The sequence below is a fragment of the Pseudomonas sp. KH_024_B2 genome, assembly GCF_057839965.1.
The window spans coordinates 2,031,632-2,146,974 of record NZ_CM174502.1 but is presented as its reverse complement, the minus strand read 5'-3'; the positions used below and the strand labels follow the sequence as shown (position 1 = coordinate 2,146,974).

The window sequence follows — 115,343 nt, the reverse complement described above, 5'->3', positions numbered from 1 at the left end:
TTTCGCCGACCCGAAAGCCGATTACGTTACCTTCAGCGCCGGCTTCCCGTTCGAAGAAACCCTGGACCAGCAAACCACCATCGACGCGGTACGCGCCGATATGCTCGCGCCCAAACCCATGGATCGCCTGGTCTGCGGCGACGTGGGCTTCGGCAAGACCGAAGTGGCGATGCGCGCAGCATTCATCGCCGTGCATGGCGGTCGTCAGGTGGCGATTCTGGTGCCGACCACCCTGCTCGCTCAGCAGCACTACAACAGTTTCCGCGACCGTTTCGCCGACTGGCCGGTGAGCGTGGAAGTGATGAGCCGGTTCAAGTCGACCAAGGAAATCAACGCGGCAGTCGCTGATCTGGCCGAGGGCAAGATCGACATCGTCATCGGCACTCACAAACTGCTGCAAGACGATGTGAAAATCAAAAACCTGGGCCTGGTGATCATCGACGAAGAGCACCGTTTCGGTGTTCGTCAGAAAGAGCAGCTCAAGGCGTTGCGCAGTGAAATCGACATCCTCACCCTGACCGCCACGCCGATTCCGCGCACGCTGAACATGGCGGTCTCGGGCATGCGCGATTTGTCGATCATCGCTACACCGCCGGCCCGTCGTTTGTCCGTACGGACCTTCGTCATGGAGCAGAACAAGAGCACGGTCAAAGAGGCCCTGCTCCGCGAACTGTTGCGCGGCGGCCAGGTGTATTACCTGCACAACGATGTGAAGACCATCGAGAAATGCGCCGCCGACCTCGCCGAACTGGTGCCGGAAGCACGAATCGGCATCGGCCACGGGCAGATGCGCGAGCGCGAACTCGAACAAGTGATGAGCGACTTCTATCACAAGCGCTTCAACGTCCTGATCGCCTCGACCATCATCGAGACCGGCATCGACGTACCGAGCGCCAACACCATCATCATCGAGCGGGCCGACAAGTTCGGTCTTGCGCAGCTACACCAGTTGCGCGGCCGGGTCGGTCGTAGTCACCACCAGGCTTACGCCTACCTGCTGACGCCGCCGCGCCAACAGATCACGCCAGACGCGGAAAAGCGCCTGGAAGCCATCGCCAACACCCAGGACCTCGGCGCAGGCTTCGTGCTTGCCACCAACGACCTGGAAATTCGCGGTGCCGGTGAATTGCTCGGCGATGGCCAAAGCGGGCAGATTCAGGCCGTTGGCTTTACCCTCTATATGGAAATGCTCGAGCGCGCGGTAAAAGCCATCCGCAAGGGCGAGCAACCGAACCTCGATCAACCGCTGGGCGGTGGTCCGGAAATCAACCTGCGTTTGCCGGCATTGATTCCCGAAGATTATCTGCCCGACGTCCACGCCCGGCTGATTCTCTACAAGCGCATCGCCTCAGCCACCGACGAGGAAGGCCTGAAAGATCTGCAAGTGGAAATGATCGACCGCTTCGGCCTGCTACCGGAACCGACCAAGAACCTGGTGCGCCTGACCCTGCTGAAATTGCAGGCCGAACAGCTCGGCATCAAAAAGGTCGACGGCGGCCCGCAGGGCGGTCGCATCGAGTTCGAGACGCAAACCCCGGTCGATCCACTGGTGCTGATCAAACTGATCCAGGGCCAGCCCAACCGCTACAAATTCGAAGGCGCTACGATGTTCAAATTCATGGTGCCGATGGAGCGCCCGGAAGAGCGCTTCAACACATTGGAGGCACTGTTCGAGCGCCTCATTCCGAAAACTGCTTGAAGGACGCCACATGCGCCTGTTTCGCTTAACGACCCTGCTTCTGACACTGATAGCACCCACGGCATTTGCCGACCTGTATCAGGTTGAAATGATCCTCGTCCGCCAGAACGCCGTACCGGCGATCGTCGGCGGCGCTGCACCGGAAGACTGGGCCGCCGGTGCCCAGCGCATCAACGCGCAGGACGAACGCACACCAAGCCTCAATGCCGAAGTGGCCAAGCTCGCTGAAAGCAGCAACTACACCGTACTGCTGCACAAGGCCTGGCAGCAAAACCTGAGTGAGGAGCCGGGCAAAGTCGCGATCAGCGACGGCCAGGAACAGTACGGCCAGTTTCCGATCGAGGGCACGCTCAACCTGAAACTCGGGCGTTTCACTGACGTCGATGCAGAGTTCTGGGTCAACCGGATCGACAGCAACGGCCTGGTGACTGCCAGCGAACAACTGAAGCAGAGCAGCCACACAAAAAATGGCCAGCTAAACTTTCTTGATAATGGTCATCTGGGCCTGCTGATCAAGATCACCTCGCTTTCAGCGCCTGCGGCACCGCAAATCCCACTTGAAATTCCGGACTGACTGAAGTCCCTATGCCCCCGACCCTGACCAAACCTCTGGCACCTTCCTGGGTCAGTCGATTCAAAGAACAAAGCCTGGAGCGTGGCCGCCGCTACGCCCTGGAAAATCGCGTCAGGATCGTCCAGGCCGGTGACAGTACGATCACCGCCAGTTGCGAAGGCTCGGGTGGCAACGTTTATCGTCAGACCATTCGCTTGCGTGAGTCAGCCAAAGGCACCTTGCTGATGGTCGATGCCACCTGCTCTTGTCCGGTGCGCAGCAACTGCAAACACTGCGCGGCGGTGTTGCTGCAAGTGCAGGAAACCCTCGCTTACCCGGCGGCCACGAAAGATGCCGAACTGCTGGAAAAGCTTCAAGCCGTTCTGGAAAACCGTAGCCCGGCCCCTTTGCCGCAACTGCTGGTGGACCACGTGCAACCGGTTCCGCGCCTGTGGCTGGCGAGCATCGAGTTCAGCGCCTTCGAACCGCGCAACGGCAAAATGCAACGCTACATCCAGCATCGTGCCGCCCTCTCTTTCAACTACCTGGATGAATACGTCAGCGGGCAAAAGAATGCTGACATCCTGATTCGTCAGGAACAGCAAACACTGCGAATCAAGCGCCATCCCGAAATCGAACAAACCTGGCGCGAACAGCTTCGAATTCTTGGCTTCAAGATCGCGACCCGGCAAAGCAAGGCACTGCCGGAAAGCGCCGGCGAGCTGTTCGAGATGGTCAACGACAGCGCCTGGCTGACCTTCACCCTCAATGAGTTGCCAAAGCTGCGCGAGCAAGGCTGGGAACTGCAGATCGATGAAGACTTCGGTTTCGACCTGACGGCCGTCGATGACTGGTACGCCACCGTCGAAGAAGCCCCCGAGCGGGACTGGTTCGACCTTGAACTGGGGATTATCGTCAATGGCGAACGGCTGAGCCTGCTGCCGATCCTGCTCAATCTGATGCGCTCGCACACCGAACTGCTCAACCCGGAACGCCTCGCCAGACGCCGCGACGACGAGCTGATCCTGGTCAACATCCCCAACCGCCCCAACTCCGATCACGGCCCGTTGCAGGTTGCCCTGCCGTTCGGTCGCTTGAAGCCGGTGTTGGCGACCCTCGGTGAGTTCTATCTGCAAGAACCCGGCACCACCACCCTGCGCTTGAGCAGCGCCGATGCCACGCGCCTCAATCCGCTGGAAGATTTGCCGTTGCTTTGGGAAGGTGGCGAACATATCCGTACCTTCGCCCAGCGTCTGCGGGATATCAAAGACTACTCCACCACCGCGCCCGACGACCTGAACGCCACGCTGCGGCCTTATCAGCTCGAAGGTTTGAGCTGGATGCAATCGCTGCGGCAACTGGAAGTTGGCGGGATCCTCGCAGACGACATGGGGCTGGGCAAGACCCTGCAAACCCTGGCCCACGTGCTGAGCGAGAAGAATGCCGGACGCCTGGACCGGCCGTGCATGGTGGTGATGCCCACCAGCCTGATCCCCAACTGGCTGGATGAGGCGGCGCACTTCACGCCACAACTCAAGGTGCTGGCGCTGTACGGCATCGGCCGCAAAAAATATTTCGACGAGTTGACCGACTACGACCTGATCCTGACCACCTACGCGCTACTGCCCAAGGACGTCGAGCGTCTCGCCGCCCTGCCGTTGCACGTGCTGATCCTCGATGAAGCGCAATACATCAAGAACCCCAACAGCAAGGCGGCCCATGCCGCACGCGCGCTCAATGCCCGGCAACGCCTGTGCTTGAGCGGTACGCCACTGGAAAATCATCTGGGCGAACTCTGGTCGTTGTTTCACTTCCTGCTGCCCGGCTGGCTGGGGGACGTGAAAACCTTCAATCGCGATTACCGCGTGCCGATCGAAAAGCGCGCCAGCGAAGTACGACTGCAGCACCTCAATGGCCGGATCAAGCCTTTTCTGTTGCGCCGGACCAAAGAACAGGTTGCCACCGAACTGCCGCCGAAAACCGAGATCATTCACTGGGTCGAACTCAACGAGGCGCAGCGTGACGTTTATGAAACCATGCGCCTGGCCATGGACAAGAAAGTCCGCGACGAGATCACCCGAAAAGGCGTTGCCCGCAGTCAGATCATCATTCTGGAAGCGCTACTCAAGCTGCGTCAGGTCTGCTGCGACTTGCGCCTGGTCAACGATGCGCCACCGGCCCGCGGCAGCTCGTCCGGCAAACTCGACAGCCTGATGGAAATGCTCGAGGAGCTTTTTGAAGAAGGACGCAGAATTCTGCTGTTCTCCCAATTCACCTCGATGCTGGCCCTGATCGAAGCCGAACTGCAACGCCGCGGCGTCGCTTACGCGCTGTTGACCGGGCAAACCCGGGATCGACGCACGCCGGTGAAGGAATTCCAGAGCGGCAAGCTGCAAATTTTCCTGATCAGCCTGAAAGCCGGCGGCGTGGGTTTGAACCTGACCGAAGCCGACACCGTCATCCATTACGACCCGTGGTGGAACCCGGCCACCGAAAACCAGGCCACCGACCGCGCCTATCGCATCGGCCAGGAGAAGCCGGTGTTCGTCTACAAGATGATTGCTCGCGGAACCGTCGAAGAGAAAATTCAGCATCTACAGAAGGAAAAGTCCGACCTGGCGGCGGGCGTGCTGGACGGACGCAAGACCGGGGACTGGAAGTTGCAGAGCGAGGATATCGAAGCGTTGTTTGCGCCGTTGCCTAATAAACTGGAAAAGCGCTGAACCAGCGGCGCCTGACACATCGCTTTCGCGGGCAAGCCCGCTCCCACAAGATATGGCTCGACTCAAGTTCTATGAGCGACTAATCACCTGTGGGAGCGGGCTTGCCCGCGAAGGAAGCGCTGCGGTGTATCAGGTACAGCTCAGCCCGCCAACACCCGCGCCAAGGTCGATTTAACCTTGCCCATCCCGTCATGCAACGCCTGCTCGATCTCGGCCATGGTGATCACTGCGGTGGACTTGCCCGCCGCCGGGTTCACCACCAGCGCCAGACAGGCATAAGCCAGATCCAGCTCGCGGGCCAAAGCGGCTTCCGGCATGCCGGTCATGCCGACGATATCGCAACCATCGCGCTCCAGACGGGCGATCTCGGCCACGGTTTCCAGGCGCGGCCCCTGGGTGCAGGCATACACGCCATGACTGCTATAGGCGCAGCCTTCAGCCGCCAGAGCGGCAATCAGTCGCTCACGCAGTGGTTCGCTGTAGGGATAGCTGAAGTCGATATGAGTGACCTGCTCCAGATCATCGGCAAAGTAGGTGTGCTCGCGACCGCTGGTGTAGTCGATCAACTGGTGAGGTACACAGAAATGCCCGGTGCCCATCGCCGCATGAATCCCGCCCACGGCGTTGACCGCCAGAATCGCCTCGGCACCCGCCTGCTTCAGCGCCCAGAGGTTGGCCCGGTAGTTCACCTGATGCGGTGGGAAACGGTGGGGATGGCCGTGGCGCGCCAGAAACAGCACTTCACGCCCGGCGTATTCGCCGAACTGGATGTCAGCCGAAGGCGTCCCGTAGGGCGTATCCAGCGGCAACGACTGGCGAATGCTCAAGCCTTCGAGCTGAGTCAGACCCGTGCCACCGATAATCGCGTAAACCGTCATTGCAAAAGTCCTTAATCAATCAGTTGGGCGTCTTTGAGCGCGCCAAGGGCTGCCAGCCAGCGTGGGTCCTGGCGGTATTCGGTACTGGCAAAGGCTTTGCTGCGCATCTGCGCAATACGCGCCGACGGCTTGACCTTCAAGCGCTGGGCGGCGCTCAAGGCCAGCTCGGCAGCCGCACGATCGTTGCACACCAGGCCCATGTCGCAACCGGCCGACAACGCCGCCTCGATTCGACTCGCGGCATCACCGACCACGTGGGCGCCGGCCATGGACAGGTCGTCACTGAAAATGACGCCGTCAAATTGTAATTCGCCGCGCAGGATGTCCTGCAACCAGCGGCGAGAGAAGCCAGCCGGCTGCGAATCGACTTGCGGGTAGATGACGTGGGCCGGCATCACCGCCGCCAGCTGCTTGCTCAAACGGGCAAACGGCAGCAGGTCATTGGCGCGAATGTCCTCCAGGCTGCGTTCATCGGTGGGAATCGCCACATGGGAATCCGCCTCTGCCCAGCCATGACCGGGAAAGTGTTTGCCAGTGGCGGCCATCCCGGCGCTGTTCATGCCGCGAATGAAGGCACCCGCCAGTAAAGCGGCGCGCTCCGGGTTGCCTTCGAATGCACGACTGCCGACGACGGCACTGCGCTGATGGTCCAGATCCAGCACCGGCGCGAAGCTCAAGTCGAGGCCGACCGCCAGCACTTGCGTTGCCATGATCCAGCCACATTGCTCGGCCAGATACTCGGCATTGGGGTTATCGGCAATCGCCCGCATCGCCGGCAAACGCACAAAGCCCTGGCGCAGCCGCTGTACCCGACCGCCTTCCTGGTCTACCGCCAACAGCAGATCCGGACGCACGGCACGGATCGACGCGCTCAACTCACGCACCTGGCGCGGATGCTCGATATTGCGCGCAAAAATGATCAGGCCGCCCACTTCAGGTTGACGCAACAATTGGCGATCTTCAGCCGTCAGCCAGGTACCGGCGACGTCCACCATCAAGGAGCCTTGCAGGCCAGTTGTCATAGAAATTCCTTAATAACGGGATGCGCGCACGGCACATCGACGATGAGTCCGGCCCGGCACCGACGCACGACCCGATCGCCCTCGGCAAAGCCTAAGCAAAAGAGGGTCGGTGAAGGGGATCGGGAGCGGATCTGAAACTGGAGTCGGCATGGGCGGCTAGCTTAGCGGATGTCAGCAGCCGCGCCCACCCGTGTGCGGTTAAACCTTGGCGACCGCGGGGGTCGATTTACTACGCGGTCTCAGCTGTGCGCTGGCCATGCCATCATCGGTGACGCCGGTTTCGGCGCGCATCCCGGCCGCCAGGAACGGCACCATCAAGCGCATGACCTGCTCAATCGAGGTATTGACCCCGAAATCGGTCTCGGCAATCGCCCGCAGGGCTTTGATACCCGACATGCTGAACGCTGCCGCACCCAGCATGAAGTGCACGCGCCAGAACAGCTCGATAGGCGGAATGCGCGGCGCCGCATCGTTGACCAGCAGCATGTAGCGGCGGAACACCTTGCCGTACATGTCTTCCAGATAGCGACGCAAATGCCCCTGGCTCTGACTAAAGGCCAGCCCCAGCAAACGCATGAAAATAGAGAGGTCGTTGCCACTGCGTGGCTGCACCACGAGCGCTTGCTCGACGAGGATTTCCAGCAGCTCTTCCAGGCTCGGCTTGTTATCGGGCCTGGACTGACGTCGCTCGAGCTCGCGATCGAGACTGATGCAGAACGGTCCGAGGAAACGCGAGAAAACTGCCTGAATCAGCGCTTTTTTCGAACCGAAATGATAGTTCACCGCCGCCAGATTGACTCCAGCCTTGCTGGTGATCAGCCGCAATGAGGTTTCGGCAAACCCTTTTTCCGCGAACAACTGCTCGGCAGCATCAAGAATACGTTCAACGGTTTCCGACTGTGCCATGACTACTCCGCCTGACAAACACTTGTTTGAAACATACGTTTCAGACTTTACCTTGTCAAGCCTGCCTGGCCGTTTTCCGGCCGGTCAGTCACCTATTTAATCACACAAGGCTGACTGTGTAGTCAGTTCTGTGGCTCATGGCTCGATCACCTGCATTTCGACCGTCCAGCGGACTGAATAAAAAGGAGGATTGCCAAGAACCATTCACTGTATATAATCCCAGTCACTGTATAAAAAGACAGAGCGATCGAAATGCTAAAACTGACGCCACGCCAAGCTGAGATTCTGGCTTTTATCAAACGTTGCCTCGAAGACAACGGCTACCCGCCAACCCGCGCGGAAATCGCTCAGGAACTGGGTTTCAAATCACCCAACGCCGCTGAAGAACACCTCAAGGCGCTGGCCCGCAAGGGCGCAATCGAGATGACGCCAGGCGCTTCTCGCGGAATTCGCATTCCCGGCTTCGAAGCCAAGGGCGCCGATGACACCTCCCTGCCGATCATCGGCCGGGTTGCCGCCGGCGCACCCATTCTCGCTCAGCAGCACATCGAAGAATCCTGCAACATCAACCCTGCCTTCTTCCATCCTCGCGCCGACTATCTGTTACGTGTGCACGGCATGAGCATGAAAGACGTCGGTATTTTCGACGGCGACCTGCTCGCTGTACATACCACTCGCGAAGCTCGTAATGGTCAGATCGTGGTCGCACGGATCGGTGATGAAGTCACCGTGAAGCGCTTCAAGCGTGAAGGCAGCAAAGTCTGGCTGATAGCCGAAAACCCTGAGTTTGCCCCTATCGAAGTGAACCTGAAAGATCAGGATCTGGTGATCGAAGGCTTGAGTGTCGGCGTCATTCGCCGCTAAAGGAGGCTTTATGCAGTTCCCTCACACACCACAGCATGCACAACTGCCACTGTTCGAGGCATTTATGGCCCAGCCGCTCGCCCCGATTCTCAAAGAGGTGGTCGAGTCGCCCTGGAGCGCCGAGCCCGAAGCTTTCAGTGAACTGTCGTTACGCGGTGCAGCCGGGAACTGCCTGAACCTGCTGGCCCCCATTCTCAGAGAGCTGAGCCAGGACCAGGATGCTCGCTGGTTGACTCTGATTGCCCCGCCATCGAGCCTGACCCAGGCCTGGCTGCGAGACGCCGGATTGAACCGCGAGCGGATTTTGCTCCTGCAACCGCGCGGCACGCAAAGCGCTCAGCAACTGACATGCGAGGCATTGCGCCTGGGCCGTAGCCACACCGTTGTCAGCTGGCTCAACCCGCTGAGTTCCAACGCGCGGGCACAGTTGATCAGCGCTGCCCGTACAGGGGACGCGCAAAGTCTGAACATTCGTCTGGGTTGACCGACAGGACAGCAAAGATTTTGAATGACACGAGGCTTCTCGAGAATAGAGAAGCCGATCTGAAGCACACCAAAGAAACCGACAAACGGTCTCAGTGAAGAATCCGCGGCCCGTCTTCTTTCTCGAATTCGCCTTCAACCAGACGTCCAGCCATCTGCACACCGACGCTCAACATGGCCTTGGCGACTTCAACGTGCTGACCCTGCAGAAACGCTTTGGCATCTTCGGAAAAATCCAAAGTAACCAGAGAACCCTCGTCCTCAGCCCTGCGCAGCTCGATACGGCCGTCAGGCAACTCAACAATTTCTAGAAAGGACGTTGGCATAAAGGTCTGTTCTCCACGAAAGGCCGGCATTGTATCAGTCATCTGCGCGGCCTCGCTGAGGATCTGAACAGCTTTCTTTACGTTTTGATGAACCGCGATCCCTTCGCAACGCTCGGAGAGCGCATAAAAGCGCGCTCCTGAATTAATCCCTCAACACTCGTTAAGACCATCCCGAAACCGAATCGCCAGCTCTTTCAGGTTTTGACGCCAGCTCTCCAATTCTTCCCGACCCAACTCTGGCTCCACCTCCTCATCGAGGTTGACCGCAACGATCAACGGCTGCGTCACATCGCCCTTGGGTTTATGCGGCGCTCGTGGCGGCTGAAACAGCGCAGCATGCGCTGCCAGCAGCTTCGCCAGCCAGGTTTCAGGGTTTTGCGCCAATTCCACCAACTCTGCCAGCTCAGGGATTTGCAGGGTTTCGAGCACTTCGCGAGTCAGCAGCATTTCCACTCGCGGCGCATTGGCCTGAGGCAGACGGTAAAAGCCGGCAATCTCATGACACAACCCAAGCAACGCACCGTACAGGTGGAACAACACCGATTCGCGCCCTGCCTGAACCAGCGCCTGGGAGTTGATCGCTCGTCCCTCTTCGGATCTGGCCAGCGCCTCCAATGAAAGACCGGCGAAATAAATTTTCTGATTGGTACGGGTATAGAGTTCGTGGGCCATGACGGCAGCCTCCACAACGAAATAATTGCTTCACGCAGGTCAGACAGTGTCATGGATCACCCGCGCGGACCGCAAGCACAAAACAAAAGACCGCATGAAAACCCGAGGGTTGTCATGCGGCCTTTTGTGTACAGCGCCTTTTAAGCCTTGGCTGATGGACGCTTGTCTTCAACCGTCCACTTGCCGCCGTCGTAATACGCCTTCCAGCCAGTCGGTTTACCGTCAACCTCAGTCTGCACGTACTGCTCTTTGGTCTTGCGGCTGTAACGGATCACGGCAGGCAGGCCGTCCGGATCCTTCTTCGGCGCTTCGCAGAGGAAGTGATACTTAGGATCGATCTCGTCCTTGTGCGGCACGATCTCGATCACCAGCGGAGCACGGGTCTCACGGTTTTTCGGGAACTGACTCGCCGCCAGGAACAGGCCGGAAGCACCGTCACGCAGGATGTAAGTGTCGTTGACCTTATCGCACTTGAGTTCGGGCATCTTCACCGGATCCATCTTCGGCGGCGCCGCGTCACCGCTTTTCAGCAGTTTGCGGGTGTTCTTGCAGGTCGCGTTGGTGCAACCGAAGAACTTGCCGAAACGGCCGGTCTTGAGCTGCATCTCGCTGCCGCACTTGTCACATTCCAGGCTCGGACCTTCATAGCCCTTGATCCGGTAGCTGCCCTCTTCGATCTCGAAACCTGTGCAATCCGGGTTGTTACCGCAGATATGCAGTTTACGTTTCTCGTCGAGCAGGTAAGCGTCCATCGCCGTGCTGCAGATCGGGCAGCGATGCTTGCCACGCAGTACCAGGGATTCCGACTCGCCCTCGTCGTCCGCAGCGATTTCATCGCCCGGCACCAGATTGACGGTGGCCTTGCAGCGCTCTTTCGGCGGCAGGCTGTAACCCGAGCAACCCAGGAACACGCCGGTCGAGGCGGTCCGAATCTGCATCGGCCGGCTGCACAGGACGCACGGGATGTCGGTCATCACCGGTTCATTGGCACGCATGCCGTTTTCGGCGCCTTCAGCCACTTCGAGCTTCTTCTTGAAATCGCCGTAGAACTCGTCGAGCACGTTTTTCCAGTCGCGTTCGCCCTGGGCGACGTCATCGAGGTTCTCTTCCATGCCGGCGGTGAAGCCGTAGTCCATCAGGTTGGAGAAGCTCTCGGACAGGCGTTCGGTAACGATATCGCCCATCTTTTCGGAGTAGAAACGACGGTTGTGCAGCGCGACGTAGCCACGGTCCTGGATCGTCGAAATGATCGCCGCATAGGTCGAAGGACGACCGATACCGCGTTTTTCCATTTCCTTGACCAGGCTCGCTTCGGAGTAACGCGCAGGTGGCTTGGTGAAATGCTGGCTCGGGTCGAGCTTGATCAGCTTCATCACATCGCCCTGGGCCATGTCCGGCAGCACATCGTCGTCGCCCGGCCTGGTCATTTGCGGCATGACGCGGGTGTAGCCGTCGAACTTGAGGATGCGGCCTTTGGCGCGCAGCTCGAAGGTCCCGGCGGCGACGCTGACAGTGGTCGACAGGTATTGCGCCGGCAGCATCTGGCAAGCGACGAATTGGCGCCAGATCAGCTCGTAGAGACGCTCAGCGTCACGTTCCATACCCACCAGCTTGCTTGGGTCGGTATTCACGTCCGAAGGTCGAATCGCTTCGTGAGCCTCTTGCGCACCTTCCTTGCTGCTGTAGACGTTCGGCGCGGCCGGCAAATATTTGCTGCCGAATTCGCCTTCAATGTAAGTGCGCGCCATTTCCACGGCATCGGCCGAGAGATTGGTCGAGTCGGTACGCATGTAAGTGATGTAGCCCGCTTCGTACAGACGCTGAGCCATCATCATGGTTTTCTTCACGCCGAAGCCCAGGCGGTTGCTGCCGGCCTGTTGCAGGGTGGAAGTAATGAACGGCGCCGACGGCTTGCTGCTGGTCGGTTTGTCTTCACGCTTGGCGATGGTGTAACTGGAAGCCTTGAGCTTTTCCAGTGCGGCCATGGCGTGGGTTTCATTGAGCGGCTTGAAGGCTTCGCCGTTTTCACGGGCCACTTCAAAACGCACGTTGGCGCCCTTGGCGGTACCAAGGTCGGCATGGACTTCCCAGTACTCTTCCGGGTTGAACGCACGGATCTCGCGCTCACGCTCGACCACCAGCTTCACCGCTACCGATTGCACACGACCGGCGGACAAACCACGGGCGATCTTGGACCACAACAGCGGCGAGACCATATAACCGACCACGCGGTCGAGGAAACGGCGGGCCTGCTGCGCATTGACCCGATCGATGTCCAGCTCGCCCGGCCTGGAGAAGGCTTCCTGAATCGCCTTCTTGGTGATTTCGTTGAACACCACGCGCTTGTAGCGGCTGTCGTCACCACCGATGGCTTCGCGCAGGTGCCAGGCAATGGCTTCCCCCTCGCGATCCAAGTCGGTTGCGAGATAGATGGTGTCAGCATCCTTGGCGAGCCGGCGCAGCTCTTCGATGACCTTTTCCTTGCCCGGGAGGATCTCGTACTTGGCTTTCCAGCCATGATCGGGATCGACCCCCATGCGCGAGACCAGCTGCTTGCGCGCTTTCTCTTTCGGCGTGAGCACCGGACCTTCACCCGCGGCGGCCTTGCCACGCTTGGCGGCAGGCTCTTTGCTGGCGCTAGCCGAACCGCTGGTGGGCAGGTCTCGGATATGGCCGATACTCGACTTCACCACGTATTGGTTGCCCAGATACTTGTTGATGGTCTTGGCCTTAGCCGGGGATTCCACAATGACCAGCGATTTGCCCATGGATCAGAAAATTCCTGAATTCTAGAAGTGAAAGGCGGTTGGCGCCTGACGCGGCACCGCTATATATAGTGGCAACAAGGAGAGGTCAAGCGCAGGGTTCTGCGCGCCCTGCACTTATGGCTTGGAAAAAAGGCTTGGTTCGGCCTGAACCAAAGCAAAGCGTGGCACCTGTTCGCCGTCAACCTCGACCGACTCCAGGAACATGCTCAAGGGGCGCACCCAAAAGCCGTAATCGCCATACAGGGCTTGGTAGAACACCACTTCTTCTTCAGTTTCGGAATGCCGCGCGACTGCGAAAACGCGGTATTGCGGCCCCTTGTAATGCTCATAGAGCCCGGGTAGTAAATTCATGTTCTGGCCCTCCTGCACATAAAAAAAATAAATCTTCGGAAAAACAAAAACCGGGGCACAAGGCCCCGGCTTCCATCGACGAAAACGCTTAAACGCGTTCGAAGACGGTGGCAATGCCCTGGCCGAGGCCAATGCACATGGTGGACACACCGAAGGTGCCGCCATTTTGCTTCATCACATTGAGCAAGGTGCCGGAGATACGCGCACCGGAGCAACCGAATGGATGGCCCAGAGCAATCGCGCCGCCGTGCAGGTTAACCTTCTCGTTCATCTTGTCGAGCACTTTCAAATCTTTCAACACTGGCAGCGCCTGTGCAGCGAAAGCTTCGTTGAGTTCGAAGAAGTCGATATCAGCAATACCCAGACCCGCGCGCTTCAATGCTTTTTGTGTTGCCGGTACTGGACCATAGCCCATGATTGCCGGGTCCACACCTGCCACTGCCATCGAACGGATGACCGCCATTGGCTGGATGCCCAGGTCCTGAGCACGCTGCGCCGACATCACGATCATGCACGAAGCACCATCGGTGATCTGCGACGAAGTACCGGCTGTCACGGTGCCGCCCTTGGGGTTGAACGCCGGCTTCAATGCCGCCAGGCTTTCCAGGGTAGTTTCCGGACGGATGGTTTCGTCGTAGTCGAACAGTTTCAGGAAACCGTTCTCGTCGTAACCCTGAATCGGGATGATTTCGTCCTTGAACTTGCCTTCCAGGGTCGCTTTATGGGCGAGCTGGTGGGAACGCACGCCAAAGGCATCCTGCTGCTCACGGGTGATACCGTGCATCTTGCCGAGCATTTCCGCGGTCAGCCCCATCATGCCCGAGGCTTTCGCCGCGTACAGGGACATGTGCGGGTTAGGATCGACACCGTGCATCATGCTCACGTGCCCCATATGCTCGACGCCGCCCACCACGAACACGTCACCGTTGCCGGTCATGATCGCTTGCGCAGCGGTGTGCAGTGCACTCATCGACGAGCCACACAGACGGCTGACGGTCTGGCCGGCAGCGGTGTGCGGGATCTGCGTCATCAGGGACGCCATGCGGGCGATGTTCCAGCCCTGCTCCAGGGTCTGGTTCACGCAGCCCCAGATCACGTCTTCGACTTCGGCCGGATCGACCTTGACGTTGCGTTCCAGCAGTTTGCTGATCAGGTGCGCCGAAAGGTCTTCAGCGCGGGTGTTGCGGTGCATGCCGCCCTTGGAGCGGCCCATCGGAGTACGACCGAAGTCGACAATCACGACGTCTCTAGGATTCAAGCTCATATAGTTCACTCTCGCTCTAGTGTGGGCGCTTAACCGAAGAAGCTCTGGCCGTTCTTGGCCATTTCACGCAGCTTCGCGGTCGGGTGGTACAGGGCGCCCAAATCAGCGTACTGGTCAGCCAGGGCAACGAATTGCGCAACACCGATGGAATCGATGTAACGCAGCGCACCGCCACGGAATGGAGGGAAACCAATACCGTAGACCAGACCCATGTCGGCTTCGGCGGCGGTTTCGACGATGCCGTCTTCCAGGCAACGCACGGTTTCCAGGCACAGCGGGATCATCAACCAGTTGATGATGTCTTCGTCGCTCACTTCACGCTGTTCGAAGACGATCGGCTTGAGCACTTCCAGCACCGACGGATCGGCGACTTTCTTCTGCTTGCCACGCTTGTCGGTCTCGTAGGCGTAGAAGCCCTTGCCATTCTTCTGGCCCAGGCGCTTGGCTTCGTAGAGCACGTCGACAGCCGAACGACGGTCGTCCTTCATGCGGTCCGGGAAGCCTTCAGCCATCACGTCACGACCGTGGTGGCCGGTGTCGATGCCGACTACGTCCATCAGGTACGCAGGGCCCATTGGCCAGCCGAATTTTTCCATGACCTTGTCGATACGGACGAAGTCCACACCGGCACTGACCAGCTTGGCGAAACCGCCGAAGTACGGGAACAGCACGCGGTTGACCAGGAAGCCCGGGCAGTCATTGACGACGATCGGGTTCTTGCCCATTTTCTTGGCGTAGGCAACGGTGGTGGCAACTGCCACTTCGCTGGACTTCTCGCCACGGATCACTTCCACCAACGGCATCATGTGCACCGGGTTGAAGAAGTGCATGCCGACGAAGTTTTCCGGACGCTTGAGGGCTTTGGCCAGCAAGGTGATGGAAATGGTCGAGGTGTTGGACGCGAGGATAGTGTCCTCTTTGACCTTGTCTTCGACTTCGGCCAGAACGGCTTGCTTGACCTTTGGGTTCTCGACAACAGCTTCGACGACCAGGTCGACGTGACCGAAATCACCGTAGGACAGAGTCGGACGAATGCCATTGAGCACTTCGGCCATCTTGGCCGGGGTCATGCGACCTTTATCAACACGGCCCACCAGCAGTTTCGCGGCCTCAGCCAGACCCTGCTCGATACCGTGCTCGTTGATGTCCTTCATCAGGATCGGCGTACCTTTGGAAGCCGACTGATAAGCGATACCGCCACCCATGATGCCTGCGCCAAGTACGGCTGCCTGCTTCACGTCTTTGGCGATTTCGTCGTAGGCCTTGGCCTTTTTCTTCAGTTCCTGATCGTTCAGGAACAGACCGATCAAGCTCTGCGCAGCAGAGGTCTTGGCCAGTTTGACGAAACCGGCAGCTTCGATTTCCAGTGCCTTGTCGCGCCCGAAGTTCGCGGCTTTCTGGATGGTCTTGATCGCCTCGACCGGTGCCGGGTAGTTCGGGCCCGCTTGACCGGCGACGAAACCTTTGGCGGTTTCGAACGACATCATTTGTTCGATGGCGTTGAGCTTGAGCTTTTCCAGCTTCGGCTGACGCTTGGCTTTGTGATCGAACTCGCCGCCAATGGCGCGCTTGAGCAGTTCCAGCGCGGCTTCCTGCAGCTTCTCTGGAGCGACTACGGCATCGACTGCGCCCACTTTCAGCGCGTCTTCGGCACGGTTTTCCTTACCGGCGGCAATCCATTCAATGGCGTTGTCCGCACCGATGATCCGCGGCAGGCGCACAGTCCCGCCGAAGCCTGGGTAGATGCCCAGCTTGACTTCAGGCAGGCCGATTTTGGCCGTAGTGGCCATGACGCGGTAGTCCGCTGCCAGGCACATTTCCAGACCGCCGCCCAGTGCGATGCCATTGATCGCGGCTACGGTCGGAACATTCAGGTCTTCGAAATCGCTGAAAATCTTATTGGCTTCGAGGTTGCCTGCAACAAGCTCTGCATCCGGCAGCTTGAAGTTGTCGACGAATTCGGTGATGTCGGCGCCGACGATGAATACGTCCTTGCCACTGCTGACGATCACACCCTTGATCGAAGCATCTGCCTTGATGGTGTCTACGGCCTGACGCAGTTCGTTCAGGGTTAGACGGTTGAACTTGTTGACGGACTCACCCTTGAGGTCGAATTTCAATTCGACGATGCCACTTTCAAGAGCCTTAACCGTGATGGCTTTACCTTCGTAAATCATCAACTGATCTCCACGATATGGAAGCTGAACAGTACACGTCGGACGCTAGCTTCTGGCTTGGCACTGACTCTACTGTCGATGCTACGCCAATCCGCCAGGCACACCCGCCAACGCGATAGTCGGGATTCTGTAGGAGCATTCTGTAATACAAACGCTCAATTCATACGCCCGTTTGATTTGGGTACGCCACCTTCACGGAATTTCGGACAATTGTCAATCGCCCAAAATGCTGGTTGAAACGCGACTTTGCAGTCACGCAAGCGTTACCGTGATCGGCAACACGCGAATGCATGTTTAACCATTCATAGGATCAATAATTAGAAAAGTCGCCCTAACCCGCATTGCTCTTGGCTTTCTCAAGCTAAGCTGGCGAGGACCGCACAAAAAAATGAACACCTTGAGCGAATGCCAAGGGTAAGATCAGCGCCACGGAACATATGCCATTGCGATTTACCGGATTACCGGCCTGCCTGGCCAACTCCAGCCCGATGATGATGTCGGGCTTTTTATTGCCTGCGAATCACGCGAAATCAGCCCAATCCCCCATAGGAGCTGCCGATAGATCTTTTGATCTTGACGTCCGCGCGAAAAATACATTGCCTGCGGCAGCTCGGTGGAAGTGCGTACCCCACACAAAACAGGCCGGCCGGTAGGCCGCCTCGGCGTGCTTTTGATCTACCCGCCCCTTCGGAAGGCCGAGTGGAGGTGTTCATCAGGGGACTGGCGCGCAGCGCCCCTTGGCGAAGCCGAGGACATCGCATGGAGGTCGTCGCGCAGCAGACCGGAGGGCGATGCCCCCTGATGGACACCGGAGCGAGGGAACACCGAGCCTTGGCGAGGTGCCGAACGCTTGGGGCGAAGACCTTTGCTTCCTTTGGGGCGTTTGCCAAAGGGAGGCGCCGTAAGGGCGAAACCCTAAGTGGCCGTTACCGCAGAAATGGATATGTACACCAGCAAGAGACAGGTCGGCTGTCAGGCCGCCTTCGCGGGCAAGCCCGCTCCCACATGGATTTGGGTACATCCGGGCTGTCAGGCCGCCTTCGCGAGCAAGCTCGGCTCCCACACTGGATTGGGGTACATCCGCGAGAGCCAGGCCGGCTGTCAGGCCGCCTTCGCGAGCAAGCTCGGCTCCCACATTTGATCTGGGTACATCTGCGGTGGTCAACTAATTCCAGACACCTCGATAGGTGGTTTCGACGCCATTGTCCGTTCGTAAACGGTCGGTGGTAGATATCCCAGTTTCGAGTGCAGCCGTTTGTTGTTGTAAAACCCAACGATGTACTCCGTGATGTCGCGGATCGCTTCGCCATGGTTGGCGTAATCACGTCGCCAGACCCGCTCCATTTTCAAGCTCAGGAAGAAGCGCTCCATCACCGAGTTATCCCAACAGTTACCTTTACGGCTCATGCTTTGCTGCATGTCATTTCGCGCCAGCAGCGCTCTGTAGCTCGCGCTGGCGTATTGGCTGCCACGGTCTGAGTGAGCGATCAGTCCCGGTGGTGGTTGACGCTGAGCAATGGCCAACTGCATCGCGCTACACACCAGCTCCGCCGGCATGTTCGGGGCCATGGACCAGCCGACAATTTTACGGGAGTACAAGTCCAGCACCACCGCCAGGTATAACCAGCCGCTGCGGGTCCGGATGTAGGTAATGTCAGCCACCCAAGCCTTGTTCGGCGCAGCGGGGTCAAACTGACGATTCAACACATTTTCGGCAATGGGCAGGTCATGATTGCTGTCAGTCGTATGGACGAACTTGCGCTTCCAGGCCGAACGCAGACCGTTGGCACTCATCAAACGGCGGATTTTATAAAGGCCGACCACCATGCCCTTGCCACGCAAAGCATCCCGCAACGGGCGGCTGCCGTAGCAACCACCACTTTCGACAAACGAGGCTTTGAGCTGAACCGTGATCGGGCACACAGATGCCGGCTCAGCAGCGCGTTTGTTGGCCTCATAGAAACCGGATCGACTGACGTTGAGTAACCGACAGACATGCGCAACCGAGTAAGCCTTCTGTTGCAACTGCCTGACCAGCCGATAGGTCATTTCAGTTCGCGGGCAAAGAAGGCGGTAGCCTTTTTTAAGATGTCATTGTCCATCTTAAGCTGGCGGTTTTCCTGCTCCAATTGCCGGATACGTTGTTGCTCAGTCGTCAGTGGTTTGCCGATACCGGTCTCTCCCAGTAGCTCAGCATCGTACTGACGCACCCAACGTCGAACAGCCGTCTCACCTAGATTCAAATCCAGGCAGACCTGTGGAACGGTCAGGCCTTGGTCCTTGATCATCCTAACGACTTGTAGCTTGAAGCTCTCGTCAAAAACTCTGCGTTTGTCGGTCATGAAAAACTCCTCGATAGATGTATTTTCCACCTATCGGGGTGTCTGGGGAAATTAGACCACTGCACATCCGCAAGAGACAGGCCGGCTGTCAGGCCGCCTTCGCGGGCAAGTCGGATCGCCGCACCGCCGCTCCCACAGGAAATCGGGTTTCAGGCGAGCGCCTTGAGTACTGCAGCAATGTCCTGCAAAACACTCGCTTCGCCCTTTTCGCCCCAATACAAAGCGATCATTTGCTTGTCAGCTTCGATCTTGAACACATTGGCCGGCAGTTTTTTGAAATGCTCCAGCAATACCTCGTCCTCGCAAATCTCCCGCCATTGATTGGCCCAGACGCCCGGCGCTGTCTGCCAATAAATCCAGCACGCTGCTTGAGCACTGCGTCGAGGTCGGTGGTATTGGGCACAAGGACTTGGCGGCTCCTGCTCCAGCCAGTGCGGCCATTCCTGAGGCGCCAGCTGCATGGCAAGGCCGATGCGCCGCGCCTCCATGCGCAGGGCCATCCGCCCGCTCTGATGGCGCGAAGGTCGCAACCAGGCCAAAGGGCTCAGAACCACCGCAAGGATTGACACCACTATCCAGACCGTCATATGTGTACTCCCGATTCTTGATGGGCGGATTGCGCCGTACTGAAACCAATCCGCTTGAAACCAGCCATACTTACCGATATCGCAATCCTCTGGAGTGCCTTCCATGCCCTATGAACACATCCTGGTCGCAGTCGACCTCACTGAAGAATGCGACCCCGTGATCAAGCGCGCTCGTGAGCTGTCAGTCAGCAGCGGCGCCAAACTGTCGCTGGTGCATATCGTCGAACCCATGGCCATGGCTTTTGGTGGCGATGTCCCCATGGACCTTTCGCAACTTCAGCAACAGCAGTTCGACCAGGCTAAAGAGCGACTCGATCGCCTGATCCTGAAGTACCCGGAGGCCAGCAAAGCCAACTGTCACCTGACTTACGGCCAACCGCGCCAGGAAATCCATCATCTGGCCAAGGAACAGGAATGCGACCTGATCGTCGTCGGCAGTCACGGCCGACATGGCCTGGCGCTGTTGCTTGGCTCCACGGCCAATGATGTGTTGCACGGCGCGCCTTGCGATGTGTTGGCAGTGCGACTGATCAAAAGCTGAACCAACTCTCAAGAACAACAAATATCCAATGTGGGAGCGACGGTGCGGCGATCCGACTTGCTCGCGATGAGGGCCGCACATTCAACATCAATGCCGACTGTCCTGCCGCTATCGCGAGCAAGCTCGCTCCCACAGGGGAAAGCATTCCATATGAAAAGCCCGGCGCTCATCACTGAACGCCGGGCTTTTTTATTGCCGATGGATCAATCAGGCATCCAGCTCGGCCCAACGCTCGACCAATACTTCGAGTTCAGCCTGCAATTGCTCCAATTGAGCGATTACCGCTGCTGTCTGCGCGGCAGGACGCTGATAGAAGCCCGCATCCGCCATTTCGACCTCAACACCAGCAATCTTCTGCTCCTTGGTTTCAATCTCGCCCGGCAAGGCTTCCAGCTCGCGCTGCAGCTTGTAACTGAGCTTTTTCCTGGCCGCAGGCGCTTCCTGAGCGGGAGCAGCCGTAGCAGCCGGTGCAACGACCGCGGAGTTCAGTTCGGCTTTGCCGGACTTGTTCTCGGTCACGCCCAACAGGCGCGGCGAACCGCCCTGACGCAGCCAGTCCTGGTAACCACCGACGTATTCACGCACCTTGCCTTCGCCTTCGAAGACCAGGGTGCTGGTGACCACGTTGTCGAGGAATGCCCGGTCGTGGCTGACCATCAATACGGTGCCCTGGAAGGTCAGCAAGACCTCTTCCAGCAGTTCGAGGGTTTCCACATCCAGGTCGTTGGTCGGTTCGTCGAGTACCAGCAGGTTGGCCGGTTTACTGAACAGCTTGGCCAGCAACAGACGGGCACGCTCACCACCGGACAGCGCCTTGACCGGCGTGCGGGCACGCTGCGGACTGAACAGGAAGTCGCCGAGGTAGCTCAGGACGTGGCGGCTCTGGCCGTCGATGTCGATAAAGTCGCGACCTTCGGCGACGTTGTCGATCACGGTCTTTTCCAGATCCAGTTGATGACGCAACTGGTCGAAGTAGGCCACGTCGATCCGCGTGCCCTCTTCGACCTTGCCGCTGGTTGGCTGCAAGCCGCTGAGCATCAGTTTCAGCAAGGTGGTCTTGCCGGTACCGTTGGCGCCCAGCAAACCGATACGGTCGCCGCGCTGCAGGACCATCGAGAAGTCCTTGATCAGGAACGGGCCGCCCGGATGAGCGAAGCTGACGTTCTCAAGGACCATGACCTGCTTGCCGGACTTGTCGGCGGTGTCCAGCAGAATGTTGGCCTTGCCGGTGCGCTCACGACGCTCGCTACGCTCTACACGCAGGGCTTTCAAGGCGCGCACGCGCCCTTCGTTACGGGTGCGACGGGCTTTGATGCCCTGACGAATCCACACTTCTTCCTGAGCCAGGCGCTTGTCGAACAAGGCGTTGGCGGTTTCTTCGGCGGCCAGAGTGGCTTCCTTGTGGACCAGGAAGCTGGCGTAGTCGCCGTTCCAGTCGATCAGGCCGCCACGGTCCAGCTCGAGGATCCGCGTCGCCAGGTTTTGCAGGAAGGAACGGTCGTGCGTGATGAACAGCACAGCGCCCTGGAAATCCTTCAGTGCCTCTTCGAGCCAGGCAATCGCACCGATGTCCAGGTGGTTGGTCGGTTCGTCGAGCAGCAGCAGATCCGGTTCGGAGACCAGCGCCTGAGCCAGCAGGACGCGACGACGCCAGCCGCCGGACAATTCGGCGAGGGTCTTGTCGGCCGGCAACTGCAGACGGCTCAGGGTGCTGTCCACCAATTGCTGCAGGCGCCAGCCGTCACGGGCTTCGAGGTCGTGCTGGACGTGCATCAGTTTGTCCAGGTCAGCGTCGGTGACGATGTTCTGGCTCAGGTGGTGATATTGCGCGAGCAGCTCGCCGACGCCATCCAGGCCTTCGGCAACCACGTCGAACACGGTCCGCTCGTCGGCCAGCGGCAATTCTTGCGGCAATTCGCCGATTTTGAGCCCTGGCGCGCGCCAGACGGAACCCTCATCGGGCTTCTGGTCACCTTTGACCAGCTTCATCATGCTGGATTTGCCAGTGCCGTTACGGCCGATGATGCACACCCGCTCACCACGGGCGATCTGCCAGGACACCTTGTCCAACAACGGCATAGCGCCGAAAGCAAGGGACACATCGCTGAATTTGAGCAGGGTCATGAGCTTCTCCAAAAACCGGGCGCGTATTCTACCTGACTTGAGGCCTCAGGCGGCCGGCAATTTCACCTTCACAACCTGCAAAACAACATTTAGCCAGAACTTGTACCGACAAGCCGGCAAAGCTTTCGCCGGCTGCGGGCAAAAGGCTAAGCTACAGATAATCAGTGTTGATACCGTCGGCACTTGTCACGATTTCTCTGCCCGGACGTCTCATGCGCAGCCGCATTTTCAGTTTTTTATCGTGTTTGCTTCTATCTGCCACCGCCGTTCAATCCGTCCAGGCTGCAGACCTGTCTCAACAACGCCAGTATTACGACGAAGCCAAGCGCGCCTTGGCCAAGGGTGATTCCGGCCCGTATTTCCGTTACAGCCAGGCGCTCAGGGATTATCCGCTGGAGCCCTACCTGGCCTACGACGAGCTGACCGCCCGACTGAAAACCGCCAGCAACGCCGAGATCGAGAAATTCCTCGCCGAACACGGTGACCTGCCGCAAGCCAACTGGATGAAACTGCGCTGGTTGCGCTGGCTGGCCGAGCGCGGCGACTGGCAACCCTTTGTTAAGTACTATGACCCCAAGCTCAATTTCACCGAACTGGACTGCCTGTATGGCCAATATCAACTGGGCCACAACCTCAAGGCTGAAGGCTATGCCAAGACTGAAAAACTCTGGCTGACCGGCAAATCCCAACCCGAAGCCTGCGACGCCCTGTTCGCCCAATGGGCCGCCGAAGGTCAGTTGACCGAGCAAAAACGCTGGCAACGCGCCAAGCTGGCCGCCGACGCCCGCAACTACCCGTTGGCCAACAGCCTGGTTCAAGGCCTGAGCACCCTCGCCCCGCAAGGCAGATTGCTGATCGACGTCGCTCAGAAACCGGAACTGCTCAGCCAACCGTCGCGCTTCACACCAGTCAATGAAGCCATGTCCGACGTGGTCGGCCTGGGTTTGCGCCGCCTGGCCCGCCAGGATCCAGACAATGCCATGAACCTGCTCGACGGCTATGCCAGCAGCATGCACTTCTCCCGTGACGAAAAAGTGGCAATCGCCCGGGAAATCGGCCTGACACTGGCCCGCCGTTTCGACAGCCGGGCCCTCGACGTGATGACCAAGTACGACCCGGAGCTGCGTGACAACACCGTCTCCGAATGGCGCCTGCGCCTGTTGCTGCGTCTGGCGCGCTGGGATGACGCCTATCAGTTGACCCGCAGACTGCCGCAGGACCTGGCCACCACCAACCGCTGGCGTTACTGGCAGGCCCGCAGCCTGGAGCTGGCCCAGCCGCAGAATCCGCAAGCGCTGGCGCTCTATAAAACCCTCGCTCATGAGCGTGACTTCTATGGCTTCCTCGCCGCCGACCGCGCACAGTCGCCGTATTCGCTGATCAACAAGCCCCTGGTGCTCAGCCAGGCGACCATCAACAAGGTCCGTAATACCCCGGGCGTGCGTCGCGCGCTGGAATTCCACGCCCGTGGGCAGATCGTCGACGGTCGCCGCGAGTGGTACCACGTGAGTCGCCACTTCAACCGCGACGAAATGGTCGCCCAAGCCAAACTGGCTTACGACCTGAAATGGTACTTCCCGGCGATCCGCACCATCAGCCAGGCGAAGTACTGGGATGATCTGGACATTCGTTTCCCGATGGCCCACCGCGAAACCCTGGTGCGTGAAGCCAAGGTTCGCGGCCTGCATTCGAGCTGGGTGTTCGCCATCACCCGCCAGGAAAGCGCGTTCATGGCCGACGCCCGCTCCGGCGTCGGTGCCACCGGTTTGATGCAACTGATGCCCGGCACGGCCAAGGAAACCGCACGCAAATTCAGCATCCCGCTGGCTTCGCCGCAGCAAGTGCTGGACCCGGACAAAAACATCCAGCTCGGCGCCGCCTACCTGAGCCAGGTCCACAGCCAGTTCAACGGTAACCGCGTACTCGCCTCCGCCGCCTACAACGCCGGCCCCAGCCGCGTGCGGCAATGGCTCAGAGGCGCCGACCACCTGAGCTTCGACGTCTGGGTTGAAAGCATCCCCTTCGACGAAACCCGCCAGTACGTGCAGAACGTGCTGTCCTACTCGGTGATCTACGGCCAGAAACTCAACTCGCCGCAGCCGCTGGTGGACTGGCATGAGCGGTATTTTGATGATCAATAACAGGTGAAACAGCTACAAGCTGCAAGCCTCAAGTGGTAAGCCGGTTAGTCTGAAACTGCAAGAAAATGCCCGCTTCGAGAGATGCGGGCATTTTCTTTGTGGTGTTTTACTTGGTCGGTTACTTAGACGGTTACTTGGTCGGTCCTGCTCTAATCAGCCTTTCTCCAGGGCCTCATGCCCATCACTAAACTGCAACGCTGCCAACCGCGCATACAGCGCATTGCTGGCGATCAACTCCTGATGGGTGCCGATCGCTACCAATTTCCCTTGATCCATCACTGCAATACGGTCAGCGTTTTTGACCGTGGCCAGGCGGTGGGCGATGACCAGGGTGGTGCGGTTTTTCATCAGGCTTGGTAGCGCTTGCTGGATCAGGTGTTCGCTTTGGGCGTCGAGGGCGCTGGTGGCTTCGTCCAGTAGCAGGATCGGCGCGTCGACCAGCAGGGCTCGGGCGATTGCCAGGCGTTGACGCTGGCCGCCGGAGAGACCGAGGCCCGCGTCGCCGAGGTGGGTCTGGTAGCCGTGGGGCATCTGCTCGATGAAGTCGTGGGCGTAGGCAATTTTTGCCGCTTCCTGCACCTGGGCCAGCGTCGCCGATGGGTTGCCGTAGCGGATATTCTCTTCGATGCTGCCAAAAAACAGCGCAGGGCTTTGCGACACCAGGGCGAAGCAGCGGCGCAGGTCCATGGGATCGAGCCGGGTCAGCGGGTGCCCATCCAGCAGGATGCGCCCCTGCGTCGGGTCGTAGAACCGCAGCAGCAGATCGTACACGGTTGATTTCCCGGCACCCGAGGGCCCGACCAGCGCCAGGGTTTCGCCGGCCTTGATGCTCAGGCTCAGACCATCGATGGCATAACTTTCCGGTCGGGACGGATAGGAGAAACGCAGATCCTGCAACACCAGATGACCTTCGACACGCTCCGGTAATTCGACCCGTCCGGTGATCGGCGCCTGGATGATGTTTTCCGAGCGCAGCAACTCTGCAATCCGTTCGGCGGCACCCGCCGCCCGCTGCAACTCGCCGATCACTTCGCTCAAGGTGCCAAAGGCGCCACCGACGATCAGGCTGTAGAAGACAAAGGCCGCCAGTTCACCACTGGAAATGCGCCCGGCGATCACGTCCATGCCACCGACCCAGAGCATCACCCCCACGGCACCGAGCACCAGAACGATCACCAGGGTAATCAGCCACGCACGCTGGACGATACGTTTGCGTGCAGTATCGAACGCCTCTTCAACCGTCGCCGCGAAGCGCTGTTCGTCCTGCACCTGATGGTTGTAGGCCTGCACGGTCTTGATCTGTCCAAGGGTTTCAGACACATAACTGCCGACATCGGCGATACGGTCCTGGCTCAAGCGCGACAGGCTGCGCACCCGGCGGCCGAAGATCAGGATCGGCACCAATACCAGCGGCAAGGCGACTACCACTATGCTGGTGAGTTTGGGATTGGTGATAAACAGCAGCACGATGCCGCCAATGACCATCAGCGCGTTGCGCAGGAACAGCGACAGTGACGAGCCGATCACCGATTGCAGCAGCGTGGTGTCGGCGGTCAACCGCGACTGGATCTCCGAGCTGCGGTTGTCCTCATAGAATCCCGGGTGCAGGTAGATCAAATGGTTGAACACTTGCCGGCGAATATCCGCCACGCAACGCTCGCCAATCCACGACACCAGATAGAAACGCACAAAAGTGCCCACCGCCAGCCCCATCACCAGCAACATAAACAAACCGATGGACTGGTTGAGCAAGTGCGGCGACCGGCTCATGAAGCCTTGATCCACCAAGAGGCGAATGCCCTGCCCCATGGACAAGGTGATGCCCGCCGTGACAATCAAGGCCAACAAGGCGCCGAACGCCTGCCAACGGTACGGCGCGATGAAATGTATCGCCAGACGGATCGCACGGCGTTGACGGGAGGAGAGCATGAAGATCATCCGATAGCACAACCAGAAGGGGTAAATGCAACCAGCCTACACCGTCCACCCGAAACGCTGTAAATCACAATGAGTCAGGTTAAATATGACCGCTGACCAAATCGGCCGTGCAAGCCTGGGGATTCTTCCATGGGGTCTAGCGGAGGGCGAATGCTGTTTCTTATATAGTTACACTCTGTTTATTTACAGAATGTCTGTATTCAAGCTCAACTACAAACGCCATAACGACGTGGTGTACTCCTGCAAGTACCAGGTTGTCTGGTGCCCCCAAGTACCGCAGAGCGGTTTTGGTCGACGGGGTCGAAAGAGATTATTCAGCAGGTCTGTATCGAACTGGAGTGTGAGCTGATCGAGCTTGAAGTAAGGTCCGACACATGCATCTGCTGCTCGAGGTGGATCCTCAGTTCGGGATTCATCGACTGATCAAACAGGTCAAGAGCCGGTCCTCACGGCTGTTGCGCTCGGAATTCGGCTTCTTGAAGTCCCGCTTGCCCACCTTTTGGACGAATAGCTACTTCGTGTCCACGGTGGGCGGTGCGCCCCTCGAAGTCATCAAACAGTACATCGAGCAGCAAAAAACCGTATGAAAAAGGCCTCGACGCCCAGCTTCGTCATCACCCTGCCGCTGGTCGCCAAAGGCCGCGACGTGGCCGTGATGCGCAAGCGGTTCGAGGCCGGGCGTCGACTCTACAATGCGCTGCTCGCCGAAGGCCTGCGTCGACTCTCGGCGATGCGCCGCGACCCACAATGGACAGGCCTTCGAGAGGAAAAGCAGCTCATCACCCGACGCGCCGCCTACCGGGCGCTGCGGGTTCACTACGGTTTTTCGGAGTACGCGCTTTCAGCGTTTGGTACTGCACTGAAAAACCGCCTGTGGCGCGATCACCTCGGCGCTCACGAGCCGCAAACCCTCGCCAAACGGGTGTTTTCAGCGCTCGATCAGTACAGCTTCAAGAAGCGCGGATTGCCGCGGTTCAAGGGCCGCCAGCGTCCCCTGCGCTCTCTGGAAGGAAAGAGCCCGGCCTCGGCCATTCGCTACCAGCCAGAGACCGGCAGCCTGCTATGGGCCGGTCTGGTGCTGGCGGCGATGCTTCCGGCACCGGGCCAAGACCCGTACCTCGACGACGCCTTGAAGAACCGGGTGAAGTTCTCACGGGTGCTGTGGCGCAACCTCAACGGCAAAATCCGCTATTACCTCCAGCTCACCCTCGAGGGGCAAGCTCCGGCTACCTGCCAGTCGGTGAACGCCACGGGCGGTCTGGATATTGGCCCTTCGACCGTCGCCAGTTTCAGCAATTGCGGTGCGGCGTTGTCGGGCTTCTGTCCGGGCATAGCGCCTTGCGCCAAGACCCTTCGCCGCCTGCAGCGTAAAGTCGACCGCTCGGTGCGCAGCACCAACCCGGAATGCTTTGATGAGGCTGGCCGCTGGATCAAAGGCCGGCGCGCCACGGTGAGATCCAGGCGCTTACGCAATCTGCGCCAGCGGATCGCCAACACTGAGCGAACCCAGCAGGCTCGTCGGCAAAACGAGCACGGTCAATTGGTGAACCACCTTCTCACGCAGGCCAATACCTGGCATATCGAAAAACTGTCGTATAAGGCTTTCCAGAAGCGGTTCGGAAAGTCGGTCAAAAATCGCGCCCCGGGCTATTTCGTCAATCACCTGAAACGCAAGGCTGAAAGTGCTGGCGGCAAGGTGGCGGAACTGAATACCTGGGTGCTGAAAATGTCGCAGTACGATCACTGCACCGAGACCTGCACGAAGAAACCGCTGTCGCAGCGCTGGCATGTGCTGGGCGATGGCCGCGGGATTGTTCAGCGGGATGTGTACTCGGCGCTGTTGGCGTTCTGCACCGATGGCAACACCCATAATCCCTCCAGCATCGCCAAGGCGCTGGCAGCTCAGGAGTCTGTGCTGCGACGTACCGGGTTATGGAAACGCCAATCTGCGAGCGCCGTGGCAACTGCCCCGGCCCCGGCTTAGGCCGGCAGAGCGGATGGTACGTCAAAGAAGGATGGCATCCGGTTACAGCAGGCAACTGCCTGAAACCCCGGTTGATTCACCTTCAGAACCCCCTGGTTTTATCCATGGGGAGACTCAGAATAGAGCCTAGATGTTATTGATCTAACCCTTGGCTGGAAATCCAAGGGTATTTCTGCTCGACTAACGATGTCGCCTGGAGATCCTGTAGGGCGTTGTCACAGCGTGGTCACGTAGCGGTTTTAAGATAGGTGCACAACCTGATGAGGAGACAGGCCATGTCCTTGCAACACAGCAGCGATGACAAAATTGAAGTGATCCGCACCCAGCCAGGTCAATCTCTGGGTTGCTCGATTATCGACGCTCAAGGGCGCGAAGTACCGATCACTGAAGACATGATCCAGGACGCTTGCCGCGAAGTGGAGCAACTATTGGTCAAGCCTGCCAAGCAAGACTGATACATAGCCTCATAGCCTCATGTCCTCTTGACCCGGCCTTGATGCCGGGTTTTTTATGGCTGCTGTTTTGGTGGTCGCTGCGCGACCATTCGCGGGCAAGCCCGCTCCCACAGGTTAGGTGGTGTTCTTGTGGGAGCGGGCTTGCCCGCGAAGAAGCCAACTCAGTCTTGAGTGGATACAGCCCCAAGTGCCGCGACGATCTGCTGCAATGCCGGCGACTCCCCTTTGATCCTTACCGTCAACCCATCAATCTCCCGCCGCTCCGGATAATGCTTGCGCAAGGCATCGAACGCGGCGCGCTGCTCTTGCACGCTGCCCACCAGGCTGCGCCGAAAATCCGCATCGTCACGGCGCGGGTCGTAAACACCGCGGCACAACATGGCCAGTACCCAGGCCGGGTCGCTATTGGCATTGAGGCTGACTTCAGCCAGCCACGGCGCGGGCAACAAGTCATCGAGACTGACTTGAAGCGCCCGCCCCTGATATTCGCAAAACGCCTGATAGATCTGCGCCGTACCGCGCTGTTTGCCATCGAGGCTGTAACCGGCGATATGTGGGGTAGCAATCACGCACAGATCGGCCAGGGCGACGTCGACTTGCGGCTCGGCCTCCCAGACATCCAGCACTGCCTGCAGGTCTTCACGCTGCAGTAGCACTTCGCGCAGGGCCACGTTATCCACTACCGGACCACGGCTGGCATTGATCAGCCAGGTGCCGGACTTGAGTTGGTTCAAACGAGTTTTATCGAACAAGTGCCAAGTGGGCAGATCGCTGTTTTTGCTGAGCGGAGTGTGCAGACTGATGACGTCGCATTGCTCGATAATCTGTTCCAGGCTGACGTAATCACCCCCTTCAGCGGCTTGCCGTGGCGGATCGCAGACCAGCACGTTCCAGCCCAGGCCACGCAGCACCTTGATCAACCGACCACCCACTTCACCGGCACCGACCACACCATAGGTGCGCTGGGTCAGGTCAGTGCCTTCGATTTCCGCCAACGTCAGCAGACTACCAAGCACGTAGTCGACCACGCCGCGAGCGTTACAGCCCGGAGCGCTGGACCAGGTGATACCGGCCTGCTGGAAGTAATCGAGATCCAGGTGATCGGTGCCGATGGTGCAGGTGCCGACAAAGCGCACGTTGCTGCCTTCGAGCAGTGCACGGTCGACGTTGGTCACCGAGCGCACCAGCAGCACATCGGCCTGTTCGATGGCGGCGCGGTCGATGGAGCGTCCCGGCAAGCGGCGGATTTCGCCGAAGCCCTCAAAGAAGGCATCGAGCAGCGGAATATTTTCGTCGGCAACAATCAGCATGGCAGGCTCCTTTCGCGGAGCCGCAGTGTAGGCGTAGAACACGGTACTGGGCCAGCAGGCTTTGAAACACAGGGTTCTGATACAAAGAAAATCCAATGTGGGAGCGAGCTTGCTCGCGAAGAGGCCGTGTCAGTCGACATCAATGTTGAATGTCAGTCCGCATTCGCGAGCAAGCTCGCTCCCACACAGGATTTGTACAACTTTGGAGATTGACCTCCCCTCGTCAGCGTCACACCCCGAACCGCCAATTGACGATTACAAATCCCCAACACAGGAATTTTCCTGACCATTGCGTCAAGGCGTAGAATGCGTCGCCTTGCGCATCAAACCCCCTGGACGCTTCGCTTGTGAATTCCGTGACTGACAACCCCTCTGCTACTTCCCTCAACCGCCCTGCCCGGGTTCGTCTCGAGCTGCGCAATCTGCTCGGTCTGGCCTTGCCGATCATGATCGCGCAGTTGGCGACCACCGCCATGGGCTTCGTCGATGCGGTCATGGCCGGTCGCGTCGGGCCGCGGGATCTGGCGGCGGTGGCGTTGGGCAACTCGATCTGGGTGCCGGTGTTCCTGCTGATGACCGGCACGCTGCTGGCGACGACGCCGAAAGTCGCGCAGCGCTTCGGGGCCGGCACTCACGGCGAGATCGGCCCGATTGTGCGCCAGGCATTATGGCTGGCGTTGGTGGTCGGGTTGCTGGCGACGCTGATCCTGTTCAGTGCCGAGCCGGTTCTGCATGTCATGAAGGTCGATCCCGAACTGATCGGCCCTTGCATGGAATACCTGCGCGGCATCGCCACCGGGTTGCCGGCGGTTGCGCTCTACCATGTGCTGCGCTGCTTCAGTGATGGCCTTGGCCGCACCCGCCCGAGCATGGTGCTTGGACTCTGCGGGCTGGCGTTGAATATTCCGCTCAACTACGTGTTCATCTACGGCCACTTCGGTGTACCGGCCATGGGCGGTGTCGGTTGTGGCTGGGCCACGGCGATCGTGATGTGGGTGATGATGCTCGGCATGGCGGGCTGGACCCGCTGGGCGCCAGTGTATCAATCGAGTCAACTGTTCAGCCGTTTCGACTTCCCGCAATGGGTGGTGATCAAGCGTCTGCTGAGCATCGGCCTGCCGATCGGCATCGCAGTATTCGCTGAATCGAGCATTTTCGCGGTAATCGCCCTGTTGATCGGCAGCCTCGGCGCCACCGTGGTCGCCGGGCATCAGATTGCCCTGAATTTCAGCTCGCTGGTGTTCATGATCCCCTATTCCCTGGGGATGGCCGTGACCGTGCGGGTCGGCCAGGCACTGGGGCGCGAAGAGCCCCGTGAAGCGCGTTTTGCCGCGGGCGTCGGCATGGGCACCGCACTGGCCTATGCCTGTGTTTCCGCGAGCATGATGTTGTTGCTGCGCGAGCACATCGCGACGATCTACACCGCTGACCCAATGGTGATTCAGGTCGCGTCGATGCTGATCATCTACTCGGCGTTGTTCCAGTTCTCGGATGCGATTCAGGTGACAGCGGCCGGTGCCTTACGCGGTTATCAGGACACGCGGGTGACGATGATCCTGACGCTGTTCGCCTACTGGGGGATTGGCCTGCCGGTGGGTTACGCCCTCGGCCTGACCGACTGGTTCGGCGCTGCCAGCGGCCCGAGCGGACTGTGGCAAGGCTTGATCGTGGGCCTGAGTTGCGCGGCGCTGATGCTGTCGATCCGCCTGACGCGCAGCGCGCGCAAACGGATCCGGATCAGCCGTTCGACGGGTTAATCGAGCTTCTTGCGAATCCAGTACAGATAGGTGCCAGATTCTTCCTGCTGTTCAACCAGTTCGTGGTCGAGAAACACACAAAACTTGGGAATATCGCGACGGGTCGACGGATCGGTAGCGATCACCTTGAGCAGGCCGCCGGGCACCAGGTCACGGATGTGCTGGTGCAGCATCATCACCGGTTCCGGGCAGTTGAGGCCGGTGGCGTCGAGGGTGCCGTCCACCGGCGTATCGATCATTTCACTCATGGTTTACTCCTGAAACTGGCCGGCATTGTCGCGCAAAGCGGGGTGTTCAGTCATCTGTTGCCTAACGCCGTCCCTTGTGGGAGCGAGCTTGCTCGCGATGAGGCCGTATCAGTCGACATCAATGTTGAATGTCAGTCCGCATTCGCGAGCAAGCTCGCTCCCACATTGGTCCGTGTGAATTATCGGGATTTCGGTTTCTTTACATCGAACCGCCGCAGGTGGCAGGTCACTTCTTCGCGGTCGTGATACAGCTGCTTACAGCCAATGTCGACGCGAATACCGCGTTCCTTGAAACCTTCTTCAATGCGCTCGAGCAGGCGCTTCACTTCCGCATAGCGCTGCTTCATCGGCAACTTCAGGTTGACCACCGCTTCCCGGCAATGCCCCTCGCCGATCCAGGTTTCCAGCAGCGCCGCGTTACGTGCGGGCTTCTCGACGATATCGCAGACCATCCAGTCCACCGGCTGCTTGGGCTTGAAGGTGAAACCGTCAGCCATCAAGTGCTGAACCAGCCCGGTGTCCATCAAGCTCTCGGCCATCGGGCCGTTGTCGATGGCGGTCACCAGCATCCCGCGATTGACCAGTTGCCAGGTCCAGCCGCCCGGTGCAGCCCCCAGATCGACGCCGGTCATGTCGCTGTGCAGACGTTCGTCCCACTGATCGCGGGGGATGAAGTGATGCCAGGCCTCTTCCAGCTTCAGCGTCGACCGGCTTGGCGCTTCACGGGGGAACTTCAAGCGTGGAATGCCCATCGGCCACATCGCCGAGTTGTTGCTCTCAGCCAGACCGAGAAACACTTCGCGACCGCTTTTAAAGGTCAGCAGCAAGCGCGGCTTGCTGGCGTCTTCCACCAGCTTGCCGGCGTTGGTCAGCGCCTTGCGCAGCGGGCCTTCGAACTTCTTGCAGAAATTCGACAGCTCCTTGCCGTCGTTGGTGTCCACTACTTCCAGCCACAGGCTGCCGCAGGTCGGGAACGCCGCCATTTGGGCAAGGATCACGCTGATGCGGTCAGTTTCCGGCAAGTCGATAAACATGCCCCGCGCCCATTGGCGCGGGAAGATCAGCTCGGCAAAACGCTGACCGCGCATCAGCCGTTCGGCGCCGTCGTCTTCGGTGCAGACAAACTCGGCGCAGGCGCTGCCAGTCTTGGCCTTGGCATATCCGGCCACATTCAGACGCGCGGCGTGTTCGGATATCTCGGAACAGACTTCGCCTTCGAAGCCCGGCCGGCAATGCATAAAGAGGGTGTTCATTAATACTCCTGGGCAGCTGGCGAAGAATTCAGCCACTGCGCGACGCCCAGGCTTGCTCTGAAGCAAAGCCTGTCACGAAAACCGGCGCATGATAGCCGAGTTCGCAACCCTGGACGTGTCCATAGAGTCCGGTTATTAGCCAGATCCCCCAATCAGAGCTAGGTTTAAGGCTCTGCCTGTCCCGTCAGGTCCGTCGCCGTGCGGACTAAAAGGAGCCCTTCAATGCCGTCCCTCGATAGCCTGAAAACTCTTAAAACATTAAAGGTCGACGACAAGACCTACCACTACTTCAGCCTCCCGGAAGCCGCCAGATCCCTCGGCGACCTCGACCGGTTGCCGATGTCGTTGAAAGTCCTGCTGGAAAACCTGCTGCGCTGGGAAGACGAAAAAACCGTCACCGGCGCCGACCTCAAGGCTCTCGCGGCCTGGCTCAAGGAGCGCCGCTCCGACCGGGAAATCCAGTACCGTCCGGCACGGGTGCTGATGCAAGACTTCACCGGCGTCCCCGCAGTGGTCGACCTGGCCGCCATGCGCGCCGCCATGGCCAAGGCTGGCGGCGATCCGCAGCGGATCAACCCGCTGTCACCGGTGGATCTGGTGATCGACCACTCGGTGATGGTCGACAAGTTCGCCAGCCCAAGCGCCTTTGGAGAGAACGTTGACATCGAAATGCAGCGCAACGGCGAACGTTATGCCTTCCTGCGTTGGGGCCAGAACGCCTTCGACAATTTCAGCGTGGTGCCACCGGGCACCGGCATCTGTCACCAGGTCAACCTCGAATACCTCGGCCGCACAGTCTGGACCAAAGACGAAGACGGCCGCACTTATGCCTTCCCGGACACCTTGGTCGGTACCGATTCCCACACCACCATGATCAACGGCCTCGGTATCCTCGGCTGGGGCGTTGGCGGTATCGAAGCGGAAGCGGCCATGCTTGGCCAACCGGTGTCGATGCTGATTCCGGAAGTGATCGGCTTCAAGCTGATCGGCAAGCTCAAGGAAGGCATCACCGCCACCGACCTGGTGCTGACCGTCACGCAGATGCTGCGCATGAAAGGCGTGGTCGGCAAATTCGTCGAGTTCTATGGCGACGGCCTCGCCGACTTGCCATTGGCGGACCGCGCGACCATCGCCAACATGGCCCCGGAATACGGCGCTACCTGCGGATTTTTCCCGGTCGATGACATCACCCTGGACTACCTGCGCTTGTCCGGGCGCTCGACTGAAACGGTGAAACTGGTGGAGGCCTACAGCAAGGCTCAAGGCCTGTGGCGCTTGCCCGGCAAAGAACCGCTCTTCACCGATAGCCTGGCGCTCGATTTGAGCAGCGTCGAAGCCAGTCTGGCCGGGCCGAAACGCCCACAAGACCGGGTCTCGCTGCCGAATGTCGGCAAGGCTTTCGACGACTTTCTCGGTCTGCAATTCAAACCCACCAGTAAGGATGAAGGCCGCCTGGAAAGCGAAGGCGGTGGCGGTGTCGCGGTGGGCAGCGCCGATCTGATCGGCGAAGCGGACTACCACGTCGAAGGCCAGACCTACCGCTTGAAAAACGGCGCAGTGGTGATTGCCGCCATCACCTCCTGCACCAACACCTCCAACCCCAGCGTGATGATGGCGGCCGGGCTGCTGGCGAAAAAAGCCGTGGAGAAAGGCCTCACGTGCAAACCCTGGGTCAAGACGTCCCTGGCACCCGGCTCGAAAGTGGTCACCGACTACTACAAGGCCGCTGACTTGACCCAATACCTCGATCGACTGGGTTTTGCCCTGGTCGGTTATGGCTGCACCACCTGCATCGGCAACTCCGGGCCTTTGCCGGAGCCGATCGAACAAGCCATCCTGCAGGCGGATCTGACCGTCGCCTCGGTATTGTCCGGCAACCGTAACTTCGAGGGCCGTGTCCATCCGCTGGTGAAAACCAACTGGCTGGCGTCGCCGCCGCTGGTGGTGGCCTATGCCCTGGCCGGCAGCGTGCGGATCGACATCAGCAGCCACTCGCTGGGTGTCGGCACGGATGGCCAGCCGGTGTACTTGCGGGACATCTGGCCCACCAGTAAGGAAATCGCCGACGCGGTGACCCAGGTCAGCACCAAAATGTTCCACAAGGAATACGCCGAAGTGTTTGCCGGTGACGACCAGTGGCAAGCCATCGAAGTCCCGCAAGCAGCGACCTATGTCTGGCAGCAAGACTCTACGTATATCCAGCACCCGCCATACTTCGACGACATCGCCGGCCCTTTGCCGGTGATCGCAGACATCAAGGGCGCCCGAGTGTTGGCGCTGCTCGGCGACTCGGTGACCACCGACCACATCTCCCCTGCCGGCAACATCAAGTCCGATAGCCCGGCCGGCAGCTACCTGCGCGGACTGGGTGTGGAACCGAGAGACTTCAACTCCTACGGCTCACGCCGCGGCAACCATGAAGTGATGATGCGCGGCACCTTCGCCAACATCCGCATCCGCAACGAAATGCTCGGCGGCGAAGAAGGCGGCAACACCCTTTACATTCCCACCGGCGAGAAACTGCCCATCTACGATGCGGCCATGCGTTATCAGGCTGCCGGCACCCCGCTGGTGGTGATTGCGGGGCAAGAATACGGCACCGGCTCGAGCCGCGACTGGGCGGCCAAGGGCACCAATCTGCTGGGCGTCAAAGCGGTGATCGCCGAGAGTTTCGAGCGCATTCACCGCTCCAACCTGGTGGGCATGGGCGTGCTGCCATTGCAGTTCAAGCTCGATCAGAACCGCAAGAGCCTGAAACTGACCGGAAAGGAAACTCTGGATATTCGGGGCCTGACCGGGGTCGCGTTGCAACCGCGGATGAATCTCAGCGTGGTGATCACCCGCGAAGACGGCAGCAGCGAGAAGGTCGAAGTGCTATGCCGGATCGACACATTGAATGAAGTCGAGTACTTCAAGGCAGGAGGGATTCTGCATTACGTGTTGCGGCAGTTGATTGCGTCGTAAGGAGCTGAAACAGAACACCGCCTTCGGGCGGTGTTTTCGTTTGGCTGGCGGGTAGATAATTGCGCCCTTCAAACTGTAGGAGCGAGCTTGCTCGCGATGGACTCAAGGACAACGCGTTTATTCAGAAAACACGCGTTATCGTTAACGTCCATCGCGAGCAAGCTCGCTCCTACAGGGCATTGGGGGTAAGCCCCTCGCCACAAAAGCTCCCTCAAGCACAAGGACTTCACATGACTGCACTGCCATGGATATATCTGGCACTCCTCTCCATTGGCTACAGCCTTGCACTATTCGCCGGACAACTGGAAGTGCAAGCGCTGATCACCATCGCCTTGCTGCTGCTCGCCGGTTTTGCCGTGCGCCAGCAAAAGAGCCGTTATGGCCGCTATCTCGGTCACGGCTTGTTCGTGGTACTGGCCCTCGCGCTGGCGATGCACCGGCTACCGGGCTTCTACAATGGCGGCGTCATCGGCCCGCAGGTGTTCACCGATGATGCCGTGCCGTTCTCGATGTACCTCAATCTGGACAAACCGCTGATTGGCTTCTGGCTGTTGCTGGTGTGCCCCTGGATTGTCGGCAGGCGCCCTCTGCGCCTTTCGCTGTACGCGAGCGCCCTGGCCTTGCCCCTGAGTGCACTGGTCGCTCTCGGCGGCGCCGTGTTGCTGGGCATTATCCATTGGGACCCCAAGTGGCCACCCCAGGCCTGGCTGTGGGTATTCAATAACCTGCTGCTGGTGTCCCTGGTCGAGGAAGCCTTGTTCCGGGGCTATATTCAGGGCGGCTTGAGTCGGCGCTTCAAACGGCTGCCCTATGGCGAAAATCTTGCCCTGATGTGCGCGGCATTACTTTTCGGCCTGGCGCATTTTGGCGCTGGCTGGCAATGGGTATTGCTGGCTGGTATTGCCGGGGCTGGCTACGGCCTGGCGTATCGTTTTGGCGGGCTGGCGGCGGCGATTGCCACCCATTTCGGGCTGAACCTGCTGCACTTCGCTCTGTTCACCTACCCGATGCTTGCGTAGTGCTTTTTGCAGAAGTAAAAAAAACTTAATAAACCCCCGCCACGGCCGACAAACTGTCAAAGCCTTGCGGATTGAAAAAGCCATGCGTAATAACCAGCCCATCACACAACGCGAACGTACCTTCCCGGCTCAGCAACGGTTGATTTCCACCACCGATGCCAAAGGCTTGATCACCTACTGCAACGATGCGTTCGTTGAAGTCAGTGGTTATTCCCGTGAAGAACTGGTCCGTGCACCGCACAATCTCGTACGTCATCCGGATGTCCCGGCGGCGGTGTTTGCGCACATGTGGGACACTCTGAAACAAGGCTTGCCATGGATGGGCATTGTCAAGAATCGCTGTAAAACCGGTGACCACTACTGGGTCAACGCCTATGTCACGCCGGTTTTCGAAGGCAATCAGGTGGTCGGTTACGAGTCGGTGCGGGTCAAACCCACCGCCGAACAGATCCGTCGCGCCGAAGCGCTCTACCAACGCATCAACCAAGGCAAGTCGGCGGTTCCTTCTTCCGATAAATGGCTGCCGGTGCTGCAGGATTGGCTGCCGTTCATTCTGGTCAGCCAGCTGAGTTTCATGATTGGCGCCACGCTTAACTCGCAATGGGGGTTTGCCCTGGCCGCCGGGCTCTCGGTGCCGTTGGGCTTGATGGGTTTGAGCTGGCAACAACGTGGCCTCAAGCGCTTGCTGCGCCTGGCGGAGCAAACCACCTCGGACCCGCTGATCGCGCAAATGTACACCGACAGCCGCGGTGCTCAGGCACGCCTGGAGATGTCCATTCTCAGCCAGGAAGCACGCCTGAAAACCTGCCTGACCCGTCTGCAGGACACCGCCGAGCATCTGAACGAACAAGCCCGCCAATCCGACACCCTGGCCCATAAGAGCTCCTCCGGGCTTGAGCGCCAGCGGGTCGAGACCGAGCAAGTGGCAACCGCTGTGAACCAGATGGCTGCCACCACTCAGGAAGTCGCCAGCCACGTCCAGCGCACCGCCGACGCTACACAGGAAGCCAATCGCCTGACCCGTCGCGGTCGCGACATCGCCGGCGAAACCCGCGAAGCCATCCAGCGTCTGTCGATGGTGGTCGGTGAGACGGGCGCCACGGTGACCCAACTGGCCAAGGACAGCGACGAAATCGGCGGTGTGGTGGATGTGATCAAAGGCATCGCCGACCAGACCAACCTGCTGGCCTTGAACGCCGCCATCGAAGCGGCTCGCGCCGGGGAAATGGGTCGCGGTTTCGCGGTGGTTGCCGATGAAGTACGGCAACTGGCGCAACGCACCAGCGAGTCCACCGGGCAGATCCACAGCCTGATCGCCAAGCTGCAGCAGACCGCCAGCACCGCCGTGCAAACCATGGACGCTGGCCATCGCCAGGCCGAAGAAGGTGTAGCGCGGGTACTCGAGGCCGACAAGGCGCTGGTGGGCATCAGCGAAGCGGTGGCCAACATCACCGACATGACCACCCAGATCGCCGCTGCTACCGAAGAACAAAGCGCAGTCGCCGAAGAAATCAGCCGCAATATCAGCAACATTTCACAGCTTGCCGATCAGACTTCGGAACAGGCTCAGCACTCGGCGCTGCTGAGTGAAGAGCTGACCAAGACCGCGAATACCCAGTATTCATTGGTGGAGCGGTTTAACCGCTGATTGCTGCTGGAAGGACAAAAACCCGGGAGGTGAAAACTTCCGGGTTTTTTATTATCCCTCCGAAAATTTGTTGCCTGTGAGGCCGCCATCGCGGGCAAGCCCGCTCCCACAGTGAACTGCGGTGTGGCTTGATTTTGTGATCGACACGAAACCCTGTGGGAGCGGGCTTGCCCGCGAAGAGGCCCTATGCAGCACAGCAAACATCACTGAAGGAGTGACACAACCTGCTGTGCCGCTACCGCCAAATGCTGCTCATGGCTAAACCCCGAAGCCTTCAACGGCTTCAAATCATGATCCCCCGCCACCAGCCAGAACATCTCGATGTTCGGTGACAACGTGTAAGCCTCAACCGCCGCCCGACTGCCCAACGCATCCCGCTCGCCCTGAACGATCAACGTCCGCGTCATTAGCGCAGCCAAATGTTCGACCCGAGGTTTCTCCGGTTTGCCGACGGCATAAAACGGATAACCGAGGCACACCAGCGCATCCGCTTCCAGCTCATCAGCTAAAAGACTGGCCATGCGCCCGCCCATGGACTTGCCGCCAATGGCCAGACGCCCAGCGACATGGCGTCGCACCACGGCATACACCTCACGCCAGCATTCCAGCAGTTTAGGCGCCGGGTTCGGTGGACGTTTACCGCCATCGACACGCCGTTGCGCCATGTACGGAAACTCGAAGCGCAGCACGTTGACGCCTTGATCGGCGAGGCGTACAGCCATGTCGTTCATCCAGCCGCTGTCCATCGGAGCACCGGCGCCATGGGCGAGTATCAGCGTCGCCGATGCCGGCACCGAGGCGGCATTCCACAGCCATCCATGATCGCGCACACACTGCGCCCATTGATCCCCGTCAATACTGGCCTTGTGCTCTTTGTCCATGCTTGCCTCGCTTTTAGTCTGCCTATAACTCCAGTCAAAGGGGCTGTCTGCCTTGCGCAAACGCCCTCACTTCGGCTGAACCGTGGATGGGGAACCATGAACACTTCTATCAGTACCGCCTACAACTACAAGGTGGTCCGCCAATTCGCCATTATGACGGTGGTGTGGGGCATCGTCGGCATGGGGCTCGGGGTTTTTCTCGCTGCCCAATTGGTCTGGCCCGAACTCAACTTCAATCTGCCCTGGACCAGCTTCGGTCGCCTGCGCCCGCTGCACACCAATGCGGTGATCTTCGCTTTTGGCGGCTGCGCCTTGTTCGCCAGTTCTTTCTATTCGGTGCAACGTACTTGCCAGACCCGCTTGTTTGCTCCCGCAATTGCCGCGTTCTGCTTCTGGGGCTGGCAACTGGTGATCCTGCTGGCGGCGATCAGCTTGCCGCTGGGCTACACCAGTTCCAAGGAATACGCCGAGCTGGAATGGCCGATCGATATCCTGATCACCATCGTCTGGGTCGCCTACGCCATCGTGTTCTTCGGCACGATCATGCAGCGCAAGACCAAACACATCTACGTCGGTAACTGGTTCTTCGGTGGATTTATCATCACCGTGGCGATCCTGCACATCGTCAACAACCTGGAATTGCCGGTCAGCCTGACCAAGTCCTACTCGGTGTACGCCGGGGCGACCGACGCCATGGTGCAATGGTGGTACGGCCATAACGCCGTAGGCTTCTTCCTGACTGCCGGTTTCCTCGGGATGATGTACTACTTCGTGCCGAAACAGGCCGAACGCCCGGTGTATTCCTATCGCCTGTCGATCGTGCATTTCTGGGCGCTGATCACCCTGTACATCTGGGCCGGTCCCCACCACTTGCACTACACCGCGCTACCGGACTGGGCGCAGTCGCTGGGCATGGTGATGTCGCTGATCCTGCTGGCACCGAGCTGGGGCGGGATGATCAACGGCATGATGACCCTCTCCGGCGCCTGGCATAAGTTGCGCAGCGACCCGATCCTGCGCTTCCTGGTGGTCTCGCTGGCGTTCTACGGCATGTCGACCTTCGAAGGTCCGATGATGGCGATCAAAACGGTCAACGCGCTGTCTCACTACACCGACTGGACCATTGGCCACGTTCACGCCGGCGCTCTGGGCTGGGTGGCGATGATCTCGATCGGCGCGCTGTACCACATGATCCCGAAAATCTTCGGCCGTCCGGCCATGCACAGCATCGGCCTGATCAATGCGCACTTCTGGCTCGCCACCATCGGCACTGTTTTGTACATCGCCTCGATGTGGGTCAACGGTATCGCTCAGGGCTTGATGTGGCGCGCAGTCAATGAAGACGGCACGCTGACCTACTCCTTCGTCGAAACCCTGGTGGCCAGCCATCCAGGCTTCGTCGTGCGACTGGTAGGCGGCGCGATCTTCTTCAGCGGCATGTTGCTGATGGCCTACAACACCTGGCGCACCGTTCGCGCTGCCGAGCCTGCCGAAGTCGCCGCCGCGGCGCAGATGGCCTGAGGAGTCCGCCATGAAACACGAAACAATCGAGAAAAACGTCGGCCTGCTACTGCTGTTGATGGTGTTGGCCGTCAGCATCGGCGGCCTGACCCAGATCGTCCCACTGTTCTTTCAGGACGTGACCAACAAACCGGTCGAAGGCATGAAGCCCTACACCGCGCTGCAGCTGGAAGGTCGCGACATCTATATCCGCGAAGGCTGCGTCGGTTGCCACTCGCAGATGATCCGTCCGTTCCGCGCCGAGACCGAACGCTACGGCCACTACTCGGTAGCCGGGGAAAGCGTCTGGGATCACCCGTTCCTCTGGGGCTCCAAGCGCACCGGTCCGGACCTGGCCCGGGTCGGCGGCCGTTACTCCGAAGACTGGCACCGCGCGCATTTGTATAACCCGCGCAACGTCGTGCCGGAGTCGAAGATGCCCGCTTATCCATGGCTGGTAGCCAATCAGCTCGACAGCAGCCACACCGAAACCAAGCTGCGCGCCATGCGTACCCTCGGCGTGCCCTACACCGACGCCGATATTGTCGGCGCCACCGAGACGCTCAAGGGCAAGACCGAGATGGACGCGCTGGTCGCTTACCTGCAAGTGCTTGGCACTGCGATCAAGAGCAAGAGGTGAGCCATGGGTTTTGAACTCGATAGTGGAATGATCCGCGGCCTCGGCACGCTGGTGGTGATGATCGCCTTCATCGGTCTGTCGCTCTGGGTGTTCAACGCCAGGCGCAATCCGGAATTTGCCGAAGCACGCCTGTTGCCCTTTGCCGATGAACCGCTGCCCGACACTAAAAACGACGCAACTGCGACAAGGAGCATTCGGCCATGACCACGTTCTGGAGTACGTACATCTGCGTACTGACCATTGGCAGCCTGATCGGTCTGACCTGGCTGTTGATTGGTACGCGCAAGGGCGAAACCAAGGGCAGTGTCGACCAGACCATGGGCCACAGCTTCGACGGCATCGAGGAGTACGACAATCCGTTGCCGCAATGGTGGTTCATGCTGTTCGCCGGCACGTTGGTGTTTGCCGTGGGTTATTTGATCCTCTACCCCGGTCTGGGCAACTGGAAAGGCGTCCTGCCGGGCTATGAAGACGGCTGGACGGGTGTGCATGAGTGGGAAAAGGAAATGGACAAGGCCAACGCCAGATTCAGCCCGATCTTCGCCAAATTCGCGGCCATGCCCCTGGAAGACGTCGCCAAAGACCCGCAAGCATTGAAGATGGGCGGTCGCCTGTTTGCCTCCAACTGCGCGGTTTGTCATGGCTCGGATGCCAAGGGCGCGTTCGGCTTCCCCAACCTCGCCGACAGCCACTGGCGCTGGGGCGGCAACGCCGACACGATCAAGACCACTATCATGGGCGGTCGTATGGCGGCCATGCCGGGCTGGGGTGAAATCCTCGGTGAAGACGGCGTGAAGAATGTCGCCGCTTATGTGCGTCACGGCCTGGCCGGTCTGCCATTGCCGGCTGACAGTACTGCCGACCTGCAAGCCGGACAGCAAGTGTTCAGCACCTCCTGCGTAGCTTGTCACGGAGCAAACGGGCAAGGCACCGAAGCCATGGGCGCACCGAACCTGACGCAACCGGGCGGTTTTATCTACGGCACCAGCCTGGCGCAGCTGCAGCAGACCATTCGCCATGGCCGCCAAGGCCATATGCCGGCGCAGACCGAGTTGCTCGGCAATGACAAGGTGCAGCTGCTGGCGGCCTATGTGTTCAGCCTGTCCCACAGCACTGATGAAAAGGAGCGCGCTGTCAGCAAAAGCGACTGACCGGTAACTGTTTCGCTGTCGCATCCGCTCAGGATGCGGCAGTTCCCTGCCTCTACGCGACCAAGTGTCGCACCCTCCAAAGGTCCGTCTTCCCGATCCCGGGATTCAGGTCTAAGCTTGCCCGTTAGTGGACTGGCAGCTGTCGGTCACAGGCCAACTGTAACCGATGGGTTCGACGATTCTGCTCGATGACAGGCCGCAAAGGCTGGTTTATACCGGCTGTCGTGCAAGTAACCGCCTGCCACCTGATCTCCTCGTTTCAACACACCCAGTTACATCTAACCTGTCCCCCTCGCCCTGCGACATTTTGTCCGGGGGCATTTTTGTCCTTACGCGGCGCATGGAAAGGCCGCAGAATCAGCTTCGGGAAGCATTGACCCAGGTCATGGCGCGTTGCAATGACACCCTGCTTTCTCCATACTTGCGGCCGATTTTTACTCCTAATAAAACACCCAAACCGTGGAACCTTAGAATGAGCACAGCAATCAGTCCGACTGCTTATAACTATAAGGTAGTCCGCCAGTTCGCCATCATGACGGTGGTCTGGGGGATCCTTGGCATGGGGCTCGGTGTCTTCATCGCCTCGCAACTGGTCTGGCCGGAGTTGAACTTCGGTCTGGCATGGACGAGCTTTGGACGCCTGCGCCCGTTGCACACCAACCTGGTGATTTTTGCCTTCGGTGGTTGTGCCCTGTTTGCCACTTCTTATTACGTCGTGCAGCGAACCTGCCAAACGCGACTGATTTCCGACAGCCTCGCGGCCTTCACCTTCTGGGGTTGGCAAGCGGTGATCGTCGGCGCGATCGTTACCTTGCCGATGGGTTTCACCACCACCAAGGAATACGCGGAACTGGAATGGCCTCTGGCTATCCTGCTGGCCATCGTCTGGGTCACCTACGGTCTGGTGTTCTTCGGCACCATCGTCAAGCGCAAGACCAAGCACATCTATGTCGGTAACTGGTTCTACGGTGCCTTCATTGTCGTGACCGCGATGCTGCACATCGTCAACCACGCTTCCCTGCCGGTCAGCTTCTTCAAGTCCTACTCGGCCTACGCCGGTGCGACTGACGCAATGATCCAGTGGTGGTACGGCCACAACGCCGTGGGCTTCTTCCTGACCACCGGTTTCCTCGGGATGATGTACTACTTCGTACCGAAGCAGGCCGAGCGTCCGATCTACTCCTATCGTCTGTCGATCGTGCACTTCTGGGCACTGATCACCTTGTATATCTGGGCCGGTCCGCACCACTTGCACTACACCGCACTGCCGGACTGGGCACAGTCGCTGGGCATGGCGATGTCGATCATCCTGCTGGCGCCAAGCTGGGGCGGCATGATCAACGGCATGATGACCCTGTCGGGCGCCTGGCATAAGCTGCGCACCGACCCGATCCTGCGTTTCCTGGTGGTCTCCCTGGCGTTCTACGGCATGTCGACCTTCGAAGGCCCGATGATGGCCATCAAGACCGTCAACTCGCTGTCTCACTACACTGACTGGACCATCGGCCACGTACACGCCGGTGCGTTGGGCTGGGTTGCGATGATCTCGATCGGCGCCATCTACCACATGATCCCGAAACTCTTCGGTCGTGCGCAGATGCACAGCATCGGCCTGATCAACACGCACTTCTGGCTCGCGACCATCGGTACCGTGCTCTACATCGCTTCGATGTGGGTCAACGGCATCACCCAGGGTCTGATGTGGCGTGCAATCAACGACGACGGCACCCTCACCTACTCGTTCGTCGAAGCGCTGCAAGCCAGCCACCCTGGTTTCATCGTTCGCGCCCTGGGCGGTGCGTTCTTTGCCAGCGGCATGCTGTTCATGGCCTACAACGTATGGCGTACCGTACGTGCCTCGAACCCGGCTGAAGCCGAAGCCGCCGCTCAGATTGCTGTAGTTGGAGCTCACTGATGAAGCATGAAGCAGTCGAGAAGAATATTGGCCTGCTGGCCTTCTTCATGGTCATCGCCGTCAGCATCGGCGGCCTGACCCAGATCGTTCCGCTGTTTTTCCAGGACGTCACCAACAAGCCGGTCGAGGGCATGAAGCCTCGCACCGCCCTTGAACTGGAAGGCCGCGACATTTACATCGCCAACGGTTGTGTCGGCTGCCACTCGCAGATGATCCGTCCGTTCCGCGCTGAAACCGAACGTTATGGTCACTACTCGGTAGCCGGTGAAAGCGTCTGGGACCACCCGTTCCTGTGGGGTTCCAAGCGTACCGGTCCGGACCTGGCCCGAGTCGGCGGTCGTTACTCCGATGACTGGCAGCGCGCGCACTTGTACAACCCGCGCAACGTAGTGCCCGAGTCGAAAATGCCGGCTTACCCGTTCCTCGTGGAAAACAAGCTCGACGGCAAAGACACCGCGAAGAAAATGGAAGTCTTGCGCACGCTCGGCGTCCCTTACACCGACGAAGACATCGCCGGCGCCAAGGATGCTGTGAAGGGCAAAACCGAAATGGACGCGCTGGTGGCCTATCTGCAAGGCCTGGGCACCATCATCAAAAGCAAACGGTGATTTAGATGGATATCGGGATGATTCGTGGCCTGGGCACCGTTGTCGTGATGGTTGCCTTTATCGGTCTGGCCTTGTGGGTATTCAGCCCCAAGCGCAAATCCGAGTTTGAAGACGCGACCTTGCTGCCTTTCGCGGATGATCCCGAAGCCATCAAGCACGTCGAGCAAGCTTCTAGGAGTAACAAAGAATGACTACGTTCTGGAGTCTGTACGTCACAGTCCTCAGTCTGGGTACCATCTTCGCCCTGACCTGGCTGCTGCTGTCCACCCGCAAGGGCCAGCGCAGCGAAGCCACCGAAGAGACTGTTGGCCACTCCTTCGACGGGATCGAGGAGTACGACAACCCATTGCCGAAATGGTGGTTCATGCTGTTCGTCGGCACCATCATCTTCGCCCTGGGCTATCTGGTGCTGTACCCGGGCCTGGGTAACTGGAAAGGCCTGCTGCCGGGTTACAACTACCTCGATAACGAGAAGCAGACCGCGTTCGCCAACGGCAAGACCGGCTGGACCGGCGTTCACGAGTGGGAAAAGGAAATGGCCAGGTCGGACGCCAAGTTCGGCCCGATCTTCGCCAAGTTCGCTTCCATGCCCATTGAAGAAGTTGCCAAAGACCCACAAGCCTTGAAGATGGGTGGCCGTCTGTTCGCCTCCAACTGCTCGGTCTGCCACGGCTCCGACGCCAAAGGTGCTTATGGTTTCCCTAACCTGACCGACGCCGACTGGCGCTGGGGCGGCGAGGCGCAAACCATCAAGACCTCCATCATGGGCGGTCGTCACGCGGTGATGCCGGCATGGGCTGAAGTGATCGGCGAGCAAGGCGTCAGCGACGTTGCCGCTTACGTGCTGACCAACCTCGATGGCCGCAAGCTGCCGGAAGGCGCCAAGGCTGACCCGGTTGCCGGTCAGAAACTGTTCGCCGCCAACTGCGTGGCGTGCCACGGTCCGGCGGGCAAAGGTACGCCAGCCATGGGCGCCCCTGACCTGACCCACCCGGCCGGGTTCATCTACGGTTCGAGCTTCGCTCAACTGCAGCAGACCATCCGTCACGGCCGTCAGGGTCAGATGCCTGCTCAGGAGCAACTGCAAGGGAACGACAAGGTTCACCTGCTGGCCGCTTACGTTTACAGCCTGTCCCACGGGGAAAAGGCTGCTGACGCCAAGTAAGGCAAAGGCTTGATCGCAACAACAAACGGCCCCGCCAATGAAGATTGGCGGGGCCGTTTTGTTTTGCGCAAAGATGATTCAACCCAGCCATATATCTACATTGCTACATTTTTCATTGCGCACCCGAGGACGTTAGTAGTAACGTAACTACACAAGCGTTTCAGGAGGGTAGGCCCATGACCATCACCACTATTTCCAGCCGCGAGTTCAATCAGGACACAAGCGGTGCCAAAAAAGCTGCCCGTCAGGGGCCGGTTATCATCACCGATCGTGGCAAGCCCGCCCATGTGCTGCTAAGCATGGAGGAGTACCAGAAACTGACCGGCATCAGTAGCACCATTGTCGAGATGCTGGTCATGCCTCAGGCGCCCGAAATCGACTTCGAAACAGAGCGCGCCGTCATCACCCCTCGGCCGGTGGACCTGTCCTGATGTTTCTACTCGATACCAATGTTGTTTCAGAATTGCGCAAAGCCCAAGCCGACAACAATGTAGTGGCCTGGGCACGTAGCGTAGCTGCGCCCAGCCTGTTTCTGTCGGCGATCACTGTTCTGGAGCTGGAAACCGGAATTCTGAGAGTGGAAAGGCGCGATCCGGCCCAAGGCGGCCTGTTGCGCTCATGGCTGGACAATCATGTGATGCCGGCGTTTGCCGGACGGATATTGGCGGTCGACAGTGCAGTGGCATTACGTTGCGCCCGTCTTCATGTGCCGGACCGCAGCAATGAGTGCGATGCGCTGATCGCGGCGACTGCGCTGGTCCATGGGCTGACCGTGGTGACCCGGAATGTGGCGGACTTCCAGTCGAGCGGTGTACGCCTGATCAACCCGTGGGTCGATTGAACGCCCCGCCCTCCAAAACCGACCATACTCAACAAGTCAATTGACCTGAATCACGACTTGTTACATTTGCTACACCATCTCTGGATTTCTCCCAACGCGACCAAAGGTCGCACCCTTGATCTAGAGCTACAGGCGTATCATTGCGCCACTGCAATACACTTTTTGACCCCGGCCGGCACGTACTGACCGAGGCATTTTTCCACTGCCGTGGGATGCAATGATGAGCAATCAGATTCCGGTACACGACGTTACCCCGCCTGCCAAAAACTCGAACAACACCGTCGACCTCTACGCTTCTCGGGAAAAAATCTATACGCGCGCCTTCACTGGCCTGTTCCGCAACCTGCGGATGATGGGCGGTGCCGCGCTGTTTCTGCTGTATTTCGGTACGGTCTGGCTGAACTGGGGCGGCCATCAGGCCGTCTGGTGGAACCTGCCGGAGCGCAAATTCTTCATCTTCGGCGCGACCTTCTGGCCTCAGGATTTCATCCTGCTCTCGGGCCTGCTGATCATCAGCGCGTTCGGTCTGTTCTTCATCACGGTCTACGCCGGGCGCGTCTGGTGCGGCTATACCTGCCCGCAAAGCGTCTGGACCTGGATCTTCATGTGGTGCGAAAAGGTCACCGAAGGCGACCGCAACCAGCGCATCAAGCTCGACAAGGCGCCGATCAGCGCCAACAAGTTCCTGCGCAAGTTCAGCAAACACAGCCTCTGGTTGCTGATCGGCTTCGTCACCGGCATGACCTTTGTCGGTTACTTCTCGCCGATTCGTGAGCTGACCATCGACTTCTTCACCGGCCAGGCCGATGGCTGGTCATATTTCTGGGTCGGCTTCTTCACCCTCGCCACTTACGGCAATGCCGGTTGGCTGCGCGAGCAAGTGTGCATTTACATGTGCCCGTATGCGCGTTTCCAGAGCGTGATGTTCGACAAGGACACGCTGATCGTTTCCTACGATCCGCGTCGCGGCGAAGGTCGCGGCCCGCGCAAGAAAGACGCCGACTACAAGGCCATGGGCCTGGGCGACTGCATTGATTGCACCATGTGCGTTCAGGTCTGCCCGACCGGCATCGACATTCGCGACGGCCTGCAGATCGAATGCATCGGCTGCGCCGCGTGTATCGACGCCTGCGACAACATCATGGACAAGATGAATTACCCGCGCGGGCTGATCAGCTACACCACCGAGCACAACCTTTCCGGGCAAAAAACCCATAAACTGCGCCCACGCCTGATCGGTTATGCGCTGGTGCTGCTGACCATGATCGGCCTGCTGGCGAGCGCATTCTTCATGCGCTCGCTGGTCGGCTTCGATGTCAGCAAGGACCGCGTGCTGTATCGCGAGAACGCCGAAGGCCGGATCGAGAACGTCTACAGCCTGAAAATCATGAACAAGGATCAGCGCGACCACACCTATGTGCTGCAAGCCTCCGGCCTGCCGGACCTCAAGCTGCAAGGCAAGCGCGAGATCAAGGTCGGTGCCGGCGAGATCGTCAGCATGCCGGTCGAGTTGTCCAGCGCACCGGAACAATTGCCGTCGAGCACCAACGAGGTGAAATTCACCCTCAAGGATGCCGATGACGCTGATGTCCATGTTGAAGCCAAGAGCCGATTCATCGGCCCACAAATTCGTTGAGAGAAGTCGCCATGCCCGCAACAACTGCCGCAAGCCCTTGGTACAAGCACCTCTGGCCGTGGATCATCATCGCTATTCTGGCCTGCTCGGTCGCCCTGACCTTGTCGATGGTCACTATCGCCGTGAACAACCCGGACAACCTGGTCAACGACAATTATTACGAGGCCGGCAAAGGCATCAATCGCTCGCTGGACCGTGAGCTGCTGGCCCAGACTCTGCTGTTGCGCGCCAGCATGCATCTGGATGACGTGACCGGCGAAGTCGACCTGCGCCTGAGCGGCAACAGCACGCCTGCAACCCTGGAGCTGAATCTGATCTCGCCGACGCAGCCGGAAAAGGATCGCAAGATCACCCTGACGCGCAGCGAAACCGAGCAAGGCCGCTACATCGGCCAGTTGACCGACAAGATCGAAGGCCGGCGCTTCGTCGAACTGCTCGGTGTGCAGGACGACAAGACCTGGCGTATGTTCGAGGAAGAACAGGTCAGCCATGACAAAGACCTGCTGCTCGGTGATGAACCGCTGCAGGGTGCGGAAGACCTGAAGAAATAAGCACCTGCGAATGCGATCAAATGTGGCGAGGGAGCTTGCTCCCGCTGGGGCGCGAAGCGGCCCCAAAACCTGCAAACCGGTTCTTTCAGTCATAGCGAGTTCGCAGATTTACGACTGCTTCGCAGCCGAGCGGGAGCAAGCTCCCTCGCCACAATGGTTTTCATGGCAACACACATGACCACTCCAACCCCCTGCTACCACTGCGCCCTGCCCGTCCCTGCCGGCAGCCGGTTTACCGCCGTCGTTCTCGGCGAAACCCGCGAGCTTTGCTGCCCGGGCTGTCAGGCGGTGGCCGAGGCGATTGTCGCCGGTGGTCTGGAAAGCTATTACAGCCACCGCAGTGAAGCTTCAGCCAACCCTGAAGCCTTGCCGGTGCAACTGGTGGACGAGCTGGCGCTGTACGATCGCGCCGACGTGCAGGAACCCTTTGTCCGACACGAAGGCGATCTCGCCGAAACCACCCTGTTGATGGAAGGCATCAGCTGCGCCGCGTGCGGCTGGCTGATCGAGAAACACCTGCGCAGCCTGCCGGCGGTGGCCGAAGCGCGGCTGAACCTGTCCAACCATCGTTTGCACGTGCGCTGGGCCGACAGCCAGTTGCCGCTGAGCAAAGTGCTCAGCGAACTGCGGCATATCGGTTATGCCGCGCATCCGTATCAAGCCGATCGCGCCGCCGAGCAACTGGCCAGCGAAAACCGCCTGGCCCTGCGTCAACTGGGCGTCGCCGGTCTGCTGTGGTTCCAGGCGATGATGGCGACCATGGCGACATGGCCGGAATTCAATATCGACCTGAGCCCGGAGCTGCACACCATCCTGCGCTGGGTCGCGCTGTTCCTCACCACACCGATCGTCTTCTACAGCTGCGCGCCTTTCTTCAAGGGCGCCATGCGTGACCTGCGCACCCGCCACCTGACCATGGACGTCTCGGTCTCACTGGCGATTGGCAGCGCGTACATCGCCGGCATCTGGACTTCAATCACCGGCGTCGGCGAGCTGTATTTCGACGCGGTCGGGATGTTTGCGCTGTTCCTGCTGGCCGGGCGTTATCTGGAGCGCCGGGCCCGCGAACGCACCGCCGCCGCCACCGCGCAGCTGGTCAACTTATTGCCCGCCTCCTGCCTGCGCATGAGCGATGACGGCCAGAGCGAGCGCATCCTGCTCAGCGAATTGCGCCTGGGTGACCGGGTGCTGGTGCATCCCGGCGCCATTCTGCCGGCCGATGGCAAGATCCTCGATGGTCAGTCGAGCATCGATGAGTCACTGCTGACCGGCGAATACCTGCCACAACCGCGAACCCTGGGCGACGCAGTCACCGCCGGCACCCTGAACGTCGAAGGTGCGTTGACCGTCGAAGTGCTGGCGCTGGGCCAGGACACCCGGCTGTCAGCCATCGTCCGCCTGCTGGATCGCGCTCAGGCGGAAAAACCGCGACTGGCAGAAATCGCTGACCGCGCCGCACAATGGTTCCTGCTGCTCTCGCTGATCGCAGCGGCGGCCATCGGCCTGCTGTGGTGGGAGCTGGATTCGTCCCGGGCGTTCTGGATCGTCCTGGCGATGCTGGTTGCGACCTGCCCGTGCGCGCTTTCCCTGGCCACTCCGACTGCCCTCACTGCCGCCACCGGCACGCTGCACAAACTCGGTCTGTTGCTGACTCGCGGCCATGTGCTGGAAGGTTTGAATCAGATCGATACGGTGATTTTCGACAAGACCGGCACCCTCACCGAAGGCCGTCTGGCGCTGCGTTCGATTCGGGTACTGGGCACGCTGGACAGCGACCAGTGCCTGGGTCTTGCCGCGGCTCTGGAAAACCGCTCCGAACATCCGATCGCCCGGGCCTTTGGCCGCGCGCCCATGGCCGCCGAAGAAGTCCTCAGCACACCAGGACTCGGCCTTGAAGGTCGGGTGGGTGAGCAGCGCCTGCGTATCGGCCAACCGGCGTTTGTCTGCGGGCTCAGCGGCTGCCCGGTACCGGCGATGCCCGATGAGCCCGGTCAATGGTTGTTGCTCGGCGATAGCCAGGGTGCGTTGGCCTGGTTCGTCCTCGACGACCGCTTGCGTGCCGACGCCCCCGCCTTGCTCGCTGCATGCAAGGCCCGTGGCTGGCGCACGCTGCTGCTGTCCGGCGACAGCTCGCCGATGGTCGCCAGCGTCGCCTTTGAGCTGGGCATCGACGAGGCCCGCGGCGGTCTGCGTCCCGATGACAAGCTGCAAGTACTGCAACACCTGCATCAACAGGGGCGCAAGGTGCTGATGCTCGGCGACGGGGTCAACGATGTGCCGGTGCTGGCTGCCGCCGATATCAGCGTGGCCATGGGTTCGGCCACCGATCTGGCGAAAACCAGCGCCGATGCGGTACTGCTGTCCAATCGCCTCGACGCATTGGTGCAAGCCTTCAGCCTGGCTCGACGCACACGCCGGGTAATCATCGAGAACCTGCTGTGGGCCGGGTTGTACAATGGCCTCATGTTGCCGTTCGCCGCCCTCGGCTGGATCACACCGATCTGGGCGGCGGTCGGCATGTCCCTCAGCTCGTTGACCGTGGTGCTGAATGCTTTGCGCCTGACTCGCATGCCGGGCCAAGCGAATGCCAGCCCCACGCAAGTAACCCGCCCGCTGCCGGCCTGAGCCGCGCGGGCATGGAGTTTACCCATGCCAGCTCTTTACGTGATGATCCCGGCCGCGCTGCTGATCGTGGCCATCGCCATTTACATCTTTTTCTGGGCAGTCGACAGCGGTCAGTATGACGACCTCGACGGCCCGGCCCACAGCATTCTGTTCGACGACCAGGACCCGAACCACCAGGCCGCCGTCGACGAGGCCAGCGGCCATCCGCCTACTGCCAATCCGTCCCAGCCGAAAGACCAGGCTCCACCTCATGTTTGAGCTGGCTCCGCTGCTGGTTTCCGCGGTGATCCTGGGCGTGCTCGGTGGCGGTCATTGCCTGGGCATGTGCGGTGGCCTGATGGGCGCGCTGACCCTGGCGATCCCCAAGGAGCAACGCAGCCGACGCTTTCGTCTGCTGCTGGCTTACAACCTGGGGCGAATACTCAGCTATGGGGCGGCCGGCCTGCTGATCGGCCTTGCGGGCTGGGCGGTGGCCAACAGCCCGGCAGCGATGTTCATGCGCGTACTCGCCGGGTTGCTGTTGATCGCCATGGGCCTGTACCTCGCCGGCTGGTGGAGCGGCCTGACCCGTATCGAAAGCCTCGGTCGCGGTCTCTGGAAGCATATCCAGCCGTTCGCCAACCGTTTGCTGCCAGTCTCGAGCTTGCCTCGTGCCTTGTTGCTGGGCGCGCTCTGGGGCTGGCTGCCGTGCGGCCTGGTCTACAGCACGCTGCTCTGGTCCGCCAGTCAGGGTAATGCCCTCGACAGTGCGCTGCTGATGCTCGCCTTCGGCCTCGGCACCTGGCCGGTGCTGCTGGCCACCGGCCTTGCCGCCGAACGAGTCACCGCCCTGCTGCGCAAACGCAGCGTGCGCATGACTGGCGGGTTGTTGGTGATGCTGTTTGGCATCTGGACCCTGCCTGGGCCGCATCAGCATTGGCTCATGGGGCATTAAATCTGTGGCGCGCCCATCGCGAGCAAGCTCGCTCCCACAGTAGATCGTCGTAGTGCTCAAGGTCTGTGTTCGACACTGATCAAATGTGGGAGCGAGCTTGCTCGCGATGACGTCATCACTGGCGACAACGATCTCCGACAGAATCGCTGTTGATGCAAATCAACATCCCCCTCCTGTGAACCCCCTAGACTCGCGGACACTGCCAGCCTATCCGGGGGAATGCCCGCATGCTCGACGCCATTCGTTGGGACACAGATCTGATCCGCCGCTATGACCTGGCGGGACCGCGCTACACCTCGTATCCGACCGCAGTGCAATTCAACAGCCAGGTTGGCACCTTCGACCTGCTGCACGCCCTGCGCGACAGCCGCAAGGCGCTGCGACCCTTATCGCTGTATGTGCATATCCCGTTCTGCGCGAACATTTGCTACTACTGCGCCTGCAACAAGGTCATCACCAAAGACCGTGGCCGCGCCCTGCCCTATCTGCAACGCCTGGAGCAAGAGATCCAGCTGATCGCCTGCCACCTCGACCCACACCAGAAGGTCGAGCAACTGCACTTCGGCGGCGGCACCCCGACCTTTCTCAGCCATGATGAACTGCGCCAGCTGATGGCCCAACTGCGCAGACACTTCAATCTGCTGGACGATGACTCTGGTGACTACGGCATCGAAATCGACCCTCGCGAAGCCGACTGGTCAACCATGGGTCTGCTTCGCGAACTGGGTTTCAACCGTGTCAGCATCGGTTTGCAGGACCTCGATCCAGTAGTACAGCGGGCAGTCAATCGCCTGCAAAGCCTGGAAGAAACCCGCGCAGTGATCGAAGCTGCCCGCACTTTGCAGTTTCGTTCGATCAACATCGACCTTATCTACGGCCTGCCGAAACAGACACCGGACAATTTCGCCCGCACCGTGGACGAAGTCATCAACCTGCAACCGGACCGGCTCTCGGTGTTCAACTACGCGCATTTGCCTGAGCGCTTCATGCCGCAACGGCGGATCAACAGCAATGACCTGCCGGCGCCCGCCGAAAAACTGCAAATGCTGCAGCGCACCATCGAGCAATTGACCGCGGCGGGTTATCGGTACATCGGCATGGACCACTTCGCCCTGCCCGACGACGAGCTGGCCATTGCTCAGGAAGAGTCGACCCTGCAGCGCAACTTCCAGGGCTACACCACCCATGGTCATTGCGACCTGATCGGTCTTGGCGTGTCGGCGATCAGCCAGATCGGTGACCTGTACTGCCAGAACAGCAGTGACCTGAATCACTACCAGAACGCCCTGGGAGATACGCAACTGGCCACCAGCCGCGGCCTGCTGTGCAATCAGGACGACCGTCTGCGGCGGGAAGTGATTCAGCAGTTGATTTGCAACTTCAACCTGGAATTCGCCGTGATCGAACAGGCCTTCAACATCGATTTTCGCGGTTACTTCGCCGATCTCTGGCCGCAGTTACACGCCATGGCCGAGGATGGTCTGATCGAACTCGATAATGAGCGGATCAGCGTGTTACCGGCCGGACGGCTGCTGGTCCGTTCACTGTGCATGGTTTTCGATGGGTATCTGGAACAGCAAAATAGCCAACGTTTTTCGCGGGTTATCTAGCACTTCATGAGCAATGTGGTTATTGGCCGATGACAGCGCATCATCACCGTACAAGCTGGCCTGAAACTCCTCCCGTGGGTTATCCTTACAACTTATGTGTGCTTTCCCACAAGGATTGAAGAAATGCCCGAGCCAGTCAAGCTGCGCGCTCACAGTCAGGCCCATTGCAAGGATTGCAGCCTGTCTCCCCTCTGCTTGCCACTTTCTCTGAATCTGGAAGACATGGATGCGCTGGACGATATCGTTAAACGTGGTCGCCCACTAAAAAAGGGGGAATTCCTGTTTCGCCAGGGTGATACGTTTGCATCCGTCTATGCAGTACGCTCCGGCGCCTTGAAAACCTTCAGTCTGAGCGATGGCGGCGAGGAGCAGATCACCGGCTTCCACCTACCCAGCGAACTGGTCGGGCTGTCCGGCATGGACACCGAAGCCTACCCGGTCTCGGCGCAAGCGCTGGAAACCACCTCGGTCTGTGAAATCCCCTTCGATCGCCTCGACGAACTGTCCGTGCAACTGCCACAACTGCGCCGCCAATTGATGCGGGTGATGAGCCGCGAGATTCGCGACGACCAGCAAATGATGCTCCTGCTCTCGAAAAAAACCGCCGACGAGCGCATCGCCACCTTCCTGGTCAACCTGTCGGCGCGTTTCCGCGCGCGGGGGTTCTCGGCCAATCAGTTCCGCCTGAGCATGTCGCGCAACGAAATCGGCAACTACCTGGGTCTGGCGGTGGAAACCGTGTCCCGGGTGTTCACCCGCTTCCAGCAAAGCGAGCTGATCGCCGCCGAAGGCAAGGAAGTGCACCTTCTCGATCCGATCCAGCTCTGCGCGCTGGCGGGTGGTTCGCTGGAAGGCTGACCCTGCCACCTTGCGGCCGGGCGAACGTGCTCGGCCGGGCTTATACTGTCGAGCTGCCCCTCCCCCAGCTCGCCAGGACACCTCGACGATGGTCTTCGACTCCTTCGACATCAAATCCCTGATCCGCCCGGTGATCGACTTCCCCAAGCCCGGGGTGATCTTTCGCGATATCACGCCGTTGTTCCAGTCGCCAAAGGCCTTGCGTCTGGTGGTGGACAGCTTTGTCCATCGTTATGTCGAAGCCGACTTCACGCACATCGGCGCGATGGATGCCCGTGGCTTCCTGATCGGCTCGATCCTCGCTTATCAGTTGAACAAACCGCTGATTCTGTTCCGCAAACAAGGCAAATTGCCGGCCGACGTACTTTGCGAGGGCTATCAGACCGAATACGGCGAAGCCTTCCTTGAAGTCCACGCCGACAGCCTGTGCGAAGGCGACTCGGTGCTGATGGTCGATGACCTGATCGCCACTGGCGGCACCCTGATTGCTGCAGCCAGCCTGGTACGACGCATGGGCGCGCGGGTTTTCGAAGCCGCAGCGATTATCGATCTGCCTGAACTGGGCGGCTCTCAGCGCCTGGAAGACATGGGCATACCGACCTTCTGCCTGACGCAGTTTGCGTTGACCGATAAATAAGGCGCCGTCTGTACCGACGCCATCGCGAGCAAGCTCGCTCCCACAGTGGATCTGCGGCGTACACATTCTTTACGTACACCACTGATTAAATGTGGGAGCGGGCTTGCCCGCGAAGGCGCCAGTACAGGCACACCATTACAAAGAAATCGGCTTACGCCCCGCAAACGAATGCGCCAGGGTCCCGCCGTCCACCAGCTCCAGCTCGCCGCCCAACGGCACGCCATGGGCGATGCGCGAGGTGATCAGGCCTTTGTTGGCCAGCAACTGCGCGATGTAATGGGCAGTGGCTTCGCCTTCAACCGTCGGGTTGGTGGCGAGAATGATCTCGGTAAAACTGCCCTGCTCTTCGATCCGCGCCAGCAATTGCGGAATACCAATGGCCTCTGGCCCGAGCCCGTCGAGCGGCGACAGATGGCCCTTGAGCACAAAGTAGCGCCCGCGATAACCGGTCTGCTCCACCGCGTACACATCCATCGGCCCCTCGACCACGCACAAAATCGTATCGTCACGGCGCGGATCGGCGCATTGCGGGCAAAGGTCGTCTTCAGTGAGCGTGCGACACAAACGACAATGCCCGACCCCTTCCATGGCCTGGCTCAAGGCTTGAGCCAAACGCGAACCGCCGCTGCGATCACGCTCGAGCAGTTGCAATGCCATGCGTTGGGCGGTTTTCTGACCCACACCCGGCAAAATGCGCAGTGCATCGATCAGTTGGCGAATCAGGGGGCTGAAGCTCATGGGCAAAGGTCCGACAAAACAACGAGACGCGGTTTATACCCGCGCCTCTGGTTAGCGTCAAATGCTCATCCACTGGTAGCGTCACTGCTCACAAACAAAAATGCCAGGCTCAAGGCCTGGCATTTTTGTAGTACATCCGACGAGCTTTTGCGACTTAGAACGGCAGTTTCATGCCCGGTGGCAATTGCATGCCAGCGGTCACGCCGGACATTTTGTCCTGGCTGTTGGCTTCGATCTTGCGCACGGCGTCGTTGACGGCAGCGGCGAACAAGGCCTCGAGCATTTCCTTGTCGTCTTCGCTCAGGCCTTCAACGATGCTTGGGTCAATGCTGACGCGCTTGATGTCATGGCGACCGGTCATCACCACCGTCACCATGTCGCCGCCGGACTTGCCGGTGACTTCGGCGTTGGCCAGCTCTTCCTGCATCTTGGCCATTTTTTCCTGCATCTGCTGTGCCTGCTTCATCAGGCCGGCCATGCCACCTTTCATCATGGGAATCACCTCAAAAGTACTTGGATAAAAACAGCACCCGCCCATAAGGCCAGGCACCTTTCAGTTATTAGCCCTGACTGGCCAGAGCTTCGACAGGTTCAATAGTATCGTTACGGATCACCGCACCGAACTGTTGCATCATTTGCTGGATGAACGGATCACCGTGGATCGACTCTTCAGCCTCGCGCTGGCGTTCGCCGCGGCGCCGGGACGCTGCCTGGGCCGGGGTTTCCTGCTCGGGCTTGATCAGCTCGATGCTCACGGTCAGCGTACGCTGATGATACTGATTCAGCGCATCGTTGAGGCGGCGCTGCTGGGTCGCGTTGAATAGCGCGCTGTGGGCCGGGTCCAGGTGCAACAACCAGTGATCGCCATCGACTGCGATCAAGGTGCAGTTGGCGGCGATGCTGCCGGTCATGCCGGAAATCGGCAGTTTCGGGAACAACTCCAGCCACTCCAGGGCCAGACCGGTCGCCGGCTGCAAGGCCGGTGCGGGTTCGGGCTCAGGGGCCGGCTCTGCAGTGTGCTCACTGGCCAGTTCATCGAGATAGCTGTAAGCCGAATCCATGTCCGGCTCGATGTAATCCTCATCCAGCGGCGGCTCGTCATCCGGATCGATACCCGGCGTGGCCGCATCGACTTGGGCCGAAGCAGGCTCAGGAACCGGCGCCGCCACCCACTCGGGCGCATCCGGCACCACGCTGTCAGGCGTCGGCACCGGCATTGGCGTCAATTCAGGCTGCTCGGTGGCAGTCTCAAGCTCTGGCTCTACCGCCGGTTGCTGCTCGATCACCGGTTCGACCGGATCGACCGGATCGTTCCAGGGCAGATCTACCACTTCGGCGGCGACAACCGCAGGTTCCACAACCGGTGGCGCTACTATCGGCTCCGGCGCCACGACAGCCGCAACCGGCTCTGGAGCTGGCGCTACAACCGCAACGACCGGCTCGACCGGAGCAGCAATAGCAGCGACCACCGGCGCAACGACAGGCGCGGCAGCCACTGAGTTTGCGGAATCAACTGTGGCCTGGCTGATCCCCACTGGCTTTAGCGGCTGCCTCGGCGCGTGCGGAGTGTCTGCGGGGCGGAAGGCCAGCATCCGCAGCAGGACCATTTCAAAGCCACCGCGCGGGTCCGGCGCCAGCGGCAAGTCGCGGCGGCCGATCAGACCCATCTGGTAATAGAACTGCACATCTTCAGCCGGCAAGGCCTGGGCCAGCGCCAGCACCCGATCGCGGTCGCCATGGCCGTTGTCGACGCCTTCAGGCAACGCCTGGGCGATCGCGACACGGTGCAACACATTGAGGATTTCCGAGAGCACGCCATTCCAGTCCGGCCCCTGCTCGGCCAGATGGCGCACCGCTTCGAGCAATGCCTTGGCATCACCGTCGAGCAACGCATGCAGCACATCGTAGACCTGACCGTGATCAAGGGTGCCAAGCATCGCCCGCACATCGGCGGCCATGACTTTACCTTCACCGAAGGCGATCGCCTGGTCGGTCAGGCTCATGGCATCGCGCATCGAACCATCGGCAGCGCGGCCCAGCAGCCACAGCGCATCGTCTTCGAAGGGGACGTTCTCGACGCCCAGTACATGGGTCAAATGCTCGACCACACGCTCCGGTGTCATGTTCTTCAGGGAGAACTGCAGGCACCGCGACAGAATCGTTGCAGGAAGTTTCTGCGGGTCAGTGGTCGCCAGGATGAATTTGACGTAGGGCGGTGGTTCTTCAAGGGTTTTGAGCAGCGCATTGAACGAATGGGTGGACAGCATGTGCACTTCGTCGATCAGGTAGACCTTGAAGCGCCCGCGGCTTGGCGCATATTGCACGTTGTCCAGCAGCTCGCGGGTATCCTCAACCTTGGTCCGGCTCGCGGCGTCGATCTCGATCAGGTCGACAAAGCGCCCTTCATCGATCTCCCGGCACACCGAGCAGGTGCCGCACGGCGTCGAAGTAATACCTGTTTCACAGTTCAGGCATTTGGCAATGATCCGCGCAATGGTGGTCTTGCCCACCCCGCGCGTGCCGGTGAATAAATAGGCATGATGCAGCCGCTGACTGTCCAAGGCATTGATCAGAGCCTTGAGCACATGGGTCTGGCCGACCATTTCGCGGAACGAGCGCGGACGCCATTTACGTGCAAGAACCTGATAACTCATCGAAAACCGTCGCAACTGGGAAGCGGAAGCGTGTAATGCTAGCGGAGCAAGGGCGAAATTGCATCCGGTGTGCTTGTCTAATCTGGCTAAGCTGCTTTCTGGAAGGCGTTTATCCGCCCTTATCGTGGTCTTGCTGGAGAGTTTATGCGTTTTGCCTGGACCACTTTGCTGCTGATAACCACCAGCGGCTTTGCTGCGCAGACGCCATTGCGTTTCGCCATCACCGACAGCTGGGCCATGCCCATGGCGCAAATCGAACGCGGCCGACCGACCCAGGGTATTTTGCATGACATGATGCTGAGCCTGGCCACCCGGGTCGGCCGCCCCGCCGAGTTCCACGTGCTGGCACGCCGCCGGGTGCAAAGTGCCATGGAGCGTGGCGAGGTCGATATTCGTTGCTACGCGGCGAAATCCTGGCTACCCGATCAATCGGGCGACTACCTCTGGAGTATTCCACTGCTGTTTCAGCGTGACCTGCTGATCAGTACGCAATCCACTCCTGCGCCGGTGCTGCCGGCGAGCCTGCCGTCGCAACCTATCGGTACGGTTCTTGGTTACATCTATCCTGGCCTGCAGCCCCTGTTCGATAGCGGCCAACTACAGCGCGACGATGCGCGCAATCAGGAACTGGTACTGCAAAAGCTCCTGGCCGGTCGCTATCACTATGCAGTGAGCAATGAATGGACCCTGGGCTGGTTCAACCAACGGCTGATGCCCGACCAACAATTGCGTGGCGTCGCTGTTTTGCAGGAGCAAAACGTCGGTTGCTACGTACGCAACGACCCAAAACTGCCGGTGCAACGTATTTTGGACACCCTTGCGCAGATGAAGAGGTCCGGGGAGATCGACGAGATCATCAAACTCTACACCGGCATCGATGAACCCTCCGAGGCGGCGCAAACCACTCAAGCGGTCAGACCGCTTGTTCCAGCACCTGCCACTCCACCGGCGCCTTGAAGGTCGCAACCCAGCCTGGCACTTCATCGGCCTGGCGATAAAAATTCAGGATTACCTACAGCCAGGGTCTGCAATTCTCGGCTCTGCCGCGACAGCGGCGGATCAGGCCGAGCGTTTGAGCACAATCTGCGAGCATCTGCGCACAATCAGGCGCTGTCCCTCTCTCTAAACTCGCTCTTCTTCCCAACCCAAAGAAGAGAACACCAATGAAAACCCGAGCACTGTTGTGCGCCCTGTCGATGGGCCTTTCCCTTACCGCCAGCGCGACTGACTTTATCTTGACCAGCAGCGACATCGCCGACGGTAAACCGCTGACATCCAGCTCCGAATTCCAGGGCTTCGGCTGCAAAGGCGGCAATACCTCACCACAACTGTCCTGGCACGGCGCACCCGCAGGCACGAAAAGCTACGCGATCACGGTTTACGATCCGGACGCACCGACCGGCAGCGGCTGGTGGCACTGGACGGTAGTCAACCTGCCAACATCAATCACCACCTTGGCAACAGGTGCCGGCAGCAGCACCGGCAACCAGTTGCCCGCTGGCGCCGTGCAGGGACGCACCGATTACGGGCAATCCGGTTTTGGCGGAGCCTGCCCTCCAGTCGGAGATAAACCTCACCGCTATCAATTCACCGTGTGGGCCCTGAAAGTCGATAAACTGCCGCTCGATGAGCAAGCCGGCGGGGCTATGGTCGGCTATATGCTGAACGCCAACGCACTGGCCAAAACCACACTGACCGCCACATACGGACGCTAAGCCCGAATGAATGCTTCTGCCGGCATCCAGCACCATGAAAGTCGTATCGCAGCCTGCGTGATTCGGGCCCGGCAGCCGCACGTTCTACGGCAGGTCCCGATCTTCGTCACGACCCTGTGCCGTGTGCGCCAAGGCGAAAAACTGCTGCGATGGGATGAGCGGGAAATGCGCGCAAGCCCGCAACAGCTGATTCTGATGCCGGCAGGGCTCGAACTGGGCATCACCAACGTTCCTTGCGTACAGGGTCATTACATTGCCGACGCGGTGTCATTTCCGACCGAGTTGCTGCGCAGTTTCAGCGCACGCTATGGCAAGGCGATCAACACCCAGACAAGCCGGGCACAGTCTGCAGAGTTGTGCGTCGCCCTCGACCGGGATACATCCCAGGCTTGGGAAAACCTTCTGACCTGCATCGCCGCCAACGCGCCCGACACCCTGCGCGCGCACTATGCAGAAGGCGTATTGCTGGCTTTAGGTCTCGCCGGTCAGGCCGGCCCGCTCCTGATCGATCGTCACGACCCTCTCAGCGCACGAGTGGAACAGATGCTCATCGTCAATCCAGCCAAATCCTGGGCCGTCGCCGACGTTGCACAGCGCCTGAACCTGGGCGCATCGACACTCAGACGCCAACTGGCGGACGAAGGCGGCAGCTTCAGCAAGATCCTGGAACAGGTGAGATTGGGAATGGCGCTGCAATGGCTACAAACCACCGCTCGCCCCATCGGCGAGATCGCTGCTGCCAGTGGCTATGCATCGGCTTCGCGCTTTGCCGTGCGCTTTCGCAAGCACTACGGCCTTTCGCCCCGCGAGTTACGCGCAGTTATTTGATGTCGCACCCGCCCGAGTGGCGAAGCAAAAACCAGAAATGTTTGGGAAGGACGGACATATCACGCGCGATATCACCGAGCGGTGAAAGCGTGGACGTCATAAGAGATAAAAAGCGAGGGCGTTAAGGTGGTAACCCCACCAGCCACACCCCGGCACACAATGTCACCGCTGCGGCTGCTCCCTTCCAGGCCTGACCGGGTTCACGGCTGATCGTTGCGGGGGGACCGATGGGGTCACCATAACGACGCTCGCCAGTAGGCGAGCCGCGCCATTGTACCGATCTGACAAGAAGTTACAACCGTCGGCTTCAGATAAAAAACATGAGCAAGGTCAAGGACCTGCGGTGCTCTTGAAAAGATCGGGATCATGGTTGGACTGGAAGGGTTCCATTGAAGCTTTCCGGAACACCGCCAATCAATGTGGCGAGCGAGCTTGCTCGCGCTGGGTCGCGCAGCGGCCCTAAAATCGGAATCCCCGTTTTATCAGATAGAACGGGGGCGACAGGTTTTACGACTGCTTCGCAGCCGAGCGGGAGCAAGCTCCCTCGCCACAATGGACCTCGCGCACCGGATAAAGCGTTAAACCGCTATACCGTGCTTGCCCAGAAACGCGACAAACGCCTCTTCATCCAGCACTTTCAACCCCAACTCATTGGCCTTGGCCAATTTGGAGCCGGCACCCGGCCCGGCCACCACGCAATGGGTTTTCGCCGACACCGAGCCTGCCACCTTGGCGCCCAGGCTTTCGAGTTTGTCCTTGGCAATATCGCGGCTCATCAGCTCCAGGGAGCCGGTCAGCACCCAGGTCTGGCCAGCCAGCGGCAGACCTTCGACAACTTTCTTTTCGCTCTGCCAATGCATACCGAAGGCTTGCAGCTGCGCCTCGATCTTCAATGCGCGCTCGGCGTTTTCAGGGTTGTCGAAAAATTCGCGCACGGCTTTCGCCTGCTTCTCGGCAAGTGCCTGACGCATGTCCAGCCAGTCGGCGTTGATGACACCTTCGAGCGAGCCGAACTTGTCGGCCAGTTTCTGCGCCCCGCCCGGGCCGACCGACGGAATATGCAGCTTGTCGATCAAGCCACCCAAGGTCGTGCTGGCAGCGAACTCGGCACCCAGCTCGCCCTGATCCTGGATCTCCAGACCGCGCCCCAGCAACTGCTCGATAACTGTGCTGTTGTGCTCGTCCTCAAAGAAGCTGTGAATCTCGTAAGCGACTTCCAGCCCGACATCCGGCAAGTACGTCAGCACTTCCGGCAATGCCTGCTGCACACGCGCCAGCGACGCCAGCGAACGCGCCAGCACTTTGGCTGTTTCTTCGCCGACATCGGGAATGCCCAGCGCATAGATAAAACGCGCGAGGCCCGGTTTCTTGCTGTCGGCGATGGCGCTGAGCAGGTTTTTACTGGACAGCTCGGCGAAGCCTTCAAGGTCGACGATCTGTTCGAAGCTCAAGGTGTAGAGATCTGCCGGCGACGCCACCAGACCTTCATCCACCAATTGCTCGACGCTTTTCTCGCCCAGACCTTCGATGTCCATGGCGCGGCGCGAGACGAAATGGATGATCGCCTGCTTGAGTTGTGCACCGCAGGCCAGACGGCCGACGCAGCGATAGACCGCGCCCTCGCTGACGGTTTCGCGGCCCTTGCTGCGTTTCACCAACTGCGTGCGCTCGACATGGGAACCGCACACCGGGCAGCTCTCGGGAACCTGCACCGGCCGCGCGTTTTCCGGACGCCGTTCGGTGACCACTTGCACCACTTGCGGGATCACGTCCCCGGCACGACGAATGATCACCGTGTCACCGATCATCAGACCAAGACGGGCCACTTCATCCATGTTGTGCAACGTGGCGTTGGAGACGGTCACGCCTGCGACCTTGACCGGTTTCAAGCGTGCTACCGGCGTCACCGCACCGGTGCGACCGACCTGAAACTCCACGTCGAGCAGTTCGGTGAGCTCTTCCATGGCCGGGAATTTATGGGCAATCGCCCAACGCGGCTCACGGGCCCGAAAGCCAAGTTCGCGCTGCGACGCCAGACTGTTGACCTTGAACACCACCCCGTCGATTTCATAGGGCAGCGCGTTACGCCGCTCACCGATATCCTGGTAGTAGTCCAGGCACTCGTCGATACCATTGGCCAGTTTCAGCTCACGACTGACCGGCATGCCCCACTGCTTCAGCTGTTGCAGATTGCCGATATGGGTGTGCGCAATGTCGGCCGAGACCTGACCCAGACCGTAGCAGCAGAACTCCAGCGGACGGCTGGCGGTGATCTTCGAATCCAGTTGCCGCAAGCTGCCGGCAGCAGCATTGCGCGGATTGGCGAAGGTCTTGCCGCCGACTTCCAGTTGCGTGGCATTGAGCCGCTCGAAACCGGCCTTGGACATATAGACTTCGCCGCGCACTTCCAGCACGGGCGGCCAGCCGCTGCCCTGCAACTTGAGCGGGATATTGCGCACGGTCCGCACGTTGACGCTGATGTCTTCGCCCGTGGTGCCATCCCCGCGAGTCGCGCCGCGCACCAGCACGCCATCCTGATACAGCAAGCTGACCGCCAGGCCATCGAGCTTCGGCTCGCAGCTGTATTCCACCGCCACGCCACCACCAAACAAGTCGCCCACCGGCAAGTCGAGACCTTCGTTCACCCGACGGTCGAACTCGCGCATGGTGCTTTCGTCGAAGGCGTTGCCAAGGCTGAGCATCGGTATTTCATGACGCACTTGAGTGAATGCCGAGAGCGCTGCGCTACCGACTCGCTGAGTCGGCGAGTCGCTGGTCACCAGTTCGGGGTTCGCCGCTTCCAGCGCCTTGAGCTCATGGAACAGCCGATCGTATTCGGCGTCCGGAATACTCGGCTCGTCGAGTACGTGGTATCGGTAGTTGTGCTGATCCAGCTCAGCGCGCAGCTCTAGAATGCGGTTTTCGGCGGCGGTCATGGGTGTTCTCTCATAAAGCAAAAGAGCAGCCGAGGCTGCTCAATCTTCAAAATACGATAGTGTAACAACGCGAACTTCTGTGGCGAGGGAGCTTGCTCCCGCTGGGTCGCGAAGCGGCCCTGAATCGGCAACCGGGTTCTGTCAGGTTGAACGCATTCGCTGGCTTTACGACGGCTTCGCCGCCGAGCGGGAGCAAGCTCCCTCGCCACAGAAAGCCCGCGCTCACAAAAATTCGATATCAGCGCTTCTGGGTCAGGGCGCGGCGTTCGAATTCGACGATGCGTTGACGGTAATGCTCGATAGTCTGAGCGGTCAGCACGCTGCGCTGGTCGTCCTTGAGTTCGCCATTGAGCTCCTGGGACAGTTTGCGGGCAGCGGCAACCATCACGTCGAAAGCCTGCTTAGGATGGCGCGGGCCGGGCAAGCCAAGGAAAAAGCTCACGGCTGGCGTGCTGAAGTGATCGATATCGTCCAGATCGAACACGCCCGGCTTGACCGCATTCGCCATGGAGAACAGGACTTCGCCATTGCCGGCCATGCTTTCGTGGCGGTGGAAAATGTCCATCTCGCCAAAACGCAGACCGCTTTCCAGAATGTTCTGCAACAGCGCCGGGCCTTTGAAGCCGGCAGCGTCACGGCAGATCACGCTGATCACCAGGACTTCTTCCGCTTGCGGCTGCTCTTTGTTTTGAGCAGCGCTGGAGGAGCGGGTTTCATCCGGGAAGTCATCGTCACGACTGCTGAAGCTCGGGCCGCCATCCAGGTCGAGATTGAGGTTCAAGTCACCCTGATGCGGCTCACCGCCACGCTTGCCGCGCTTGGAACCCGACTCACGGGTTTCACGGGCAGGCATGCTCACCGACGGCAAATCATGCTCGTCCAGTTGCGGTTCTTTATGGGTGTCCAGCACCCGCGGCGGGCCCAGCAGTTCGGCGCTGGTGTCCTCGTCGGGCAAATTGGACAGGCTGCGGTCCAGGCGGAATTTCAGCTTGCCCTTGCCACCGCGCATGCGGCGCCAGCCGTCAAAAAGAATACCGGCAATAACAATAATGCCGATCACTATCAGCCACTCGCGCAGACCGATTTCCATGTAATCCCGTGCCTCTATAAAAAATGCTGATGAATAAAGGGCTTAGCAAGCTGCAAACCCCTTTAAAACGTGGCGCCAACTCTATGTTCTGACAGGCGTTTTGCCCACGCATACGAAAAATTGACATTAAACTAGCACGACCAAAGATAACTTTACACCGTCTGTCGCCATGGCTTGAGCCAATATGTCGATTGGCCAGCAAGTCGCGGAAGATAAATCTCCTACATCACGCAGGGAATCATCTTACGCATAACGACTCAGGCGTCCACCATTGCCATCGCCTCCTCGACATCAACTGCCACAAGGCGTGAACAACCAGGCTCGTGCATCGTCACCCCCATCAACTGCTCGGCCATTTCCATGGCGATCTTGTTGTGGGTGATATAGATGAACTGCACCGTCTGCGACATCTCTTTCACCAGTCGGGCGTAGCGTCCAACGTTAGCGTCATCCAGCGGCGCGTCAACTTCGTCGAGCATGCAGAATGGCGCCGGGTTCAATTTGAAAATGGCAAATACCAGCGCCAGCGCGGTCAGAGCTTTCTCGCCACCCGAGAGCAAATGGATGGTGCTGTTCTTCTTTCCGGGCGGACGCGCCATGATCGTCACCCCTGTATCGAGTAGATCTTCGCCCGTCAGTTCCAAATAAGCGCTGCCACCACCGAAAACTTTCGGAAATAGTGCCTGTAAACCACCATTGATCTGATCAAAGGTATCTTTGAAGCGATTGCGGGTTTCTTTATCGATCTTGCGAATCACGTTTTCCAGCGTGTCGAGGGCTTCGACCAGATCGTCATTCTGTGCATCCAGATAACGTTTACGCTCGGATTGTTGCTGGTATTCGTCGATGGCCGCGAGGTTGATCGCGCCCAGGCGCTGAATCCGCGCGGCAATCCGCTCAAGCTCTTCTTCGGCAGCCTTTTCGTTGGCCTCGGCGGTGAGCGTGGCGAGCACGCCGTGCAGGTCGTAACCATCTTCCAGCAACTGATCCTGCAAGGTCTTGCGCCGTACGGTCAGGGCCTGCCATTCCATGCGCTGCTGTTCGAGCTGGCTGCGGATCAACTGCGATTGCTGCTCGGCCTGGCTGCGGCGCTTCTCGGCGTCGCGCAATTCACGATCAGCATCTTCCAAAGCGATTTGCGCAGTCTTGAGTTCTTCATCGACGGTCATGCGCTTGTCGAGCAGCTCTTCGAGCTTCAGGCGCAACTCTTCCAGCGGCGCTTCACCCTCCTCCAGATTGAGGCTGAGCTGTTCGCTCTTTTCGGTCAGCCGCTCGGACTGCAACTCGAGCCGTTCAAGGGCCTGACGCGTCGAATCGTGCTGAGCCTTGAGCGACCCCAGGCGCACCGCCAGCTGATGCGCGTGATCCTTATGCTGACGGGCTTCCTGGCGCACACGATCCAGGCGCTCGCGCAGGCTGTCGCGCTGAGCCAGCAGCAATTCGCGCTGTTCGGTGTCGACCGCCATGCTGTCGAGGGCATCCTGCAATTGCAGGCGCGCCTCACCGACCTGTTCGTGTTCGAGGGCGCGCTGCTCAGCCAGCTCGCCAAGCTCTTCATCCAGCCGAGTACGACGCAGGGTCAACTGCTCGACCTTGGCTTTGCCGGCAGAAAGCTGAGCTTTCAATTCGCCCTGCTGACGCGCTTCATCTTGCAGGCGACGGCGCAGTTGTTCGCGGGCGTCTTCCTGCGCAAGCTGTTGCTCGCGCAGGGTCTGCAGCTGTTCTTCAAGGGTCGCCAGAGTCGCTTCGCGCTCATCGCGCTCCAGCCCCAGACGTTGCAATTCCTGCCCTCGGGCCAGCACGCCGCTCTCTGCTTCACTGGCACGACGCACCCGCAGAAAATGCCGGCCGACCCAATAACCATCGCGGCTGATCAGGCTTTCGCCGGGAGCCAATTGACCGCGCAGAGCCAAAGCCTGCTCAAGGCTTTCCAGCGGCTTGACCTGACCCAACCAGGGCGACAGATCGATCCCGGCTTCAACCTTGTCGAGCAAGCTACCCGGCACGCGAATGCCATCGCTGGCGGGACTCAGCAGGCGCAAGTCGCCCTGCTGGAAACCGGCCAGGTCGAAGCCGGCAAAGTCGTCGACCAGTACCGCTTGCAGATCGGCACCGAGCACGGTTTCCACCGCCAGTTCCCAACCCGCTTCAACGCGCAGACCTTCTGCCAGACGCGGCCGCTCAGCCAGGTGCTGCTCGCGCAACCATTCGGCGGCGCCGGTGCCTGGATCGAGCGCCGCTTGCTGTAAAGCTTCCAGCGACGCCAGTCGACCATTGAGGCGCTGCAATTCACCCTGAGCCTGTTGCTGACCCTGGTTGGCTTGCTGCAGTTCGTGACGCAATTGTTCAAGACGCTCGACCAGTTGCTCTTCACTGGCGTGCAACTCTTCAAGCGTCATCTCGCTGACGGCCAGTTGCTCACCGAGCTCGAGGATCGCCGCATCTTCCGGATCGGCGGCGAGCAACGCGCGCTCTTCAGCCAGCCGCCGTTGCCGGTCGGCGAGGCGCTCCATGCTGGTTTCCAGTTGCTGGATCCGCGACTGCTGCACTTCGGCCTGACGACGCGGCTCGGCGGAGCGCAGGTTGAAACTGTCCCACTGCTCCTGCCAGCCATGCATGGTGGTTTCCGACTCTTCCAGCGCAGCGGCGGCTTCTTCCGCGGCGGCGCTGGTGACTTCCTGCTCGGGCTCGAGCATCTGCAGCTCTTCGCCGAGAGTCGCCAGCAAGGTGCGGTCGAGGCCCAGGTGCGACTCGGTTTCCAGCCGCGAACGCTCGGCTTCGCGCAGGTCATCCTGCAACTGGCGCAGACGCTGCTGACCGTGCTGGATGCTCTGCTCGACCCGGGCAATGTCGCCACCGACCGAATAGAAGCGCCCCTGCACCAGATTGAAGCGCTCGGAGAGGTCGTGATGGCCATCACGCAGGCGCTCGATACTCGCGTCGGCATTGCGCTGTTCGGCCACCAGCGCTTCGAAGCTGATTTCCTGGGTGCCGATGATCGATTCGCGCTGACCGACCTGCTCGTTCAGGGCCTGCCAGCGCAATGCCGACAGCTGAGCCTTGAGCTGACGCTCTTCGCCTTTGTATTCCTGATACTTCTCGGCGGCTTGAGCCTGACGGTGCAAACGCTCGAGCTGACGTTCCAGCTCGTCACGCAGGTCGGTCAAACGGGCGAGGTTTTCGTGGGTGCGGCGGATGCGGTTTTCGGTCTCGCGCCGGCGCTCCTTGTACTTGGAGATGCCCGCCGCTTCTTCAATAAAGTTGCGCAGGTCTTCGGGCTTTGACTCGATCAGTTTGGAGATCATCCCCTGCTCGATAATCGAATAGCTGCGCGGGCCCAGGCCTGTACCCAGAAAGATGTCGGTGATATCGCGACGGCGGCATTTGGTGCCGTTGAGGTAGTAGGTGGTCTGGCTGTCGCGGGTCACTTTGCGGCGAATGGAAATTTCCGCATAGGCCGCGTATTCGCCGAGCAGGGTGCCGTCGGAGTTATCGAACACCAGTTCGATACTGGCCTGGCTCACCGGTTTACGGCTGGTAGAACCGTTGAAGATGACGTCGGTCATCGACTCGCCGCGCAGGTTTTTTGCCGAGCTCTCGCCCATCACCCAGCGTACGGCGTCGATGATGTTCGACTTGCCGCAACCGTTGGGCCCGACCACCGCCGCCATGTTACTGGGGAAGTTCACCGTGGTCGGGTCGACGAAGGATTTGAACCCCGCCAGTTTGATGCACTTGAGCCGCACGCTTAGGCAACCGCCAACGCAGACAGCACCAGATCGCAACTGCGCTGGGTATAGGCTGAGAGCACTACGCGAATCTGCGGCAAATCACGGGCCAGCACGGCGGCCAGCAGACGTTCGAACAGCTCCAGGAACTCGCTCATTTCGGCCTTGCGTTGCTCCAGCGCGAGGTAATACGCGCGGCTCATGGCCGGCTGCAGGTTCTCGACGGTTTCCTCCAGGTACGGATTGTTCGCGAAGGGGTACGCCGCACGCATCACATTGAAGCTGTCTTCGACAAAGGTCTGAATGTCCTGCCGCTCGTAGCTGGCGACCAAACGCTGCTGGATTTGCAGGAACGGCGCCATATCAGCCTGAACCGCCCAGCCGTTGGCCACGGCATTGCCCAGCAGGATATACAGCTCGCTCATCAGCGTGCACAGGCTCTGCACCTTGTGCGCTGTGAGTTCGGTCACATGGGCGCCGCGTCGCGGCAGGATCGCGATCAGGTGGCGGCGCTCGAGGATCAGCAACGCTTCGCGCACCGAACCGCGGCTGACATTGAGGGCCAGCGTGACCTTCTGTTCCTGGATGCGCTCCCCGGGCTTGAGATCCCCGCGAATGATACGTTCGGCGAGGTGGTGAGCGATTTGCTCGGCGAGGCTGTCCGGCGCCTTGAACGTCATGGTTTTCCTTCAAACTCTTAGATCGGTACAAGCGGCGCAGTGTAGCGCACTTGCTGCGTAATGGCCCACGGCGCTGAATGGTAATGGCACAGCGCTGAAATTGGCACGAAACAAGCAAAAAGCACTGCATCCCGAGAGGGTCAATAATGAATAGAGGTGTCGTTAATCGGTAAAACAGGATTTCCTGACCTTTAAGTCAGAAAATCATTGACCGAAAAGTCAGACATGACTAAATTCGGTTCATATCGGTTAACAACAATAATGAGTCTGCGAGGCCTTCCGTGATCCAGTTTTTACTTAACCAGGAACTCCGTAGCGAGCACGCCCTGGACCCGAACCTGACCGTGCTCAATTATCTGCGCGAGCATCTGGGCAAACCCGGCACTAAAGAAGGCTGCGCCAGCGGTGACTGTGGCGCCTGTACCGTAGTCGTCGGCGAATTGCAGACGGACGACGACGGCCGCGAACACATTCGCTACCGCAGCCTCAACTCCTGCCTGACTTTCGTTTCGTCGCTGCACGGCAAACAGCTGATCAGCGTCGAAGACCTCAAGCACCAGGGCCAACTGCACAGCGTGCAAAAGGCCATGGTCGAGTGCCATGGTTCGCAATGCGGTTTCTGCACGCCGGGCTTCGTCATGTCGCTGTTCGCCCTGCAAAAGAACAGTGACCAGCCGGATTCCCACAAAGCCCACGAAGCACTGGCCGGCAACCTTTGCCGCTGCACCGGTTACCGCCCTATCCTCGCGGCGGCCGAGCAGGTCTGCTGCGGCAAGCAGGCTGACCAGTTCGATTCCCGCGAAGCCGAGACCATCGCGCGCCTGAAAGCCATCGCGCCGACCGAAACCGGCGAGCTCAACAGCGGTGACAAACGTTGCCTGGTGCCCTTGACCGTTGCCGATCTGGCCGACCTCTACGACGCTTACCCACAAGCACGCTTGCTGGCCGGCGGTACCGACCTGGCGCTGGAAGTGACGCAGTTCCATCGCACCTTGCCGGTGATGATTTATGTCGGCAACGTCGCCGAAATGAAGCGCGTCGAACGCTTTGACGATCGCCTGGAAATCGGCGCGGCCACTTCGCTGTCCGATTGCTATGAAGCGCTCAAGGCCGAGTACCCGGACTTCGGCGAACTGTTGCAACGTTTCGCCTCGCTGCAGATCCGCAACCAGGGCACCCTGGGTGGCAACATCGGCAACGCCTCGCCAATCGGTGACTCGCCACCGCTGCTGATCGCCCTCGGTGCGCAGATCGTTCTGTGCAAAGGCGAAACCCGCCGCACCCTGGCGCTGGAAGACTATTTCATCGATTACCGGGTGACTGCACGTCAGGAAAGCGAGTTCATCGAAAAGATCATCGTGCCCCGCGCCAGCGCCGAACAGTCGTTCCGCGCCTACAAGGTTTCCAAGCGCCTGGACGACGATATTTCCGCGGTCTGCGCGGCATTCAATCTGCGCATCGAGAACGGTGTGATCGCTGACGCCCGCGTTGCTTTCGGTGGCATGGCCGCGATACCAAAACGCGCGAAAAACTGTGAAACCGCCTTGCTCGGTTCGCAGTGGAATTCATCAACGGTGGAACGTGCCTGCGCGGCCTTGGGCGAAGACTTCACGCCGCTCTCGGATTTCCGCGCCAGCAAGGAATACCGCCTGCTCAGTGCGCAAAATCTGCTGCGCAAATACTTCATCGAACTGCAAACACCGCACATCGAGACTCGGGTGACCGCTTATGTCTAATCATCATGCCGTCGAAAAAACTCAAGAGCAGCTTGCCGAGTTGTTTGCCCAGGACCTGACCACCGGTGTCGGCCGCAGCGTCAAACACGACAGCGCCGACAAGCATGTGTCCGGTGAAGCGGTGTACATCGACGACCGCCTGGAATTCCCCAATCAGCTGCACCTCTATGCGCGGCTTTCGGACCGTGCCCATGCGAAAATCATCAGCATCGACACTGCGCCGTGCTACGCCTTCGAAGGCGTGCGCATCGTCATCACCCACAAGGATGTGCCGGGTCTGAAGGACATCGGCCCGCTGCTGCCCGGCGACCCGTTGCTGGCCATCGACGACGTGCAGTTCGTCGGTCAGGTGGTGCTGGCGGTAGCCGCCAAAGACCTGGAAACCGCGCGCAAAGCGGCCATGGCCGCCGTCATCGAATACGAAGACCTCGAGCCCGTGCTGGATGTGGTCGAAGCGCTGCGCAAACGCCATTTTGTGCTGGACAGCCATACCCATCAGCGGGGCGACTCGGCGACCGCACTCTCTACCGCAGAGCATCGCATTCAGGGCACGCTGCACATCGGCGGCCAGGAACACTTCTATCTGGAAACCCAGGTCTCTTCGGTAATGCCCACCGAAGACGGCGGGATGATCGTCTACTGCTCGACCCAGAACCCCACCGAAGTGCAGAAACTGGTGGCGGAAGTGCTCGACGTGTCGATGAATAAAATCGTCGTCGACATGCGTCGCATGGGCGGTGGATTCGGCGGCAAGGAAACCCAGGCCGCGAGCCCGGCGTGCCTCTGCGCGGTGGTTGCGCACCTGACCGGCCAGCCGACCAAAATGCGCCTGCCGCGGGTCGAAGACATGCTGATGACCGGCAAGCGTCATCCGTTCTACATCGAGTACGACGTCGGCTTCGACAGCACTGGCCGTTTGCATGGCATTCAACTGGAACTGGCGGGTAACTGCGGTTGTTCACCGGACCTTTCGGCATCGATCGTCGACCGTGCGATGTTCCATGCTGACAACTCTTATTACCTCGGCGATGCGACCATCAACGGTCACCGCTGCAAAACCAATACCGCGTCGAACACCGCTTACCGCGGCTTCGGCGGCCCGCAAGGCATGGTCGCCATCGAAGAAGTGATGGACGCCATCGCCCGCCATTTAGGCCAAGATCCACTGGCCGTGCGCAAGGCCAACTACTACGGCAAGACCGAGCGCAACGTCACCCATTACTACCAGACCGTCGAGCACAACATGCTCGAGGAAATGACCGCCGAACTCGAAGAAAGCAGCCAGTACGCCGAGCGGCGTGAAGCGATCCGTCGTTACAACGCCAACAGCCCGATCCTGAAAAAAGGCCTGGCGCTGACACCGGTGAAATTCGGTATTTCCTTCACCGCCAGCTTCCTCAACCAGGCCGGCGCCTTGATCCATATCTACACTGACGGCAGCATCCACCTGAACCACGGTGGCACGGAGATGGGCCAGGGTTTGAATGTCAAAGTCGCGCAGGTCGTGGCCCAGGTATTCCAGGTCGACATCGATCGGGTGCAGATCACCGCAACCAACACCGACAAGGTTCCGAACACCTCGCCGACCGCCGCCTCGAGCGGTGCCGACCTGAATGGCAAGGCCGCGCAAAATGCCGCCGAAATCATCAAGCAGCGCCTGGTGGAATTCGCTGCGCGGCAGTACAAAGTCAGCGAGGAAGACGTTGAATTCCACAACGGCCATGTGCGGGTGCGCGATCACATCCTGACCTTTGAAGCGCTGATCCAGCAGGCGTATTTCGCTCAGGTTTCGCTGTCCAGCACTGGCTTCTACAAGACCCCGAAAATCTTCTACGACCGCAGCCAGGCCCGTGGTCGGCCGTTCTATTACTACGCCTTCGGTGCGGCCTGCTGCGAGGTGATCGTCGACACCCTGACCGGCGAGTACAAGATGCTGCGCACCGACATTCTTCACGACGTCGGCGCCTCGCTGAACCCGGCGATCGACATCGGTCAGGTCGAGGGCGGTTTCATCCAGGGCATGGGTTGGCTGACCATGGAAGAACTGGTGTGGAACAACAAGGGCAAACTGATGACCAACGGCCCGGCCAGCTACAAGATCCCGGCCGTGGCTGACATGCCGCTGGACCTGCGGGTGAAGCTGGTGGAAAACCGCAAGAACCCGGAAGACACGGTATTCCATTCCAAGGCCGTCGGCGAGCCGCCATTCATGCTCGGCATCGCCGCCTGGTGCGCGCTCAAGGATGCGGTGGCCAGCCTGGGCGATTACCGTCACCAGCCAAAAATCGACGCCCCGGCGACCCCGGAGCGAGTGTTGTGGGGCTGCGAGCAGATGCGCCGGTTGACGGCGGCGAAAGCCGTGGAAGTCGAGGTTGAGCTGGCTTCGCTCTAGACCGCGGCGCTGCCATCGCGAGCAAGCTCGCTCCCACAGGGTTATGTGCGGACTGATGGACCTGTACAAATCCAATGTGGGAGCGAGCTTGCTCGCGATGAGGCCCGAACAGACAACAATGTTGTAGGGGTGAAACATGTACAACTGGATCGACGCACTCGCCGACCTGCAAACCCAGGGCGAACCCTGCGTGTTGGTGACCATCATCGAAGAGCTTGGCTCGACGCCGCGCAATGCCGGCTCGAAGATGGTCGTCAGCGCTACGCAGAGCTTCGACACCATTGGCGGCGGGCATCTGGAATACAAGGCGATGCAAGTCGCCCGGGAGATGCTCGCCAGCGGCAAACAGGACACCCATCTGGAGCGTTTCACCCTGGGCGCCAGCCTCGGCCAGTGCTGCGGCGGTGTAACCGTGTTGCTGTTCGAACCGATGGGTCAGGTCCAGGCACAGATCGCCGTGTTCGGTGCCGGCCATGTCGGTCGGGCGCTGGTACCGTTGCTCGCCAGCCTGCCCTGCCGGGTGCGCTGGATCGACTCGCGGGAGCAGGAGTTTCCCGAACAGATTCCCCATGGCGTGAGCAAGATCGTCAGCGAAGAGCCGGTGGATGAAGTTGATAACCTGCCCGCCGGCAGTTACTGCATCGTCATGACCCACAACCACCAGCTCGATCTGGAATTGACCGCCGCGATCCTCAAGCGCAACGACTTCGCCTACTTCGGCCTGATCGGCTCGAAGACCAAACGGGTCAAGTTCGAACATCGCCTGCGTGACCGTGGCTTTGACAGCGCGCTGCTGCAACGCATGCGCTGCCCGATGGGCATCGGCGAAGTCAAGGGCAAGCTGCCTGTGGAAATCGCCATCTCCATCGCCGGCGAAATCATCGCCACCTATAACGCGAATTTCGGCCAGCACACCGCGAAAGCCGAACCCATTGCCAAGTTGCTGCCAGCCTCGCGCCGCAGCCAGGCCACACACTGAGAATTCCCATGCCTTTGACTCGCAAAGCCTACCGTGCCGCCATTCTGCACAGCATCGCCGACCCTGCCGTCGTGGGCATCGAAGCGTCCTATGAATATTTCGAAGATGGTTTGCTGGTCATCGATAACGGCCAGATCAGCGCCGTCGGCCACGCCTGCGAACTGCTCGCCAGTCTGCCGGCCGATATCGAAGTCACCCATTATCAGGATGCGCTGATCACGCCCGGCTTCATCGACACTCACATCCACTTGCCACAGACCGGCATGGTCGGTGCCTACGGTGAACAGCTGCTGGACTGGCTCAACACCTACACCTTCCCTTGCGAAAGCCAGTTCGCCGACAAGGCCCACGCCGAAGAAGTCGCGCAGATTTTCATCAAGGAGTTGCTACGCAACGGCACCACCACCGCACTGGTATTCGGCAGCGTGCATCCGCAATCGGTAACCTCGTTCTTCGAAGCCGCCGAGCAGCTGGACCTGCGGATGATCGCCGGCAAGGTGATGATGGACCGCAACGCGCCGGACTACCTGACCGACACCGCCGAATCCGGCTACCTCGAAAGCAAAGCGCTGATCGAACGCTGGCACGGCAAGGGTCGTCTGCACTACGCGGTGACCCCGCGTTTCGCGCCGACCAGCACCCCGGAACAACTGACCTTGGCCGGGCAATTGCTCAGCGAATACCCCGACCTGTACATGCAGACCCACATCAGCGAAAACCTGCAGGAAGTCGAATGGGTCAAGGAACTGTTCCCGGAGCGCAGCGGTTATCTGGACGTGTATGACCACTACAAACTGCTGGGCGAACGCTCGGTATTCGCCCACGGCGTGCATCTGTGCGACGACGAGTGCGCGCGTCTGGCTGAAGCCGGTTCGGCAATCGCCTTCTGCCCGACCTCGAACTTCTTCCTCGGCAGCGGCCTGTTCAACCTGCCGATGGCCGAGAAGCACAATTTGAATGTCGGACTAGGGACGGATGTCGGCGGCGGTACCAGTTTCTCGCTGCTGCAAACCCTGAACGAAGCGTACAAGGTCATGCAACTCCAAGGTGCGCGCCTGAGCCCGTTCAAATCGCTGTACCTGGCCACCCTCGGCGGCGCCCGGGCACTGCGTCTGGAAGACAAGATCGGCACGCTGCAACCGGGCACCGACGCGGACTTCCTGGTGCTCGACTACAACGCCACGCCACTGCTCAGCTATCGCCTGAAACAGGCCAATAACATCGCCGAAAGGTTGTTTGTATTGATGACGCTGGGAGATGACCGGACCGTGTTGCAGACCTATGCGGCGGGGAATCTGGTGCATCAGCGCTAAGCCCGGAAAGCAAAATCCCCCGTCGCCCATGAGATAGAGGCTGCGGGGGATTTTTTTGTGTCTGTCGGAATGCCTTCGCGGGCAAGCCCGCGCCCACAAAGACTGTGCGGTCTCCTGTGGGAGCGGGCTTGCCCGCGAAGGGTGCAGCGCGGTGAATCTGATTCACCGCTCGCAAATCAAATCTTCGCCGCTGAACGCCCCGGCTTCTTGGTCTGCAACAGATGCGAGAACACCGCGTGCAAATCGTCCGAGGCGCTTTCTTCGTCGAGGTTGAGTTTGCTGTCGATGTGATCCATGTGATGCATCATCAGGTTCACCGCCAGATCAGCATCGCGCGCTTCGATGGCATCGATCAACTGAGTGTGTTCATCGTAGGAACAGTGCGAGCGGTTGCCGCTTTCGTACTGGGCGATGATCAATGAAGTCTGGGACACCAGGCTGCGCTGGAAGCTGATCAGCGGCGCATTCTTCGCCGCTTCAGCCAGCTTCAAGTGGAACTCGCCCGACAACCGGATGCCCGCGCCACGATCGCCACGGGAGAAGCTGTCGCGCTCATCGCTGACCATCTGCCTGAGTTCCGCAAGCTCCTCGGCCGTCGCATGCTGCACCGCCAATTCGGTAATCGCCCGCTCAACCAGACGCCGCGCCATGAACACCTGACGGGCTTCCTCGACGCTCGGGCTGGCGACCACCGCACCACGATTGGGTCGCAGCAACACCACACCTTCATGAGCCAGACGCGACAAGGCGCGACGGATGATGGTGCGACTGACCCCGAAAATTTCCCCCAGCGCTTCTTCGCTCAACTTGGTGCCGGGCGCCAGACGCTGTTCGAGGATGGCCTCGAAGATATGCGCGTAGACAATATCGTCTTGGGTTCCGCTGCGGCCGGCCTTGCCTGCTCGCGGTTGTTTCTTGAGGGGCTGCAACTGTTCGTTCATGGGCGCTCGAGTGAGGAAAACTGCGACGAATTAACCGTGACTGTAATACGACTCAGCAGGTCGCGGGCAAGTATCGCGTAAAACACATGGCACATTGTACACAACCGGCTGTGCTAACACGACTGTACGGCTGTTTGTCGCCATGTCTGTATTGCAATGATCAGATACGTTTGAGTTTAGGCTTGAATATGTGGCGAGCGAGCTTGCTCGCGCTCGGCCGCGCAGCGGTCGTAATCCGGCTGACGCGATTTACCAGAACAACCGCGCTTGCTGATTTCGGGACTGCTGCGCAGTCCAGCGCGAGCAAGCTCGCTCGCCACAGTGAGATTGTCCAGTTCAACCATTCCAGCTCCAAAAACAAGGAACACCGCTCCATGACCGACGCCACGCAAGCGCAGTTACGCCCACTGGCCGATACTTCACCATCAGCCATCGTCGCTGGCTTCATCGCAATGATGACCGGCTACACCAGCTCGCTGGTGCTGATGTTTCAGGCCGGTCAGGCGGCAGGGCTGACCACCGGGCAGATCTCGTCGTGGATCTGGGCGATTTCGATCGGCATGGCGGTGTGCAGCATCGGTCTGTCCCTGCGCTATCGCACGCCCATCACCATCGCCTGGTCGACCCCGGGCGCGGCGCTGCTGATCACCAGTCTGGGCGGTGTCTCCTACGGCGAAGCCATTGGCGCCTATATAACCTGTGCGATCCTGGTAACCATCTGCGGGCTGACCGGCAGTTTCGAACGCCTGGTCAAGCGTATTCCCGCCTCGCTGGCCGCTGCGTTGCTGGCCGGGATTCTGTTCAAGATCGGCAGCGAAATCTTCGTCGCCGCGCAACACCGCACGGCACTGGTGTTGGGGATGTTCTTCACTTACCTGATCATCAAGCGCCTGTCGCCCCGCTATGCGGTGCTTGCAGCATTGCTGATCGGTACCGCGCTCTCCGGCCTGATGGGGCTGCTGGACTTCAGCGGCTTCAGCCTTGAGGTCGCCACGCCGATCTGGACCACGCCGCACTTCTCCCTGGCCGCGACCATCAGCATCGGCATTCCGCTGTTTGTCGTGGCGATGACCTCGCAGAACATGCCCGGCATCGCCGTGTTGCGCGCCGATGGCTACAAGGTGCCCGCGTCGCCATTGATCACTACCACCGGTATCGCCTCGCTGTTATTGGCTCCGTTTGGCTCCCACGGCATCAACCTTGCCGCGATCAGCGCCGCCATCTGCACCGGGCCGCATGCCCATGAGGATCGTAACAAGCGTTACACCGCCGCGGTCTGGTGCGGGGTTTTCTACGGGATTGCCGGGGTCTTCGGCGCAACGCTGGCCGCACTGTTCGCCGCGTTGCCGAAAGAACTGGTGCTGTCGATTGCCGCACTGGCGCTGTTCGGCTCGATCATCAATGGCCTGAGCATCGCCATGTACGAAGTGAAAGAACGCGAGGCTGCGCTGATCACCTTCATGGTTACCGCATCGGGGCTGACGCTGTTTTCGATCGGTTCGGCGTTCTGGGGGATTGTGGCGGGGGTGTTGACGCTGGTGATTCTGAATTGGCGCAAGGCTTGAGTTTTTCTGAATCTGAAAACCATTCGCGGGCAAGCCCGCTCCCACAGGGTATGAGTCGACCACCCTATTGGGGATTGACACCTATCCTGTGGGAGCGGGCTTGCCCGCGAAGGCGAAATGACAGGCAAATACATATCTATCCCTTTGCATCACCCACACAAAATCCCGGGAAACAGACCCGAGGCACACAAATCAGAAAGGGAAAAATCGAAAAGCCGCGTAAGAGCAGCATCGAACCAGCGGCCCGGGCGGGCCGCTGGTTCATGACATCAGGCTACCGGATTGATTGGCTTTTCCGGGTACCAGACGTCCAGCAGCGGGCTGACTTCAACGCTAGTCAGCTCGGTGCGGGCTTTGAGCCAGGCTTCAACCTGGGCGCGCTGCTCTTCGCTGACCGAACCACGTTTGATCAGGCAAACCAGACCGAAGTCATCGCCGCCAACGTAGCCGAGGCCATTGGCCTCCATTGCTTCTGCCAGGAACTCGTTGAGGAAAGCGTCAATAGCCTCATCAGCCAAATCTTCTTTGAAATCCAGGTTCAGCTCGAAACCCAGCTCCTTGGTTTGACTATTTAGCGTCTACTGTCATTCTTAAGTAGAGCCTGCTATGACGGGCGTCAAATAAATAAGGGATCTTATTAAAAAAATGACAATTGTCAAAAATCCCTATGCCATTCTCCACCACCCTTTCAAGGCAATCGACCCTGAGGTCGGCACCGTCATTAGGCGCGCAGCCCAGCGCCTTGCGGATGCAAAGAGCCTCAGATACTACGGCATAGAGGTACCACTTAAGCTTCTTGAGTGTTACTGCGACATAACGGGTCAGCGGATCACCCTCCAGACACTTATGACGCAAAAAATTGATCAGATACTTTGGGGGTTCGCCGCAGCAATGACGGGGAATGTCCTGATAAAATCGTCCGAATCCATGGTTAGTAAACACACAAGACGCCTCTTCCTTTCGTTTACCGAGGCTAAGAATGAGCTGCCCAACCTCTATCCGATAACTTGGAATACCGAGCGCTACGCCAGCCAAGCATCTACAGTTTTACCTATCGCCAGCGAGCACCAGCAAGTGTACTGGTCGGGATGGCCTGTAATGAATTCAAGAGGTTCATTCTATTTACGTATCGCACAGATTGTTCATTCGCATGGTCCGGATTTCGCCGCCCGCATTTATAAAGAGGTGAAAAGATACTATACGCAGGGAGAGATATCCGTTCTCTCTCTATGGAACTTCATGTTCGACTATCTCGCCCTGAACAGTGATAAATGGCCGGAAAAATTCTTCCGCACTGAGCAAGGCGTAAAGCGTTTTATGCATGAATACACCCTTCACCATTTCGAAGGGGCCATGGAATCGGGGAAGGATGGCAAAGCACAAATCAAGAGGTGGGGACGATTCATCAACGCCCTCGAAAAATGCTTATGCGAGACTAACGTATGGGCGTCTTTGACATCGCCAATAAAGAGACCCCCACCAAACACTAAATACGGATGGGAAACCAAAATCAAAGAAATGGAAGATGGACTTCTCGTTCAAGAGAAACTCTTAACGACCATCCCATTGAATGTTTCTGACGCAGAAGCGATGGAGCTGTTATTCTTTCATATAAAACATGACCTCTCCATAGTACGCAAATGGGCAAAATTCCAAGCCATTGATCTCAAACTCCGTCAACAGCGCCGAACAGAATTAGCGAAACAAGGTTCTCCTATAACCGTGCAAGTCAGACGTGGCGAAATGTCGATTTATTCCCTCGCTGATATTTGCGCCACCTTGGAATCAGCCGAATCTAAAATACCCACGCCGTATCTTTGTAAAGTCTACAGCCAACTCACTGGTGAAGATTGTGATACAAGAAAGCTTGCGACCACTTTCGGCTTCCCGACTGCCAAAGCTCTTTTCGCACATCAATGCCTACTGGTTATGGAGCATCCAGAAATCACTACCGAATTTTTAAAGGAATTTGAGCTCTACAATAAATACGGCGCGATGACAGGATTCAACGAAGAACACAAAACTCTAACCGGTTATAAAAATCGTAAAAACCCTAATGCACGGGAACAAGTAATTAATCTCTCGGAGGAAGCCCTATCGGTAACTCAAGAAATCATTGACATCACAGAAATACTTCGCAATAAACTTCGTGCCGCAGGTGATGATAATTATCGATTTCTGTTTCTCACGTCAGGGAGTGCATTCTTCCCCATTTCTAAAGCTCCAGTAACAATTTGGAACGAAAGCAAATTTGCGAATACACTAATGCTGCGTGAAGAGCTTTTCGCGCAGTTTTCTCCGCATAGTGAGCTTCCTAAAGATAAGTTACTTGAATTTATAAAAAGAGTAAGACTCAGTCGTATTCGCACCTCCCGAGCCGTTGAGATTTACCTGGAAACTAAAGATGAAGAATCCATGTCGCGGGCGCTAGGCCATGAACATTTTTATCCCGATTTATTAAGCCACTACCTTCCCGAGCCTATTTTGGCCTTCATCAAGGCTCGATGGGTTCGTATTTTCCAGAAAGCCATTATTTGCAAGGCAATGGAAGACAGCCCAAATTTGCTGCGAGCTGCTACGTTCGCAAACATAGATGAGCTCGACAGCTTTTTAGAAAAATATAGCATCAAGTCTCTACCTTCCGAAGCAGTCGATCCTGAACGCAGACAGAACAAACCAATGCAAGGTAGTTCCGAAGCGGTAATTTCAGTCAGTGTGCCCTTTTTAGCCGCCCTGCTTTCATTAGAAGTCGCAGTAACTAGTGCACAAGACCGAGAGAAAATATGTGGCAGAGCTGAATACTGGTCAGCATTTGCCAGCAAAATAAAGCTTGAAATAGCTAATGGGCATGACCAACTTCTGAAGAAACATCTCGATAAAGCGCTGCAGCTCATCGAGCCGAGCAGAATGGAGGCTTTGATTTATGTCCCGTCGCATTGGATATGAATTTCTAGAGGAATTCGAGCTGATAGAAACGCAGCCATACACAACAGCGGAATGGCTCCTGAACGACTTTAATGATAGCGTATGGAAAATCAATTTTGAGTATAAAAAACCGATCAACCTGAATTGGGAAATTATCCTCGACAATGGCGAGCTTTTAACAGATCCTAAGCATTTCACTTTATGGGCCTCTTTACGACATTTGCTTATTATTGGTACAGCTGGGCCGAACGGACAATACATCAATTTATCCTGCGCGTCCCGCAAAATTAAATTTGCGTCCACAGCGAAGCTAATCGATTACCTTTTGCTCAATTCTGATACATATCAGTTACGCGAGTTTGGACTAGCTGGATTGAATTCGGACTGCATGAAATCAATACTCACCCAACTAGCCTCAGCACCTACAGCCGAAGACTCAATTTATTCTTGGCGTATTCGTGCGACCGTATATTGCAATCAATTGATATCAGAAATTACTGCCGAAGAAGTTGATTATTTCATTGCACGTACCCCCTCTATTGCCATCGTCAGCCAGGAGCAATTGGATGACTTAGACCTCGATATCAATATAGAGAATATTCCAAAGATGAGAGCCGCTCTGAAAAAGGCGGGAATGTATAATGGAAGCAATTCATCCGGATATCACGTCTGCAGCAAGCGGCTATCACAGCAGATTTATTCTCAAACACTACGAGGAAAACAGACCTCAAAAAGCCGGCTCGAGATTTTCAGTTATTTCCCCTCCCCCTTGCCCTACAAGAGAGAGTTCCCCAAAATCAAGGTGAGGGCAGGAGAATCGGAGCTCCTGCAGGATGACGCTTATTTAGTATACCGCAATGCGTTAGTCCACAGTAGAGCCCTAGCATACCTGAACCTATCTGCCCCCTCAGCAGAAGACATCAACATAATTTCGAACTTTGTTCCTCCGGTCGGTGAAGCAGCGCGATTCAAAAGCGTTCCTTCCGATGTATTAATGAAGCTCTTTGAACAAAGTTTGGATTTTTACTTCGAGCACGCCCGTTCTATTCTGGAGGGGCTTGTTCGTGTCGCTCGTTACTGCCACAATCATCAGTGCATGCTTTCTGACATAAACAATAGCCTACTGGGCCGCATTATAGGAGAAGACCTACGTAAGTTAGGTGTAAAGCAATTGGGATTTTCCTGCAGACAAAAAAACATTTCTGTTAAAACCCGCCGAAAAGGGCACAAAGATCTGTATTACCAAAAACTACGAGCAAACCATGGTTTGCTTGAGCTGGTAAACGTGTGCATAGGCGTCATTCAGTTTATAGTCGGTGTAATAATGGCGCGGCGAGTCGACGAGCTTGTCACCCTTAGTGCCGAGAACTGCTTGGATGAGACCAGATCTTGGTTGATCTTCCACCTTGCAAAATCGACTCGTCGGGCACGTGGTATGCGTCAAAAAGAAGCTCGCCCGATTGATGCAGTTGCGGTGGAAATGATCGAAGATCTATGTGATTTTCAACAACGTTTGAGATGCTTCAATTTCATCAACAAAAAAGGGACGCTTTTCGCCAGTCCCTCACTACTTGGATTCAAAGAGCTATTTGGCGGGAGTGCGCACCTCTACAACCGCAACCTCGACTTACTTTGCGACTATTTTGAAACAAACGTGACAGAAGCCGGTGAGCGGTACTATATCCGTCAACACCAACTCAGACGATTCTTCGCCATTGTGTTTTTTTATACGAAAGGCTTCGGAGAACTAGACACGTTGAGATGGATGTTAGGTCATACAGACGTTGAGCACATTTGGAACTATCTTACAGAATGCTTGGGCCCAAAAGACATTCGTGGTGCGGGAATACGCTACATCACTGATCTCGTCAAACGCGATCGGCTTGAAAACTATAAAGACCTTCAAGAACTGCTTTTCGCCGAGTTTGGCACCAAAACACTCAGCATGGTGGATGAGGCAAAAATCGAGAATTACCTTGAAGCTATGATGGAGGAAGGTAAAGTTCGAGTGGAACCTCATTTTTTCCGGGACGAGAATGGCAAGGCCATGCGAATTCTCTTCATTGTAAGCTAAGGAAAACCAAATGAATGTCCTATCCAAACAAGAACGAATTGAACAATCGATTTGCTCAATCTTCATTTTATTGAAGGAAATACAAATCAACCCTGAGGCATTTTCTGAAAATGAGGCGATCACTAAAGCATTACGCAATCAGAGCAACCTATGCAAACTAAACTTTAGCTTTACTTCAGCTGAACTGAAATATCATATATCCCCATTAAGCTTAAATACAATTAAACAAAAGCTACATAATTCAGATAAATTTGAAAACTTTGACCAATTGAATAGACTGCGGCTTCTTGCAATCGACTCTCTGGCTAACCATGGGTCAAAACAAAACCAGGTAAAAAAGCGAAATAAATCTGGGCTGGAAGATATCATTAAAGAGCTGAAGGCTTCCATCGAAAGCCTACACGCAATCAACATGGTGCTCCTCCAGGCTCTTGCTACGAACATTAATGATCTTAAAACAATTAAAGATACGCCAAATACTGGGCTTAGACAGAAGCGCATCGACGATGCGCTGCAGCGCATTACATTGATACTCTCTCTTAATCCGACACCGTTCGATGATCCTGTTTTAGCATTTTCCCGAAAACATCTACGATTGGTCACCAATGAATAACAACGCCCGTTGCATAACTGCCTATCCAAAAAAGGGACAGCTCTTTGTACCCATAAAAAAAATGAAGCTGTATGACTATATTTCAAAAGGCAAGCTGATGACAAAAAGTGGCGACAACATGCCATTTATCACCTGGCCTAGCAAACAACCATGCTTGCCAGCAAACCTTTACATGCTGCACCTCCGTGAAGGATCAGGCCGCAAAGGTGAAGGCCCATCTCGTCTAGGCAGCAAATGTGGCACATTTGGTGAGTATGCAACCAAAATTAGCCACCTCATAAGGTTTTGCTACTACAACCGTCTAAATTTCACTGAGCTATCAGATGACCACTTCTATGAATTCATAGAGGGACTTCGATCGGAAAAACGGAAAAACTCAGTTAAACAGAATGCGAGGACAGAAAGAACCATCACCAGCATAGGTCGACGGTGTCTCATGTTTCTTGCATATGTAGGTCACTTACATCAAAAACGAAACTTTGTCGCGGTCGGCGGGACGATTTCTATTACACTCATTGAATCAACTTATTCACTCAATGGGAAGGCGGTCAAACGAACGTCGATCCACCATCGCTCTTTCAGAACTGCAAGCGCGCGTAAAACGCGTCGGCCTATTACAGAAAGTAATGTCGAAAAATTGCGCGCTGCGGTAGACGAGATGTCCACATCGGAATTCCTGAGAGATCGCCGTCAACTTATGCTTTCCCTTTTCGAGGAAACCGGTGCCCGACGTGGCGAGATCAATTTGATAAGAGTCAGTGAAATATTCGCTACTGTAGCGATGGATCGCCCTGAATTGCAAATTACCACCTTAAAAAAAGGAGAGCATGTGACCCGCACGATTCCTCTTAGCGCGATGTTAATTGAGCAATTACTAAAGCATATCCGCCTGTATAGGCGAGACATCATCAAAGCAACATTACATCAAGATCACGGTTTTCTTTTTGTATCTGAACGTGGTGGGCACGCACTAGTAACCGATACTTTAACTACTGAATTTTCTATGATTAGAAAGCATGCCGGCATTGAGGAACAGGCATGCGCGCATATGTTTCGCCATGCATTCTGCACCCACATCGTCGCTTCTCTTATAGCAGAACTTCAGGCTGAAAGCCCTGCCTCTTTCCGGCAGACAATACTAACCAATAAAATGGTTGCAGAACGCGGAATGGCTTTGACAGGCCATGCAACGCTGGAAAGTCTACTTATTTATGTTGATGATGCCTTCCGACATAGATCCAAATTTTCCAGAGTCATTAACAATATCCACAGCCAGTTAGCTTATGAGACTTATGAGAAAAGAAGAAAACTAATGATCCAGCAACATAAAAACAAAGGGCGGATGCAGGAGCTGAGTGCAACACGGTTATTGAATTGAAGCCGGGGCATCATGCCGCATAGCCATGGCCTCTTGCATCACTTGGCCCATCACTTCGATTGGACATTTGAAATCGAAACGCTTACGTGGGCGCATGTTCAGTTGCAGCGCTATGGCATCGAGCTCTTCCTGGCTGTGGACTGACAAGTCAGTCCCCTTGGGCAAGTACTGGCGGATCAGCCCGTTGATATTTTCGTTGCTGCCGCGCTGCCAAGGGCTGTGCGGGTCACAGAAATAGATGGCCACACCGGTCTTCTGGGTAATTTCGACGTGCCGCGCCATCTCCCGGCCCTGGTCGTAGGTCATGCTTTTACGCATCGCCAGCGGCATGCGATTGAGCGCCGCACTGAAGCCCTCCATCGCAGAGGTCGCCGTCGCATCATTCATTTTCACCAGCATCAAGTAACCACTGGTACGTTCCACCAGGGTGCCTACAGACGAGGCGTTGGCTTTGCCCTTGATCAGATCGCCTTCCCAATGTCCCGGCATCAACCGGTCTTCAATCTCGGGTGGGCGCACGTGAATGCTGACCATTTCGGGGATCTGGCCTCGCCGATCCACTCCACCAGAGCGAGGCCTACGGGCCGTTTTGCCTTGGCGCAGGCAGATGATCAGCTCCTTGCGAAGCTCACCGACCGGCAGGGCGTAGATCGCGGTGTAGATCGTCTCGCGGCAGACGTAGGCTTCTTTGAGGCTGGGTATGTTCATGCTGCGTAGCTTGCCGGCAATTTGCTCGGGAGACAAACGCTCACGCAGCATATGAGTCACTAACTCGAAACGTTCGCTGCCCGGCAGCAGCTTACGTTTGGGTCGACAGCTGCGGCGGCGAACCTGCATGTAGTGCTGGGCAGCACGTACCGAATAGCGGCCACAGGCTTCTCGGTTGCGGCGCAGCTCCCGGCTTACCGTCGAGGGCGCTCGGTTGATCAAACGGGCGATCCTTCGCTGACTAAAGCCTTGGGCTTGGCCGAGCTGGATGGTGACGCGTTCTTCGACGCTGAGTTCGTTATAGGACATAGGGGCAACACCGTACCGGAAAGGTCAGGTGTTGCACTCAGTTTTTGCGGCCGCCCTTCAAAGTTGCAGAGGCTCAGCACTATTCACAAACATCTGGGCGGTGGTAATACAGCACTTTTCGGCTCTTTTAGAGCTGAAGGCCTTATGGTCGAGCGCCCACTCCAGCCAGAAGCCATCAATTAGCGCGGTAATGGTCAACGCCGCACCTTTGGCATCTATTTGCGTGCCATTTTCCTTGGCAATAGCATTGAAAACCGACTCCAGTTCCTTGCGGTAATCGGCGTAGAGCTTTTTATTCAGCGCGCGCAGTTGCTCTGACGACACAGCCGCGCCCCAGAAGCCCAGCCAGGTGGTGAGGATGAATTCGTTGAAAATCTGTCCGCGAAACGACGAGCGAATGATCGCCAACAGCCGGTCCTCGGGCGAGCCACCCTGGACTTCCATGTACTTGCGGGTTTCTTCGCGTAGCTGGTCGGTCAACCCCTGGTAGGTCGACAGCATCAACTCTTCCTTGCTGGAAAAGTGGTGACCGATCAGCCCGATGGACACCCCGGCTTGCGCACAGATTCGCTCAAGAGTGCTACCGCTGTGGCCATAGCGGGTGATGCATTGCATCGTGGCCTCGATAATGGCCTTGCGGCGCATCTCGGGTTCGATGCGTGTCCGACGTTTCTTGAGTTCTACCACTTCAGACTCACTGCTCATACATCAACCTGTGCATTACGGGACATTAATCAACTCTCCAAAACAGCGGATACATCATCATACGCCAGCGAGAATCAGGACAATCTGCTCTGGCTTACCCGTGTGCAGATCAAGATGAAGCCTTGCTTTGAGACGAACCTGGATGGGCGAGGCGGTTTTATGTCGCAACTCGACCACCTGCTGATATACCTCCAGTGGCGTGGCCAGAATGGACTCCAGCAGCGTGGCACCAGTTTGTAACAGCGTAGCCATGCTCAACGCGGCCAAGTCGTCCGGCTCATAGCCGCTTAAACGGGTAAAGGCCTGATTAACCGTGAGCCAATGCCCTTTGAGGTCGACGAAAGCCATGGCGTCGTTCGCCAGCTCGAAAACCGTGCGCAGCCGCTCTTCGCTTTTGCGCATCGCTTCTTCCGCCGCCTTGCGGGCCGTGGTGTCCATGCTGATACCGATCATTTTCAGCGCCCGACCGGCATCGTCCAGCAACGGCGTTGCCCGGGACGAAATCCAGCGCACCTCCCCTTCCGGTGTCACCATGCGAAAGTCGGTATCGCAGGGCTGCCCGCTGCTGATCGAGCTATTGAACACCTCCTGCAAGGCCGGGACTTCGTCCAGTGGGATATGGCTCCAGAAGTCCTCGTTACGCTTGACAGGCCAGCCATATACTTTCTCGACGTTGCTGGAATAGGTGACCTCGTCGGTCAGCAGGTTCCACTCCCAGGTCACGATTCGCGCGTTTTCCTGGGCCAGTTTCATGCGTGCTTCACTTTCCATGATTTGCGCGGTGTGCTTGCGCCTCAAATCGGTCATGGGCAGTGATTGCGGCGTGCTGTTTTGCGCGTCTTGCTGGGCCTGCTCGCCATAGCGCAGCCAGATCCAGTTGACGTTCAGCAATCCGGACAATTTGCGCAGGTTGTCGTAATCAATTTCACCCCCACGGGTCCATTTATGGACAGCGGTACGCGACACACCGAGCGTTACCGCGACGGCTTGCAGCGTTAACTTCTTGTGTTCCAGAAGCTCCTTGAGGCGAAACGCGAAACTGTCTTCACTCATCGAGCTATCCTAAAAATCCATTCCCTAGCGCCCCTCTGACATGTGTAGCAAGGCCAGGGCTTAAACGAGGCGTCAATTTAGCAATTTTTTGCCGGCCGAGTGGCAGGAAATCAGAAGGAGTGAAGTTTGTAAGGCGGCACAAGCTCGGTGGCGAAGAACAAAGGCACAGGTTCAGCGTAAACTCACCGCCCGTTGCAGGCGGTGAGTGGTTTGACATAGGTATCAGTTGGCTTGCAAGCCGCTTTCCAGGTCCTTGTCCAGATGATCAATCTGCGAAAGCTCTTCCTGGATATTCTGCGACCGGCACAGCCACCAGTAAACCACCGCAGACACCACCAGACCGACCAGCATGCTGACGTCGGCACCATCGAGCAGCGTGGTGACGTAACCGGTGTACAGGCCGGTGCTGGAGAACGGCAACATGGCAACGAACCCTGCAATGTAAGCGCCGATACCGCGCCAGTTCCAGCGCCCATAGATGCCGTTGGGCTTGAAGATCTCGGTAATCGAGAACTTGCCGTGGCGCACCTTGTAGAAGTCCACCAGGTTGATCGCCGTCCATGGGGTGAACAGGTACAGAAGGATCGCCAGGAAATCGCCGAAATCCTTGACGAAGTTGTCCGAGGCCGTCATCGCAATAGCAATCGCGGTGCCACCCACCAGCAGCATCGAGACAATGCGCTTGAGCAATGTCGAGGTCTGGCTTTTTATCGTGTCGGCAATGCTTAGCAGGGTGATGGATGCGCCGTAGAAGTTCTGCGCGGCGCTGGTCACCAGGCTGAGTACCGCGAGGATCAACAGAAACTCACCGAAGCCACTAAACAGCAGGTTACCCAGCATCACCAACCCCTTGGCCAGGTTCTGACCCGGGCTCAGCGCCGCGGCAAGGGCACCGATCAACATCATCCAGACGCCACCGATCATCGCGCCCAAGTAGGTCCACCAGAACGACGACTTTACACTGACATTGGCCGGCAGATAACGCGAATAGTCGGAGACATAAATTGCCCAGCTCAGTTGATACGCGGCGGCGACAAAAAATTGCGCCAGGAACGGCGTCGCCTTGAAACCGGAAACGGTCAGTTGCTCGGCAGGCAGTTTGACGAAAAAAAACAGCCCGACGGTGAACACCAACATCACCGCAATCAGCACGAACGCGAGGAACCGTTGCACTTTGTGGAAGGTGTTGTAGCCGGCAATCGCCATAATAATGGCCAACAATGAGAAGGCGATCGCCGAGCCGTGTTCCGGCGCGTCGAACAACTCATGCAGGGTTTGCCCAACCAGCAATTGGTTGAAGGCGTTGTAGCCGACGTAGGTGGCAATCGCCACCACATACACCAGTAACGCTCCCAGATAACCGAACTGCGGCCGTGATTGGATGAGCTGTGGGAGCCCCATTTGCGGGCCTTGGGTCGAGTGACCGGCCATGAATAGGGTACCAAATGCGCACCCCAGGAAGATCGCAATGGCCGACCAAAACAGATTAGCCCCCATACCAATGCCAATGATGCCGACCGCCAGAGTGGTCAGGTGCGCTTCCCCGCAAAACCAAATAGGCCACAAGTGCCAGGCTTTGCCGTGGCGCTCGGCGAGAGGGACGTAATCGACGGAGCGTGTTTCAAGATTCAGGCGTCCTTTGGACGCCGTTTGGCTAGAGGCAGACATCTCAGTTGCACCTTTTTTTATTGGTTTGGTTGCACGGCAAAGCTTTGAAACGTCGGATCACGCCATCAGTCGCGGGCGTGATCGATGGCCTGGGCCAGCAGGGCCTCGAGTTGCTCGAGGGAACTGTTCCGAGGGTTGGTCAAACGCGCGGGATCGCCCATAGACTTGCGGGCCACTGCGCCGATATCCGCGCGCTTGACGCCCAATGCGGACAGGGACTTTGGAATGTTCAGGTGATCGAGCTTGGCGCATACGGCGCTGTAGAAAGTCTCGAAGCTGGCGTCCGGCAGGTCCAGCGCCTGGGCCACGGGTTTGAGCCGAGGGGTGATGTCAGCCTGGTTGAAACGTAACACCACCGGCAGAATGATCGCGTTGGTCAGACCGTGGTGGGTGTTGTAGGTCGCACCGACCATATGGCTCAGCGCGTGCACCAGTCCCAGACCTTTGAGAAAGGCGACTCCAGCCAAGCACGAGCCAATCAGCATCTTGCCCCGGGCTTCGAGGTCTTGCCCGTGATGGACGGCGGTGTCGATTGAGGTCCAGAGCAGGCTCAGGGCCTGTAAGGCCGCGCCGTCACTGAGCGGGTTAAAGCTGGGTACGAAGTAGGCTTCCAGGGCATGGATGATCGCATCGCAACCGGTCCAGGCCGTCAGGTTGGCGGGAAGGCTCTGTGTCAATTCAGGGTCGAGAATCACCGCCGACGGCCGGGCACGGGGATGCCACACGCAGCCCTTGATGCCACGTCGGGTGTCGGTGAGCATCGCGGTGCTTTCGGTTTCGGCGCCGGTACCGGCGGTGGTCGGGATGGTGATCACCGGCGGGAAATCCGCTGCGCTGAAACCACTCGGCACTGGTTTGTCGAAGTCGAATTCCCATAGGTCGCAACGCTGTTGCCGGGCAATCAAGGCCACGGCCTTGCCACCGTCCAGACCACTGCCGCCGCCCAGGGCAATGATTCCGTCGGCCTCCCACGCCTGATACGCCGCAGCACCGGCGATCACCGACGCGTCGGTCGGGTTGGGTTCGATGCCACCGTACAGGCCACAAGTCAGGCCGGCTTCGGACAAGGTCCGCTGCATCTCGCCGACGAAGGGCAGGTTCAACGAACCCTGGTCGGTGATGATGATCGGCCGGGAAATGTTGAATTCCCGGCAGAGTTCAGCCAACTGGTGGCGCACGCCCGGGCCGTATTCCATCGGCAATGGCACGGTCCATTTTTGCGGGTTCAACGCTGAAAGATTGTTTTCCACGGGATTCACCTTAACCGCAACGCATGATGGTTGATTTCAATTCGGTGTACTTGCTCAGGGCGTGAGCGGAGTTATCCCGACCATTGCCGGACTCCTTGAATCCGCCAAACGGGAAGTTCATGTCCACCAGTTCGTCATAGCAATTGACCCAGACCGTGCCGGCCTTTAACTGCCGGGTCGCGGTATGGATAGTCTTGAGGTCGGACGACCACACCGCAGCCGCCAGGCCATACTCGGTCTGGTTGGCGATGGCGATAGCTTCTTCCAAGGTGTCAAATGGAATGACCACCAGCACCGGGCCGAAAATTTCTTCGTTGGCGATGCGCGCCGATGAATCCTTGGCGAGAAAAATCGTCGGTTCCAAGTAAGCCCCCGACTCGACAGGTGACAGTGAGTTGCCGCCCTTGAGCAGTTGCGCTTCTTGCTTGCCGATTTCGATGTACTCGCAGACGCGTTCGAACTGCACCCCATCAATGATGGCGCCGGTGACGCTGTCAGGGTCCAACGGGTGCCCAGGCTGATAATCGTCGGTGGCGTCGAGTAACTCTTGGATCAGTTGGTCGGCAATCGAACGCTGCACCAGCAGCCGCGAGCCGGCACTGCAAACCTGGCCCATGTTGGCGAAAATCGCCGCGGCGGCTGAACGCGCGGCTTGCGCGATGTCTGGGCAGTCGGCCATGACGATATTCGCCGATTTGCCACCCAGCTCCAGCCAGACCCGCTTGAGGTTAGAGGCGGCGGCATTTTTGGCGATTTCCCGACCGACCTTGCCCGAACCGGTGAAGGCAATGCAGTCGACATCGCCGTGTAGGCTCAGATCGCGGCCGGTGGCGCCATCGCCGGTCACGACGTTGAATACTCCCGCAGGAATGCCCGCCTCCACCGCCAGACCGGCAATTCGCAAGGCACTGAGCGGGGTTTTTTCCGAGGGCTTGAGGACCACGCTGTTACCGGCGGCCAAGGCCGGGGAAAACTTCCACGCGGCCATCAGCAATGGGTAGTTCCAGGGCACTACAGCCGCCACAACACCCAAAGGTTGATGGGTGACGGTACCGAAAAACTGTGGATCAGTGGCCGGTACTTCGCCGTGCACCTTGTCGATCAGTTCGGCAAACCAGCGCAGGCAATAAATCGTGCCAGGAAGATCACCACCGGTGGTGTCTGCGATGGGTTTGCCGCTGTCCAGGGATTCCAGCAATGCCAGTTCGTCGGTGTGCGCTTCCAGCAAAGCCGCCCACTTCAACAACACGGCCTTGCGCTCGCGGGGAGCCAGACCGGACCAGACACCGACTTCAAAGCTGCGGCGTGCAGCCGCCACCGCTAGATCGACATCGGCGCTTGCACACAAGGCAACCGACGCCAGCGGCAGTGCATCAATCGGGCTGTATGAACAGAACGTCGCACGGCTGTGGGCGTCGACATAGACACCGCCAATAAACGCTCGACCTTCAATTCGTAGCGTTTTCGCTTTCTCGAGCCAATAGGCTCTGTCTTTCAGCTTTGTCACTGCAACACCTCGTTTTGTTCTTGTCAGGCTGAGGCAATGCTAGGCCATACTGAAAATAGTTTCAATAAAAACAAATACCATTACTGAAAAAATTTTCAATAAAAAGCCAGCAAATGCTGGCACAAAAATCCTTCAACAACGGCTTTTTTCAGAGATCCAGAACCAGCGACGCACCCCGTGCTCGAGACACGCAAATCATCATGGTTTTTTGCGCAGCCTTTTCCTCGTCACTGAGGTACTGATCCAGATGCTCGGCCTCGCCTTGGAGAATCTGCGTTTCACAGGTGCCACACACTCCCTCCCGGCATAGGCATTCAACGGTCGCCGCTTTGGCATTCTCGATGGCTTTGAGGATGCTCATGCCCTCCTCCACCCAAAGCTCACGTCCGGAACGCGCCAGGGTCACACTGAATGCTCCGTGACCGCTGCTGGATGCAGCGGCGAATTGCTCCCAGTGCACGCGGTTGTCCGCAACACCGAGTTGCCGTGCGGTGTCAATGACCGCATCGATCAGGGGCCGCGGACCACAAACATACAAATGCGCGGCGTCATCCAGCCCAGTTATCAGCGCCTTGATGTCGAGCGCTTTGCCTTCGCTGTCGATGTACAACCGCGTGCGCTCGGCATGGGGACTTGCCATCAAATCAGCGCTGAACGCCCCATGTTCTGGACTGCGAAATGCGTAGTGAAGCTCATAGTCCGCGGCACTCGCGCGCAACTCAGGCAACTGCGCCAGAAACGGTGTAATGCCGATCCCGCCGGCGATCAGCACATGGCGTTGCGCCCCGGGGTCAATGGCAAATAGGTTATTGGGCGTGGAGATGGTCAGCACACTGCCGACCTCGACCTGGCAGTGCATGAACGCCGAACCACCCTTGGATTTTTCTTCGAGCCTCACACCAATCTGATACTGCCGGGTATCCGCCGGATCACTCATCAACGAATAAGCGTTGCTGTACTGGCGTCCGTCGGCCTCTTGCATTTGCACAATGATATGGCTACCGCCGGTAAACACCGGCATTGCCAGCCCGTCTTCCCGCGCCAGGGTAAAACGCTTGATCAGCGGCGTCTCTTGCTCGACGCCCAGCACTTTTACTGCGAACAATTCATATTTGTTAACCATCACTTACCTCAATCGCCGACTGGAACCTGCTCAATGAACCGTGTTGACCCGGGCGCTAGATGGCCAGGCACAGGTATTTCATTTCCAGGTAATCCTCGATGCCATACTTCGAACCTTCGCGACCGAGTCCGGATTGCTTGACCCCACCAAAGGGCGCGACCTCATTGGACATCAGGCCGGTGTTGACCCCGACCATGCCGTACTCCAACTGCTCCGCCACGGCCCAAACCCGGCCGATATCGCGACTGTAGAAGTACGCCGCCAAGCCGTACGGCGTGTCGTTGGCCAGGCGGATCACCTCGTCGACACTGGAGAATCGCACCAGGGCCGCCACCGGGCCGAAGATTTCCTCCTCCAGCAATTGCATGCCGGCGACGACATTGCCCAGCACCGTCGGCGCGAAGTAGTTGCTACCCAGGTCCAGCGCCTCGGCGCCCAACAATAACTTGGCGCCTTTGGCCACCGCGTCATCCACCAGGTGCCGGACTTTGGCCACGGCTTTTTCACTGATCAGCGGACCGATCTGTGTCGTCGCCACGAGACCATGACCGACGCTCAGTTGCCGCACGCGCTCAACGAATCGCGTGGCAAACTGCTCATGCACCGACTCATGCACGTAGAACCGATTGACGCAGACGCAGGTCTGACCGGCATTACGGTACTTGGCAGCCACGGCACCCTCGACCGCCGCCTCGATATCGGCGTCCTCGAAGACAATGAACGGCGCATTGCCGCCCAACTCCAGCGAGACCTTTTTGATCGTGTTGGCGCATTGCGCCATCAACAGACGCCCAACCGGGGTTGACCCGGTAAAGCTGAGCTTGCGCACTTGGGGATGCTGGGTAAACGGCAGACCAATGGCTTGCGCATCGCCGGTGACAATATTCAAGACACCGGCCGGCACCCCCGCACGCTGGGCCAGCTCGGCCAGGGCCAACGCCGAATAAGGCGTTTCATTGGCCGGTTTGACCACGATGGTGCAGCCGGCCGCCAATGCCGGGGCGACCTTGCGGGTGATCATCGCCGCCGGAAAATTCCACGGCGTGATGGCGGCGCACACGCCGATCCCTTGCTTGATCACCAGCAAGCGTTTGTCGCTCGATGGGCTGGGAATCACGTCGCCGTAGATGCGCTTGCCTTCCTCGGCAAACCACTCGACAAAGGAAGCGGCGTAGCGGATTTCTCCCAACGATTCGTGCAGCGGCTTGCCCTGCTCCAGGGTCATCAGCCGGGCGAGGTCTTGCTCGTGCTCCAGAATCAAGTCGAACCAGCGCCGAAGAATCTGCGCACGCGCCTTGGCCGTCAGCGCACGCCAATCGGGCAGCGCCTGGTCTGCGGCCTCAATGGCGCGTACTGCCTCGGCACCGCCCATCAGCGGGACATGGCCGAGGCTGCGACCGTCTGCGGGGTCGGTAACCGCCAGGGTCTGGCCGTCATCAGCGTCGCACCAGCGTCCGGCGATGTAGGCTTGCTGGCGGAACAATTGCGGGTCGTTCAGGTTCATGTTGAACGCTCCAGATCAGTCCGTGTGGTGAGTACGGGCGATGATATTGTGGAAGTGAGCGATGCCGTGCTCACTTATGCCGCTGCGTGCTTTGTCGGTCATGATCCGTCCTTGACCACGATAGCCACGGGACTTCAAGCCGCGCTGCACGCTCTCCACCAGGCGCAGGTCTTCCGGGCGGAACACATCGCGATACCACTCGATCAGCTTTTGCTGTTCAGAGGTGATGTCCTTGTTCAGGAAGTAGATGTCGTAATGCTGAAGGGTGGTGTTGGCGTCCACCGGGAACTCGTAGATCACCGTCATGAAATTGCCGCCAGGTGGCATGTTGAACATGCTGCACGGCCAGACCCAATAGCCGGAATACTTGGCACCATCCCCCGACTCGTCGAACTTGAACGAATTCTCGGACGACTTGGCGCGGCCGAACTGCAACGACCAGTTTTCGAACAAGGAATGGCTGTACTGGCTGACGTCGACTGAAGCGGAAAAACCCGGGTGCGCCGGTGCGCAGTGGTAGCACTCTTGGTAGTTGTCGACGATGGACTTCCAGTTGGCGCCGGTGTCGCTGACAAACCGTGCGGCCAGGTGCAAGTCATCAATCACAGGGCAGGCCTCGCGCATGCTCGCCTCAAGACCCGGCAATTGCTCCTCTACCGTGCCGGCGTCGTTGTTCATGTTGACGAAAATAAACCCGGCATACTCCTCGACACGCAGTTGCACCAGGCTCGAGTTGTCCTTGTCGAAATCGGCGACGTTTTCGCAGTTGCGGGCGTGGGCCAGTTCGCCGTCGAGCTTGAACGCCCAAGCGTGATACGGACAGGTAATGACGTTCTTGGCCTTGCCGCTGCCGGTCAGCAACTGATGACCACGGTGCGGACAGACGTTGTAGAACGCCCGCAATACGCTGTCGCGGCCCCGCACGACGATGATGCTTTCACCGACGATATCGCGGGTGATGTAGGCGTTGCTCTCGGACACTTCGCTGCGATGGGCGATGCAGATCCAACTCTTGGCGAAGATCGCCTCTTTCTCATACTCGAACACCGCTGGCTGCGTGTAGTACGAGGCAGGAATGGTGTGAGCGTGTTCGACGTTGGCGCAAAAATCGGCAGGCAGTTTCAAGATGGTGGTCACGACTGATCCTCTCTCGAGCTATTATTGTTAACTACTGGTTTACACAAAACCTTTGGTTAACAAAATAATCTCGGAAAACCTGCTGAAAAGCAATCCCGGCAATCGATCATTTACTGAAAATTATTTCACTAGCGCTATTGAACTTAATTTCAGTAAGGCCTATGTTCGACTCAATCCGCAGCCCGGGACAACCGCTACCCTGTTGAGTGACAGAGGACAGAAACGACCCAGCCATTCCCCAACTTGCCCGTTCGCATTTCCTTGCCCGATCACGTGTTGCTGAAAATAAAAACAAAGAGCCTGATAACCGTTAACAAGAATCTGTCCTGTTAAGTCTGGAGGAATGAACAATGCTTACCGTCCCTCGCTACCTGAGTGCTTTCACGTTGATGTTTTGCTCCAGTTTTCTGTATGCGGCTGACGACAGCTCGTGCAAACAAGTCAAAATGGGCGTTGCCAACTGGACGGATGTGATGGCCACCAGCGCTGTGGCCAAAGAACTGCTGGGGGAGTTGGGCTATGACGTCAAACAGACCTTCGCCTCTGAAAACATTATCCTGACGGGCCTCAAGGATAAAAAACTCGACGTGTTCCTCGGCTACTGGGACCCGCTGATGAATGCCCAAATCCAGTCCCTGAAAGATAAAAACCAGATCACCATCTCCGCTGCACCGAACCTGACCAACGCCAATGCCACGTTGGCGGTGCCGCAGTACCTGTTCGACCAGGGGCTTAAAACCTTTGACGATATCGCCCGCTTCAAAGAGGCCTTGAACGGCAAGATCTACGGCATCGAAGCCGGCTCTGCGACCAACCAACAACTGCAAGCCTTGATCGATCAGGACCAATTCGGTTTGAAAGGCTTTCGCATCGTCGAATCCAGCGAGGCCGGGATGCTCGCCGAGCTGCAACGGGCGGTGAACCGCAAGACCCCAATTGTGTTCTTTGGCTGGGCGCCGCACCCGATGAACGTGAACTTCGACATCCAGTACCTGACCGGCAGCAATGACACCCTGGGTCCACAGGAAGGCGCGGCGAAGGTGTGGACCGTGACTACGCCGGATTTCGGCCCACGCTGCCCCAACGTCCAGCACCTGCTCGATCAACTGACTTTCACCACCGCCACCGAAAGCAAAATGATGGTGTCCATCCTGGCTGGGCAAAAACCTCAAGACATGGCCCGCGAATGGCTGAAAAACCATCCAGAGGACCATCAACGCTGGACCGAAGGCGTCACCACGTTCGCTGGCGAACCCTACAAACTGGGCATGAACCCGTAATCCTTCTCTCAAACAACCGGCGCGGCTCACTGTGGCCGCAGATCGGCGCAAAAAACTTAAATAAAGCCACTTTATCGGGCCGCGAAAGCCACCTGAATTTAGCCGGCGCGTTATTCATTTTTTCTGCCGCAATGAACCTTATTGTTTGAGGAGATGGCTATGAGTTCGGTTGCCGACTATCGCGTTTACCCACTGATCAGCTCGCTGCTGACGGTTGAGTGTTTGGAGGGCCTGATTCAGGTCAAATGGGCTGATCTGCGCGTCAGTCCTTTTCATCACCTCTGGCTACGGGACAACTGTCCGTGTCCGGAATGTGTCTATGGTGTCACCCGCGAGCAGGTGTTCGAAATCGCCGATGTGCCGGAAAACATACAGCCGAAGACCACCGAAATCGATCGTGAAGGCCTGCTGCTGATCCAGTGGGAAGACGGTCATCGCAGCCGCTTTGAGCCCGGCTGGTTGCGTGCTCATGCCTATGACGATGCGTCTCGGCAGGAACAGCTTGAGCGCCGTCCGAAGAAACACTACTGGACGCGCGACCTCGACCTTCCGGTGTTCGATTTCCAGGCTGTGATGAATGAGCCTGAGGCGCTGCTCAAGTGGCTGTTGGCACTGCGAGACATCGGTCTCACTCAGGTTCGCGGCGTGCCCACCGACCCCGAATCACTGTTGCGGGTGGCCAAGCGAATTTCGTTTATTCGTGAAAGCAACTTCGGAGTATTGTTCAACGTCAAGCCCAAAGCGGATGCCGACAGCAATGCCTACACCCCTTTCAACTTGCCCTTGCACACCGACCTGCCCACCCGCGAACTGCAACCTGGGCTGCAATTCCTGCACTGCCTGATTAACGAGACCACCGGCGGCGACAGTCTGTTTGTCGATGGTTTCGCCTTGGCCCAGGCACTGCGCGAGGAAGACCCAGCAGCGTTCCGGCTCCTCTGTGAAATCCCCGTCGAATTCCGCAACAAGGACCGCAACAGCGATTACCGCTGCCTCGCACCAATCATTGCCGTGGATGTGCTGGGCGAGGTATCCGATATCAGAATGGCCAACTTCCTGCGCGGCCCTTTCATAACTGCACCGGACCAGATGTCCTCTCTGTATCACGCCTATCGACGCTTTATCGAAATGAGCCGCGAAACCCGCTTCCAGTTTCGCCAGCGTTTGAATCAGGGAGAGATGTGGTGCTTCGACAACCGTCGCAGCCTGCACGCCCGCGATGCATTCGACCCGGCGTCAGGAGTGCGACATTTCCAGGGTTGCTACGTAGACAGAGACGAACTGTTATCGCGAATTCTGGTATTGGAGCGTCAAGTAAATCATTAAAATTTTCGAAGATCAGGTCCGCTGATTCTGGCTCAATCCCGCAAGAAGCATCCACGGAGCATCAAAGATTACGATTCGTGACCGGTTCAGATGTTCGTAAACGGTGGAATGCTGAAAATCTGGAACAACTCAAAAGCGGGTAAGGATTCCGGTTTACCGATCCAGTGGCATGCCGATACCCGCTTTCTCTGCTCCCGTACCGAGTTCTTTTACTCAACTCCAAAGACCGTTGGTTTGGCCCTCGGCGAACTCACGTTGCCAGTCAGCCAGTGGCTGATCCGCATACTCGTAGTTGAACTGTTCATGAAGCCACGCAGCCATTGTGTCGCAGTGGTTCATGTGATTTTTGAGCCATTCCAGACGCGGCATGAATGATCCCTTTCAAATGTGAGTGACAGCAAGGTAGCTTGGAACTCCGCATGGTGGAAAACCGTTTCGCGGATTTTTCACCGTACTTTGGGTATCGCGTGGCGTGGCGCGGCCAGAAGGTCCACGGCGCCGTTCCATGAACGAGACTCTCTTCTAAACTGGACTTTAAGGGCCGACCCGCAGTAAGCAGAATGAACCGGGCGCCAAAGGAGGTCACGATGGCGCTGTTCGTTGTGAGGCACCAGCACGCAGCCGAGCGCTGCCCTGCTCAGGACCCCTCTATGGGGGCCATGCTCTTGAATCACCTGAGCCGTCCAAACGTCAGGCAGTACGGGGTGGAAATCCGGGGCGAGGCCGTCGTACAGGGTGAGCACACCTTGTACCTCATAGTGGAAGCCGAAGATGAGGACCGCCTGCGCGCGTTCATGCAGCCGTTCCAAACGGTCGGCAGCCTGGACATCTACCCCGCCTCGACCTGCGCCCGCGTAGTCGCCAGCGGCGGCTGCGCCGCGGCGATGCCTGTGAGCGAGTTCGTGACGGCGCTGGACCCCGAAGAGGCTTGCCAGCAGGCTATCGAGGCCGGCCTGGTGGTCCATCGCGCGCATCCGCTCAACTGCGAGACCTCGATCTCGGCGCTGGTCGAAGCTGTGGTCATGCCAAATGCGCACTTCTACGTTCGTAATCACTTCCAGATTCCCCAACTCGACCCGGCTACCTTCCGGCTCACGGTTGGCGGCCTCGTAGAACGCCCCCTGAGCCTCAGTTTGCGGGATCTCCACAACATGCGGTCGCAGACGCTCATCGCCACCCTCGAGTGCGCCGGCAATGGTCGCACGCTGTTCCAGCCATCCATCGAGGGCGAGAAATGGAACCTGGGGGCCGTCAGCACAGCCGAGTGGACAGGCGTGCCGCTGGCGGAAGTTCTGGGCCGGGCCGGTGTGCGGACGGGCGCGCGTGAGGTGCTGTTCCGGGGCGCGGACGGCGGAACCGCTGGGGGCCACTCAGGACCGATTCGTTTCGAACGCAGTCTCCAGCTTGATCACGCACGCGACGCCGACCTCCTGCTGGCCTATGCGATGAACGGCGAACCTCTGCCCGTTCAGCACGGCTATCCATTGCGCCTGGTCGTGCCGGACTGGTATGCCGTGGCGTCGGTCAAATGGCTGACCGAAATCGAGGCCATCGACCGGCCGTTCGCCGGGCATTTTCAAGCCGACAAGTATTGGTATGAATGGGAACGCAACGGCCAGGTCATCCGCGAACCGGTTACGTTGCAGCGGGTGCGAGCCTTGATCACCGAGCCGGCGCCTGACCAGGAGGTCCAGTGCGGAGAACTGGCTATCCGCGGTGTGGCATGGTCCGGTGCCGCTCCGATTGCGCGCGTAGAGGTAAGCGTGGGCGGCGGTAACTGGCAGGAGGCTCGCCTCGTAGGCGAGCGCAAGCGCCACAGTTGGCAGTGGTGGGAGCTGATCACCCGCGTCCAGGAGTCGGGTGTTGTCACCCTAAGCGCCTGCGCCACCGACCTTGCCGGCCGTACTCAACCTGAGTGCCCCGAATGGAACCGCCTGGGCTATGGCAACAACGCTATCCATCGAGTGCAGGTACGGATAGGTTGAAGCATTCCGTTCAGGTTCGGGCGGTGCGCGGCGAGCGGTTCCGCGGCCCCTTGGTTTGAGTGAGGCACCAGGATGGACATGTCGGTGGCATGCCTGGACGTGCACTACAGCGACTCGGGGGCAGTGGTGGGGTGTCTTCTTGCTTCAAGTTGGAGCTCGGAGTTGCCGATGCAAGAGTTCACGGTCGCGGTGGAGTCGGTTGCGGCCTACGTGCCGGGCGAGTTTTTTCGTCGCGAGCTTCCGTGCTTGCTGGCTGCGCTGGAGAAGCTGGCGGACCCACCTGGCGTAATTGTCGTTGACGGTTACGTATGGGTTGGAGATGAGACAGAGCCTGGCTTGGGTGCCCATCTGTACCGGGCGCTGAAAGAGAAAGTTCCAGTCGTAGGTGTCGCGAAAACGCGGTTCGCACGATCTAGAGCAGCCCAAGAAGTGCTAAGAGGCGAAAGCCAAAAGCCACTCTATGTCTCTGCAGTAGGCATCGGGTTGGGTGAAGCGGCTCAGCGCATCAAGGAGATGCATGGGCACCATCGTGTCCCAACGCTATTGCGTCGGGTCGATCGGCTATGCCGTAGCGCGGCTGCTACCTGACAACAATGCGTATATGGACGCCCATTGGCAAAGCGTTCGGGCTGGCCGACGGCAGCCTTCAGGGCACTGGCGGTCAGCAGGCCGATGCCACTGACTTCATCCAGCTTGTGCACGATCTCGTCGTCGGCATGCCACCTCTTGAGTTGCTGTTCGCACTCGCTCATGCATTGCTCATAGAGGTTGATCTCCGCCAGAACGATATGCAGCTGGCCGCTCAAGCGCGCCACTTCCGGAAGATCGACCAGCTCGTGCGCCGCACGGATAAAAGCAGCAGTCGCGGCAGGCGCGTCGATGCCAGCCTCGCGCAAGATGCCGCGCAGCACGCCTCACGACTCAGCCGCTTGCGCTGACTCACCTGACCGACATGGACACTCTCGGCAACCTGGTAAACGGACTTGGCCAAATCAACTGCAATACGCTTCATGGCGACTCTCCCAGCGATCTTCGCGAACTGTTCGGTTCGCAGAAGTGTGGTGCAAGGAGAGTCCATTACAGCATTCAAGTCGTTCGCTTCGCTCACTCGGGACGGGCTAAAGCCCGCCCCTTAACCTAAACGTTAGGCGCCAAGAAGCCGTTTCCCTTACCCTCTCGGCCGGAGTCTCTTGAATTCGGTGGCGTGCTACACCGGCCCCTGAAATCTCGCTGATACTACCTATCCGCTCTATAGTAAATTTGTGGCAAGGGACCGATGCTACGAGGAAGCTGAAATTGAGCGCCTTTCATTTCCCGCCGCGAGGCGCTCGATAAGTACCCACTGTCTAGGCTGGAGGAGGCAAAAGCCATGCCAAAGTTTATAGATGCCCATCCCATGAAGCCGCTCACGGCGGACGAACTGAACAAGTTGCAGAACGCGCCCCCTGACGAGTTTGGGGTCACGCACTACGACATCCTCTTCAGCGAGAAGGACAACAAGATTTTTTGCGTACTGGACGCCCCGAACGCAGAAGCGATCCATAAGCATCATGCAAAAGCCGGCATCGAGTGCGACTGGGTCTACGAAGTGAAGTCCACGCGCGGGTGACGGAGGTCCTTGGCCGGCATCCGCGTAGGTAGCTCCGGAATCCGAAGCAAGGCCCCCCGGGGATAGGTTCCCGTTCTGGCTCAGGGGAGGCTGGAGAGGCCTCCCCAGCTTGACTGTCGCCCCACAGCGTCAGGGCATGGGGGAAATAGTATTTTGCGTGCCATGTTTTTTGCGGCGGGAAAGCACAAAGACAAGGCGTGCGAGTGCGGCGCAGACAATGTCTACATACAGGCACAAGATGCAGGCACCCTCGGCACAGCGTCAGTAACGCTCATAGGCTTACCGTTGGCGCCTAACAACTCGTTCGCTGCGCTCTATGGCACTGCGTACCGCAGCCCCTCAACTTAAACGTAAGCGAGCGTCTGCAATGGGTCGTTACCAGTCCGTCGTGACAGGCAGCTTTCGGCCAAAAGCTGACGGTGGACGGAGCGATCAGTAAATGAGCAGCTATGCTTGGATGGTTGTCGGAGCTGATCGGGCTTTCCGTCCATGGTGCATAACTCCCTTCAGTGGTCACCCGACCATCTCGATGCCCGAACTAGTGGCCTGTACGGTTAATTCATTAATCTATTTTTTATCGCCCCCAGCTTTGCCTTATGCACCGAACTGATGATGGTCTCAGCGGTTTTGTTCCACTTGAATGGTTTCGCTGAGTGCTCGTTGTGCACTTCAATAAACTGGCGGATGGTTGCCTTCAAATCGGTGACGCTGGTAAACGCCCCTCGATACAGGGCTCGTCTTTCCAGTTGAGCGAACCAGCCTTCCACGGCGTTCAACCATGAGGCGCTGGTCGGCGTGAAGTGCAGCTTGAAGCGGGGATGCTTCTCCAACCACTGCTTGATCGCGACGGTCTTGTGGGTCGAACTGTTGTCCAGGATCACATGCAGATCCAGTTCGGCGGGCGTACTGCGATCAATCTGTTGCAGGAAGGCCAGAAACTCCTTGGCCCGGTGACGCTGGGTAATCCGCCCGATGACCTTGCCCGTCAAGATGTCAAAAGCAGCGTACAGACTTGCCGTCCCGTGGCGTTTGTAATCGTGGGTTCGACGCTCGATTTGGCCCGGACGCAGTGGCAACATCGGTTGAGTACGATCCAGTGCCTGGATCTGGGTTTTCTCGTCAACCGAGAGCACCAAGGCGTTATCCGGCGGGTTCAGGTAAAGCCCGACCACATCGACCACCTTGTCGGCAAAAAGGGGATCGTTGCTGATCTTGAACGTCTTCAGGCGATGCGGCTTGAGGTCGGAGGCGGCCCAGACCTGCCGAACTTGCCACGTGGTGACCTGCGCGTACTTGGCCATCAGGCGCACACTCCAATGCGTCGCCTCACGAGGTACGCGCTGGGTGGTCAGCGTCAGAATTTCCTTCATCTTTTGGGCGCTGAGCTTATGCGGCTGGCCGCTGCGAGGCAGGTCGGTCAACCCTTCAATCCCGGCCTCCAGGTAGCGCTTGCGCCATTTGAAAACCGTCGGCGGCGTTACCTGCATCTGTTCGCTGATCGTTTTGGGTGTCAAACCATCGGCCAGGAGCAGCAGGATTCGCGCGCGTTGTGCGAGGTTCTGCTTCAAGGTGCCCATCCGTAGCCAGCCCTGCAAAGTGGCGAGATCGGAGGAGGTTAGAGCAAAGGGAGAAGTGGGACGGGCCATGCGCATAATCAATCCATGACGTTGGGCCCGCAGTATATCTCCACTGTTCATTTAGATAAATTAATTATCCGCACGGAACACTAGTCCCCAATCTGCCAAGTCAAAAGGTGGTGAAGATTTATCATGACTCAGCATTTTGACAAGCTAAAAACGCGGACCTGACCCACGATCTGGTCCGCCCTTTCCATTGCACCGGCCTTAGAAACTGATGACACTTTTTAGCCCGAACACTACTACGTCGGTGTCATTTGAGATTCCTCCCGGCGATTTCACATATTGAACGTTGGGGCGTACGGTAATGGCGGGGGTGATCGCAATTCCGTAATACAGCTCCGCTGGATATTCGGTGTGCGGTATGGGTTGATTCCTTGCGCCGGCTGGGAGCATGCTGTTCGCTTGGCGCACACGCTTGGCAGAGTTACTGTTGACCTCAAGACCGCCAACAGCCAAACCGATTTCATCGTTGGGACGGGCTTCGAAAGGTGCGCTCAAAAATAATCCGACTTGCCATGATCTCTCGACATACGATACATCGCGGTCAGACTGGATGAAGTTGGCGAACAGAGAAAGGCTTTGTGCCGAATTTACAGGGTTCTGAAACACCTGTTGCTGTGCCATCAGATAAAAGCCCGCCGCGTCTTGATTCAGATCAGCCGCTGCGCCTGTTAGGCCTATAGGCTGGCCGTTCCGGTCTCGATAAATATCGTCAAAATTGCCAGTGTTATGCCAGACACCAAGCCGGTATGCACCTGGCAATCCCTGCAGAGTCGGCTTCCACCCTGCCTCCAGTACCGCCATGTAGCCGGTGGTCCCGGACGGGCTTCCGAAGTTGAGGCCCTGGGCGTTTTCAGTGAACCGAGGATTGACCTGATACAGTGATGTCTGCAGGTAAACCTCGTCGGTAACGTTCGCCGTGAATACGCCACCCCATTGACTGACAGGCCAAGTGTACCAGTTTGGCGTGATATACCCAGGAACCGTGCCACAAAACGTAAGGTTCTGAAACTTGCAGGAGAATGGGAAAATATCCCCGCTCATAGGTAGACGCCCCATCTTCAGCGTGGCGCTCCCATCGAAAAGACTTTGCTGGTAGTAGAGTTGGGCCAGGCGCGTGACGCTGCCATAACCGTAAATTTCCTGCTGATTGAGTAATGTATTTAATCGTGCCTCGGTATTGAGATTTTCGCCGTTACGGTTGGTGAGGGTCATGTGCAGCTGCGCGCCCTGCCATCCGAGCAATTTTTGCAGATCCAAATTGCTATCGAGCATAAGTTGATCGGCATAGGTGCCTGTGTGTCGATCCCCACCTTGAGTGTTGTAGGCAAGTTCGTTTACATATGTGAACAGAAAGTCGACGCCTTGATCATGCAGTTCGGTACGCTTGCCTCCCCAGTCACCCAGCAGGAAATTATTGGGGGAATAATCCTCCGCATGTGCGTCAGCGAAGCTATTTAGCGTCAGCAGTGCAGCTAGTGTTATGTTTTTTTTCATGTGTATTAAGCCCGTTATTGTTGTTTTTCGGATAGCCGAGCCCATCGGCGCCTTGTGGAGGCCCAATTAATTGAACGGCTAGTTTGCGGGGGGTTAACAGTGAAGCGGGGGCCGTTACCCGCCGCGCAGATCAGCTGTATTAATCATGTGACTCTCTTTTATTATTGTGTTTGGCGCACGATTCGTCGCTACAGCCCGGCGTAGCGGGCCGCACCGATACTATCGCTGTGTTACTGCAATTCCCCGGGCATTAGCGAGTCCGGGATGTTCTGATAGCTGACAGGACGCACAAAACGGCGGATGGCCATCGTGCCAACAGATGTCGCACCGAAATTGGTCGAGGCAGGATATGGCCCGCCATGAACCATCGCGTCACAAACTTCGACACCGGTTGGGAAGCCATTGACAAGGACCCGCCCGGCCTTGCGTTCGAGAATGGGTAGGAGACTACGCGCGTCCTGCATATCAGCTTCGTCCATATGGATCGTGCAGGTGAGCTGCCCCTGAAATGAACGCGCCACTTGAAACAACTCGGCCTTGTCCGCCACTGTCACGATCAGACCAAGCGGACCGAAAACCTCCTCGCCCAAAGAGGAGTCGGCTAACCACTCCTTGCCCGTCGTGACAAAGAGATTGGGCGTTGCGTTGCGAAGCTCACAGGTCGAGGTCAATACTTCCCGTACCCCCGTGATACCCGCTATCCGGTCACGCCCCGCGCGATACGCGGCAGCCATCCCGTTGGTCAACATCACCTGCGGTCCAACTCGCTCGAGCGCCTGAGCAGCGACGTCGATGAATTCATCCGCCTCTGGACCTTTAATCAAAATGGTCACTCCGGGATTGGTGCAAAATTGGCCCGCCCCCATCGTGAGTGACGCGGCCCACCCCTTGGCGATCTCCGTACCGCGCGTAGACAGTGCTTGCGGCAAGAGGAACATCGGATTCACCGACCCAAGCTCGCCGAAAAAAGGGATTGGCTCAGGACGCGCAACGCAAAGGTCGAACAATGCTCTCCCACCTACGAGTGAACCGGTGAAACCCACGGCCTTAATTAGTGGATGCTGAACAAGACTCTGCCCAACTTCCCGAGTGCCGCCGTGCACCAGACTGAACACACCGGGATGAACACCACATTTCACAATGGCAGCCCGGATCGCCTCTGCAATTATCTCACTCGTCCCAGGATGAGCCTCATGGCCTTTGACCACCACCGGACAGCCTGCGGCAAGCGCAGACGCTGTGTCGCCTCCCGCTGTTGAAAAAGCGAGCGGGAAGTTTGATGCGCCGAAGACCGCGACAGGTCCGATCGGACGTTGCATAAGTCGAATGTCGGGACGTGGCAACGGCTGACGATCTGGTAACGTCTCGTCGTATCGGCGGTCAAGATAGTCTCCAGCGAGAATATGTGAAGCGAAGAGCCGGAGCTGTCCCACAGTACGTCCACGTTCCCCCTGAAGCCGGGCCTCGGGCAGACCGGTTTCTCGGCTGCCGATTGCCGTGATGATCTCGGATCGGGCCTCAATTTCATCGGCGATTGCATTCAGAAACCTCGCTCGTACTTCTCGGGCTGAATAACCATAACTCCAAAAAGCTTCCTCGGCGGCCTCACAGGCGCGGTTCACAAGGTCGACGCTGCCGATCGAAAAACTATGCGCCGGGCCCTCGATCGGATCATTGGAAAAAGTTTTTTCCGTGGCGACCCACTCACCAGCGATAAGGTGTTTGCCGTGCGGTGTGAAAGACATTGCAGTCTCCTGTAGTTCAGTTGGATGGGGTTAGCCGAAGTAACGGACCCGGAAAGCATCGATGGCCACGGCGATAAAGATCATCACACCACCAATCATGCCGACATAGAACGAAGGTACATTCACGATGGCCAGGCCAACCTGGATAACTGTCAGCAACAACACGCCGCCCAGCACACCCTTCACATTACCGCGCCCACCGAAGACACTAACGCCGCCAATGATTGGCGCGGCAATCGCATAGAGCAGATAGCTTGAGCCCTGATTCGACGTGATCGCCATCTGCCAAGAGGCCAGCAGAAAGCCTGCCAACGCCGCAAGGAAACCTGAAATTGTGTAGGTAATGATCTTGACTCGCTCGACCCGAATCCCAGCAGAATTCGACGCAACCGGATTACCGCCCACGGCATAGATTGACCGGCCCAGTACCGTGCGCTTGAGCACGACACCGATCACCACCAACGCCAGCAGAAAAACCACCGGCATCAGAGGCCAGTCACCAATAGTCGCTTGACCGATCCACACATAACCATCCGGTAGGTTTGTGAGGGTCTTACCCTGCGTCAACGCGAGAAGTGCACCCTGCAAAATGATCATCATCGCTAACGTTTCGATCAGCGAAACCATTTTCAATCGAGTGATGCAAAGCCCGTTGAAAAAACCAATAAGTGTTCCCACCAACAGGCCAATCGATACCGCAACGAACCATGGCAGCCCCAGATCGGAATATGCGAGTGCTCCAACGGCTGCCGAAAAGCCCGCATTTGCCGGAATCGACAGGTCAATTTCGGCAACCAACAGGGGCAGTGCCACAGCCAATCCCAGTGTTCCCAAGACCGTTGCCTGCACCATGACGTTCTGCAGATTGATCAGGGTAAGGAAGAACTCATTGAACGCACCGAATATTGCCACCAGTGCGATTAACCAGATCCAGACGACATTGTGTAAAACCCAGCCCAGTGCGGCTTGGCCGTTTATCTTGATCGTGGCTGGCGCCAGCCCACTTCCGGCCCTAGTTGCATTGCCCATTTTCGTCTCTCCCGTCTTGTTATTATCCAGCTGCTTCATCCCTGCACCGATGCGCGCAGGCGCTCGACGGTGATGTCCTTTCCCGTCAATGTTTCTTTTATGCTGCCATGATCGAAAATGCAGACCCTGTCGACCGCTCGGACCAATTCGTCTGTATCGGTGGAAACAATGATCACTGCGACGCCGGCGGCGCTCAGCTCATCGATAATCCGGAGCACATCCTGTTTTACTCCCATATCAATGCCTCGCGTCGGTTCATCCACCATCAGCAGACGAGGCTTGGTCGCGAGCACGCGCCCCAGGCAAACTTTTTGCTGGTTGCCGCCACTGAGCGTATCTACTGCATAGTCCGCGCTGAGCGCTTTCACGCCCATCGCTGCAAAGTAACGAGTGATCACCGAAGCTTCGGCCTTGCTGTCGATAAAGCCATGTTTGGTCCGTGATGCCAGAGAGGACAGCGCAATATTGGTACCGATAGACATCTGCCCGACAGCGCCGTCGCGACGTCGATCGTCAGAGAGATAAGCAATGCCGATATCGAAGGCTGCGCGCGGTGTTTTCGGTAAAGCGCGTGCGGACTCGCCATTGATGGAGAGGGTGCCAACCGCAGGATGCAAACCAAAAATGGCGCGAGCGGTTTCCTTTGCACCAGCACCTGGCAGACCGGTGAATCCCACTACTTCACCCGGTCCGATGTCGAGATACTCCAACGCCAGGTACTTTCCATGCACCCCGCGCAATGACACAGCTGGCGGCTTGCCTGTATGGTCGCGTCGTTGGCGCTGGAAAAGCTCCACCTCACGCCCAATGACCAATTCCGTCAATTGTTCCGAGGACATGGAGCCGACATTATCCGAGCCGCCCGCCAGGCTCCCATCACGCAGCACTGTCACTGCGTCACAGATCTCCAAGATCTCGTCGTTATAATGCGAAATGAAGATGAAGGTCACACCTTCCGCTTTCAGGCGCAGCATAAAGTCAAACAACTCACGCCGGTCATTAACCGTCAACGCAGCAGTTGGCTCATCAAGGATGATGACTTTGCCGCCGGAGAACATCGCTCGCAGAATGTTCAACTTGCGTCGTGCGACTGCGTCCAGACGCCCGGCAACCGCGCTAGCATCGATTCCCGTTCCTTCGAGCATCCGGGCTGCATCAGAGCGTAAAGTCTTCCAATCGACGAAACCGTTCCTGGTTGGCCAGATCCCGAGCATCAAGTTCTCCGCCGCAGTCAGGTTGCCGATGATCATCGGCTCTTGCGTAACGAGAAATACCCCGGCCTCCTCCATCGCTCTGACGTCAACATGTTCAAGCGGACGGCCATCCATGAGTATCCGTCCAGAGGTCGGCTTGACCTGTCCGGAGATGATGCCCACCAGTGTTGATTTTCCGGCCCCGTTCTCCCCAAGCAGTCCGTGAATGGAACCACGCCGAATCTCAGTCGTGACACCACGCAGTGCGTGCACGGGTCCATAGCTTTTGGTGACGTTCTCGATTCTCAGAATCGTGTCGTCCGCCGCCGTCTTGTCATGCTTTTTGTGTAAGGACATTCTGTTTCACCCACCACCACCCTGTCGGATAAATGCCGGAGCAGAGGTTCCCTCTCCGGCGACAATCGAGGTCTGCTAGACAATCAGGTATAAGGGATGCCCCACTGTTGCTCGGCAACCGCTCCCCAGTGACGTGGGTCCTGTGCATTCTCAGCATTGATCACGAAGGCCGGGATGATGAGCGTCGGACCGGTCTTACCCTGGACAATTTCACCCGACTCCCAGAAGTATTTCTGATTCTGGTAGGCACCCAACGGTACTGCCTGGCCGTTGAGGGAATGCTTGACGATCATTTCAACGGCAATCTCTCCGTATGCTATAGGGTCCTGAGATACGCAGGCATCCATGTAGCCATCCTGAATCCATTTCAAAGCAATTGGCTCACCGTCGATATTGACGAAGATGATATGTCCGTCCTCACCCACTTTCTTCCAGTGGCCTTTTTGCTGAAGCGCCGTAACGATGCCCCGCGACGGCGAATCCGACGGCGCATGAACCGCGTCGAGATCAGGATATTCCGACAGTGTGGACAGGGTGACTGAAAGCATCTTTTCAAGTTGCCCTTCGGTAGGACGGGCCAGGTACTTGATTTCCGGATACTTGGCGAATACCGAATCCATTCCCTCTTTGCGCAAGCGCCAGGCCACAGAAGCCAGAGCGCCATAACAGTTCAGAACCGTTCCTTTCGGGCTGCCATATTTCTTTACTAGCCGATTTACTATTTCCTCTGCCGCCAGCACGCCGCCATAAAAGTTGTCGAAACTGACGGTAATCGCCACATCTCCGCCATCAGCGGGTGTATCGATGATTCCCACTGGAATATTCTTCCGGTTGTAGCGTCGGATTGCGGAAACGATTGCCTGACTGTCGATTGGGTCCGAAATAATTGCCGAAGGACCGGACAACAACAAGCTTTGCCATTGTTCAAGCTGGCGAGTGTTATCGAAATTAGCGTTGGTTGCTTGAAACTCACCTCCGCGCGCCTGAACAGCACGCTTGACCGCCTCTTCCTGAATGACGAAGAAGTAGTAGTCCAGACTTTTGTTTGCGTAAGGAATCGCAAGACGGTTTTGCGCAAATGCATTGCGCCCCATCATCGAACCCACTCCCAACCCCAGTCCGAGCACCATACCGCCGGCCAACAGACTGCGACGGGTCACTCCAGATAGCGTTGTTTTTTTCATGGAATGATCTCCAACTTATTATTGTAGGTTTAATTACTATCTTTTTCTTTCACTCAGGCACGGCCTAGCTCCGAACCACGTAAAGGAAGGCCGTGAGACTTCAACTGACACACAAACTTTTTAATATCGGTTCGACGTAATACTATCGGGACTATCGAACACCAAAACTATAACTATGGATAACGCCTATTACTGTACTACCGCATGCTAACGCGGGAGGATCCATCGAAGCATCCAACTACCATACCTGCAGCTTCCCGAGTAAACAGGCCATTCTCGACCACTCCTGGAATTCGATTAAGCTCGATTTCCAATGGCGCAGGATTCTTGATTACCGCGCCACAATGGCAATCCAGAATAAAGTTTCCGCTATCCGTTACAACTGGCTGGCCATCGCGCATGCGGCGCACGATCGAAAACTCGGTAATATCATGTTCACCCAGTACACGCTCAACCATGCGTTGAGTCTGTTTCCAGGCAAATTGCACCACTTCGACCGGAAGAGGGAATTGCCCCAGGCAATCAACAATTTTGGTCTCATCGCAGATACAGATCATCTGTTTCGAAGCATGCGCAATAATTTTCTCCCACAGAAGACAAGCCCCGCCGCCCTTGATCATGTTGAACTGGCGATCGATTTCGTCCGGACCATCGACGGTCAGATCTAGCTCACCAATATCGTTCGGGTCGGTGATCTCGATGCCTACTTCGCGCGCCACATCGATCGTCGAACGAGAGGTCGTGGTGCACGTCAGCTTTAACCCTTCTGCTACGTGCTTGCCGAGTTCGCGAACAAAGAAATGCGAGGTCGTGCCTGAGCCCAAACCCAACTTCATGCCGTCACGCACGAATTCCTGGATCACTCGGCGCGCGGCGACCTTCTTGGCTTCATTCTGCTGGTTGCTCATCTGCTTCTCCTGTTGCGCGGTTTCCACCGCGCGTTCTTGGGTGGGTCAAATCTTGTCGGTTCGCCATGAGTCGAGCGCGGTCAACTGGTCAGGGAACTGACTGCCGCTAGCAATTGCAATAGCGGCTACTAACATGTTGGTGACCAAGTGGTGGTTGAGCCTCGAGGCCAAAGGCGTCATGAGTTCTGTATGCTCATAAGGCTTTACTGCGATCACCACGTCAGAGGCTAGTGCCAGAGGACTGTCATCGGCAGCGATGGAAATCACCTTCGCCCCACCCTTGCGCGCTGCCGTTGCAACTTCAACCATTTGCCGGGTATGGCCTGACTGCGAATAAATCAGCGCCACTTCACTCGCACGAGCACTTTCTGCATGCATCTCTTGACGCTTGCCTCCCAGAAGCGCCTGACATCGCAAGCCCAGACGTTGAAACTTATGCTCGGCATCCAATGCATTGACCTCGGAAACCCCCGTTGCATAAATCCCTATCCAACTCGCGGCCTGCAAATAACGGGCACCTTCAGCAACCCGATCAGGAGCCAGATCTTCGGCCAACCTTTGGATCGCGTTCAATGAATTGCGGCAAGTCTTCCTGACAACATTGTCGATGCTGTCATCGGGAATGATCTGTTCATAGGCGAAAGGCGCCGCTGGCACGAGGCTTTGCACAAGATGCAGTTTCAGATCCTGATAACTTTCAAAGCCAAAACGACGACAGAATCGCATGACCGTCGGATCACTCACCGAGCATGTTTCCGACAGCCGAGCCATGCTCATTCGCAGTACCTTGGAAGGCGAAGTCATAACAAAATTGGCAACACGCCGCTCTGCCCGATGTATGTTTTTGCTTTCCAGAGCAATCCTTTGTAGCAAATTGACGGTCATAATCCCTTCTTGGCTATTATCGGGCTGCATGGGAGATAGGTCCGTGTTGTAACAGATCGGCTAAACGGCTCAAGCGCTGTTTCTGTGGAACTTCAACGTTAGAACCTCCACCCCAGGGAACCACGAAAAATGGAACGCCCGCCGCTTCAGCAGCCATCTGGTCTACGCAGGTATCGCCGACATAGGCCCAGTCACCGGCGACCAGGTCCATCGCCTCAGCCACTGCCAGCAAGTGTCCCGGATCGGGTTTACATGCCGGAACCGCATCCGCCCCCAGCGCAATATCGATCAGTGATGACAAACCAAGTTGCTCCAACACCTTGCTTGTGACTGCATGGTTTTTGTTGGTACAGATACCTAAGCGAATACCGGCCGCATGCAACGCTTCAAGATCTTCACGGACATAGGGAAAGAATCGCGTCCGTCCCGCGGGGTCATCCAGATAAGCGCGCAAGTAGCCGTCAAAAGCACGTTGGACTGCCATCTCGTCGTGCGCAATTGCGAGGTCGTCCAGAATGTCCAGGATCAATCGCATTGGCCCGTTGCCGATGAATTTCTCGACATGGGCAGGGTCAAGCTCAGGCCAGTCGTTCAACGCGAAGCCAACATTCAGGGCTTTCGCGATATCAGGCGCACTGTCGATCAGCGTCCCATCGAGATCGAAAATAAGCGCGGAATAGGCGGACATGAAACAGACTCCTGAATAATTACTAATCGAAAATTGGTGCGCCAAGCTCGACAAAAGTTTCTCTAAGCGCTGGGTAAAGGGTTCGGTAGATGCGATGTGCCCGAGCATAAACCTCGGTTTTAGAAGGATCAGGTTGTTCGCGGGTAATACCACGGCAACTTCCCACCGCGACTGCAGGATCGGACCAAACACCCATGGCTAGTCCTGCAACCAGCGCTG

The 115,343-nt window shown here is 58.2% G+C and carries 95 protein-coding genes, 1 other RNA gene and 2 pseudogenes (2 of these 98 running past the window's edge); 50 read left to right on the top strand and 48 right to left on the bottom strand.

Annotated features, from left to right (window positions below; all coding sequences use genetic code 11):
• The 3 genes in view from mfd to AC3I0A_RS10015 are tightly spaced (at most 11 nt apart) and all read left to right on the top strand, a layout consistent with a single transcriptional unit that may run on beyond the window.
• Positions 1–1,699 carry the final stretch of a transcription-repair coupling factor gene (mfd, locus tag AC3I0A_RS10025; protein WP_489377563.1) on the top strand. 1,751 nt of this gene lie to the left of the window's left edge, so 1,699 of the gene's 3,450 nt are visible here — the last part of the coding sequence; the start codon falls outside the window, past its left edge; it ends in the stop codon at positions 1,697–1,699.
• 10 nt (positions 1,700–1,709) lie between these two features.
• On the top strand, positions 1,710–2,273 hold the full coding sequence (locus AC3I0A_RS10020; RefSeq protein WP_489377562.1) for a CsiV family protein: 564 nt from the start codon (positions 1,710–1,712) through the stop codon (positions 2,271–2,273).
• A gap of 11 nt (positions 2,274–2,284) precedes the next feature.
• Positions 2,285–4,975, top strand: a complete 2,691-nt coding sequence (locus AC3I0A_RS10015) for an SNF2-related protein (RefSeq protein WP_489377560.1) — start codon at positions 2,285–2,287, stop codon at positions 4,973–4,975.
• A gap of 140 nt (positions 4,976–5,115) precedes the next feature.
• Here the strand turns inward: AC3I0A_RS10015 and AC3I0A_RS10010 are convergent, their stop codons facing one another.
• The 3 genes from AC3I0A_RS10010 to AC3I0A_RS10000 all read right to left on the bottom strand — a co-directional run bounded on the left by AC3I0A_RS10010 (position 5,116) and on the right by AC3I0A_RS10000 (position 7,781).
• Entirely contained in the window at positions 5,116–5,853 is a 738-nt protein-coding gene (locus tag AC3I0A_RS10010) for an S-methyl-5'-thioinosine phosphorylase (protein ID WP_489377559.1), read from the bottom strand.
• An 11-nt stretch (positions 5,854–5,864) separates the two neighbouring features.
• A complete protein-coding gene (gene nagZ / locus AC3I0A_RS10005; protein WP_489378465.1) occupies positions 5,865–6,863 on the bottom strand; it encodes a beta-N-acetylhexosaminidase in 999 nt (332 codons plus the stop codon).
• Between the two features lie 210 nt (positions 6,864–7,073).
• Positions 7,074–7,781: a TetR/AcrR family transcriptional regulator gene (locus AC3I0A_RS10000; protein WP_489377558.1), complete on the bottom strand. Its 708-nt coding sequence runs from the start codon at positions 7,779–7,781 to the stop codon at positions 7,074–7,076.
• A gap of 252 nt (positions 7,782–8,033) precedes the next feature.
• Between AC3I0A_RS10000 and lexA the strand changes: the two genes are divergently transcribed.
• Both lexA and sulA read left to right on the top strand, forming a co-directional pair.
• A complete protein-coding gene (lexA, locus tag AC3I0A_RS09995) occupies positions 8,034–8,645 on the top strand; it encodes a transcriptional repressor LexA (protein WP_489377557.1) in 612 nt (203 codons plus the stop codon).
• Between the two features lie 10 nt (positions 8,646–8,655).
• Positions 8,656–9,129 carry an SOS-induced cell division inhibitor SulA gene (sulA, locus tag AC3I0A_RS09990; RefSeq protein WP_489377556.1) on the top strand — a complete coding sequence of 158 codons (474 nt, stop codon included), beginning with the start codon at positions 8,656–8,658 and terminating at the stop codon, positions 9,127–9,129.
• 91 nt (positions 9,130–9,220) lie between these two features.
• Here sulA and AC3I0A_RS09985 read toward each other — a convergent pair whose 3' ends face one another.
• The 8 genes from AC3I0A_RS09985 to AC3I0A_RS09950 form a co-directional block, all read right to left on the bottom strand.
• On the bottom strand, positions 9,221–9,454 hold the full coding sequence (locus AC3I0A_RS09985; RefSeq protein WP_489378464.1) for a hypothetical protein: 234 nt from the start codon (positions 9,452–9,454) through the stop codon (positions 9,221–9,223).
• Between the two features lie 150 nt (positions 9,455–9,604).
• Positions 9,605–10,126, bottom strand: coding sequence for a DUF6586 family protein (locus AC3I0A_RS09980; RefSeq protein ID WP_489377554.1), 522 nt, complete (start codon positions 10,124–10,126; stop codon positions 9,605–9,607).
• Positions 10,127–10,266: 140 nt separating this feature from the next.
• Positions 10,267–12,894: a type I DNA topoisomerase gene (gene topA / locus AC3I0A_RS09975; RefSeq protein ID WP_489377553.1), complete on the bottom strand. Its 2,628-nt coding sequence runs from the start codon at positions 12,892–12,894 to the stop codon at positions 10,267–10,269.
• A gap of 114 nt (positions 12,895–13,008) precedes the next feature.
• The gene (locus AC3I0A_RS09970; RefSeq protein WP_489377552.1) at positions 13,009–13,245 is read right to left on the bottom strand and encodes a DUF1653 domain-containing protein; all 237 of its coding nucleotides are present in this window, start codon (positions 13,243–13,245) and stop codon (positions 13,009–13,011) included.
• Between the two features lie 88 nt (positions 13,246–13,333).
• Positions 13,334–14,509: an acetyl-CoA C-acyltransferase FadA gene (fadA, locus tag AC3I0A_RS09965; protein WP_489377551.1), complete on the bottom strand. Its 1,176-nt coding sequence runs from the start codon at positions 14,507–14,509 to the stop codon at positions 13,334–13,336.
• Between the two features lie 29 nt (positions 14,510–14,538).
• On the bottom strand, positions 14,539–16,686 hold the full coding sequence (gene fadB, locus AC3I0A_RS09960) for a fatty acid oxidation complex subunit alpha FadB (RefSeq protein ID WP_489377550.1): 2,148 nt from the start codon (positions 16,684–16,686) through the stop codon (positions 14,539–14,541).
• A 1,161-nt stretch (positions 16,687–17,847) separates the two neighbouring features.
• Positions 17,848–19,028 (bottom strand): IS3 family transposase gene (locus tag AC3I0A_RS09955; RefSeq protein WP_489372800.1). Its coding sequence is split into 2 segments (ribosomal slippage): positions 17,848–18,764 and positions 18,764–19,028, totalling 1,182 coding nucleotides; the frame shifts between segments, so codons are not numbered across the junction.
• Between the two features lie 149 nt (positions 19,029–19,177).
• Complete coding sequence (locus AC3I0A_RS09950) at positions 19,178–19,615, bottom strand: hypothetical protein (RefSeq protein ID WP_489378463.1); 438 nt, start codon at positions 19,613–19,615, stop codon at positions 19,178–19,180.
• A gap of 103 nt (positions 19,616–19,718) precedes the next feature.
• Here AC3I0A_RS09950 and AC3I0A_RS09945 point away from each other — a divergent pair, with 103 nt between their 5' ends.
• Positions 19,719–20,156 carry a universal stress protein gene (locus AC3I0A_RS09945; protein WP_489360528.1) on the top strand — a complete coding sequence of 146 codons (438 nt, stop codon included), beginning with the start codon at positions 19,719–19,721 and terminating at the stop codon, positions 20,154–20,156.
• A gap of 207 nt (positions 20,157–20,363) precedes the next feature.
• Here AC3I0A_RS09945 and AC3I0A_RS09940 read toward each other — a convergent pair whose 3' ends face one another.
• Positions 20,364–22,280 carry an ATP-binding cassette domain-containing protein gene (locus AC3I0A_RS09940; RefSeq protein WP_489377549.1) on the bottom strand — a complete coding sequence of 639 codons (1,917 nt, stop codon included), beginning with the start codon at positions 22,278–22,280 and terminating at the stop codon, positions 20,364–20,366.
• Positions 22,281–22,492: 212 nt separating this feature from the next.
• On the opposite strand from AC3I0A_RS09940, the gene AC3I0A_RS09935 reads away from it, so the two are divergent.
• Positions 22,493–24,421, top strand: a complete 1,929-nt coding sequence (locus AC3I0A_RS09935; protein WP_489377548.1) for a transglycosylase SLT domain-containing protein — start codon at positions 22,493–22,495, stop codon at positions 24,419–24,421.
• A 153-nt stretch (positions 24,422–24,574) separates the two neighbouring features.
• On the opposite strand, the gene AC3I0A_RS09930 is transcribed toward AC3I0A_RS09935, so the two are convergent.
• Complete coding sequence (locus tag AC3I0A_RS09930) at positions 24,575–26,359, bottom strand: ABC transporter transmembrane domain-containing protein (protein WP_489377547.1); 1,785 nt, start codon at positions 26,357–26,359, stop codon at positions 24,575–24,577.
• Between the two features lie 190 nt (positions 26,360–26,549).
• Between AC3I0A_RS09930 and tnpA the strand changes: the two are divergent.
• From tnpA to AC3I0A_RS09915, 3 genes and pseudogenes are all read left to right on the top strand, one after another.
• Positions 26,550–26,946, top strand: a pseudogene (gene tnpA, locus AC3I0A_RS09925) (IS200/IS605 family transposase).
• On the top strand, positions 26,943–28,343 hold the full coding sequence (locus tag AC3I0A_RS09920; RefSeq protein ID WP_489377546.1) for a nuclease/transposase family protein: 1,401 nt from the start codon (positions 26,943–26,945) through the stop codon (positions 28,341–28,343). The pseudogene tnpA and the gene AC3I0A_RS09920 overlap by 4 nt, the downstream one beginning before the upstream one ends.
• Positions 28,344–28,618: 275 nt before the next feature.
• Positions 28,619–28,798, top strand: a complete 180-nt coding sequence (locus tag AC3I0A_RS09915; protein ID WP_489377545.1) for a PA1571 family protein — start codon at positions 28,619–28,621, stop codon at positions 28,796–28,798.
• A 161-nt stretch (positions 28,799–28,959) separates the two neighbouring features.
• Here AC3I0A_RS09915 and pdxB read toward each other — a convergent pair whose 3' ends face one another.
• Entirely contained in the window at positions 28,960–30,108 is a 1,149-nt protein-coding gene (gene pdxB / locus AC3I0A_RS09910; RefSeq protein ID WP_489377544.1) for a 4-phosphoerythronate dehydrogenase PdxB, read from the bottom strand.
• A 347-nt stretch (positions 30,109–30,455) separates the two neighbouring features.
• On the opposite strand from pdxB, the gene AC3I0A_RS09905 reads away from it, so the two are divergent.
• The gene (locus tag AC3I0A_RS09905; RefSeq protein WP_489377542.1) at positions 30,456–31,865 is read left to right on the top strand and encodes an MATE family efflux transporter; all 1,410 of its coding nucleotides are present in this window, start codon (positions 30,456–30,458) and stop codon (positions 31,863–31,865) included.
• On the opposite strand, the gene tusA is transcribed toward AC3I0A_RS09905, so the two are convergent.
• Together tusA and rlmM are read right to left on the bottom strand one after the other, a co-directional pair.
• Complete coding sequence (gene tusA, locus AC3I0A_RS09900; protein WP_489377541.1) at positions 31,862–32,113, bottom strand: sulfurtransferase TusA; 252 nt, start codon at positions 32,111–32,113, stop codon at positions 31,862–31,864. The genes AC3I0A_RS09905 and tusA overlap by 4 nt on opposite strands.
• A gap of 179 nt (positions 32,114–32,292) precedes the next feature.
• Complete coding sequence (rlmM, locus tag AC3I0A_RS09895; protein WP_489377540.1) at positions 32,293–33,366, bottom strand: 23S rRNA (cytidine(2498)-2'-O)-methyltransferase RlmM; 1,074 nt, start codon at positions 33,364–33,366, stop codon at positions 32,293–32,295.
• Between the two features lie 222 nt (positions 33,367–33,588).
• Here rlmM and acnA point away from each other — a divergent pair, with 222 nt between their 5' ends.
• From acnA to AC3I0A_RS09880, 3 genes are all read left to right on the top strand, one after another.
• On the top strand, positions 33,589–36,330 hold the full coding sequence (acnA, locus tag AC3I0A_RS09890; protein WP_489377539.1) for an aconitate hydratase AcnA: 2,742 nt from the start codon (positions 33,589–33,591) through the stop codon (positions 36,328–36,330).
• 230 nt (positions 36,331–36,560) lie between these two features.
• Positions 36,561–37,349 carry a CPBP family intramembrane glutamic endopeptidase gene (locus AC3I0A_RS09885; RefSeq protein WP_489377537.1) on the top strand — a complete coding sequence of 263 codons (789 nt, stop codon included), beginning with the start codon at positions 36,561–36,563 and terminating at the stop codon, positions 37,347–37,349.
• 82 nt (positions 37,350–37,431) lie between these two features.
• Positions 37,432–38,997, top strand: a complete 1,566-nt coding sequence (locus AC3I0A_RS09880; protein ID WP_489377535.1) for a methyl-accepting chemotaxis protein — start codon at positions 37,432–37,434, stop codon at positions 38,995–38,997.
• A 203-nt stretch (positions 38,998–39,200) separates the two neighbouring features.
• On the opposite strand, the gene AC3I0A_RS09875 is transcribed toward AC3I0A_RS09880, so the two are convergent.
• Positions 39,201–39,878, bottom strand: coding sequence for an alpha/beta family hydrolase (locus tag AC3I0A_RS09875; protein ID WP_489377534.1), 678 nt, complete (start codon positions 39,876–39,878; stop codon positions 39,201–39,203).
• Positions 39,879–39,974: 96 nt separating this feature from the next.
• On the opposite strand from AC3I0A_RS09875, the gene ccoN (AC3I0A_RS09870) reads away from it, so the two are divergent.
• The 18 genes from ccoN (AC3I0A_RS09870) (at position 39,975) to AC3I0A_RS09785 (ending at position 56,549) form a co-directional block, all read left to right on the top strand.
• Positions 39,975–41,399 carry a cytochrome-c oxidase, cbb3-type subunit I gene (gene ccoN, locus AC3I0A_RS09870; RefSeq protein ID WP_489377533.1) on the top strand — a complete coding sequence of 475 codons (1,425 nt, stop codon included), beginning with the start codon at positions 39,975–39,977 and terminating at the stop codon, positions 41,397–41,399.
• 10 nt (positions 41,400–41,409) lie between these two features.
• On the top strand, positions 41,410–42,018 hold the full coding sequence (ccoO, locus tag AC3I0A_RS09865) for a cytochrome-c oxidase, cbb3-type subunit II (RefSeq protein ID WP_489377532.1): 609 nt from the start codon (positions 41,410–41,412) through the stop codon (positions 42,016–42,018).
• Between the two features lie 3 nt (positions 42,019–42,021).
• Positions 42,022–42,222, top strand: coding sequence for a cbb3-type cytochrome oxidase subunit 3 (locus tag AC3I0A_RS09860; RefSeq protein ID WP_489377531.1), 201 nt, complete (start codon positions 42,022–42,024; stop codon positions 42,220–42,222).
• Positions 42,219–43,169, top strand: a complete 951-nt coding sequence (gene ccoP / locus AC3I0A_RS09855) for a cytochrome-c oxidase, cbb3-type subunit III (protein WP_489377530.1) — start codon at positions 42,219–42,221, stop codon at positions 43,167–43,169. The genes AC3I0A_RS09860 and ccoP (AC3I0A_RS09855) overlap by 4 nt, the downstream gene beginning before the upstream one ends.
• A gap of 472 nt (positions 43,170–43,641) precedes the next feature.
• Entirely contained in the window at positions 43,642–45,084 is a 1,443-nt protein-coding gene (ccoN, locus tag AC3I0A_RS09850) for a cytochrome-c oxidase, cbb3-type subunit I (RefSeq protein ID WP_489377529.1), read from the top strand.
• Positions 45,084–45,692 carry a cytochrome-c oxidase, cbb3-type subunit II gene (gene ccoO, locus AC3I0A_RS09845; RefSeq protein ID WP_018925301.1) on the top strand — a complete coding sequence of 203 codons (609 nt, stop codon included), beginning with the start codon at positions 45,084–45,086 and terminating at the stop codon, positions 45,690–45,692. The genes ccoN (AC3I0A_RS09850) and ccoO (AC3I0A_RS09845) overlap by 1 nt, the downstream gene beginning before the upstream one ends.
• Positions 45,693–45,697: 5 nt before the next feature.
• On the top strand, positions 45,698–45,883 hold the full coding sequence (locus tag AC3I0A_RS09840; protein ID WP_003175465.1) for a CcoQ/FixQ family Cbb3-type cytochrome c oxidase assembly chaperone: 186 nt from the start codon (positions 45,698–45,700) through the stop codon (positions 45,881–45,883).
• Positions 45,880–46,857 (top strand): cytochrome-c oxidase, cbb3-type subunit III, encoded by a 978-nt coding sequence (gene ccoP / locus AC3I0A_RS09835; protein WP_489377528.1) that lies wholly within the window; start codon positions 45,880–45,882, stop codon positions 46,855–46,857. Before AC3I0A_RS09840 ends, ccoP (AC3I0A_RS09835) begins: the two co-directional genes overlap by 4 nt.
• A gap of 176 nt (positions 46,858–47,033) precedes the next feature.
• On the top strand, positions 47,034–47,288 hold the full coding sequence (locus AC3I0A_RS09830; RefSeq protein ID WP_489377527.1) for a type II toxin-antitoxin system Phd/YefM family antitoxin: 255 nt from the start codon (positions 47,034–47,036) through the stop codon (positions 47,286–47,288).
• Positions 47,288–47,698, top strand: a complete 411-nt coding sequence (locus AC3I0A_RS09825; protein ID WP_489377525.1) for a type II toxin-antitoxin system VapC family toxin — start codon at positions 47,288–47,290, stop codon at positions 47,696–47,698. Before AC3I0A_RS09830 ends, AC3I0A_RS09825 begins: the two co-directional genes overlap by 1 nt.
• A gap of 220 nt (positions 47,699–47,918) precedes the next feature.
• Positions 47,919–49,334 (top strand): cytochrome c oxidase accessory protein CcoG, encoded by a 1,416-nt coding sequence (gene ccoG / locus AC3I0A_RS09820; RefSeq protein WP_489377524.1) that lies wholly within the window; start codon positions 47,919–47,921, stop codon positions 49,332–49,334.
• Positions 49,335–49,345: 11 nt separating this feature from the next.
• On the top strand, positions 49,346–49,885 hold the full coding sequence (locus AC3I0A_RS09815; RefSeq protein ID WP_489377522.1) for a FixH family protein: 540 nt from the start codon (positions 49,346–49,348) through the stop codon (positions 49,883–49,885).
• 174 nt (positions 49,886–50,059) lie between these two features.
• Positions 50,060–52,510: a heavy metal translocating P-type ATPase gene (locus AC3I0A_RS09810; RefSeq protein WP_489377521.1), complete on the top strand. Its 2,451-nt coding sequence runs from the start codon at positions 50,060–50,062 to the stop codon at positions 52,508–52,510.
• 24 nt (positions 52,511–52,534) lie between these two features.
• Positions 52,535–52,768 (top strand): cbb3-type cytochrome oxidase assembly protein CcoS, encoded by a 234-nt coding sequence (gene ccoS, locus AC3I0A_RS09805; protein ID WP_489377519.1) that lies wholly within the window; start codon positions 52,535–52,537, stop codon positions 52,766–52,768.
• The gene (locus AC3I0A_RS09800; RefSeq protein ID WP_489377517.1) at positions 52,761–53,444 is read left to right on the top strand and encodes a sulfite exporter TauE/SafE family protein; all 684 of its coding nucleotides are present in this window, start codon (positions 52,761–52,763) and stop codon (positions 53,442–53,444) included. Before ccoS ends, AC3I0A_RS09800 begins: the two co-directional genes overlap by 8 nt.
• 227 nt (positions 53,445–53,671) lie before the next feature.
• Complete coding sequence (hemN, locus tag AC3I0A_RS09795) at positions 53,672–55,054, top strand: oxygen-independent coproporphyrinogen III oxidase (RefSeq protein WP_489377515.1); 1,383 nt, start codon at positions 53,672–53,674, stop codon at positions 55,052–55,054.
• Positions 55,055–55,177: 123 nt separating this feature from the next.
• On the top strand, positions 55,178–55,912 hold the full coding sequence (fnr, locus tag AC3I0A_RS09790) for a fumarate/nitrate reduction transcriptional regulator Fnr (protein WP_489377514.1): 735 nt from the start codon (positions 55,178–55,180) through the stop codon (positions 55,910–55,912).
• An 88-nt stretch (positions 55,913–56,000) separates the two neighbouring features.
• Positions 56,001–56,549 (top strand): adenine phosphoribosyltransferase, encoded by a 549-nt coding sequence (locus AC3I0A_RS09785; protein WP_489377512.1) that lies wholly within the window; start codon positions 56,001–56,003, stop codon positions 56,547–56,549.
• 135 nt (positions 56,550–56,684) lie between these two features.
• Here the strand turns inward: AC3I0A_RS09785 and recR are convergent, their stop codons facing one another.
• The 3 genes from recR to dnaX form a co-directional block, all read right to left on the bottom strand.
• Positions 56,685–57,287 (bottom strand): recombination mediator RecR, encoded by a 603-nt coding sequence (recR, locus tag AC3I0A_RS09780; RefSeq protein WP_489377510.1) that lies wholly within the window; start codon positions 57,285–57,287, stop codon positions 56,685–56,687.
• Between the two features lie 154 nt (positions 57,288–57,441).
• Positions 57,442–57,780, bottom strand: coding sequence for a YbaB/EbfC family nucleoid-associated protein (locus AC3I0A_RS09775; RefSeq protein ID WP_489377508.1), 339 nt, complete (start codon positions 57,778–57,780; stop codon positions 57,442–57,444).
• A gap of 67 nt (positions 57,781–57,847) precedes the next feature.
• Entirely contained in the window at positions 57,848–59,941 is a 2,094-nt protein-coding gene (gene dnaX, locus AC3I0A_RS09770; protein ID WP_489377507.1) for a DNA polymerase III subunit gamma/tau, read from the bottom strand.
• Between the two features lie 144 nt (positions 59,942–60,085).
• Here dnaX and AC3I0A_RS09765 point away from each other — a divergent pair, with 144 nt between their 5' ends.
• The 3 genes from AC3I0A_RS09765 (at position 60,086) to AC3I0A_RS09755 (ending at position 62,484) form a co-directional block, all read left to right on the top strand.
• A complete protein-coding gene (locus AC3I0A_RS09765) occupies positions 60,086–60,898 on the top strand; it encodes a substrate-binding periplasmic protein (RefSeq protein WP_489377505.1) in 813 nt (270 codons plus the stop codon).
• A 206-nt stretch (positions 60,899–61,104) separates the two neighbouring features.
• Positions 61,105–61,656: a kinase inhibitor gene (locus AC3I0A_RS09760; protein ID WP_489377504.1), complete on the top strand. Its 552-nt coding sequence runs from the start codon at positions 61,105–61,107 to the stop codon at positions 61,654–61,656.
• Positions 61,657–61,662: 6 nt separating this feature from the next.
• Entirely contained in the window at positions 61,663–62,484 is an 822-nt protein-coding gene (locus AC3I0A_RS09755) for a helix-turn-helix transcriptional regulator (protein WP_489377503.1), read from the top strand.
• 133 nt (positions 62,485–62,617) lie between these two features.
• Here AC3I0A_RS09755 and ffs read toward each other — a convergent pair.
• The 5 genes from ffs to AC3I0A_RS09730 form a co-directional block, all read right to left on the bottom strand.
• An RNA gene (gene ffs, locus AC3I0A_RS09750) (signal recognition particle sRNA small type) lies at positions 62,618–62,714 on the bottom strand.
• Between the two features lie 348 nt (positions 62,715–63,062).
• Positions 63,063–65,420 carry an NAD-dependent DNA ligase LigA gene (gene ligA, locus AC3I0A_RS09745; protein ID WP_489377501.1) on the bottom strand — a complete coding sequence of 786 codons (2,358 nt, stop codon included), beginning with the start codon at positions 65,418–65,420 and terminating at the stop codon, positions 63,063–63,065.
• A 238-nt stretch (positions 65,421–65,658) separates the two neighbouring features.
• The gene (zipA, locus tag AC3I0A_RS09740) at positions 65,659–66,510 is read right to left on the bottom strand and encodes a cell division protein ZipA (RefSeq protein WP_489377500.1); all 852 of its coding nucleotides are present in this window, start codon (positions 66,508–66,510) and stop codon (positions 65,659–65,661) included.
• A 257-nt stretch (positions 66,511–66,767) separates the two neighbouring features.
• Positions 66,768–70,256 carry a chromosome segregation protein SMC gene (gene smc, locus AC3I0A_RS09735; protein WP_489377499.1) on the bottom strand — a complete coding sequence of 1,163 codons (3,489 nt, stop codon included), beginning with the start codon at positions 70,254–70,256 and terminating at the stop codon, positions 66,768–66,770.
• A gap of 2 nt (positions 70,257–70,258) precedes the next feature.
• A complete protein-coding gene (locus tag AC3I0A_RS09730; RefSeq protein ID WP_489377498.1) occupies positions 70,259–70,918 on the bottom strand; it encodes a GntR family transcriptional regulator in 660 nt (219 codons plus the stop codon).
• A 281-nt stretch (positions 70,919–71,199) separates the two neighbouring features.
• On the opposite strand from AC3I0A_RS09730, the gene xdhA reads away from it, so the two are divergent.
• From xdhA to guaD, 4 genes are all read left to right on the top strand, one after another.
• Complete coding sequence (xdhA, locus tag AC3I0A_RS09725) at positions 71,200–72,654, top strand: xanthine dehydrogenase small subunit (RefSeq protein ID WP_489377497.1); 1,455 nt, start codon at positions 71,200–71,202, stop codon at positions 72,652–72,654.
• On the top strand, positions 72,647–75,046 hold the full coding sequence (gene xdhB, locus AC3I0A_RS09720) for a xanthine dehydrogenase molybdopterin binding subunit (RefSeq protein WP_489377495.1): 2,400 nt from the start codon (positions 72,647–72,649) through the stop codon (positions 75,044–75,046). The genes xdhA and xdhB overlap by 8 nt, the downstream gene beginning before the upstream one ends.
• A 136-nt stretch (positions 75,047–75,182) precedes the next feature.
• Positions 75,183–76,025, top strand: coding sequence for a xanthine dehydrogenase accessory protein XdhC (xdhC, locus tag AC3I0A_RS09715; protein WP_489377494.1), 843 nt, complete (start codon positions 75,183–75,185; stop codon positions 76,023–76,025).
• Between the two features lie 8 nt (positions 76,026–76,033).
• Positions 76,034–77,338 (top strand): guanine deaminase, encoded by a 1,305-nt coding sequence (gene guaD / locus AC3I0A_RS09710; protein ID WP_489377492.1) that lies wholly within the window; start codon positions 76,034–76,036, stop codon positions 77,336–77,338.
• Between the two features lie 176 nt (positions 77,339–77,514).
• On the opposite strand, the gene AC3I0A_RS09705 is transcribed toward guaD, so the two are convergent.
• Both AC3I0A_RS09705 and AC3I0A_RS09700 read right to left on the bottom strand, forming a co-directional pair.
• Complete coding sequence (locus AC3I0A_RS09705; protein WP_489377491.1) at positions 77,515–78,279, bottom strand: GntR family transcriptional regulator; 765 nt, start codon at positions 78,277–78,279, stop codon at positions 77,515–77,517.
• Between the two features lie 176 nt (positions 78,280–78,455).
• Positions 78,456–78,623: a hypothetical protein gene (locus AC3I0A_RS09700; RefSeq protein ID WP_489377490.1), complete on the bottom strand. Its 168-nt coding sequence runs from the start codon at positions 78,621–78,623 to the stop codon at positions 78,456–78,458.
• A gap of 30 nt (positions 78,624–78,653) precedes the next feature.
• Between AC3I0A_RS09700 and AC3I0A_RS09695 the strand changes: the two genes are divergently transcribed.
• On the top strand, positions 78,654–79,844 hold the full coding sequence (locus tag AC3I0A_RS09695) for a benzoate/H(+) symporter BenE family transporter (protein ID WP_489377489.1): 1,191 nt from the start codon (positions 78,654–78,656) through the stop codon (positions 79,842–79,844).
• Positions 79,845–80,113: 269 nt separating this feature from the next.
• On the opposite strand, the gene AC3I0A_RS09690 is transcribed toward AC3I0A_RS09695, so the two are convergent.
• Positions 80,114–80,398, bottom strand: a complete 285-nt coding sequence (locus AC3I0A_RS09690; RefSeq protein ID WP_489378462.1) for a 50S ribosome-binding protein YggL — start codon at positions 80,396–80,398, stop codon at positions 80,114–80,116.
• 91 nt (positions 80,399–80,489) lie between these two features.
• Here AC3I0A_RS09690 and AC3I0A_RS09685 point away from each other — a divergent pair, with 91 nt between their 5' ends.
• From AC3I0A_RS09685 to AC3I0A_RS09670, 4 genes are read left to right on the top strand one after another with little or no spacing between them, the layout of a single operon-like run.
• Complete coding sequence (locus tag AC3I0A_RS09685) at positions 80,490–82,790, top strand: hypothetical protein (protein ID WP_489377488.1); 2,301 nt, start codon at positions 80,490–80,492, stop codon at positions 82,788–82,790.
• Complete coding sequence (locus AC3I0A_RS09680) at positions 82,768–84,843, top strand: integrase (protein WP_489377486.1); 2,076 nt, start codon at positions 82,768–82,770, stop codon at positions 84,841–84,843. The genes AC3I0A_RS09685 and AC3I0A_RS09680 overlap by 23 nt, the downstream gene beginning before the upstream one ends.
• Before the next feature lie 10 nt (positions 84,844–84,853).
• Positions 84,854–85,456, top strand: a complete 603-nt coding sequence (locus AC3I0A_RS09675) for a hypothetical protein (protein ID WP_489377484.1) — start codon at positions 84,854–84,856, stop codon at positions 85,454–85,456.
• The gene (locus AC3I0A_RS09670) at positions 85,449–86,834 is read left to right on the top strand and encodes a tyrosine-type recombinase/integrase (protein ID WP_489377483.1); all 1,386 of its coding nucleotides are present in this window, start codon (positions 85,449–85,451) and stop codon (positions 86,832–86,834) included. The genes AC3I0A_RS09675 and AC3I0A_RS09670 overlap by 8 nt, the downstream gene beginning before the upstream one ends.
• On the opposite strand, the gene AC3I0A_RS09665 is transcribed toward AC3I0A_RS09670, so the two are convergent.
• The 9 genes from AC3I0A_RS09665 to AC3I0A_RS09625 all read right to left on the bottom strand — a co-directional run bounded on the left by AC3I0A_RS09665 (position 86,823) and on the right by AC3I0A_RS09625 (position 97,798).
• A complete protein-coding gene (locus AC3I0A_RS09665; protein ID WP_489372379.1) occupies positions 86,823–87,851 on the bottom strand; it encodes an IS30 family transposase in 1,029 nt (342 codons plus the stop codon). The genes AC3I0A_RS09670 and AC3I0A_RS09665 overlap by 12 nt on opposite strands.
• Positions 87,852–87,908: 57 nt before the next feature.
• Entirely contained in the window at positions 87,909–88,556 is a 648-nt protein-coding gene (gene betI / locus AC3I0A_RS09660) for a transcriptional regulator BetI (RefSeq protein WP_489377481.1), read from the bottom strand.
• Positions 88,557–88,613: 57 nt separating this feature from the next.
• Positions 88,614–89,609 carry a PAS domain S-box protein gene (locus AC3I0A_RS09655; protein ID WP_489377480.1) on the bottom strand — a complete coding sequence of 332 codons (996 nt, stop codon included), beginning with the start codon at positions 89,607–89,609 and terminating at the stop codon, positions 88,614–88,616.
• Between the two features lie 222 nt (positions 89,610–89,831).
• The gene (locus AC3I0A_RS09650) at positions 89,832–91,277 is read right to left on the bottom strand and encodes a purine-cytosine permease family protein (RefSeq protein WP_489377478.1); all 1,446 of its coding nucleotides are present in this window, start codon (positions 91,275–91,277) and stop codon (positions 89,832–89,834) included.
• A gap of 65 nt (positions 91,278–91,342) precedes the next feature.
• Complete coding sequence (locus AC3I0A_RS09645; RefSeq protein WP_489377477.1) at positions 91,343–92,527, bottom strand: iron-containing alcohol dehydrogenase; 1,185 nt, start codon at positions 92,525–92,527, stop codon at positions 91,343–91,345.
• 10 nt (positions 92,528–92,537) lie between these two features.
• On the bottom strand, positions 92,538–94,034 hold the full coding sequence (locus tag AC3I0A_RS09640) for an aldehyde dehydrogenase family protein (RefSeq protein ID WP_489377475.1): 1,497 nt from the start codon (positions 94,032–94,034) through the stop codon (positions 92,538–92,540).
• Between the two features lie 148 nt (positions 94,035–94,182).
• Complete coding sequence (locus tag AC3I0A_RS09635; RefSeq protein ID WP_489377474.1) at positions 94,183–95,157, bottom strand: PDR/VanB family oxidoreductase; 975 nt, start codon at positions 95,155–95,157, stop codon at positions 94,183–94,185.
• Between the two features lie 55 nt (positions 95,158–95,212).
• On the bottom strand, positions 95,213–96,661 hold the full coding sequence (locus tag AC3I0A_RS09630) for an NAD-dependent succinate-semialdehyde dehydrogenase (RefSeq protein WP_489377472.1): 1,449 nt from the start codon (positions 96,659–96,661) through the stop codon (positions 95,213–95,215).
• A 15-nt stretch (positions 96,662–96,676) separates the two neighbouring features.
• Complete coding sequence (locus AC3I0A_RS09625) at positions 96,677–97,798, bottom strand: aromatic ring-hydroxylating oxygenase subunit alpha (RefSeq protein ID WP_489377471.1); 1,122 nt, start codon at positions 97,796–97,798, stop codon at positions 96,677–96,679.
• 350 nt (positions 97,799–98,148) lie between these two features.
• On the opposite strand from AC3I0A_RS09625, the gene choX reads away from it, so the two are divergent.
• From choX to AC3I0A_RS09600, 5 genes are all read left to right on the top strand, one after another.
• A complete protein-coding gene (gene choX, locus AC3I0A_RS09620) occupies positions 98,149–99,078 on the top strand; it encodes a choline ABC transporter substrate-binding protein (RefSeq protein ID WP_489377470.1) in 930 nt (309 codons plus the stop codon).
• Positions 99,079–99,231: 153 nt separating this feature from the next.
• The gene (locus tag AC3I0A_RS09615; RefSeq protein WP_489377469.1) at positions 99,232–100,404 is read left to right on the top strand and encodes a gamma-butyrobetaine dioxygenase; all 1,173 of its coding nucleotides are present in this window, start codon (positions 99,232–99,234) and stop codon (positions 100,402–100,404) included.
• Between the two features lie 90 nt (positions 100,405–100,494).
• The gene (locus AC3I0A_RS09610; protein ID WP_489378627.1) at positions 100,495–100,779 is read left to right on the top strand and encodes a hypothetical protein; all 285 of its coding nucleotides are present in this window, start codon (positions 100,495–100,497) and stop codon (positions 100,777–100,779) included.
• A 212-nt stretch (positions 100,780–100,991) separates the two neighbouring features.
• Entirely contained in the window at positions 100,992–102,389 is a 1,398-nt protein-coding gene (locus AC3I0A_RS09605) for a molybdopterin-dependent oxidoreductase (protein WP_489377468.1), read from the top strand.
• 72 nt (positions 102,390–102,461) lie between these two features.
• Positions 102,462–102,977, top strand: a complete 516-nt coding sequence (locus AC3I0A_RS09600) for an endonuclease V (protein WP_489377467.1) — start codon at positions 102,462–102,464, stop codon at positions 102,975–102,977.
• A gap of 17 nt (positions 102,978–102,994) precedes the next feature.
• On the opposite strand, the pseudogene AC3I0A_RS09595 reads toward AC3I0A_RS09600, so the two are convergent.
• Positions 102,995–103,300: pseudogene (locus tag AC3I0A_RS09595) on the bottom strand (IS110 family transposase); the annotation flags it as partial.
• 458 nt (positions 103,301–103,758) lie between these two features.
• Between AC3I0A_RS09595 and AC3I0A_RS09590 the strand changes: the two are divergent.
• The gene (locus AC3I0A_RS09590; RefSeq protein ID WP_489377466.1) at positions 103,759–103,998 is read left to right on the top strand and encodes a nickel-binding protein; all 240 of its coding nucleotides are present in this window, start codon (positions 103,759–103,761) and stop codon (positions 103,996–103,998) included.
• A gap of 554 nt (positions 103,999–104,552) precedes the next feature.
• On the opposite strand, the gene AC3I0A_RS09585 is transcribed toward AC3I0A_RS09590, so the two are convergent.
• The 10 genes from AC3I0A_RS09585 to xylB form a co-directional block, all read right to left on the bottom strand.
• Positions 104,553–105,644 carry an IS630 family transposase gene (locus tag AC3I0A_RS09585; RefSeq protein ID WP_489372455.1) on the bottom strand — a complete coding sequence of 364 codons (1,092 nt, stop codon included), beginning with the start codon at positions 105,642–105,644 and terminating at the stop codon, positions 104,553–104,555.
• Positions 105,645–105,842: 198 nt separating this feature from the next.
• Entirely contained in the window at positions 105,843–107,135 is a 1,293-nt protein-coding gene (locus tag AC3I0A_RS09580; protein ID WP_489377464.1) for a carbohydrate porin, read from the bottom strand.
• Positions 107,136–107,365: 230 nt separating this feature from the next.
• Complete coding sequence (locus tag AC3I0A_RS09575; protein WP_489377463.1) at positions 107,366–108,880, bottom strand: aldehyde dehydrogenase (NADP(+)); 1,515 nt, start codon at positions 108,878–108,880, stop codon at positions 107,366–107,368.
• A 30-nt stretch (positions 108,881–108,910) separates the two neighbouring features.
• Positions 108,911–109,948 carry an ABC transporter permease gene (locus AC3I0A_RS09570; protein ID WP_489377462.1) on the bottom strand — a complete coding sequence of 346 codons (1,038 nt, stop codon included), beginning with the start codon at positions 109,946–109,948 and terminating at the stop codon, positions 108,911–108,913.
• Positions 109,945–111,459, bottom strand: a complete 1,515-nt coding sequence (locus AC3I0A_RS09565) for a sugar ABC transporter ATP-binding protein (RefSeq protein ID WP_489377461.1) — start codon at positions 111,457–111,459, stop codon at positions 109,945–109,947. Before AC3I0A_RS09565 ends, AC3I0A_RS09570 begins: the two co-directional genes overlap by 4 nt.
• Positions 111,460–111,542: 83 nt before the next feature.
• Complete coding sequence (locus AC3I0A_RS09560) at positions 111,543–112,643, bottom strand: sugar ABC transporter substrate-binding protein (protein WP_489377460.1); 1,101 nt, start codon at positions 112,641–112,643, stop codon at positions 111,543–111,545.
• 197 nt (positions 112,644–112,840) lie between these two features.
• Positions 112,841–113,551, bottom strand: a complete 711-nt coding sequence (gene rpiA, locus AC3I0A_RS09555; protein WP_489377459.1) for a ribose 5-phosphate isomerase A — start codon at positions 113,549–113,551, stop codon at positions 112,841–112,843.
• Positions 113,552–113,596: 45 nt separating this feature from the next.
• Positions 113,597–114,466, bottom strand: coding sequence for a MurR/RpiR family transcriptional regulator (locus AC3I0A_RS09550; RefSeq protein WP_489377458.1), 870 nt, complete (start codon positions 114,464–114,466; stop codon positions 113,597–113,599).
• Positions 114,453–115,124, bottom strand: a complete 672-nt coding sequence (locus AC3I0A_RS09545) for an HAD family hydrolase (protein WP_489377457.1) — start codon at positions 115,122–115,124, stop codon at positions 114,453–114,455. Before AC3I0A_RS09545 ends, AC3I0A_RS09550 begins: the two co-directional genes overlap by 14 nt.
• Before the next feature lie 22 nt (positions 115,125–115,146).
• Positions 115,147–115,343 carry the end of a xylulokinase gene (gene xylB, locus AC3I0A_RS09540; RefSeq protein ID WP_489377456.1) on the bottom strand. 1,318 nt of this gene lie beyond the right edge of the window, so 197 of the gene's 1,515 nt are visible here — the last part of the coding sequence; the start codon falls outside the window, past its right edge; it ends in the stop codon at positions 115,147–115,149.

Coding starts and splice junctions, on each gene's coding strand:
- AC3I0A_RS10020 (WP_489377562.1), top strand. CDS start 1,710: ATGCGCCTGTTTCGCTTAACGACCCTGCTTCTGACACTGATAGCACCC.
- AC3I0A_RS10015 (WP_489377560.1), top strand. CDS start 2,285: ATGCCCCCGACCCTGACCAAACCTCTGGCACCTTCCTGGGTCAGTCGA.
- AC3I0A_RS10010 (WP_489377559.1), bottom strand. CDS start 5,853: ATGACGGTTTACGCGATTATCGGTGGCACGGGTCTGACTCAGCTCGAA.
- AC3I0A_RS10000 (WP_489377558.1), bottom strand. CDS start 7,781: ATGGCACAGTCGGAAACCGTTGAACGTATTCTTGATGCTGCCGAGCAG.
- lexA (WP_489377557.1), top strand. CDS start 8,034: ATGCTAAAACTGACGCCACGCCAAGCTGAGATTCTGGCTTTTATCAAA.
- sulA (WP_489377556.1), top strand. CDS start 8,656: ATGCAGTTCCCTCACACACCACAGCATGCACAACTGCCACTGTTCGAG.
- AC3I0A_RS09985 (WP_489378464.1), bottom strand. CDS start 9,454: ATGCCAACGTCCTTTCTAGAAATTGTTGAGTTGCCTGACGGCCGTATC.
- AC3I0A_RS09980 (WP_489377554.1), bottom strand. CDS start 10,126: ATGGCCCACGAACTCTATACCCGTACCAATCAGAAAATTTATTTCGCC.
- topA (WP_489377553.1), bottom strand. CDS start 12,894: ATGGGCAAATCGCTGGTCATTGTGGAATCCCCGGCTAAGGCCAAGACC.
- AC3I0A_RS09970 (WP_489377552.1), bottom strand. CDS start 13,245: ATGAATTTACTACCCGGGCTCTATGAGCATTACAAGGGGCCGCAATAC.
- fadA (WP_489377551.1), bottom strand. CDS start 14,509: ATGAGCTTGAATCCTAGAGACGTCGTGATTGTCGACTTCGGTCGTACT.
- fadB (WP_489377550.1), bottom strand. CDS start 16,686: ATGATTTACGAAGGTAAAGCCATCACGGTTAAGGCTCTTGAAAGTGGC.
- AC3I0A_RS09950 (WP_489378463.1), bottom strand. CDS start 19,615: ATGACGGTCTGGATAGTGGTGTCAATCCTTGCGGTGGTTCTGAGCCCT.
- AC3I0A_RS09945 (WP_489360528.1), top strand. CDS start 19,719: ATGCCCTATGAACACATCCTGGTCGCAGTCGACCTCACTGAAGAATGC.
- AC3I0A_RS09940 (WP_489377549.1), bottom strand. CDS start 22,280: ATGACCCTGCTCAAATTCAGCGATGTGTCCCTTGCTTTCGGCGCTATG.
- AC3I0A_RS09935 (WP_489377548.1), top strand. CDS start 22,493: ATGCGCAGCCGCATTTTCAGTTTTTTATCGTGTTTGCTTCTATCTGCC.
- AC3I0A_RS09930 (WP_489377547.1), bottom strand. CDS start 26,359: ATGATCTTCATGCTCTCCTCCCGTCAACGCCGTGCGATCCGTCTGGCG.
- AC3I0A_RS09920 (WP_489377546.1), top strand. CDS start 26,943: ATGAAAAAGGCCTCGACGCCCAGCTTCGTCATCACCCTGCCGCTGGTC.
- AC3I0A_RS09915 (WP_489377545.1), top strand. CDS start 28,619: ATGTCCTTGCAACACAGCAGCGATGACAAAATTGAAGTGATCCGCACC.
- pdxB (WP_489377544.1), bottom strand. CDS start 30,108: ATGCTGATTGTTGCCGACGAAAATATTCCGCTGCTCGATGCCTTCTTT.
- tusA (WP_489377541.1), bottom strand. CDS start 32,113: ATGAGTGAAATGATCGATACGCCGGTGGACGGCACCCTCGACGCCACC.
- rlmM (WP_489377540.1), bottom strand. CDS start 33,366: ATGAACACCCTCTTTATGCATTGCCGGCCGGGCTTCGAAGGCGAAGTC.
- acnA (WP_489377539.1), top strand. CDS start 33,589: ATGCCGTCCCTCGATAGCCTGAAAACTCTTAAAACATTAAAGGTCGAC.
- AC3I0A_RS09885 (WP_489377537.1), top strand. CDS start 36,561: ATGACTGCACTGCCATGGATATATCTGGCACTCCTCTCCATTGGCTAC.
- AC3I0A_RS09880 (WP_489377535.1), top strand. CDS start 37,432: ATGCGTAATAACCAGCCCATCACACAACGCGAACGTACCTTCCCGGCT.
- AC3I0A_RS09875 (WP_489377534.1), bottom strand. CDS start 39,878: ATGGACAAAGAGCACAAGGCCAGTATTGACGGGGATCAATGGGCGCAG.
- ccoN (WP_489377533.1), top strand. CDS start 39,975: ATGAACACTTCTATCAGTACCGCCTACAACTACAAGGTGGTCCGCCAA.
- ccoO (WP_489377532.1), top strand. CDS start 41,410: ATGAAACACGAAACAATCGAGAAAAACGTCGGCCTGCTACTGCTGTTG.
- AC3I0A_RS09860 (WP_489377531.1), top strand. CDS start 42,022: ATGGGTTTTGAACTCGATAGTGGAATGATCCGCGGCCTCGGCACGCTG.
- ccoP (WP_489377530.1), top strand. CDS start 42,219: ATGACCACGTTCTGGAGTACGTACATCTGCGTACTGACCATTGGCAGC.
- ccoN (WP_489377529.1), top strand. CDS start 43,642: ATGAGCACAGCAATCAGTCCGACTGCTTATAACTATAAGGTAGTCCGC.
- ccoO (WP_018925301.1), top strand. CDS start 45,084: ATGAAGCATGAAGCAGTCGAGAAGAATATTGGCCTGCTGGCCTTCTTC.
- AC3I0A_RS09840 (WP_003175465.1), top strand. CDS start 45,698: ATGGATATCGGGATGATTCGTGGCCTGGGCACCGTTGTCGTGATGGTT.
- ccoP (WP_489377528.1), top strand. CDS start 45,880: ATGACTACGTTCTGGAGTCTGTACGTCACAGTCCTCAGTCTGGGTACC.
- AC3I0A_RS09830 (WP_489377527.1), top strand. CDS start 47,034: ATGACCATCACCACTATTTCCAGCCGCGAGTTCAATCAGGACACAAGC.
- AC3I0A_RS09825 (WP_489377525.1), top strand. CDS start 47,288: ATGTTTCTACTCGATACCAATGTTGTTTCAGAATTGCGCAAAGCCCAA.
- ccoG (WP_489377524.1), top strand. CDS start 47,919: ATGAGCAATCAGATTCCGGTACACGACGTTACCCCGCCTGCCAAAAAC.
- AC3I0A_RS09815 (WP_489377522.1), top strand. CDS start 49,346: ATGCCCGCAACAACTGCCGCAAGCCCTTGGTACAAGCACCTCTGGCCG.
- AC3I0A_RS09810 (WP_489377521.1), top strand. CDS start 50,060: ATGACCACTCCAACCCCCTGCTACCACTGCGCCCTGCCCGTCCCTGCC.
- ccoS (WP_489377519.1), top strand. CDS start 52,535: ATGCCAGCTCTTTACGTGATGATCCCGGCCGCGCTGCTGATCGTGGCC.
- AC3I0A_RS09800 (WP_489377517.1), top strand. CDS start 52,761: ATGTTTGAGCTGGCTCCGCTGCTGGTTTCCGCGGTGATCCTGGGCGTG.
- hemN (WP_489377515.1), top strand. CDS start 53,672: ATGCTCGACGCCATTCGTTGGGACACAGATCTGATCCGCCGCTATGAC.
- fnr (WP_489377514.1), top strand. CDS start 55,178: ATGCCCGAGCCAGTCAAGCTGCGCGCTCACAGTCAGGCCCATTGCAAG.
- AC3I0A_RS09785 (WP_489377512.1), top strand. CDS start 56,001: ATGGTCTTCGACTCCTTCGACATCAAATCCCTGATCCGCCCGGTGATC.
- recR (WP_489377510.1), bottom strand. CDS start 57,287: ATGAGCTTCAGCCCCCTGATTCGCCAACTGATCGATGCACTGCGCATT.
- AC3I0A_RS09775 (WP_489377508.1), bottom strand. CDS start 57,780: ATGATGAAAGGTGGCATGGCCGGCCTGATGAAGCAGGCACAGCAGATG.
- dnaX (WP_489377507.1), bottom strand. CDS start 59,941: ATGAGTTATCAGGTTCTTGCACGTAAATGGCGTCCGCGCTCGTTCCGC.
- AC3I0A_RS09765 (WP_489377505.1), top strand. CDS start 60,086: ATGCGTTTTGCCTGGACCACTTTGCTGCTGATAACCACCAGCGGCTTT.
- AC3I0A_RS09760 (WP_489377504.1), top strand. CDS start 61,105: ATGAAAACCCGAGCACTGTTGTGCGCCCTGTCGATGGGCCTTTCCCTT.
- AC3I0A_RS09755 (WP_489377503.1), top strand. CDS start 61,663: ATGAATGCTTCTGCCGGCATCCAGCACCATGAAAGTCGTATCGCAGCC.
- ligA (WP_489377501.1), bottom strand. CDS start 65,420: ATGACCGCCGCCGAAAACCGCATTCTAGAGCTGCGCGCTGAGCTGGAT.
- zipA (WP_489377500.1), bottom strand. CDS start 66,510: ATGGAAATCGGTCTGCGCGAGTGGCTGATAGTGATCGGCATTATTGTT.
- AC3I0A_RS09730 (WP_489377498.1), bottom strand. CDS start 70,918: ATGACGTTCAAGGCGCCGGACAGCCTCGCCGAGCAAATCGCTCACCAC.
- xdhB (WP_489377495.1), top strand. CDS start 72,647: ATGTCTAATCATCATGCCGTCGAAAAAACTCAAGAGCAGCTTGCCGAG.
- xdhC (WP_489377494.1), top strand. CDS start 75,183: ATGTACAACTGGATCGACGCACTCGCCGACCTGCAAACCCAGGGCGAA.
- guaD (WP_489377492.1), top strand. CDS start 76,034: ATGCCTTTGACTCGCAAAGCCTACCGTGCCGCCATTCTGCACAGCATC.
- AC3I0A_RS09705 (WP_489377491.1), bottom strand. CDS start 78,279: ATGAACGAACAGTTGCAGCCCCTCAAGAAACAACCGCGAGCAGGCAAG.
- AC3I0A_RS09700 (WP_489377490.1), bottom strand. CDS start 78,623: ATGGTTGAACTGGACAATCTCACTGTGGCGAGCGAGCTTGCTCGCGCT.
- AC3I0A_RS09695 (WP_489377489.1), top strand. CDS start 78,654: ATGACCGACGCCACGCAAGCGCAGTTACGCCCACTGGCCGATACTTCA.
- AC3I0A_RS09685 (WP_489377488.1), top strand. CDS start 80,490: ATGACAATTGTCAAAAATCCCTATGCCATTCTCCACCACCCTTTCAAG.
- AC3I0A_RS09680 (WP_489377486.1), top strand. CDS start 82,768: ATGTCCCGTCGCATTGGATATGAATTTCTAGAGGAATTCGAGCTGATA.
- AC3I0A_RS09675 (WP_489377484.1), top strand. CDS start 84,854: ATGAATGTCCTATCCAAACAAGAACGAATTGAACAATCGATTTGCTCA.
- AC3I0A_RS09670 (WP_489377483.1), top strand. CDS start 85,449: ATGAATAACAACGCCCGTTGCATAACTGCCTATCCAAAAAAGGGACAG.
- AC3I0A_RS09665 (WP_489372379.1), bottom strand. CDS start 87,851: ATGTCCTATAACGAACTCAGCGTCGAAGAACGCGTCACCATCCAGCTC.
- betI (WP_489377481.1), bottom strand. CDS start 88,556: ATGAGCAGTGAGTCTGAAGTGGTAGAACTCAAGAAACGTCGGACACGC.
- AC3I0A_RS09655 (WP_489377480.1), bottom strand. CDS start 89,609: ATGAGTGAAGACAGTTTCGCGTTTCGCCTCAAGGAGCTTCTGGAACAC.
- AC3I0A_RS09650 (WP_489377478.1), bottom strand. CDS start 91,277: ATGTCTGCCTCTAGCCAAACGGCGTCCAAAGGACGCCTGAATCTTGAA.
- AC3I0A_RS09635 (WP_489377474.1), bottom strand. CDS start 95,157: ATGGTTAACAAATATGAATTGTTCGCAGTAAAAGTGCTGGGCGTCGAG.
- AC3I0A_RS09630 (WP_489377472.1), bottom strand. CDS start 96,661: ATGAACCTGAACGACCCGCAATTGTTCCGCCAGCAAGCCTACATCGCC.
- choX (WP_489377470.1), top strand. CDS start 98,149: ATGCTTACCGTCCCTCGCTACCTGAGTGCTTTCACGTTGATGTTTTGC.
- AC3I0A_RS09615 (WP_489377469.1), top strand. CDS start 99,232: ATGGCTATGAGTTCGGTTGCCGACTATCGCGTTTACCCACTGATCAGC.
- AC3I0A_RS09610 (WP_489378627.1), top strand. CDS start 100,495: ATGTTCGTAAACGGTGGAATGCTGAAAATCTGGAACAACTCAAAAGCG.
- AC3I0A_RS09605 (WP_489377468.1), top strand. CDS start 100,992: ATGGCGCTGTTCGTTGTGAGGCACCAGCACGCAGCCGAGCGCTGCCCT.
- AC3I0A_RS09600 (WP_489377467.1), top strand. CDS start 102,462: ATGGACATGTCGGTGGCATGCCTGGACGTGCACTACAGCGACTCGGGG.
- AC3I0A_RS09590 (WP_489377466.1), top strand. CDS start 103,759: ATGCCAAAGTTTATAGATGCCCATCCCATGAAGCCGCTCACGGCGGAC.
- AC3I0A_RS09585 (WP_489372455.1), bottom strand. CDS start 105,644: ATGGCCCGTCCCACTTCTCCCTTTGCTCTAACCTCCTCCGATCTCGCC.
- AC3I0A_RS09580 (WP_489377464.1), bottom strand. CDS start 107,135: ATGAAAAAAAACATAACACTAGCTGCACTGCTGACGCTAAATAGCTTC.
- AC3I0A_RS09575 (WP_489377463.1), bottom strand. CDS start 108,880: ATGTCTTTCACACCGCACGGCAAACACCTTATCGCTGGTGAGTGGGTC.
- AC3I0A_RS09570 (WP_489377462.1), bottom strand. CDS start 109,948: ATGAAGCAGCTGGATAATAACAAGACGGGAGAGACGAAAATGGGCAAT.
- AC3I0A_RS09565 (WP_489377461.1), bottom strand. CDS start 111,459: ATGTCCTTACACAAAAAGCATGACAAGACGGCGGCGGACGACACGATT.
- AC3I0A_RS09560 (WP_489377460.1), bottom strand. CDS start 112,643: ATGAAAAAAACAACGCTATCTGGAGTGACCCGTCGCAGTCTGTTGGCC.
- rpiA (WP_489377459.1), bottom strand. CDS start 113,551: ATGAGCAACCAGCAGAATGAAGCCAAGAAGGTCGCCGCGCGCCGAGTG.
- AC3I0A_RS09550 (WP_489377458.1), bottom strand. CDS start 114,466: ATGCAGCCCGATAATAGCCAAGAAGGGATTATGACCGTCAATTTGCTA.
- AC3I0A_RS09545 (WP_489377457.1), bottom strand. CDS start 115,124: ATGTCCGCCTATTCCGCGCTTATTTTCGATCTCGATGGGACGCTGATC.